Annotated in this window: 84 protein-coding genes, 1 rRNA gene and 1 other annotated feature; of the genes, 68 read left to right on the forward strand and 17 right to left on the reverse strand. The window is 31.0% G+C overall.

Going from position 1 to position 94,449, the window contains the following annotated elements:
- The 3 genes from B8965_RS08020 to B8965_RS08030 all read left to right on the forward strand — a co-directional run.
- Positions 1 to 466 (forward strand): IS3 family transposase (locus tag B8965_RS08020; RefSeq protein ID WP_144015890.1); only part of this gene is annotated, 466 nt, incomplete at its 5' end.
- A gap of 149 nt (positions 467 to 615) precedes the next feature.
- Positions 616 to 849, forward strand: a binding site (T-box leader).
- A gap of 75 nt (positions 850 to 924) precedes the next feature.
- Positions 925 to 4,023 (forward strand): isoleucine--tRNA ligase, encoded by a 3,099-nt coding sequence (gene ileS, locus B8965_RS08025; protein ID WP_084053470.1) that lies wholly within the window; start codon positions 925 to 927, stop codon positions 4,021 to 4,023.
- Between the two features lie 166 nt (positions 4,024 to 4,189).
- Entirely contained in the window at positions 4,190 to 4,984 is a 795-nt protein-coding gene (locus tag B8965_RS08030; RefSeq protein ID WP_084053472.1) for a 4Fe-4S binding protein, read from the forward strand.
- Positions 4,985 to 5,133: 149 nt separating this feature from the next.
- On the opposite strand, the gene B8965_RS08035 is transcribed toward B8965_RS08030, so the two are convergent.
- Positions 5,134 to 6,843 carry an ABC transporter ATP-binding protein gene (locus B8965_RS08035; RefSeq protein ID WP_084053474.1) on the reverse strand — a complete coding sequence of 570 codons (1,710 nt, stop codon included), beginning with the start codon at positions 6,841 to 6,843 and terminating at the stop codon, positions 5,134 to 5,136.
- 104 nt (positions 6,844 to 6,947) lie between these two features.
- Here B8965_RS08035 and B8965_RS08040 point away from each other — a divergent pair, with 104 nt between their 5' ends.
- From B8965_RS08040 to B8965_RS08055, 4 genes are all read left to right on the forward strand, one after another.
- On the forward strand, positions 6,948 to 7,655 hold the full coding sequence (locus B8965_RS08040) for a M48 family metallopeptidase (RefSeq protein ID WP_084053476.1): 708 nt from the start codon (positions 6,948 to 6,950) through the stop codon (positions 7,653 to 7,655).
- 427 nt (positions 7,656 to 8,082) lie between these two features.
- Entirely contained in the window at positions 8,083 to 8,622 is a 540-nt protein-coding gene (locus B8965_RS08045; RefSeq protein ID WP_084053478.1) for a DUF5698 domain-containing protein, read from the forward strand.
- A gap of 78 nt (positions 8,623 to 8,700) precedes the next feature.
- Positions 8,701 to 9,435, forward strand: a complete 735-nt coding sequence (locus B8965_RS08050; RefSeq protein ID WP_084053480.1) for a Fic family protein — start codon at positions 8,701 to 8,703, stop codon at positions 9,433 to 9,435.
- A gap of 62 nt (positions 9,436 to 9,497) precedes the next feature.
- A complete protein-coding gene (locus tag B8965_RS08055; protein ID WP_084053482.1) occupies positions 9,498 to 9,890 on the forward strand; it encodes a bacteriohemerythrin in 393 nt (130 codons plus the stop codon).
- A 128-nt stretch (positions 9,891 to 10,018) separates the two neighbouring features.
- On the opposite strand, the gene B8965_RS08060 is transcribed toward B8965_RS08055, so the two are convergent.
- A complete protein-coding gene (locus B8965_RS08060) occupies positions 10,019 to 11,287 on the reverse strand; it encodes a M14 family metallopeptidase (RefSeq protein ID WP_084053484.1) in 1,269 nt (422 codons plus the stop codon).
- 210 nt (positions 11,288 to 11,497) lie between these two features.
- Between B8965_RS08060 and B8965_RS08065 the strand changes: the two genes are divergently transcribed.
- From B8965_RS08065 to B8965_RS08085, 5 genes are all read left to right on the forward strand, one after another.
- A complete protein-coding gene (locus tag B8965_RS08065) occupies positions 11,498 to 12,904 on the forward strand; it encodes an aminopeptidase (protein WP_084053486.1) in 1,407 nt (468 codons plus the stop codon).
- Between the two features lie 35 nt (positions 12,905 to 12,939).
- Positions 12,940 to 14,220, forward strand: coding sequence for an HD domain-containing phosphohydrolase (locus B8965_RS08070; protein ID WP_084053488.1), 1,281 nt, complete (start codon positions 12,940 to 12,942; stop codon positions 14,218 to 14,220).
- Between the two features lie 75 nt (positions 14,221 to 14,295).
- On the forward strand, positions 14,296 to 14,475 hold the full coding sequence (locus B8965_RS08075; RefSeq protein WP_084053490.1) for a type Z 30S ribosomal protein S14: 180 nt from the start codon (positions 14,296 to 14,298) through the stop codon (positions 14,473 to 14,475).
- A gap of 297 nt (positions 14,476 to 14,772) precedes the next feature.
- A complete protein-coding gene (locus B8965_RS08080) occupies positions 14,773 to 15,309 on the forward strand; it encodes a YcxB family protein (RefSeq protein WP_084053492.1) in 537 nt (178 codons plus the stop codon).
- A 162-nt stretch (positions 15,310 to 15,471) separates the two neighbouring features.
- A complete protein-coding gene (locus tag B8965_RS08085; protein WP_084053494.1) occupies positions 15,472 to 16,875 on the forward strand; it encodes a hypothetical protein in 1,404 nt (467 codons plus the stop codon).
- A 49-nt stretch (positions 16,876 to 16,924) separates the two neighbouring features.
- On the opposite strand, the gene B8965_RS08090 is transcribed toward B8965_RS08085, so the two are convergent.
- A complete protein-coding gene (locus tag B8965_RS08090) occupies positions 16,925 to 18,241 on the reverse strand; it encodes a M20/M25/M40 family metallo-hydrolase (RefSeq protein WP_084053496.1) in 1,317 nt (438 codons plus the stop codon).
- A 319-nt stretch (positions 18,242 to 18,560) separates the two neighbouring features.
- On the opposite strand from B8965_RS08090, the gene B8965_RS08095 reads away from it, so the two are divergent.
- From B8965_RS08095 to nrfD, 3 genes are read left to right on the forward strand one after another with little or no spacing between them, the layout of a single operon-like run.
- A complete protein-coding gene (locus tag B8965_RS08095) occupies positions 18,561 to 20,114 on the forward strand; it encodes a [FeFe] hydrogenase, group A (RefSeq protein WP_084053498.1) in 1,554 nt (517 codons plus the stop codon).
- Positions 20,115 to 20,131: 17 nt separating this feature from the next.
- Positions 20,132 to 20,908 (forward strand): 4Fe-4S dicluster domain-containing protein, encoded by a 777-nt coding sequence (locus B8965_RS08100; RefSeq protein ID WP_084053500.1) that lies wholly within the window; start codon positions 20,132 to 20,134, stop codon positions 20,906 to 20,908.
- Positions 20,909 to 20,931: 23 nt separating this feature from the next.
- A complete protein-coding gene (nrfD, locus tag B8965_RS08105) occupies positions 20,932 to 22,101 on the forward strand; it encodes an NrfD/PsrC family molybdoenzyme membrane anchor subunit (protein WP_084053502.1) in 1,170 nt (389 codons plus the stop codon).
- Positions 22,102 to 22,160: 59 nt separating this feature from the next.
- Here nrfD and B8965_RS08110 read toward each other — a convergent pair whose 3' ends face one another.
- The 3 genes from B8965_RS08110 to B8965_RS08120 all read right to left on the reverse strand — a co-directional run bounded on the left by B8965_RS08110 (position 22,161) and on the right by B8965_RS08120 (position 24,868).
- Entirely contained in the window at positions 22,161 to 23,003 is an 843-nt protein-coding gene (locus tag B8965_RS08110) for an ABC transporter permease (RefSeq protein ID WP_084053504.1), read from the reverse strand.
- On the reverse strand, positions 22,987 to 23,760 hold the full coding sequence (locus tag B8965_RS08115; RefSeq protein ID WP_084053506.1) for an ABC transporter ATP-binding protein: 774 nt from the start codon (positions 23,758 to 23,760) through the stop codon (positions 22,987 to 22,989). Before B8965_RS08115 ends, B8965_RS08110 begins: the two co-directional genes overlap by 17 nt.
- Positions 23,761 to 23,833: 73 nt before the next feature.
- Positions 23,834 to 24,868 carry an ABC transporter substrate-binding protein gene (locus B8965_RS08120; RefSeq protein ID WP_242941963.1) on the reverse strand — a complete coding sequence of 345 codons (1,035 nt, stop codon included), beginning with the start codon at positions 24,866 to 24,868 and terminating at the stop codon, positions 23,834 to 23,836.
- 153 nt (positions 24,869 to 25,021) lie between these two features.
- Between B8965_RS08120 and B8965_RS08125 the strand changes: the two genes are divergently transcribed.
- The 25 genes from B8965_RS08125 to B8965_RS08245 all read left to right on the forward strand — a co-directional run bounded on the left by B8965_RS08125 (position 25,022) and on the right by B8965_RS08245 (position 50,263).
- A complete protein-coding gene (locus B8965_RS08125) occupies positions 25,022 to 25,501 on the forward strand; it encodes a TIGR04086 family membrane protein (RefSeq protein ID WP_084053508.1) in 480 nt (159 codons plus the stop codon).
- A 146-nt stretch (positions 25,502 to 25,647) separates the two neighbouring features.
- Entirely contained in the window at positions 25,648 to 28,293 is a 2,646-nt protein-coding gene (locus B8965_RS08130) for a valine--tRNA ligase (protein ID WP_084053510.1), read from the forward strand.
- Positions 28,294 to 28,392: 99 nt separating this feature from the next.
- Complete coding sequence (locus B8965_RS08135; protein WP_084053512.1) at positions 28,393 to 29,694, forward strand: bifunctional folylpolyglutamate synthase/dihydrofolate synthase; 1,302 nt, start codon at positions 28,393 to 28,395, stop codon at positions 29,692 to 29,694.
- 35 nt (positions 29,695 to 29,729) lie between these two features.
- Entirely contained in the window at positions 29,730 to 30,533 is an 804-nt protein-coding gene (locus B8965_RS08140; protein ID WP_084053514.1) for an SPOR domain-containing protein, read from the forward strand.
- 57 nt (positions 30,534 to 30,590) lie between these two features.
- A complete protein-coding gene (locus B8965_RS08145; RefSeq protein ID WP_084053516.1) occupies positions 30,591 to 31,238 on the forward strand; it encodes a redox-sensing transcriptional repressor Rex in 648 nt (215 codons plus the stop codon).
- A 352-nt stretch (positions 31,239 to 31,590) separates the two neighbouring features.
- A complete protein-coding gene (locus tag B8965_RS08150; protein ID WP_479723339.1) occupies positions 31,591 to 32,181 on the forward strand; it encodes a Maf family protein in 591 nt (196 codons plus the stop codon).
- Entirely contained in the window at positions 32,165 to 32,860 is a 696-nt protein-coding gene (radC, locus tag B8965_RS08155) for a RadC family protein (protein ID WP_084053520.1), read from the forward strand. Before B8965_RS08150 ends, radC begins: the two co-directional genes overlap by 17 nt.
- 16 nt (positions 32,861 to 32,876) lie before the next feature.
- Positions 32,877 to 33,887, forward strand: a complete 1,011-nt coding sequence (locus B8965_RS08160; RefSeq protein WP_200805902.1) for a rod shape-determining protein — start codon at positions 32,877 to 32,879, stop codon at positions 33,885 to 33,887.
- 43 nt (positions 33,888 to 33,930) lie between these two features.
- On the forward strand, positions 33,931 to 34,854 hold the full coding sequence (gene mreC / locus B8965_RS08165) for a rod shape-determining protein MreC (protein WP_084053524.1): 924 nt from the start codon (positions 33,931 to 33,933) through the stop codon (positions 34,852 to 34,854).
- Positions 34,851 to 35,330: a rod shape-determining protein MreD gene (gene mreD / locus B8965_RS08170; protein WP_084053526.1), complete on the forward strand. Its 480-nt coding sequence runs from the start codon at positions 34,851 to 34,853 to the stop codon at positions 35,328 to 35,330. The genes mreC and mreD overlap by 4 nt, the downstream gene beginning before the upstream one ends.
- A 24-nt stretch (positions 35,331 to 35,354) precedes the next feature.
- Positions 35,355 to 37,352, forward strand: coding sequence for a penicillin-binding transpeptidase domain-containing protein (locus tag B8965_RS08175; protein ID WP_084053528.1), 1,998 nt, complete (start codon positions 35,355 to 35,357; stop codon positions 37,350 to 37,352).
- A 196-nt stretch (positions 37,353 to 37,548) separates the two neighbouring features.
- Positions 37,549 to 38,202, forward strand: coding sequence for a septum site-determining protein MinC (minC, locus tag B8965_RS08180; protein WP_084053530.1), 654 nt, complete (start codon positions 37,549 to 37,551; stop codon positions 38,200 to 38,202).
- Positions 38,203 to 38,219: 17 nt separating this feature from the next.
- Positions 38,220 to 39,017 carry a septum site-determining protein MinD gene (minD, locus tag B8965_RS08185; RefSeq protein WP_084053532.1) on the forward strand — a complete coding sequence of 266 codons (798 nt, stop codon included), beginning with the start codon at positions 38,220 to 38,222 and terminating at the stop codon, positions 39,015 to 39,017.
- Positions 39,018 to 39,030: 13 nt separating this feature from the next.
- Positions 39,031 to 39,315, forward strand: coding sequence for a cell division topological specificity factor MinE (gene minE / locus B8965_RS08190; protein ID WP_084053534.1), 285 nt, complete (start codon positions 39,031 to 39,033; stop codon positions 39,313 to 39,315).
- Positions 39,316 to 39,334: 19 nt separating this feature from the next.
- The gene (gene rodA / locus B8965_RS08195; RefSeq protein ID WP_084053536.1) at positions 39,335 to 40,465 is read left to right on the forward strand and encodes a rod shape-determining protein RodA; all 1,131 of its coding nucleotides are present in this window, start codon (positions 39,335 to 39,337) and stop codon (positions 40,463 to 40,465) included.
- A 101-nt stretch (positions 40,466 to 40,566) separates the two neighbouring features.
- On the forward strand, positions 40,567 to 41,244 hold the full coding sequence (locus B8965_RS08200; RefSeq protein ID WP_084053538.1) for a response regulator transcription factor: 678 nt from the start codon (positions 40,567 to 40,569) through the stop codon (positions 41,242 to 41,244).
- Positions 41,245 to 41,445: 201 nt separating this feature from the next.
- Entirely contained in the window at positions 41,446 to 43,116 is a 1,671-nt protein-coding gene (locus B8965_RS08205) for a Na/Pi cotransporter family protein (RefSeq protein ID WP_084053540.1), read from the forward strand.
- 73 nt (positions 43,117 to 43,189) lie between these two features.
- On the forward strand, positions 43,190 to 44,956 hold the full coding sequence (gene pnpS, locus B8965_RS08210; protein WP_084053542.1) for a two-component system histidine kinase PnpS: 1,767 nt from the start codon (positions 43,190 to 43,192) through the stop codon (positions 44,954 to 44,956).
- Between the two features lie 150 nt (positions 44,957 to 45,106).
- Positions 45,107 to 45,952: a phosphate ABC transporter substrate-binding protein gene (locus B8965_RS08215; protein WP_084053544.1), complete on the forward strand. Its 846-nt coding sequence runs from the start codon at positions 45,107 to 45,109 to the stop codon at positions 45,950 to 45,952.
- A 59-nt stretch (positions 45,953 to 46,011) separates the two neighbouring features.
- Positions 46,012 to 46,914 carry a phosphate ABC transporter permease subunit PstC gene (gene pstC, locus B8965_RS08220; protein ID WP_084053546.1) on the forward strand — a complete coding sequence of 301 codons (903 nt, stop codon included), beginning with the start codon at positions 46,012 to 46,014 and terminating at the stop codon, positions 46,912 to 46,914.
- On the forward strand, positions 46,911 to 47,762 hold the full coding sequence (gene pstA, locus B8965_RS08225) for a phosphate ABC transporter permease PstA (RefSeq protein WP_242941964.1): 852 nt from the start codon (positions 46,911 to 46,913) through the stop codon (positions 47,760 to 47,762). Before pstC ends, pstA begins: the two co-directional genes overlap by 4 nt.
- Before the next feature lie 4 nt (positions 47,763 to 47,766).
- Positions 47,767 to 48,522 carry a phosphate ABC transporter ATP-binding protein PstB gene (gene pstB / locus B8965_RS08230; protein ID WP_084053548.1) on the forward strand — a complete coding sequence of 252 codons (756 nt, stop codon included), beginning with the start codon at positions 47,767 to 47,769 and terminating at the stop codon, positions 48,520 to 48,522.
- 22 nt (positions 48,523 to 48,544) lie between these two features.
- Positions 48,545 to 49,201 (forward strand): phosphate signaling complex protein PhoU, encoded by a 657-nt coding sequence (phoU, locus tag B8965_RS08235; RefSeq protein ID WP_084053550.1) that lies wholly within the window; start codon positions 48,545 to 48,547, stop codon positions 49,199 to 49,201.
- A gap of 100 nt (positions 49,202 to 49,301) precedes the next feature.
- Positions 49,302 to 49,523, forward strand: a complete 222-nt coding sequence (locus B8965_RS08240; RefSeq protein ID WP_084053552.1) for a FeoA domain-containing protein — start codon at positions 49,302 to 49,304, stop codon at positions 49,521 to 49,523.
- A gap of 80 nt (positions 49,524 to 49,603) precedes the next feature.
- Positions 49,604 to 50,263, forward strand: coding sequence for a DVU0298 family protein (locus tag B8965_RS08245; protein ID WP_084053554.1), 660 nt, complete (start codon positions 49,604 to 49,606; stop codon positions 50,261 to 50,263).
- An 18-nt stretch (positions 50,264 to 50,281) separates the two neighbouring features.
- On the opposite strand, the gene B8965_RS08250 is transcribed toward B8965_RS08245, so the two are convergent.
- The 3 genes from B8965_RS08250 to B8965_RS08260 form a co-directional block, all read right to left on the reverse strand.
- The gene (locus B8965_RS08250) at positions 50,282 to 52,087 is read right to left on the reverse strand and encodes a heme NO-binding domain-containing protein (protein WP_084053556.1); all 1,806 of its coding nucleotides are present in this window, start codon (positions 52,085 to 52,087) and stop codon (positions 50,282 to 50,284) included.
- A gap of 141 nt (positions 52,088 to 52,228) precedes the next feature.
- Complete coding sequence (locus tag B8965_RS08255) at positions 52,229 to 53,695, reverse strand: aldehyde dehydrogenase family protein (protein WP_084053558.1); 1,467 nt, start codon at positions 53,693 to 53,695, stop codon at positions 52,229 to 52,231.
- A gap of 155 nt (positions 53,696 to 53,850) precedes the next feature.
- Entirely contained in the window at positions 53,851 to 55,512 is a 1,662-nt protein-coding gene (locus tag B8965_RS08260; protein ID WP_084053560.1) for a PucR family transcriptional regulator, read from the reverse strand.
- Between the two features lie 109 nt (positions 55,513 to 55,621).
- On the opposite strand from B8965_RS08260, the gene nirJ1 reads away from it, so the two are divergent.
- The 6 genes from nirJ1 to B8965_RS08290 all read left to right on the forward strand — a co-directional run bounded on the left by nirJ1 (position 55,622) and on the right by B8965_RS08290 (position 59,812).
- Complete coding sequence (gene nirJ1, locus B8965_RS08265) at positions 55,622 to 56,800, forward strand: putative heme d1 biosynthesis radical SAM protein NirJ1 (RefSeq protein WP_084053563.1); 1,179 nt, start codon at positions 55,622 to 55,624, stop codon at positions 56,798 to 56,800.
- 5 nt (positions 56,801 to 56,805) lie between these two features.
- The gene (gene ahbA / locus B8965_RS08270; RefSeq protein WP_084053565.1) at positions 56,806 to 57,276 is read left to right on the forward strand and encodes a siroheme decarboxylase subunit alpha; all 471 of its coding nucleotides are present in this window, start codon (positions 56,806 to 56,808) and stop codon (positions 57,274 to 57,276) included.
- A complete protein-coding gene (gene ahbB / locus B8965_RS08275; RefSeq protein WP_084053567.1) occupies positions 57,269 to 57,742 on the forward strand; it encodes a siroheme decarboxylase subunit beta in 474 nt (157 codons plus the stop codon). The genes ahbA and ahbB overlap by 8 nt, the downstream gene beginning before the upstream one ends.
- 95 nt (positions 57,743 to 57,837) lie before the next feature.
- Positions 57,838 to 58,635, forward strand: coding sequence for a tetratricopeptide repeat protein (locus B8965_RS08280; RefSeq protein ID WP_159446312.1), 798 nt, complete (start codon positions 57,838 to 57,840; stop codon positions 58,633 to 58,635).
- A gap of 53 nt (positions 58,636 to 58,688) precedes the next feature.
- Entirely contained in the window at positions 58,689 to 59,318 is a 630-nt protein-coding gene (locus tag B8965_RS08285; protein ID WP_084053571.1) for a YdcF family protein, read from the forward strand.
- Positions 59,319 to 59,428: 110 nt separating this feature from the next.
- Positions 59,429 to 59,812: a retropepsin-like aspartic protease gene (locus tag B8965_RS08290; RefSeq protein ID WP_084053573.1), complete on the forward strand. Its 384-nt coding sequence runs from the start codon at positions 59,429 to 59,431 to the stop codon at positions 59,810 to 59,812.
- Positions 59,813 to 59,837: 25 nt separating this feature from the next.
- Here the strand turns inward: B8965_RS08290 and B8965_RS08295 are convergent, their stop codons facing one another.
- Positions 59,838 to 60,479, reverse strand: coding sequence for a lactate utilization protein (locus B8965_RS08295; RefSeq protein ID WP_084053575.1), 642 nt, complete (start codon positions 60,477 to 60,479; stop codon positions 59,838 to 59,840).
- 135 nt (positions 60,480 to 60,614) lie between these two features.
- Here B8965_RS08295 and clpB point away from each other — a divergent pair, with 135 nt between their 5' ends.
- The 8 genes from clpB to B8965_RS08335 all read left to right on the forward strand — a co-directional run bounded on the left by clpB (position 60,615) and on the right by B8965_RS08335 (position 71,760).
- A complete protein-coding gene (gene clpB, locus B8965_RS08300; protein ID WP_084053577.1) occupies positions 60,615 to 63,215 on the forward strand; it encodes an ATP-dependent chaperone ClpB in 2,601 nt (866 codons plus the stop codon).
- A gap of 221 nt (positions 63,216 to 63,436) precedes the next feature.
- Complete coding sequence (locus B8965_RS08305; RefSeq protein ID WP_084053579.1) at positions 63,437 to 64,660, forward strand: NAD(P)-dependent malic enzyme; 1,224 nt, start codon at positions 63,437 to 63,439, stop codon at positions 64,658 to 64,660.
- Positions 64,661 to 64,858: 198 nt separating this feature from the next.
- A complete protein-coding gene (locus B8965_RS08310) occupies positions 64,859 to 66,439 on the forward strand; it encodes a DEAD/DEAH box helicase (RefSeq protein ID WP_084053581.1) in 1,581 nt (526 codons plus the stop codon).
- 21 nt (positions 66,440 to 66,460) lie between these two features.
- Positions 66,461 to 67,360, forward strand: coding sequence for an MBL fold metallo-hydrolase (locus B8965_RS08315; protein ID WP_084053583.1), 900 nt, complete (start codon positions 66,461 to 66,463; stop codon positions 67,358 to 67,360).
- A 75-nt stretch (positions 67,361 to 67,435) separates the two neighbouring features.
- Positions 67,436 to 68,296: a DegV family protein gene (locus B8965_RS08320; protein ID WP_159446313.1), complete on the forward strand. Its 861-nt coding sequence runs from the start codon at positions 67,436 to 67,438 to the stop codon at positions 68,294 to 68,296.
- Between the two features lie 165 nt (positions 68,297 to 68,461).
- Positions 68,462 to 69,628: a M20 family metallopeptidase gene (locus B8965_RS08325; RefSeq protein ID WP_084053587.1), complete on the forward strand. Its 1,167-nt coding sequence runs from the start codon at positions 68,462 to 68,464 to the stop codon at positions 69,626 to 69,628.
- Positions 69,629 to 69,749: 121 nt separating this feature from the next.
- Complete coding sequence (locus tag B8965_RS08330; RefSeq protein ID WP_084053589.1) at positions 69,750 to 70,670, forward strand: DMT family transporter; 921 nt, start codon at positions 69,750 to 69,752, stop codon at positions 70,668 to 70,670.
- Between the two features lie 196 nt (positions 70,671 to 70,866).
- Positions 70,867 to 71,760 carry a selenium metabolism-associated LysR family transcriptional regulator gene (locus tag B8965_RS08335; protein ID WP_084053591.1) on the forward strand — a complete coding sequence of 298 codons (894 nt, stop codon included), beginning with the start codon at positions 70,867 to 70,869 and terminating at the stop codon, positions 71,758 to 71,760.
- Positions 71,761 to 71,803: 43 nt separating this feature from the next.
- Here the strand turns inward: B8965_RS08335 and panD are convergent, their stop codons facing one another.
- Genes panD through B8965_RS08355 form a run of 4 tightly spaced genes read right to left on the reverse strand, consistent with a single transcriptional unit; the run spans position 71,804 to position 74,743 of the window.
- A complete protein-coding gene (panD, locus tag B8965_RS08340; RefSeq protein WP_084053593.1) occupies positions 71,804 to 72,190 on the reverse strand; it encodes an aspartate 1-decarboxylase in 387 nt (128 codons plus the stop codon).
- A gap of 4 nt (positions 72,191 to 72,194) precedes the next feature.
- The gene (gene panC / locus B8965_RS08345) at positions 72,195 to 73,037 is read right to left on the reverse strand and encodes a pantoate--beta-alanine ligase (protein WP_084053595.1); all 843 of its coding nucleotides are present in this window, start codon (positions 73,035 to 73,037) and stop codon (positions 72,195 to 72,197) included.
- A gap of 10 nt (positions 73,038 to 73,047) precedes the next feature.
- Positions 73,048 to 73,818 (reverse strand): 3-methyl-2-oxobutanoate hydroxymethyltransferase, encoded by a 771-nt coding sequence (gene panB / locus B8965_RS08350; RefSeq protein ID WP_242941968.1) that lies wholly within the window; start codon positions 73,816 to 73,818, stop codon positions 73,048 to 73,050.
- A 40-nt stretch (positions 73,819 to 73,858) separates the two neighbouring features.
- Positions 73,859 to 74,743 carry a Rossmann-like and DUF2520 domain-containing protein gene (locus B8965_RS08355; protein ID WP_084053599.1) on the reverse strand — a complete coding sequence of 295 codons (885 nt, stop codon included), beginning with the start codon at positions 74,741 to 74,743 and terminating at the stop codon, positions 73,859 to 73,861.
- A gap of 429 nt (positions 74,744 to 75,172) precedes the next feature.
- Between B8965_RS08355 and nadA the strand changes: the two genes are divergently transcribed.
- The 5 genes from nadA (at position 75,173) to B8965_RS08380 (ending at position 80,327) form a co-directional block, all read left to right on the forward strand.
- Entirely contained in the window at positions 75,173 to 76,081 is a 909-nt protein-coding gene (nadA, locus tag B8965_RS08360; protein WP_242941965.1) for a quinolinate synthase NadA, read from the forward strand.
- A 1-nt stretch (position 76,082) separates the two neighbouring features.
- Positions 76,083 to 77,714 (forward strand): L-aspartate oxidase, encoded by a 1,632-nt coding sequence (gene nadB / locus B8965_RS08365; RefSeq protein ID WP_084053603.1) that lies wholly within the window; start codon positions 76,083 to 76,085, stop codon positions 77,712 to 77,714.
- Complete coding sequence (gene nadC, locus B8965_RS08370; protein ID WP_084053605.1) at positions 77,708 to 78,541, forward strand: carboxylating nicotinate-nucleotide diphosphorylase; 834 nt, start codon at positions 77,708 to 77,710, stop codon at positions 78,539 to 78,541. Before nadB ends, nadC begins: the two co-directional genes overlap by 7 nt.
- Before the next feature lie 170 nt (positions 78,542 to 78,711).
- A complete protein-coding gene (gene dut / locus B8965_RS08375; protein ID WP_084053607.1) occupies positions 78,712 to 79,146 on the forward strand; it encodes a dUTP diphosphatase in 435 nt (144 codons plus the stop codon).
- A 113-nt stretch (positions 79,147 to 79,259) separates the two neighbouring features.
- A complete protein-coding gene (locus tag B8965_RS08380; RefSeq protein ID WP_084053609.1) occupies positions 79,260 to 80,327 on the forward strand; it encodes a glutamate-cysteine ligase family protein in 1,068 nt (355 codons plus the stop codon).
- 75 nt (positions 80,328 to 80,402) lie between these two features.
- On the opposite strand, the gene B8965_RS08385 is transcribed toward B8965_RS08380, so the two are convergent.
- Together B8965_RS08385 and B8965_RS08390 are read right to left on the reverse strand one after the other, a co-directional pair.
- Positions 80,403 to 81,014, reverse strand: a complete 612-nt coding sequence (locus tag B8965_RS08385; protein ID WP_084053611.1) for a YhcN/YlaJ family sporulation lipoprotein — start codon at positions 81,012 to 81,014, stop codon at positions 80,403 to 80,405.
- Between the two features lie 108 nt (positions 81,015 to 81,122).
- Positions 81,123 to 82,658, reverse strand: coding sequence for a glycosyl hydrolase family 18 protein (locus B8965_RS08390; protein ID WP_084053613.1), 1,536 nt, complete (start codon positions 82,656 to 82,658; stop codon positions 81,123 to 81,125).
- 159 nt (positions 82,659 to 82,817) lie between these two features.
- Between B8965_RS08390 and B8965_RS08395 the strand changes: the two genes are divergently transcribed.
- From B8965_RS08395 to B8965_RS08415, 5 genes are all read left to right on the forward strand, one after another.
- Positions 82,818 to 84,428, forward strand: a complete 1,611-nt coding sequence (locus tag B8965_RS08395; RefSeq protein WP_084053615.1) for a thiamine pyrophosphate-binding protein — start codon at positions 82,818 to 82,820, stop codon at positions 84,426 to 84,428.
- 430 nt (positions 84,429 to 84,858) lie between these two features.
- Complete coding sequence (locus B8965_RS08400; RefSeq protein WP_084053617.1) at positions 84,859 to 85,590, forward strand: GntR family transcriptional regulator; 732 nt, start codon at positions 84,859 to 84,861, stop codon at positions 85,588 to 85,590.
- A complete protein-coding gene (locus B8965_RS08405) occupies positions 85,580 to 86,695 on the forward strand; it encodes a TRAP transporter substrate-binding protein (RefSeq protein WP_242941966.1) in 1,116 nt (371 codons plus the stop codon). Before B8965_RS08400 ends, B8965_RS08405 begins: the two co-directional genes overlap by 11 nt.
- 123 nt (positions 86,696 to 86,818) lie before the next feature.
- Entirely contained in the window at positions 86,819 to 88,702 is a 1,884-nt protein-coding gene (locus B8965_RS08410; protein ID WP_084053619.1) for a TRAP transporter large permease, read from the forward strand.
- Between the two features lie 63 nt (positions 88,703 to 88,765).
- Positions 88,766 to 89,935: an iron-containing alcohol dehydrogenase gene (locus B8965_RS08415; protein WP_084053621.1), complete on the forward strand. Its 1,170-nt coding sequence runs from the start codon at positions 88,766 to 88,768 to the stop codon at positions 89,933 to 89,935.
- A 77-nt stretch (positions 89,936 to 90,012) separates the two neighbouring features.
- Here the strand turns inward: B8965_RS08415 and cimA are convergent, their stop codons facing one another.
- Complete coding sequence (cimA, locus tag B8965_RS08420; protein WP_084053623.1) at positions 90,013 to 91,608, reverse strand: citramalate synthase; 1,596 nt, start codon at positions 91,606 to 91,608, stop codon at positions 90,013 to 90,015.
- Between the two features lie 274 nt (positions 91,609 to 91,882).
- Between cimA and B8965_RS08425 the strand changes: the two genes are divergently transcribed.
- The 4 genes from B8965_RS08425 to B8965_RS08440 form a co-directional block, all read left to right on the forward strand.
- Positions 91,883 to 92,593 (forward strand): cytochrome c biogenesis CcdA family protein, encoded by a 711-nt coding sequence (locus tag B8965_RS08425; protein ID WP_242941967.1) that lies wholly within the window; start codon positions 91,883 to 91,885, stop codon positions 92,591 to 92,593.
- Between the two features lie 17 nt (positions 92,594 to 92,610).
- Positions 92,611 to 93,174, forward strand: a complete 564-nt coding sequence (locus tag B8965_RS08430) for a TlpA disulfide reductase family protein (protein WP_084053625.1) — start codon at positions 92,611 to 92,613, stop codon at positions 93,172 to 93,174.
- Positions 93,175 to 93,435: 261 nt separating this feature from the next.
- Positions 93,436 to 93,690, forward strand: coding sequence for a hypothetical protein (locus B8965_RS08435; RefSeq protein WP_084053627.1), 255 nt, complete (start codon positions 93,436 to 93,438; stop codon positions 93,688 to 93,690).
- A gap of 394 nt (positions 93,691 to 94,084) precedes the next feature.
- Positions 94,085 to 94,449, forward strand: a 16S ribosomal RNA gene (locus tag B8965_RS08440); the annotation flags it as partial.

The raw sequence follows: 94,449 nt of genomic DNA on the forward strand, positions 1-94,449 counted from the left end.
GTGCACTGATTTCACCTATATACACCTTTTAAATGGTAGTTTAAGGTATAATTGCTCAATTCTTGATTTATATGATCGTAGTATTGTTGCGACTAAAACTACAAATTACATGACTGCTGATCTAGCAATAGAAACATTAAATGAAGCTTTGGCAAATAATAAACCTGAAGAAAATTTGATACTCCACAGCGATCAGGGGGTGCAGTACACTTCGAAATCATTTACAGAATATTGTAGTAATAACAAGATCATACAATCAATGAGTAAGGCTGGGTGTCCGTACGATAATGCCCCTATGGAATCCTTTTTTTGTAAATTAAAAAACGAACATATTAAGCATTATGAAATAAAAAATGATAATCATTTAAATTTTCTAATTAACGATTATGTTTATGGATATTATCATCATATCAGACCACATAGTGCCTTAGGTGGTAAAACCCCTTTTGAGGCTCGATTTACATAATTTATTCTATTAAGTGTTACAATTTTGCTTGACCAGGTCAAAATCATAGATATAAGATGCTATAGGAGGGAATAAAAAAGAGTATTAAAGATTTGACTTTACCTAGAATTTAAGTGTACAATTAATACACATGAATAAAATTAAAATTGTTATAGGCTATGATAAGGACAGTAATAAGAGGAAACTGCTTTTAGAGACATAATCATTTGGTGTAAGATTATGACAGTACCTTTTATGAAGATCACCTTGGAGCTAGGGATCTGAAATAATAGTAAGATCCTTCGTCTGAATACGTTACATTCGTCAAGTGATAAAATAGTAAGTTATGTTTTAAAATTACTATTTTATAATAAGGGTGGTACCGCGGTTAATTCGTCCCTAAGTCTTTTGACTTAGGGCTTTTTTAATTTTATAAACAATTATTTAAATTAGCCAGTAAGTAAGAAAGGATGAGTTAGATGAAAGAATATAAGAGCTTACCTAATGTTTCTGTAGCTCAAAGAGAAGAAAAAGTAGCTGATTATTGGGAAGAACAAAATATACTTGAAAAAAGTATTGAAAACCGTGAAGGTGAAAAGTCTTTTGTTTTTTATGAAGGACCTCCAACAGCTAATGGTAGACCTGGAATTCATCACGTTATCGCTAGAACTTTAAAAGATTCTGTTTGTAGATATAAAACTATGACAGGTCATCAAGTAAAAAGAAAAGCAGGCTGGGATACTCATGGTCTTCCGGTAGAAATTGAAGTAGAAAAACAATTAAATCTTAAAAGCAAACAAGAGGTAGAAAGTTACGGTATAGGTGGTTTTAACCAAAAGTGCAGAGAATCTGTCTTTGTTTATGAAAAACAATGGCGTGATATGACTAAAAGAATGGGTTATTCTATTGATTTAGATAATCCTTACATTACTTTAGATAATAATTATATAGAGTCTGTATGGTGGATTTTAGATAAGTTCTTTAAAGAAGGTTACATTTATGAAGGACATAAAATATTACCATATTGCCCACGTTGTGGTACTGGACTAGCTTCTCATGAAGTTTCTCAAGGATATAAGGAAATAAAATCTAATACCGTAATAGTTCCTTTTAAACGTAAAGACGTAGAGGAATATTTCTTAGTATGGACAACTACTCCTTGGACACTAGCAGCTAACGTTGCGTTAACTGTGCATCCAGAGGTAACTTATGTTAAAGCCAAGGCTAATGAGAAAATTTATTATGTTGCTCAAAATCTAGCTAAAAAAGTATTAGGGGAAGAATTTGAAGTCCTAGAAGAATTAAAAGGTAAAGATTTAGAGTATGTGGAATACGAGCAATTAATGCCATTTGAACAAACAGATAAAAAGGCGTTTTTTGTAACTTTAGCTGATTATGTAACCACAGAAGATGGTACTGGTATAGTTCATAGTGCCCCAGCTTTTGGTGAAGACGACTATCAAGTAGGAAGAAAATATGATTTACCTGTATTACAGCCGGTAGACGAAGAAGGAAAATATACAACTACTCCTTGGCAAGGTAGATTCGTTATTGATTGTGATGTAGATATTATTAAATGGTTACATGGTGAAGAAAAATTATTCCATAAGGAAAAATTTGAACATAATTATCCTCATTGCTGGAGATGTACTACACCTTTATTATATTACGGAAAACCAAGTTGGTACATTGAAATGACTAAGCTTAAAGATCAGTTAATAGCTAATAATAATTCTGTGAATTGGTTTCCGGATTATATAGGAGAAAAGCGTTTTGGAAACTGGCTTGAAAATCTAAATGATTGGGCTATATCTAGAGAACGTTATTGGGGAACCCCTTTAAATATTTGGAGATGTGAATGCGGTCATACTACATCTGTAGGTTCTAGAAAAGAGTTAGCAGAAAAAGCGATTGAAAATATTGATGAGTCAATAGAATTACACAGACCATATGTGGACGATGTTCATATAAAATGTGATAAATGCGAGAAAACAATGACCAGGGTGAAAGAGGTAATAGACTGTTGGTTTGATAGTGGAGCTATGCCTTTTGCACAGGTTCATTATCCATTTGAAAATAAGGATAAATTTGATGAATTATTCCCAGCAGACTTTATCTGTGAAGGAATCGACCAAACTAGAGGATGGTTTTACTCACTCCTTGCTATTTCTACCTTTGTAAAAGGATCATCACCTTATAAAAATGTATTAGTAAACGATCTGATTTTAGACAAAGAAGGCAAAAAAATGTCTAAATCTAGAGGAAATACTGTAGATCCTTTTGAAATGTTTGATAAACATGGAGCAGATGCTTTAAGATGGTACTTATTACATGTGTCTCCAGCATGGACTCCTACAAAGTTTGATCTTGAGGGTTTAAAAGAAGTTCAAAGTAAATTTTTATCTACAATTCAAAACGTATATGCATTTTTCACTTTATATGCAAATATTGATGGCGTAGATATTAACGATTTCTTTATTGAATACAAGGATCGCCCTGAACTTGATAGATGGATTTTATCAAAATATAATAACTTAATTGCTGAAGTTAAAAATGATATGGATGTATTTGATTTAACAAAAGCTGTGCGTAAAATCCAAGACTTCTTAAATGAAGACTTATCAAATTGGTATATTAGAAGAGCTAGACGGAGATTTTGGGCTACTGAATTAACTCAGGATAAAAAAGCAGTTTATAATACTACGTATGAAATTTTAATCGGGGTTTCAAAATTAATTGCACCATTTGCGCCATTTATTTCTGAGGAAATTTATCAAAATCTAACTGGAGAAATGTCTGTACATTTAGCTGACTATCCAATGGTTAATAAAGATTTAATCCAAAAAGATATCGAAAAAAGAATGGATTTAGTTAGAGATTTAGTAGGACTTGGAAGAGCTGCAAGAGCTAAGGCTAAGATTAAGGTGCGTCAGCCTTTACAAAAAATATTAGTAGATGGAAAATTTGAAGACTTAATTTCAGATTTAATTCCATTAATTGATGAAGAGTTAAATATTAAAGAAGTTATATTTGAAAAGAACCTAAGTGATTTTATGGACTTTAGTTTAAAACCAAACTTTAAAACAGCTGGACCTATTTTAGGTAAGAAAATCAAACTATTAGGTAAAGCATTAGCTGATTTAGATCCAGCTAAAGTAGTACCTGAATTAGAAGCAGGAAAAAATATCGAGATTGATTTAGAAGGAGAAGTTACAGCTATCTCTAAAGAATTTGTTATGATTAACATCAATGCTAAAGAAGGCTTTACCGTAGAGATGGAAAATAACTTATTTGTTATCCTTGATACTACTTTAAACGAAGAGTTAATTAGTGAAGGTTTAGCAAGAGAGTTTATTTCTAAAGTACAACAAATGAGAAAAGGTAACGGGTATGAAGTAGCAGACAATATTAATATTTTCTTTGATGGTGATGCAGAAATAGCTAAGGCTGTCGATGTTCATAAAGAGTATATTATGCAAGAAACCTTAGCAGTTAAGATTGAAAAGGTAACTGATGATAGCATGGAAAAACAGAATTTAAATGAGCATAATACAGGAGTTAAATTAGAAAGAATATAATTTCTGTGCAAAATATTAATTAATATTTAAGCGGACTTCTCAAATTTGGAGAAGTCCCTTTTATAAAATAATAAGACGAAAAATTTCAAGAAGATACTTTTTAAAAATAACTTTTGATTTATTATAAGAGCTATTTATAAAGGGTATAATTTTAGGGGGAAAAATTATGAAAATTGAAAAAGTAAATTTAGTTTATTTTAGTCCTACTAAGTCAACTAAGAAAATAGTTAATAGTATAGCAGCCAGTTTTAACACGGAAATTGTTGATTACGATTATACGCATAAAATTAATAGTAAGGATGTTCCTTCTTTTGGAAGCAATGAGTTGGTTATTATAGGGTCACCTGTTTATGGTGGTAGAGTAGCAGGGGTAGCAGAGTCATTTTTTAAAAGCTTAAAAGGTAATAATACGCCTGTAGTGCCTGTAGTAGTTTATGGTAATAGGGATTTTGAAGATGCTTTATTAGAATTATCGGATTATCTTAAGGAGAATAATTTCAAGATGATAGGCGCAGGCGCTTTTGTTGCTGAACATTCCTATGGTAGAGAAATCGCAGGGGGTAGACCAGACACTGAAGATATTAATATTGCAAAGCTTTTGGGTGAAGAGATAAAGAAAAGATTAGAATCAGTAACTGATTTAAGTGAAATACAAGAAATTAAAGTAAGTGGAAACCACCCATATAAAGAAAGGCCACCAGTTGGAGAACCTTGGGCTCCAATAACAACAGATGATTGTACTGAGTGCGGTATTTGTGTGAGCGCTTGTCCTATGGCAATTGTGAGTCCTAAAAATCCACGTGAAATCACTAATTCCCAGCTATGTATTCATTGCTGTAGCTGTATCAAAGCTTGTCCTTATGATGCCAAACTCTTTACAGCTGAACCTTATAAAAAGATAAAACAGTTTTTACTTGATAATTGTAGTTCGGTTAATAAAAAACCAAAGTTATTTATTTAGAATATAATTAAGAATATTTTGAGGAAAAACCCAAATTGTCTGTTTAGTATTAACTAAAAAGACTCCAAGCAAAAAAAGTAAAGTGTAGCTTATAAAGTAGACATATAAAAAATTCTACCTATAAGCTACACTAAATTGCAGGAGCTTTTTTAAAATTGAGCCTGATATAAATTATAGTAAACACCTTGATTTTTCATTAAGGAATCATGAGTTCCTTCTTCGACAATACCATCTTCAGTTAAAACTAAAATTCTCTGGGCATGTTTAATGGTTCCTAATCTATGGGCAATTATTAAAGTAGTACGATCTTTAGTGAGTTTATTAAAAGATTCTTGAATTATTTTTTCGGTCTCGTTGTCTAAAGCCGAAGTAGCTTCATCAAGAATTAAGATACTAGGGTTTTTTAAAAATAATCTCGCTATTGATAGTCTTTGCTTTTGACCCCCAGATAATTTAGTTCCTCTTTCTCCGATATAAGTGTCATATCCATCTTCTAAAGCCATAATAAACTCGTGAGCATTTGCAGCTTTAGCTGCGTTAATTATCTCTTTATTTGTGGCATCCCTTTTACCATAAGAGATATTATCCCGTACAGAACCAGAAAAAAGAAATACATCTTGCTGGATAATACCCATATTTTCACGTAAAGAGTGCTGCGTAATATTTCTAATATCTAAATCATCAATTTTTATACTGCCACTATCAACTTCATAAAGCCTTGGAATTAAATTAGATAAAGTAGTTTTCCCGCTCCCGGAAGGGCCTACAATAGCAATCATTTCTTTAGGATTTATGGTTAAATTGATATCTTTAAGGACAGCTTTATTTTTTGTATAACTAAAGTTAACATTATCAAAAGTAATTTTACCGGTAACCTTATTAAGGGTGATCGCTTCTTTAGAATCAGTAATTTCAGGCTGTAAATCTAAGGATTCCATAAATCTTCTAAATCCAGCCATTCCTCTTTGATATATTTCCATCAAATCCACAATTTTTCTAATTGGTTTCATAAACATGGATACATAAAGGAAAAATCCTACAAATTCCCCTACTTTGAGTTGATTATAGTAAATTAAAGCTCCTCCGATGACTAGTACACTTAGATTAATTAGATTACTGATAAAATCGATTCCCGCATAAAAAGAGCCCATAACTTTAAAAGATCTTTCTTTGGTTTCTTTAAAAGACTTATTACCTAAATCAAATTTTTCTTCTTCAAATGCTTCATTTGTATAGGTTTTTACTGTTCTAATTCCGGAAATACTATCTTCAGCTTGTGCATTAATATCAGCAATTCTCAAACGCATTTCCATAAAAATTTCGCGCATTTTCTTGTTTTTTACGGTCGCAAAATAAATTAAAATAAGAACATATAGAGTTACTACTAAGGATAACTGCCAGTTAATTGAAAACAAGATAGCTAAAGAACCCACAATTGTCACAGAAGCTATAAAGGTATCCTCAGGTCCATGATGAGCAAGTTCAGATATTTCATTCAAGTCATTTACAAGTCTAGACATGACATGTCCAGTTTTTGTATTATCAAAATAGCTAAAAGGTAATTTGTTAATATGGTGAAATAAATCTTTTCGCATATCGTATTCTAACCTTATACCAAGTACATGTCCCCAATAAGTAACTATGTAATAGAGAATGTATTTTAAAATGTAGAGAAATAAAAGACCAGCTCCAACCCATATAATCAGAGTAATGTTTTTGTTAGGCAAAAGATCATCAATAAATATTCTAACTATAGAAGGAAAAGCTAAATCTAATAAAGACATTAAAAAGGCACATGAAAAATCAAGCACAAATAATGGTAAATGGTTTTTATAATATTTTGCAAAACGTTTAAGCACTGTTATACTCCTTTATATTCTTTTTGGGAAGTTATTTTGGAAACTAAATGTTATTATAACATAAGTGAAAGCATTTAATAAATTAAGCAAAAGGTAGGTTGAAAATGAAGTTTAACTATAATGATCAAACTATTGAATTTACAGTAATTTATCGTAAAAGAAAAACTATAGAAATAAATATAAGTCCACCTGACATAATAACTGTTATATCTCCTATGTACATTGATGAAGAAAAACTCTTAAATGCTGTGAAATCAAAAGCTAAGTGGATTGTGAAAAAACTATCTGAACTTAAAGAAATTACACATCTTAAAATCGATAAAGAATATGTAAATGGAGAATTATTTTTATTTCTAGGTAGAGATTATCCCCTCTATATTACAATAGATGAAAAGATAAAAAGAACGGAAATAACTCTATATCAAGAAAGAATTCATCTAACCAGTAGTACTAATGAAAAAGATCAGCTTAGGGATACTATGCAAAAATGGTATAAAGAAAAGGCTTTAGAAAAAATCACAGAGCGGATTAACCATTATCAAGAATATATTGAAGTTAGACCTAATTTAGTAAGAATCAAGGATCAAAAGAAACGCTGGGGAAGTTGCAGTTCAAAAAGAAATCTTAATTTTAACCTGCGCTGTATAATGGCGCCTCTTGAGGTACTGGATTATATAATTGTACATGAAATGTGTCATTTGGTTCATTTTAATCATTCCAAAGAGTTTTGGATTTTGGTAAAGAGTATTATCCCTGATTATGAAAACCATCGCCAGTGGTTAAAAATTAATGGAATTAGGATGGAATTGTAAAATACTTCTTGTTAATTAAGCTATCAAATGGTATAATAACTAGATTAGTAGTTTAGTTAGGGAACAAAATAATAATATAAACCCAATATTTTTATTAGATGCCTTCCATCATTTTGTTATAAATAAAGGATTTGCTGAAATCCTATTTGTAACGAAACCCATAAATATTCCAATGATTTAATGAAAGTAAATTCATCCACTCTTGAATTATCCATTTTCAATATGAATTATTTAATATTTAATTATTTTACTAATAGCACGTCGTTAGTTGTTTTTTTGTGTAAAAAAACATGGTGATTTGATGTGTCTAAATTTAAAGACCGGTATAGACATTTTAGATCCAAAATTTAGAACTAGAAAGTCTAAATAGATATAAGGCTTTTTTAGTGTGAAATTTAAAATAAAATTAGAAAAAGAGGTTAGAATTTTGACAAAGGAAGTTATATTAGCGTTAGTTGGTTTATTCTTGATTACATCATTTACAAATATTTTAGCAACACTTAAAACAATGTTAATTTCAAAAAAGATTATGAATCCAGTGTATTTTGTAGTATTTTTAGATGCTTTAATTTTTGCTACAGTAGTTACTAAAGTAACAAGTTCGGTAGGATTTCATTATACAGTTGCATATGGATTAGGGAGAACGGCAGGAGTATATATTGGAAGTAAACTTGAAGAGCGTTTAGCTCTTGGAATATTAGAGGTCGATATATTTTTTAATAATAAAAGTAAAATGACAAGTGTTGCCGAAAGTCTGAGAGAAGAAGGATATACGGTTAATAATTATCTAGCAAGTGGATATCACGAAGATGTACGATATAAAGTAGAAGTGGTTATTAAAAGAAAAGAATTTAAAGTTTTAGAGAAAATTCTAGATGAATGTGGTGTGCAGAATCCAACCCTTAAAATAAAGAATTTAAGTAAAGTAGAAGGTAAAATAACGACAACTAGAACACAGATGACATAGGAATAATTTTTCCCAGAGGATGTACGATATTTGCTATAATGGTAATAATGTATAATTCTTAAAAAGGAAGTGAAGTAAATGAATGAACAATTTCAAGCTGTTATGGAAAAGAAAAATATTCTAGAAAGTAAAAAACCTATTCCAGAAGATAATCTAAAGGTAATTAAGGAAAAAGTTTGGTTAGAGTGGATTTATAATTCATTGGCTTTAGATGGAAATAGCTTAACTTTAAATGAGACTAAAGATGTATTAGAAGGAAAAGTATTGGATAGTAAAACTCCACGGGAGCAACAGGAAGTATTAAATCATAAGGAAGTTATTGAATATATTGAAAATTTAGTAGCTAAAAAAGAACCCCTAAAAGAAGAGCAATTACAAGAAATTAATAAATTGCTTTTAGGAGGCATATCAAATAAGTTTGCTGGATTTTATAAAAACCATGAAGACGTTGTAGCAGGAGATGACCGTTCTGCTACAGCTTATGCAACAGTAGAATATGATATGCAGAAATTAATGACTTGGTATGAGGAAAATAAAGATGAGTTTAATTTTGTAGAACTTTCTGCTTATATGCATGGTCTTTTTCTAGGTATAAGTCCATTTGTAGTTGATAATGGAAAGACAGCAAGATTTCTATTATCATTAGAATTGATGAAGGGTGGATACCCACCACTTGTAATTACCAAAGAAAATGGAGTAAAATATCGCGCATCTTTAGAAAGAGCTAATATAACTGGTGATTATGAGTACTTTCTTCAATACTTACTGTCAGAACTGGACAAAAGTTTAGATTTATATTTAGAAAACTTATAAGTAAGTTAATAATTAATAATTAAAAGCATAAAGTCTATTATATAAACGAGGGAGGGGAATAAATGATTAAATGGAGAGAAGAATATAGTACAGGTGTACAAAGTATTGATGAACAACATAAAAAATTAATTGAAATAGCTGATCGGGCTTTTAAACTTTTAAAAGATGATTTTTGTGTTGATAAATATGATAAAATTGTCAGCATTTTAGAGGAATTAAAAGATTACACTGTATATCATTTCCAGTCGGAAGAAGAATATATGATGAGCATTAGATATAAGAAACTATTTTCTCATAAAGCCCTACATGAAAAGTTTATTGAAAAGATTAATGAAGTTGATTTTAATAAGATAGATGAAGATCAAAATGAGTACATACTTGGGATTTTAGAATTTATAGTTACTTGGATTGAAAATCATATCTTGGGTAATGATAAATTAATAGGAAAAGATTAGATTAAATTGCAAAAGGATCCTTATAAAAGTAAATGTCATAAAAATACTCCCCTTTAAAGTAACAGATTTATTTTTCAATCTGTCTACCTAAAGGGGAGTTTATTAATTTTTGTCCTACATGTTTTTTATTAAATTATAGAAGCTAATAAAAGAGCCTCTTCATTATTTTGATAAATCATAGGAAACTGCTCAATTGGAAGAGGATTTTTTCCTAATCCGACTTCGAATGTATAACCTGGCTTTCTATACTCTAGTATAAACCAATCTTTAAACCCGGAATAAGAAGTTATTCCATAAGTTTGGGCTAATTCATAACCAGTAGCTTTTGCAAAAGCTTCGCCAATTTTTCTTGCTTCGGCTGAGGCCATATTCTCAAAGTCCCAATAAATTTCTTGACCTTGAGAGTGATAAGCAAGGGTAAGTCTAAAATCGTGTTGTTTTACAAAATTAACAACTGCCTGAGTTTCTGGCTCAGATAATGGCGCAGGACCAGAGTACCTAGTAGGACCAGGACCATAAATACCTAATGCTTCTTCAGCTTCTTTTCCTTCTTGCCATTTAGCAGGGTAATTATGATTTAAATCTACTCCTCTTATATTTGCCTGCCAAACTTTACTGAAATCTTTACTTCCTTTATTCCATTTAATTAAATTGTTGTAGTATGGAAAACTTGGGTCTAATCCATTTAATACTAAATTTACACCATCTGGGTTTACCATAGGCATAATGTAAATACTGCTTTCTTTCCAGATTTGATCTAAATTATAACCACGCAAAATCTTTCCATCAGTATAACTTTTTAGAAAATTTTCTGTAAATTTCATCAATAAAGGACTGGTAATCCATTCTAGCGCATGGTGAGCTGCGTTATAGAAAACTTCATTTTTTCCGGTACCTAATCTGATATAATAAAGGTTTTTTCCTAAAACACTTTTACCGACTACTCCTACTTCTATAAAAGGATATCTTGCTTTTAAACCTTCAATATCTCTTTTCAAAATTTCATAAGTATAATCAATTTTAGTATCAATAAGATCAATACCATAAGGGATTGTTAGACGTTGACCTATGTAAAGATTATCTGGATCTATTCCTGGATTTGCTGCAATAATTTTACCTACGGTTGTATAATAGTTGCGGGCAATTTTCCAAAGAGTATCACCTTTTTGAACATAATAAATATCATAACCTTTTAAAAATTTTTCAAGTACTGTATAGGTATTTGGCCCTATTATACCATCTGGAGTGAGATTATTATCTTTTTGAAAACTTCTTACAGCTTTAAATGTTTTCGTTCCATAATATCCATCTATGGGTCCAGGATTATATCCAATTTGCACCAATAATGATTGAATTTCTTTGACAACAGTTCCCTTTGAACCTATTTTTAAAATCATGTATATTCTCCTTAGTATTTTTTACTAGTTTATGCATTTAAGCGAATTGTGTGCCTGGACTAAATTAATTTTTATAATGTAGCCAAATTTATTTTTAAAACTTCTTCCATAAACTACATATTATTATTTTGATTTATATAATATAATGTGAGTACAATGGATAAAATAACATTGGATAAATCCAATAGTATATATTATGGAGGAATAGTAATGAGTAAAAGCAATGATTTGACGATGAAAAATGAAGTAGCATGGGATAAATATTCTGAGGAAGACTTACAAAAGGTTTTTAGTTTAAGTGAGAGATATAAAGAATTTATGTCTAAATGTAAAACTGAAAGGGAATGTGTGACAGAATTTGTTCGACTTGCAAAAGCAAGAGGATATAAAAATTTAGATGAAATAATAAAAAATGGAGAAAAATTAAAAGCTGGTGATAAGGTTTATGCAAATAATATGGGCAAAACTTTAGCTATGTTTGTTATTGGAAAGGAGCCTTTAGAAAAGGGTCTTAAAATTTTAGGCGCCCATGTAGATTCACCAAGACTTGATTTAAAACAAAATCCCTTATATGAAGATGCTGATTTAGCTTTATTTGATACTCATTATTATGGAGGAGTAAAAAAATATCAGTGGGTAACCTTACCTTTAGCTATTCACGGTGTAGTTGCTAAAAAGGATGGCACTGTTGTAGAAATTGTTATTGGAGAAGATGATAATGATCCGGTTGTAGGCGTATCAGATCTATTGATTCATTTAGCAACTGATCAATTAGGTAAAAAAGGTAACAAGGTCATTGAAGGGGAAGATTTAAATGTTTTAATAGGAAGTATTCCAATTAAAGATAAAGAAACAAAAGATAGAGTTAAGAAAAATATTTTACAGATTTTAAATGAAAAATATGGTATAGATGAAAGTGATTTTATCTCTGCTGAGCTAGAAATAGTACCAGCAGGAAAGGCAAGAGATTATGGTTTAGATAAAAGTATGGTTATGGCTTATGGTCATGATGATAGAATTTGTTCATATACCTCTTATGAAGCCTTGGTACAAATAGAAGAAATAGATAAAACATGTGTAGCCTTATTTGTCGATAAGGAGGAAATAGGTAGTGTCGGTGCAACTGGAATGCAATCAAAGTTCTTTGAAAATGCAGTAGCAGAAGTAATGGATAGAGTAGGAGATTATAGTGAACTAAAATTAAGAAGATGCTTAGCTAATTCTAAAATGCTATCTTCAGACGTTAGTGCTGCATTTGACCCTAATTATCCATCTGTAATGGAAAAGAAAAATGCAGCATTTTTTGGAAGAGGAATAGTATTTAATAAATATACAGGTTCAAGAGGAAAATCGGGATCAAATGATGCTAACGCAGAGTACATGGCCGAAATAAGACAAATGATGGATAAACATAATGTTACTTGGCAAACTGCTGAGCTTGGTAAAGTTGATCAAGGCGGCGGAGGGACTATAGCCTATATTTTAGCTCAATATAATATGGAGGTTATAGATTGTGGAGTTGCTTTACATAATATGCATGCTCCATGGGAGGTAGCAAGTAAGGCAGATATTTATGAAACCACTAGAGGCTATCATGCTTTTTTAATAGAAGCCTAGGATTTTTTAATTAGTGATTTATTGGAGAGAGAGAGATGGAAAATCAAATAAGAATATCTCTATATGATTTAGTGTTATGTGTTGCTAACACTTTTGATTTAACGAGCCCAGTGCTTATTAATCATCATAAGAGAACAGGGTATATAGCATTTACTATAGCCATGGAAATGGGATTGCCTCTTAATGAGCAAGTTAATATTCTTTATGCAGGTTTGCTACATGATTGTGGATCTTTTGACACGACAAAGAAAAAGGAATTAGTAAAATTTAAGTTTTCAGAGGAAATCAAAGAGCGAAACTATCATGGTTATTTAGGTTACTTATTATTAAAGGATTATGAACCCTTTTCTGAGGTAGCAGATATAGTTAAATATCATCATGTTTACTGGTCTGAACGTGATGATATGCAGGAAAGGGTTTTACTTGGTAGTAATATTTTGCATTTAGCTGACCGCATAGAAATCCTAATTGATAAAGATAAATCTATATTAGATCAGGTAGATGATATTATAGATATCATCGAGCGAGAAAAAGGTGTAATGTTTTCACCTCTAGCTGTAGAGGCCTTCAAAAACTTAAGCGTTAAGGAAAGTTTTTGGTTTTATCTAAATACAAATTTCGTAGAATCTTTTATTGAAAGTAAAGATATTAGTACAAAGTTAGAGCTTACGACTAAAGACATTCTAAGATTAGGTAATTTACTACATAAAATCATAGATTATAGAAATAAATTTACTGCTACACATTCTGTAGGTGTATCAATAAGTAGTGCACAATTAGCACAAGTTATGGGCTTTAATAATAAAGAATGTGAAATGATGAAAATAGCAGGACTAATTCATGATATGGGAAAGTTAGCTATACCTCCAGATATTATAGAAAAACCGGGTAAATTAACAAAGCAGGAATATAATATTATGAAAAGTCATACTTTTTATTCTTATAATATTTTAAATAAAATAAATGAATTAAAAACCATTAATGAGTGGGCTTCTTTTCACCATGAACGTCTAGATGGATCTGGATATCCTTTTCGTTTAACCGATAAAGAGCTTTCAAAAGGTTCTAAAATTATGGCAGTAGCTGATGTTTTTACAGCCTTATCTGAAGATAGACCATATAGAGCTGGAATGTCTACAGGAGAAGTAGGGCGAATTCTTCAAACTATGGCTAATGATTTTAAACTAGATAAAGAAGTAGTGTCGATTTTAAAAAATAATTATGCCCAAATAGATTCTTTGCGTATTGAAGCTCAACTTAAAGCTGAAAAAGAATATACAAAATTCGAACAAGAAATATTATTTAATTATTATTAAATAATATTTTATCGGGGACAATATAATTGGAGCTAAAACTAAGTTGTAGTTATGTTTTTAAGGAGGTAATAAATAGTGGCTAAAACTTCATTTATAGTAAGAAAGGATCCTAAATATAAGGTGCGTGAAGTGAATAGATGTAAAGTCTGTGGTCGACCACGTGCTTATATGCGTAAGTTTGGATTATGTCGAGTATGTTTTAGGAAATTTGCATACGAAGGACAATTACCGGGAGTAACAAAATCAAGTTGGTAAAATTATCAAGGCTGAAATTAATAAAGAGTGTAAACAATACAAAACCCATAAATATATCTAAGGTTTTACCTTTTTCTAAAGGGTAAAACCTTTTTAATTTTGATGAGATTTTAAAATAAATAAATCACGGACAAGAAAACTGAAGGATATAGAAATTTTTTATCGAATATATAAATGTAGATATAGAAAGTTTAATGAAAGGTAGGTGTAAAAAGCATATTTCAAAAAATCAGGCATATTAAATAAAGGGAATGCTAATATTGCAATTATTAATATACTATTATTGGAGGAATTATCATGCAAATAGAGTATGAAATAACGAATGACGATATACTAGACTTTAAAATGCATACAGCCGAAAATACTAAATCGATACAACAATATTTATATTTTAGTCGCTATGTTGTAGCTTGTATTTTTTTAGCTACTCCTTTTATTATAAATGGATTTAGAGGAGATTCTTTAAATAAATTATTACCTTTATTTACGATACCATTTTTTTTATGGATTATTTTTTATCCTGTTTATCATAAAAACAAGTATAAAAGATTTTTTACAAAAAATATGGAAAAGGGCAAAGATTATAAAGAACTAATTGGAAAACATAGCGTAACAGTTGGCCCCAAAAAGGTAATTGATATAAATACAAAAGGTGAATCTAAATTTAAATGGAATGAAGTTGTTAAAGTAGATAAAAACAAACAGAATGCTTTTATTTATACTTCTGAGACTAAGGCTATTATTATTCCAGCAAGAACATTTGAAAATCAAAATAGTTTTAATGAATTTATAAAGACAATAAAAAAATATTTTAACGAAGCAAAACATAAATGAAACAATTAAATTAGTGCAAACTTTATTTTAAATCTCAAGAAAACATCTCTTTTAAACATTATAGAGGTGTTTTTTGTGTTTTTCTTGTGTTTTATATAAAAGGTTATCACCCTTAAAGAAATTACTCATACCCTATAATAAAAAAAGAAAGGGTGGTGTTTTATGGAAATACAATTATCATTGATACATTGGATATATTTATTTTTTGTTTTTCTAATAATGGCCATTATGATTATGAGAAGAGACACAAGTTTAGCTTGTATAATCGGGATATTTTTAATAGGTTTTACAGTCAATCACTCCATACCAGAATCTATAATTGGAGTGTTTAATAGTTTTGTATATGCTATTACGAGTCTTTTACCTACAATATTAATTATTTCAGTTATAGTATCGATGAGTAAAATACTTACAGAAACAGGGATTAATGAGGTTATGATTACTCCTTTTGCTAAGATAATTCATACACCGACAATGGCGTATTGGGTTATAGGTTTAGTGATGATGGTTATATCTTGGTTTTTCTGGCCTTCACCAGCTGTTGCCTTAATTGGTGCTGTGCTTATTCCTGTAGCCATAAAGGCTGGATTACCTGCATTAGGGGGAGCTATGGCTATGAACTTATTTGGTCATGGGATAGCCTTATCGAGTGACTTTGTTATTCAAGGAGCTCCAAAGCTTACAGCTGATGCTGCTGGTATTCCTGTTGAAAGTGTTATCACAGCAAGTATGCCTTTAGTGTTAATTATGGGTATTGTGACAACTGTGACAGCATTTATTTTAATTAAAAGAGATATGAAAAATGGAAGCTTAGTAAACGAACAAATTGAGGATGATAGTAAAGATGAAGAGGTAATAGATATAAAAGGCAATATAAGCATCTCTTGGAAAAGGATATTTGCTATTTCAATACCTATAATATTTATAATTAACGTACTAATTATGAATAGGTTAGAATTAAGAGGAGGAGATGCAACTGCATTAATTGGAGGGTCGGCAATATTTATTTTATTGCTAATATCCATTAAAACTCATAGGGGGAACTCTCTAGAAGAAATAACTAGATATATTATTCATGGATTACAATTTGGTTTCAAGGTTTTTGGTCCAGTTATTCCAATTGCAGCATTCTTTTATTTAGGGGATGAAGGTTTTATTTCAATATTTGGGAATATTTTACCGGAAAATTCACATGGAATTGTAAATGACTTAGGTATAGCTTTAGCTCATTCAGTACCGTTAAATGAAGTACTTAGTGTTATTACTTTAACTATAGTTGGAGCTATCACAGGTCTTGATGGTTCTGGATTTTCTGGTATTTCTCTGGCGGGATCTGTAGCTAAATTGTTTTCAACAGCCTTAGGTAGCGAGTCAGCAACAGCTACATTAACTGCTCTAGGTCAAATTAGTGGTATTTGGGTAGGTGGAGGAACCTTAATTCCTTGGGCACTAATTCCTGTAGCTGCTATTTGTAAGGTGAGTCCTTTTGATTTAGCAAGAAGAAATTTAATTCCTGTATTAGTTGGTTTAATTGTCACCACATTTTCAGCTTTATTTTTCTTATAACTTAACAAAGAATATTTAGTTTAAAAAGGAACCTACATGGTTCCTTTTTTTAATCTATAAGGTTAAAAGCATCTTTTCCAGCTCCTGTAGCTTTTAAAAAGATTGCTACATTACCCTCTAGACCTTTTTCCATATAATCTGTCCTAACTTTATCATAAGGGGTATGAGCATATTGCTCTTGCATTGGAGAATATCCGATAGTAGGTTTTTTATCTATCCCAGCTGTTTTACTGCCGTCGGTTCCAAAATCCCAATAACCAAATTTAACTTCTTGACCAACTTCTTTAAGTGCTTCAGCGCAGGCTATAGTAAATCCATGCTCTTTAGATATTTTCCAAGGATTCATATCTCTTTTAGCCTCTAGTTCTATACCTGTATAGGACCTTTCAATAGTTGATTTAACTTTAGCATCAGCTTTAAATTCAGGGTCAATTAAACTTAATTCGTTAATTAAGTTATCCATTTCTTGTTTTACAAAAGCTGCATCTTCACCAGGAATTGTACGTCTATCGATAGTAAGTATACAGCGATCAGGAACAATGGCAAGTTCACCTGGTAAACATTCAATTACGTTTAAAGAAATAGAAGCTTGCCCTAAATCTTCATCCCTTGGAAGAGCGGGGTATAATTCATCTTTTATTTTTGAGATAAGTGGCATTGCTTTATAAACAGCATTAACGCCAAGCCAAGGAGCACTTCCGTGAGATGTTCTACCATAAACTGTTACAAGCAAATCAACATGACCTCTATGGCCTAAATATAATTTAAGAGAAGTTGCTTCAGAAGAAACAACTGCATCATAATCTAAACCCTTTTCCTTAAAAGTTTTATCAATTAAATAAGTCATACCTATTAAAGAGGCAGGTTCCTCTTGCACCACACCTGTATACATAAAATTACCCTTAATTTTATAACCCATATCTCGTAGTTTAAGTAAAATAAAGCCTGCATATATTTGACAAGCATGCCCTGCTTTTACATCTGAAGCAGCTCTGCCATGAATACACTCTGTAAGTTCAGTTAGTGTTTTTTCTTGATTACTAATTTCGCATATATCAATTTTGCCCCCGTAGGGATCATATCCTTCCCAATTAGAATAGTTACCAGGGCTCACATGATCCATGTGAGAGTTATACATAATTGTAGGTCCAGGTTCTGTACCTTTGATGATACCAACAATATTACCTAAATCATCACGAAAAAAATCATCATATTTTAATTCTGCCATCTTATTTAATAAAACTTCGGCTAAATCCTGCTCTTGACCACTGATACTAGGGATTTTAATTAATTCCTGCGTAAATTTAACAATTTCAGGCTTTAGTTGTTTAGCTAATTGACTAACTTTAGTATAAATATCAGTCAAATTTTTCAACTCCTTTTCTTTTTTTATATATATACAGGCTAAAATAGATTTATGAATACTTCTTTGGCTTTTACCATAAGAAATTGGTTATATAGGATATAAAAAACTACTAGAGCAGTATAATGAAAAGTTGTTTAAATAAAAATATAGAAATGATATGATATAAATATAAGTAATCCGATAGATAAGCTAGAACACATGTAATGTATAAGGCTTGCATATATGTAAATAGACTGAAAATATAAGTTAAATTTTTAAAAATTCAAACTATATTTATTAAAGAGATTTTTCTAAAAATTTAAAAAATGGAGGAAGCTAGATGAATAACCAAGAGAAGTTAGAACAAGGAGAGAAAATGTCTAGAAGACGTTTCCTTAAATTGTTGTCCGGAGTAGGGGTAGTAGGTGCAACAGGTACTTTATCTGGTTGTCTAGTAAAGGAAGAAACCGTTGCAGGAAAAGGCTGGTTACCAAATCAATACCAAAAACCTAGTTCTTGGCCTGTGCAAGTAAGAGGACGTGTTCCAATTGACCCAGATTCACCATCACTTGTACGGGATGATCAAAAGTGTATTTTATGTGGTCAGTGTTTAGAAGTTTGCGAAAAGGTACAGTCAGTTTTTGGTTATTATGAATTACCTATTAAAGATGATTTTGTATGTGTTAATTGCGGTCAGTGCACATTATGGTGCCCAACTTCAGCAATCAGTGAAAAGTCTGAAATACAAAAGGTAAAAGATGCTATTAATGACCCTAATAAGGTAGTATTTGTCCAAACTGCTCCATCTACAAGAGTTGGTCTTGGGGAAGAATTTGGATTACCAGCTGGAACTTGGGTGCAAGGACAACAGGTTGCGGCCCTTAGAAGAGTTGGCTTTGATAAGGTCTTTGACACCAATTTTACTGCGGATTTGACAATAATGGAAGAAGGATCAGAGCTCGTAAAAAGAATAACTAATAAAGAAGTAACTCCTCAAATTACATCTTGTTGCCCAGGATGGGTAAAATTTTGCGAATATTATTATTCGGATCTTTTAGATCACCTTTCTTCAGCAAAGTCACCACAACAAATGTTTGGAGCAGTACTAAAAACATATTATGCTAAAAAGAACAATGTTGATCCTGAAAAAATATTCTCGGTTTCTATTATGCCTTGTACGGCTAAAAAGTTTGAAAAAGAAAGACCAGAATTTAATTCAGCAGGACAGTATTGGAAAAATAAAAATATTCGTGATGTAGATGCTAGTTTAACAACTAGAGAATTAGCAGTTTTAATTAAGGAAAATGATATAGATTTAACCAAATTACCTGAAGAAAATTACGACCCAATGATGGGTGCAGGTTCTGGTGCAGGATTAATTTTTGGTAATACAGGTGGGGTTATGGAAGCGGCAGTTCGTTCAGCATATTTCTTAATTACAGAGCAAAAAGCACCTGAAGCACTCTTTAAGTTAGCTCCGATAAGGGGATTAGAGGGTATTAAAGAGGCAACACTCAATGTTCCAGGTGTAGGTGATGTAAAGGTAGCAGTAGTACACGGTCTAAATAATGCAAGAATAGTTATGGATGAAGTTAGAGCTGGAAAGTCACCTTATCACTTTATAGAAATTATGGCTTGTCCAGGCGGATGTATTTCTGGAGGTGGGCAGCCTAGAACTTCTGTTCCACCATCAGATGAAGTACGTAAACAACGTATAGCAACAATGTATAATAAAGATGCATCTTATGTTTTACGTGAAAGCCATGAAAACCCAGAAATTAAAAAGCTATATCAAGATTTCCTTGAACAGCCACTCAGTCATATTGCTCATGATTTACTTCATACAAAGTATACAGAAAGAAAAGGAAATTTAAAGGCTAAAAAATTAGTATAGAGGTGGAGGTTAAATAAATGGGTAAAGCAGTATTAGTAGATATTACAAAATGTGTAGGCTGTGGTAGCTGTACTGTTGCTTGTAAGATGTGGAATGATTTAAAGTATGAAAAGGATTCTCCTGTCATAGGAGAAAAAACAACTTTAAATAGTAAAACCTGGACAACAATTTCGCATAAAAAGATAAAAAAGGATGGAAAAGAAGTATGGCGTTTTGTAAAAAACCAGTGTATGCATTGCGTAGATCCAGCGTGCGCTTCTGCTTGTATCACTAAAGCACTTTCTAAAAATCCTGATGGTTCAGTAGTTTATAATCCTAGTGTTTGTGTAGGTTGCCGTTATTGTATGCTTGCTTGTCCTTTTGAAGTGCCTAAGTATGAGTGGAACAAGGTTCTTCCAAATGTGGCTAAATGTCAAATGTGTAGCACGAAAATAGCTAATGGTGAGTCGCCAGCATGTGCAAGTGTCTGTCCGACAAATGCTTTAACCTATGGTGAACGCCAAGAAATAGTTAAACTTGCGAAAGAAAGAATAATGAAAGATCCTAGTTATGTTAAGCATATTTATGGGGAAAAAGAAGCAGGTGGGACATCTTGGCTATATATTTCCGATATTCCGTTTGAAAAATTAGGCTTTAAAACTAATTTATCAGAAGTTGCGTTACCAAAATATACACATGATTTCATCAAACTTACTCCACAATTATTTTTAGGTGGGGGAGCTTTGTTAACTGCTTTAAGTTTTTATACTAAACGCCGTAATGATGTATCAGAAGATAAAAAGAAAAAAGATTAAATCTATAAATAGGAGGCTATATTATGATGTCTCAAAAATGGAGCTTGAAAATAACTCCAATGAGAATAGGTTTATTTATATTAGTAGCTATTGGAGCGTTATCAGGTTTACTACGTATAGCTACAGGATTAGGTGCAACTACTAACTTAAATGATCAGTGGCCGTGGGGGTTATGGATTGGACTTGATTTAACTATGGTTGCTCTTGCTGGTGCTGGTTATAGTATGTGTTTAATGGCTCATGTACTACACATTGATAAATTTAAAATTTATGCTCGTCGTGGATTATTAATATCTTTTTTAGCATATATTTTAGTTTTGGTTACCTTGTTCTTAGAAATTGGTCGCTGGGATAATGCTCTTAGTCCGATTATAAACTGGGGTCATGAATCACCTTTGTTTGAAGTTGTAATTGCTATTATGATTTATATGGCTGTTCAAACCGTTGAAATTTTAGAAATTATTACTGAAAAAATATTTAAATCTTGGAATAAGTCTTTAAAGGCAATTATGCCAATAGTTGTTATCATTGGTTCATTAATACCATTTGGTCATCAAGCATCTTTAGGAGCTTTATATCTTTTAATGCTTGGTAAGCTGCATGGATTATGGTGGTCAACTATGATTCCTTGGCTTTTCCTTTTATCATCATTTTTTGCAGGCCCAGCTGTAATTGCATTAGATACTATTTGGTCTAGCAAAAAGTATAATCATTCAATTGACCTTAAATCCTTACAAAGTTTAATGAGGGTTTCTGGATACTTAATGGGTGGATATTTATTAATTAAAATTTATGATTTAATAAGATATGATGGATTTAGCTTATTATTTGCAGGAAGTTTTGAATCATTTATGTTTATATTAGAAATGGTTATTGGTATAATTATTCCAATAGTGTTATGTTTCTCTACTAAAAACATGACACTTTCTAAGATTAAAATGTTTAGTGTACTTACTGTAGCTGGAATTGCTTTAAATCGCTTTAATGTAGTAATTACAGGGATGTATAAATCTTTAGGTACTGGATATATTCCTTCTATTATTGAGTGGACTACAACAATTGGTATTTTTTCAGGAGTTATATTAGCATATATGTTTATAGTTGAAAACTTTAATATATATAAACATTCTGAAAATGATATCAAAGTAAATGGAAATTATTCTAAGGGAAATTTGAAAACAACAGAAATATAAAGAAAAAGGGACTATCTCAAATTAGAAAATTATTTCTAGGCTGAGATGCCCTTTTTTTATTATTTATTATTACCTCCACGGGTTTTTAAATATAAGTTTTCGATAAATGCTACACTATAATATAGTATAGTAGCAACTATACATAAAATAATTACACTAGTCATTACTTGGTCAAAGTTAAATACCTGGCTACCATAAATTATAAGATATCCTAAACCAGCTTGTGATACTAAGAATTCCCCCACGATAACCCCAACTAGAGTTAAACCTATATTAACTTTTAGAGCTGCTATAATTGCAGGTACACTTTCTGGAAAAACAACCTTAGTAAATACCTGCCATTTTGTAGCCCCAAAGGTTCTAACTAATTTAATATGATTAGGATTTACTTCAACAAATCCTGAAAACATAACGATAAAGGTTGTGATTACAGAAATGGCTAAGGCCATAATTATAATAGCAGGAAGACCATTACCTAACCACACAATAAATATCGGACCCAAAGCTATTTTTGGCATACTATTAAAAACAATTATAAAGGGATCTAAAAGCTTTGCTAAATATTTTGACCACCAAATCATGATTGCCATAAGTATTCCTAAAATAGTTCCTAAAATAAAACTAAATACTGTTTCTCCGACTGTGATACCGATATGAAGCCAAAGGGTACCCGTTTTAATCATTTTAACAATTTGGTTCCAGACAGCACTTGGCTGACTAGTAATAAAGGAATCTATATATTTATTTTCAGCTGCCCATTCCCACAAGCCAAAAATCATTAAAAGAATAAAAGCTTGTAAAATGAAGATGCTTAATAATCTGAGACGATAGTTTTTTAAGTATTCTGCATGCTCAATCGATGAAGCCCCACGCATAAAAAACTTATTATATAACTTTGTCATCTTTATGCAGCTCCTTCCATATAGTATTGAAATACTCATGGAACTTAGGGAGCTCTCTTATTTTAAAATTACTTAAATTTTCTCTGTCAAAAACAACTTCATGTTCGGCCTGTATATGAGCAGGCCTGTTGCTTAGAACTACTATTTTATCACACATTGCAATTGCTTCAGAAATATCATGAGTGACAAGTAAAACAGTTTTTCCTTCATTTCGTAAAATTGTTGATACTTCATCTTCAATCATTAATCTAGTTTGATAATCAAGTGCTGAAAAAGGCTCATCTAATAACAAAATAGAAGGATTAGTAGCTAAAGTTCTAACGAGTGCTACTCTTTGACGCATTCCTCCAGAAAGTTGATTAGGATAATGATGGATAAAGTCTTTTAATCCATAAGTTTCTAAAAGATTAATGACCTTTTTCTTGGCATCATTTATATTTAAACCTTGAATTTCAGGACCGATTAAACAATTTTCTAAAATAGTTCTCCACCCGAAAAGATAATCTTGCTGGAGCATATAATTTATCTCTTTAGAAACCCCCGTAATCTCCTTTCCATTTATATATACATTGCCTTTTGTTGGCTTTAATAATCCTGCAACCAGGGAAAGGAGGGTGCTTTTTCCACTACCACTAGGGCCAACTATTCCAATGAATTCTCCTTGATTTACTTTCAAGGATAAATCTTTTAAGGCATGAACTTCAGAGGAATAAGTGTAATAAGTGAGACTTACATTATCAAGAAATATTTTGGACATATTTATTTTCCCTCCTTAAGTTTTACTAAAGAGCCTAGTGTAGAAACTAGACTCTTTAGCATGTTTATTTAGTTTAAGGTAACGGAATTTCTTTGATAGTTTTTTCAGCAAAGCTGTTATTAACTATTTGTTCAAATGGAATTTTTGTATCTAGTTCGCCACCCTTAATCATTACATCTTGTAATCTTTCAATTGCTTCTTTTTGCACTAGTGGATTAGGTGCCCAAGATTCTTGTTCTTTATAACGGTTAACAGCTTTGATAATAATGTCTAAGTCATCTTCAGGGAAAAATGATTTTATACTATTTGCAATTTCTTCGGCTGTATGATTAGCACACCAAATTTGACCTTTATAAACAGCGTTCGTAAATTTTTGGACAGTTTCAGGATTATCTTTAAGGTAGGATTCTGTAGCCATAAATACTGTATATGCTAGCTTTCCAGCTTCTGTTCCAAAAGAAGCAACTACGTATCCATTATTTTCTTTTTCTAACTTTGATGCATTAGGCTCGAATAACTGAATAAAGTCTCCTGTACCACCTTTAAAGGCTCCAGTAGTAGCATCAAAGGCAATGTTTTGAATAATATCTACATCCTTGTTAGGCGTAATTCCATTTTTATTAAGCGTGTATTCCATAACCATTTGTGGGATACCTCCACGCCTACCACCAACAATTTCTTTTCCTTTTAAATCAGAAAACTTAAAATTAGGGATATTATTACGTGAAACGAGGAATGAACCATCTGTTTGAGTTAATTGAGCAAAGTTGATAATTTTTTCATTAGAACCTTGTTTAACTACATAGACAGAAGTTTCAGACCCTATTAAGCCAATATCAGCAGTATTTGATACTAGGGCAGTCATAGATTTATCCCCACCCCAACCCGTTTGTAGTTTTATATCTATACCTTCATCGGCAAATATCCCTTCATTTATTGCTACATATTGTGGTGCATAAAAAATTGATCTAACTACTTCATTTAAGCGTACTGTTTTAAGATCCTTATTATCTGAAACTTTTTCTGTAGAGCCACATCCCATAAATATTAAGGAAAAGGATAAAACTAATGTTAAAAGAATCAATGAAACCTTTCTGCGATTATTCAACTTTTTTCCTCCTTTTATTAGATAAAATTTATAGTTAATTATATTCAAATCGAAATTTTATGTTACTAAATATGAGTCTTTTTATAAAAATGTAGGTTAAATTTAAGAATAAATAACTTATGGGAGAATAGGATAGTCAAGAGGTGGTAGACATTGAAAAAGAAATATTATTATAAAAAAAATACTAAAGATAGATTAAACTTAAAAGGTTTGTGGCAAGGTATAGTTATTGCGGCTATAACCTTTATGGTAATCATGTTTATTGGGGTAGGAAGTGTTTTAGCTTTTGTTCCTGATAGCACTATATACTCCCTTCATGAAATACCAAAATTATTTCTCTGGGTTGCCTTTTTTTTAAGTGGTTACATAGCAGCTTTAAAATCAGGTTATAAGGGATGGCAACATGGTTTAGCTGCTGGAATATCCCTTGGAATAATATCTTTATTATTTATGATTGCAATTTTTCCTTTGAGCATGATATTAGAAGTAATGATTTTATATTTATTTGCATCGATTATTTTAGGTGTTTCAGGTGGAATAGTAGGATTAAGGTCGACAACTACTGTGAAAAAAACATATTCATTAACGGAATTTAAAAAACAAAGTTCAAAGCAACTTGACAGTCAAAGATAATAAAGCTAATATTAAGGTAACTGAAAACTGTTAATTGCGTTGATGATGAGGAATAGTAAGGTGGTACCACGGAAGAATATACCTCTTTCGTCCTTAGATAAGGATGAAAGAGGTTTTTTTATAATGATCGCAAGGAGGAAGAATTAATGTCAGAGCAAAAGAATTTATCAAAAACGTACGATCCTAAAGTTGTAGAGGAAAAATGGTATCAACATTGGGAAAATAGCAATTATTTTAAAGCTGATGCAGATATAAATAAACCACATTTCTCAATTGTTATGCCTCCACCTAATGTAACAGGTATGCTTCATTTAGGACATGCTTTAGATAATACATTACAAGATATATTAACGCGTTATAAGAGGATGAGAGGGTTTAACACCCTTTGGTTACCAGGTACTGATCATGCTGGAATAGCAACTCAAGCAAGAGTGGAGGCGCAGCTTAGCTCTGAGGGTACATCTAAAGATGAACTTGGACGAGAAAAGTTTATAGAAAAGGCATGGCAATGGAAAGAAGAATATGGTAGCACTATAACAAAGCAATTACGAAAACTAGGTACTTCTTGTGATTGGAGCAGAGAGAGATTTACTATGGATGAGGGATGCTCTGAAGCTGTTAAAGAGGTATTTGTGCGATTATATAATAAAGGACTAATTTACCAAGGTAATTATATTGTAAACTGGTGTCCTCATTGTGAAACTACCATTTCAGATATTGAAGTAGAGCATGTTGATGAAGATGGTAAACTGTATTATATAAAATATCTTACAGAAGATGGTACGGATTTTCTTACTATAGCAACTACTCGTCCTGAAACAATGTTTGGCGATACAGCGGTAGCAGTTCATCCAGAAGATACAAGATACGCTCATTTAATAGGAACTAATTTGGTTTTACCTTTTGTGAATAAACCTATTCCGATAATTGCAGATACTTATGTGGAAAGTGAATTTGGAACAGGAGCAGTTAAAATAACACCAGCTCATGATCCTAATGACTTTGAAATGGGTAAAAGACACAATCTTAGCGAAGTTGTTGTCATAGATTCAAAAGGTATTATGAATGATAATGCAGGTATGTTTTCTGGCATGGATAGATATGAGTGCCGTAAAAAGGTAATTGAAGAATTAGAAAAACAAGGTCTACTAATAAAAGCAGATGATCATGGACATGCTGTTGGTCATTGTTATCGCTGCAGCACCGTTATTGAACCAAGAGTATCTAAACAATGGTTTGTAAAAATGCAGCCTTTAGCAGAACCAGCAATAAAGGTTGTAAAAGAAGGTAAGGTTAAATTTGTACCTGAGAGATTTTCTAAAGTTTATCTTGATTGGTTAGATAATATTAGAGATTGGTGTATATCACGTCAATTATGGTGGGGTCATCGCATTCCAGTATGGTATTGCCAGGATTGTGATGAATTAATTTGTACAAAAGATGAGCCTAAGGTTTGCCCAAAATGTGAATCTACTCATTTAGAACAAGATAAGGATGTTTTAGATACTTGGTTTAGTTCTGGTTTATGGCCATTTTCTACTTTGGGTTGGCCACAGGATACTAAAGATTTACAAAGGTATTATCCAACTAGTGTATTAGTAACTGGCAGAGACATTATTTTCTTTTGGGTAGCTAGAATGATTTTTACTTCTTTAGAATTTATGGGAGAAGTACCTTTTAAAGAAGTATTTATTCATGGATTAGTGCTTGATGCAAAAGGAAGAAAAATGAGTAAATCTTTAGGAAATGGTGTTGACCCATTAGAGGTTATTGAGCAAAATGGAGCTGACGTTTTAAGATTTATGCTTATTACCGGTAATACTCCTGGTAATGATATTCGCTTCCAGTTTGAAAGATTAGAATCGGCTCGTAACTTTGCTAATAAAATTTGGAATGCAACTCGTTTTGTCTTAATGAACTTAGACGATTATGAAGAAGGTAAATTTACACCTGAATACAATATGTCAGACAAGTGGATTTTAAGCCGCTATAATTCTACAATTAAAGATGTCACAAGATATCTAGAAAATTATGAACTTGGTGAAGCAGGAAGAAAATTATATGACTTTATTTGGAATGAATTTTGTGATTGGTATGTCGAATTAGCTAAAGCAAGGTTATATAATAAAGAAAATACTGCAGTGAGATATACCGCACAAAATGTTTTAGCAACTGTACTAAAAGGCACTATGGAGCTATTGCATCCTGTAATGCCGTTTTTAACCGAAGAAATATGGCAGGTGTTACCGCATGAAGGTGAAACAATTATGCTTACTTCATGGCCAGAAGAAAATGAGGATTTAATTAATTCCGAAATAGAAGAACAAATGAATTTAGCAATGGAAGTAATAAGAACTATCCGTAATTTAAGAAGTGAAGTTAATGTTCCCTTGGGTAAAAAGGCAGATTCTATTCTTATTACTCATAATGAAAAGTCGTTTAATATTTTAATGATGGCTAAAGAATATATTAAATCATTAGCAACTGTGGACAATTTAGAGATAGAAATTGAGATGAAAGATGAGCCTGAACAGTCTGTTTCTGCTGTAACTAAAGGGGTAGAAATATTTTTATCCTTAAAAGGCTTAGTCGATGTTGAAAAAGAAAAAGCACGTTTAAATAAAGAATTAGATAAAGTTAATAAAGAAATCGAGAGATTAGATAAAAAGTTATCTAACGAAGGATTTATCAGAAAAGCTCCAGCTGATGTAATTGAAAAAGAAAAAGAAAAATTAGTTTCGTATGGTGCAGATAAAGATGCTTTATTAGGTAGAATAAATAGTCTAGGTTAAATAAAGAGGCCTTTTGGTCTCTTTATTTGACTAAAGTAAAATATTTTAGTAATATTTTATTTAGAGATACAATTATGAATAAAAGAAAGGATTCTATTAATGAAGTATGATGAAGCATTAGAGTTTTTGCAGGGTTCAGGAAAATTTGGTATTAACTTAGGTCTTAATCGGGTTTCAGAATTATTAGAAAATTTAGATAATCCACATGAGAAAATAAAAATTATTCACATAGCGGGTACTAATGGTAAAGGTTCAGTGACTGCTATGTTAAATAGTATCTTAAGTCAAGCTGGTTTAAAGGTAGGGGTTTATACTTCGCCTCATCTCCATAGTTACACTGAAAGAATTAAAATAAATAATAGTTTTATTTCAGAAGAAGATTTTGCTCTTGAAATGGTAGAGCTTAAAGGTATATTGCCAAAGATAATAAAAAAGACAAATGATAACCCGACAGAATTTGAAATATTGACAGCAGTAGCTCTAAATTACTTTTATAAACAAAAAGTAGATATTGCTATCGTAGAAGTAGGAATGGGAGGACGTTTAGATTCTACTAATGTAGTAAATCCGATAATGTCGATCATAACTCCAATAGGTAAAGATCATGAAAACTTTTTAGGTGATACTTATGAAAAAATATCATTAGAAAAAGCAGGAATATTTAAAAAAGATACTCCTGTAGTAATAGGTAAACAAAGAGAAGAGTGTAAAAATGTTTTAATTAGTGAGGCAAAGAAAAAAGATTGTCCAGTTTATTTTGTAGATAAAGTAAAGGTAAAGGAACTTCTGTATACTGAATTAGGTCAAAAATTAGAAGTTATCTCTGAGAATTTTACAAATGAAATTTTCTTATCTTTATTAGGCGATCATCAAAGGGAGAATATGAAGATAGTTTTAACTGCTATTAAACTATTAAGTGATCAAGGTCTTTTAATTAGTAAAGATAATATAAAAATTGGACTTAAAAATGTTAAATGGCCAGGGAGACTAGAACTTATTATAGGAAAAAGAAAGTTTGTATTTGATGGGGCTCACAATCCGCAAGGAGCACAGGCACTAAGAGATTCATTACCGAAGTATTTTAAATATGACAATTTAATCATAATACTAGGTATTTTAGAAGATAAAGATCAAGAAAGAATACTTGAACAAATTATACCTTTAGCAAAAACTTTTATTGTTACGAAACCTGCTAATTTTCGTACAGATAACTGGCAAAATGTAGCACAGATAATTAAAAGAAAATCTAGTGCACAGGTTATTATAGAAGAACAAGTAGAATCTGCAATAAATAAAGCAAATGAACTTACAAATAAAGGAGACCTTATTTGTATAACGGGTTCTTTATATTTAATAGGTGAGGCTAGAGAGTATGTTCTAAAAAACCTTTTTCCCGCATAAATTATAGTTAATTAGTAATAGCTGGAGGGAAAATCGTGGTAATTAAAAGAAAAATCTTAATAATAATTGTTGTCTGTTTTATTATTGCTACTTCAATAGTTACTGTTAAATTTTTAGGGAATTTCTACCTTGAACGGCTTTCGCAGACGGACAACCAATATGTTGCTCCAACTACTCAAAAAATAATGGTTTTAAGGTTAGAGCCTTATTCTTTTCATACTATTCAATTAGGGATATTTCCTGAAAAGAATCAAGCAAATGAAATAAAAAAGAAATTAATAGGCATAGGTTTATACCCATATATAACTAAAAGTGCACCTTACAAGGTCTGGCTTGGATGCTTTAGTGAAATTGAAAAAGGCGAAGACTTAGTGAAATACTTAACAACTAAAGGCTTTGAAGCTTTTATTGGAAAAGGACTTGTTAATGATAGGGCACTAAAATTTCCAAGTGAAAATATTTTCATGAAAGAAAAATATTCACCATTTATAGGTAAATACAATTTAATTATAAGTCATTCTTTAAAAATGTTTAAATCAACTAAATATGAAGATTACGATGCAGAAACTTGGCAAGATATGATATCTAAAATACAATTAGAAATTGACGAAGTGGCAAAAGAAACCGATGAAATATTAGCAATAGATGAAAGTGCAGATTTTAGAGATAATCTTAAAATTATTAGACAAACAACAAATAATTACTCACAGGCTCTTAATCAGCTTAAAGAGGATAGCCAGGATAAAAAGGTATTATATTGTCAAGGCTATCTACTTGAATTAATAGCTTCATATCATAGTTTAATAACTGAAAGCAACTCGAAACTAGGAATTAATTAGTTTTTACTTATTTTTCAAGTGATATGTTATAATTATCACAAAAAGGGGGGATGTTGATTGAAGTCACTAAAAATTCCAGAAGCTACAGTTATGCGATTGTCTGTATATTCTAGATTTTTGACTAGAGTCCAAGAAAAAGGAGTAGTCAATATTTCTTCGGGTGAGATTGCGGAAGGTATAGGAGGTAGTCCGGCTCAAGTAAGAAAGGATTTGGCATATTTTGGGGAATTTGGCACACGTGGTGTTGGTTATAATGCAAATGAGCTTAACCATCATATTATGAAAATTCTGGGCTTGGGAGAAAAATGGCCTGTTGCGATTATAGGAGCTGGTAATTTAGGATCTGCTCTTACACAATACAAAGGTTTTATCGATAGAGGTTTTAAGGTTGTAGCAATCTTTGATAATGATTTAAATAAAATAGGATTAACGCTAAATGGCATTCCAGTATACTCGATAGCAGATATGGAAAAAATTATTAGAGAATTAGATGTAAAAATAGCCATAATAGCTGTACCGGCAGAACATGCTCAGGGCGTCGCTGACCACTTAGCAAATTGTAATGTAATGGCAATTCTTAATTTTGCTCAGCATGTTATATCTGTTCCAGAACACATTGAACTTAGGAATGTTGATTTAGCAGTTAATTTGGAAATTTTAACCTTCAATCTATCTTTACAAAAAGAAAAGGATAAGGAAAAATAGTTTGTAAAAATCTATATATTTATATTTTTTTATTACTTTTAAAATACTAGTCGATGTAAGAAAAGAGTAACATTCTTATATTGACTGGTATTTTTTTAATATTGCTGTAAACTTATTGTAATAAGCCAATAATTACAATAATATTATATATTGTTTGTTAAATTACCAGGTGTTAAACTTATCTTTAGATATATTAAAATGTTAAAGCTGTGAAAAGTTTTAATTAAGCTAAAGGGATAAATAAATATATGATTTTGGTTATATTATTAATATATAATATATAATCTAGCAAGTAGATTAGTTTTATTTTTTGAACTTGCTGTGGGATATAAAGTAGGAGGTCTAGTATATCTTGGAGATCATTTTAGCTTCGGCATCCCCTAGGAGATCTAAACTGTTAACACAAATTGGGGTTACTCATAAGGTTCATGTAAGTAATGTAGAAGAAAACTATACAGAAGGAATAGATCCTAAAGTATGGGTTAAGGATATTGCTTTGTTAAAAGCCTTAGAAGTTGCAAAGTTCTATAAAAAAGGAATAGTTATTGGTGCTGACACTATAGTGGTAAAGGATGGATTCATTCTAGGTAAGCCAGAAGATGAAAGAATGGCCATGAAAATGCTTGAGTTTCTATCAGGAGATACTCATGAGGTCATGACGGGGATTGCTCTAGTAAATGCCAAAGATCCTAATCAATCATATACCCACGTAGAGACAACAAAGGTGCTATTTAGAAAATTAAATTCCTTAGAAATAAGTAATTATGTTAATACAAAGGAGCCAATGGATAAAGCTGGATCCTATGCAATACAGGGTGTGGGAACTTTGTTCGTAGAAGGTATAGAAGGATGCTATAATAATGTAGTTGGATTACCACTAAATCGTTTAGCACAAATGCTAAAGAGGTTTAATGTGGAGGTTTTAAATGTCCATAACAATTGATAAATTAACATTAAAAGAATATCCTGAAGAGCTGCAACCACGAGAAAGGCTAGATAAATATGGAGTTAGGGCTTTAAGTGATCGTGAACTAATAGCAATTCTTTTAACGACTGGTTCAACTAAAAAAACTGCCTTAGAAATAGCTGAACAAGTATTAACTAGGCATAATGGACTCAGAGGAATACTGGACATATCTTTAGAAGAATTATCTTCTTTTGATGGTATAGGAATAGCAAAGGCTTCAAGAATCATTAGCGCAGTTGAAATAGGAAAAAGAATAAGTTTAAAGGGTCAAGAATTTAAACCAACTATTAAAAGCCCTGAAGATGTAGCTAACTTATTAATGGAGAAAATGCGTTATTTAGATCGGGAACACTTTAAAGTGATTTTGTTAAATACAAAGGGTCAAGTAATAAAGTGTGAAACTATTTCTATAGGAACCTTAAACAGTTCTTTGGTGCATCCTAGGGAACTTTTTAAAATTGCGATTAGGCGTAGTGCGGCATCAATAATTTTAGTACATAATCACCCTAGTGGTGATACAAGTCCTAGTAGAGAAGACATACAGGTTACTAAAAAGATTATGGAAGCCGGAAAATTATTGGATATAAAGGTTTTAGATCATATTATAATTGGTGATAAAAGCTTTTTAAGTTTAAAGGAAAAGGCGTTAATATAGGAAGGGGAATATAAAATTGTTTTTTTCAAAGGATATTGGTATTGACCTAGGAACGGCTAATAGTATCGTGTTTTATAAAGGTAAAGGAATTTGTTTAAATGAGCCATCGGTAGTAGCAATCCAAAAGGATATCGGCAAAGTACTTGCTGTTGGCGAAGAGGCAAAACAAATGATTGGTAGAACTCCAGGAAATGTAATTGCCGTTAGACCCATGAAGGATGGAGTAATTGCTGATTTTGAAGTGACTTATAGTATGCTAAAGTATTTTTTAGAAAAGGTACTAAATTCTAAAAATATATTTTTAAGACCAAGAGTAGTTATTTGTGTGCCTTCAGGAGTTACATCGGTTGAAGAAAGAGCAGTTAAGGATGCAGCATTACAAGCAGGGGCTAAAGAAGCTTATTTAATAGAAGAACCTATGGCAGCCGCAATTGGTGCTGGATTACCTGTTCATGAGCCTAAAGGAAGTATGATAATAGATATAGGTGGGGGAACTAGCGATGTTGCTATTATTTCTTTAGGAGGGATAGTAGTTAGTCGGTCTATTAGAATAGCTGGAGATGAAATGGATGAAGCAATTGTTCAATATATAAAGAAAAATTACAACTTAATGATAGGTGATCGCACAGCGGAAGACATAAAGATGCACATAGGTGCAACATATAATATAGAAATTGATGAAGAATACGATATAAGAGGAAGAGATTTGGTAAGTGGATTACCTAAGAATATATCTATTCCTGCAAGTGAAATACAAGTAGCTCTTAAAGAAACAGTTGATAGCATTCTTGATACTATTAGGAATTGTTTAGAATCAGCACCCCCTGAATTAGCAGCTGATATAATGGATCATGGTATAGTTTTAGCTGGTGGGGGAGCACTTCTTAAGGGATTAGATCAATTAATTAGAGACGAAACTGGAATGCCTGTTCATATAGCTGAAAACCCATTATCTTGTGTAGCCTTAGGAACAGGAAAGGTACTAGAAAATATTGAAATTCTTAAGAATATTAGAAGAATTGGTTAATATTTAGTAATTAAAAGTTACTAGAGATAGGATAGGTGTAGAAATGTCTCGGAAAAGAAAAAAAAGTTACATTTTTATAATAGTATGTATAGTTCTTTTTGTAGTCTTTTTAAATATTGCTAGATTAACTGGTGCAGAAAGAGATTCTCTTAGCAGCGTTGAGAAGGGAATTAAATATGTTGCTGCACCGATACAAAATGGTGCTACCTCTATTATCCAAAGTATAAAGGACTTTTTTGGAGTTTTTGAAGAGGTTGACTCTTTAAGGAAAGAAAATGCATCTTTAAAAGGACAAATTAGTAGAAAAAACAATCAAATTAATACCTTAAAAGATTATCAAATAGAAAATGTTCGTTTGCGTAATTTTCTAGAATATAAAGAAAATCATAGCCAAGACTTTAATGTAGCAACAGCAAAGGTAATAGCAAGAAATCCAGGAAACTGGTATAAAACTATAACTATTAACTTAGGAGCTGAGGATGGGATATTAAAAAATATGCCTATCATTACTCCTGATGGATTAGTAGGTAGGGTTATTAGTGTTGCTCCTAAAACTAGCGATGTTCTCTTAATATTAGATCAAGAAGGAGCAGTAGGGGCGAAAATATGGGAAACTAGAGATATACCTGGTGTTGTTGAGGGAAGTGGTGATGGTAGTTCCCTGCTTTCAATGATATATTTGCCACATGATGCAGACATTAAAATTGGCCATACAATAGTAACTTCGGGTTTAGGAGAAATATTTCCACAAGGGCTTAGAATAGGTACTATTATTGAGGTGCAAAATGATGAAAGTGGTCTTATGAAAAAAGCCAAAATTAAACCATTTGCAAACTTTAGTCGCTTAGAAGAAGTTTTAGTAATTTTAAAAGTTAAAAGTACTTATGTTGAAAAATTACCCGATATTGTAGAATCTGAAGATTTAACTGCACAACCTAATCAAGCTGAGGAGGAGTTGGTTCAGTGAAGGTAGCTATTTTGTTCCTCGTAGCTTTCATTAGCCTAATTCTAGAATCAACTGTTTTTAATGAGTTTACTTTACTGAAAATTAAGCCAGATTTACTATTAATATATGTGTCCTTATTTGCTTTACAAAAAGGTAGTAAAAAAGGAGCTAGCTTTGGTTTTGGAATAGGTCTATTAGAAGATTTATTTATGGCTAAATTTATCGGAATGAACGCTTTAGTCAAAGCAATAGTTGGTTTTGGAATTGGATTCTTGGAAAAACGTATTTACAAAGAAAATTTTTTAGTGCCTATAATCATGGTTATGGTAGGAACTATAATAGCAGGGTTTGGATTTTATATTTTATCCTTGATTTTAGGTATTCCTATAAGTATTAATCATTTTAAGGTAATTGTGCTACCGATGTTACTTTACAACATTTTATTAACTCCAATAATTAAATTTGTATTTTTCAAGACAAATATACGAAGATATTAATATTAGATAAAAGGAGGTTAGTCCTTGGATACCAAGCGAAAAAGATTTACGGATAGAAAAGTAAACACATACATTGTGCTAATCTCTATTTTGTTTTCCGTAATGATATTACGATTAGGATGGCTGCAATTAGTTCAAGCAGAATTATATAAAACAAGGGCGCTTGAAAATAGGGTGAGACTGATTCCTATACAAGCACCAAGAGGTAATTTAATGACAAGTGATGGAGTAGTATTAGCAACGGATTATCCTACTTATCAAGTCTCTTTAACTTATACCCCAAAATCAAAAGAAACAGATGTAGTTAAAAACTTAGTTGAAATTTTAGATGATCCGGAATTAACAGAAAAAAGTATTAATGAACTCATCAAAGAAAGATCTTCAAGATTATATGAACCTATTATTATAAAAAGAAATATTTCAATAGAAACTGTAACGAAATTAGAAAGTTACCGCAGTGAGTTGCCTGGTATGAGTATAGACCTTGCCCCACAAAGAACTTATTTATATAACGGATTAGCAGGGCATGCTTTAGGTTTTATAGGGGAAATCAGTAAAGATGAGCTTGGAAAAGAAGGTTACGAAAATTATAAATTAGGTGATCTTTTAGGAAAAGCTGGTGTTGAAAAAGAATATGATAAGTATATCAGAGGAAAAGATGGATTTCGTCAAGTAGAGGTTAATGCTAAAAACAGACCAATTAATGAAATGACTACTGTTTCTCCAGAAGCAGGAAATAATATTGTATTAACTTTAGATTATGATTTGCAAAAAACTATGGATGATTCTTTTGATTCTGTTCTTGCAAGTTTACAAAAAAATTCGCGTTCAAGAAAAGCGAATGCAGGTGCAGCTGTTCTTTTAGATATAAAGACAGGAAAGGTACTAGCTATGACGACTAGACCTAATGATAAAATTAGAATCCAAAACAAGGCTATCCAAGGTAGATATATCCCAGGATCAACACTTAAAATGATTACGGGAATGGCTGCTTTGGAACAAGGAATAAATACTAATGAAAAAATCAAATGTTCAGGAAGATATTGGAAAAAACCATATATAAAATGTACAGGAGTACATGGTTATTTAAATTATTATGATGCAATTGCAAAATCCTGTAATGTTTATTTCCAGGAAATGGGGAGAAGGGTAACGGTAGAAAACTTTTCACTTATGGGAAAAGAAATGGGATTAGATAGGCCTACGGGGATAGATCTTCCTTTTGAAAATTTAGGAGATAACCCATTTCAAGGCTTACCAACAAGTGAAAAGAGGACTCAATATTTTGAGTGGGCTAAAAAAGTAACAAATGAATCTCATAAGAAAAAAATTCAAGAAAAAGAAGAAGAATTTAATAGAATGATTGCTGCTACTAAAAATGAAAAGGATAAGGAAAAGATTCGTAAAGATAAAAAAAATACTTTAGCAAGGTTAAATGCACAGTGGAAAATTGATTTAAAATGGAATTCTAATTGGCATGAAGTAGATACATTTAATATTGCTATAGGTCAAGGCAGGCAAAACTATACACCAATACAACTTGCAAATTATGTAGCAACTATTGCAAATAATGGAAAAAGATACAAACCTTATATTGTTCAAAGAATAGTTGATGCAAAAGGTAAGGTTGTAAAAGATTTTGCACCTGAGGTTTCAGCTATTGCTAATGTATCACCAAAAACCCTTGCTGAAACTAAAAAGGCTATGTTAAGAACTACTGATCCAGGTGGAACGGCCTCTTTTCTATTTAATAGATTCCCTCCTGAGTACAAGGTAGGAGCAAAAACGGGGACAGCACAACCTGGACAAGGTTACGGTAAAGGTGAATATAACGGTGTATTTGTAGCTTTTGCCCCAGCAAATGATCCTCAAATAGCATTTGCAGGCGTTGTAGAGTACGGGTATAGCGGTGGAGGATCAGCTGGATTAATAGCAAAAGCTGTTTTTGAAGAGTATTTTAATTTAAATAAAAAAGAAAGTATAGAGGAAACAAAGATTCCAGGTAATTTACGTGTCGATTAATAAATAATTAGAATAAAAGATATAAAGAAGTAAATATTTTGTCTTCTTATGACAAAATAAAGGGGAAAAAAACCATCCGTTATATGCAGGGATTGCTAGTGCTTTGTAGAATTAACTCACTAGAAGAATAATCAATTTGTACTTGTAATTATTAACAAAAATATAATATTTTAGGTAGAATAGGTGGGCAATTGAAATGGAAGCAATCGAGTTTAAGGGTAAGAAGGAAGGAGTATTTGTTTTATTAGATTGTTCATTAGAATTTGATTATCTTTGCAATAAAATTACAGAAAAGATAAAAAATGCAGATTCGTTTTTGGGAAAAGGTATGGAAATAATAATTTCATTACACAATACTGATCTAAATATGGAAAACAGAAATAAATTAAAAAGTTTATTTGAATCTTTAGATTTAATAGTAAAAAAAATTATACCACCGATTGAAGAAAATATAATAAATATATCTGAAAAAATAGGTGTATTTCAGGATATAATAGAGGATGAAGATAGTATCTTAACAAATGGGCCGACATTAGTTCTAAAAAAGAGTTTGCGTTCAGGTCAAAATATAAGTCACAATGGTACAATAATTATTTTTGGTGATGTTAACCCCGGAGCAGAAGTAGTCGCTGAAGGACATATTATTGTTATAGGTGCACTTAGAGGTATAGCTCACGCAGGTGTAAAGGGAAACGATAAGGCGATTGTTTTTGCTTTTAGACTACAGCCAACTCAGCTTAGAATTGCCGAAATAATAACCAGAGCCCCAGATGGAGATCAAATGATTCCAAATGATCCTGAAGTCGCTAGAATAAAAGACAAAAGAGTAATCATTGAAAAATACGCTTAAAGCAAGGGGGATATAGTATGGGTGAGGTTATTGTAATTACATCAGGTAAGGGTGGTGTAGGGAAAACTACAACCACGGCTAATATTGGAACGGCTCTAGCGGCTATAGGAAAAAAGGTAGTGTTACTTGATACGGATATAGGACTTAGAAATTTAGATGTTATAATGGGATTAGAAAATAGAATTGTTTATGACATAGTAGATGTAGCTCATAAAAATTGCAAACTTAAGCAAGCTTTAATTAAAGATAAACGTTTTGCTGGTTTATATTTGATACCAGCGGCTCAAACTAAAGATAAAAATGCTATTTGTGCTGAAGATATGGACAAACTATGCGAGGAATTGAAGCAAGATTTTGAATATGTAATAATTGACTGTCCGGCAGGAATAGAGCAAGGATTTAAAAATGCTATATCAGGAGCAGATAAAGCATTTGTTGTAACCACTCCAGAAGTATCTGCAGTTCGAGATGCTGACCGTATCATTGGTCTATTAGAAGCAAATAGTTTAAAAGATCCTAAACTAATTATCAATAGAATTCGTCCAGAAATGGTTAAACGTGGAGACATGATGAATATTGATGATATGATCGATATATTGGCCATTGACATGATTGGAGTTGTGCCGGAGGATGAATATATAGTAGTGTCGAGTAACAAAGGTGAACCAGCTGTTTTGGATATGAATTCTAAGGCAGGACAAGCATATCGAAATATTGCCAAGCGTATTTTAGGAGAGAATGTACCTTTAGTCAATTTAGAACAAGAGGAGTCTGTCTTAACTAAGTTTAAAAGGTTATTAGGATTTAAAGGGTAAAGGAGGGGTGAATATGCATAGTTTTTTGAAAAGTCTTTTGGGAAAAGATTCTTCTGCTGGATCAAAAAATGTGGCAAAAGAAAGATTAAAACTTGTCTTAGTCCATGACCGTGCGACAATATCACCTAGCTTATTAAAAGATTTAAAAGAAGATTTAATAAGGGTTATATCTAATTACATGGAAATTGATCAAAAGGCTTTAGAGGTAGACTTGAATAATGAAGAAAATGAAGTCGCTTTAATAGCAAATATACCAATTATTAGAATGAAAAGAAATTACATGGATTTACAAGCATAATAGATGAGGGTGGCAAAAAATGATTGAATATTATAAGAGAATATTAAAAAAACTTGATTATACCCTTGTTGGAACAGTAGCGCTCATCATTGTGATGAGCCTATTTGTTTTAAATAGTGCCACGACACATTTAGCTAGTTCTTTTTTATTAAAGCAAGTAATGTGGATTGTAATTGGAATATTAAGTGTTTTGGTAATGTTAAGGTTTAACTATACATTTTTGGAGAAGTATACAAAACAATTGTATGTTTTAAATATCCTTATTTTAATATCTGTTATGATTTTTGGTAAGGAAATTAAAGGAGCAAAGTCATGGATAGTATTACCGGGTGGACTTGGAAATATTCAACCCTCAGAACTATCAAAACTCTTATTAATAATTACATTTGCTAGTTTTCTTGCAAAAAATCAGGGAAAATTCAAAAGACTTACAAATTTTATACCAGCTTTTTTATTTGGTGCGATTCCTTTAGCTTTAATTTTAAAACAACCAGATTTGGGTACCACTTTAGTTTGTATTTTTATTATGGTTGGAATGATGTTTGTAGTAGGAGCTAACCCTGTAATTTTAGGAGTAACTTTTGGTGGTGGAACAGTATTTGCTCTATTTTACATATGGGGTTATCTTAAATATGACTGGTGGTTGCCATTAAAAAAATATCAGTTAAATCGGATTTTGGTACTTTTTGATTCTAGTATAGATCCAAGGGGAGCAGGATGGAATGTATGGCAATCCAAGATAGCTATAGGAAGTGGTGGTCTTTTTGGCAAGGGACTAGGTGAAGGTACTCAAAGTTTAGGAGAGTTTTTACCTGAACAATGGACTGATTTTATCTTTGCTGTGTTTGCTGAAGAATTCGGCTTTTTAGGAGCCGGTCTTTTACTTGTATTATTTTTCATTGTAATATATAGAGGTTTAAAAATAGCTAATCAATCTAATGATTTATTTGGTAGTTTAATAGTTGTTGGAGTATGTTCGATGTACGTATTCCATATTTTAGAGAACGTAGGAATGTGTATAGGGATAATGCCAGTTACAGGCATACCATTACCTTTTGTTAGTTATGGAGGTAGTGCCATGCTCACAAATATGCTTGGTTTAGGATTAATCTTGAACGTTTATGTAAATAATAGAAAAATGTTATTTTAATGCCGCAGATAGCGGCATTTTTTTATCTAAACTATTTTATTAATTAAGTTTATGGGGTATTATTTAGTTAATAACTATTTTTTTCAATTGAGGTGTGCAAATTGAATACGATACTTGTAATTGAAGATGATCCTAGTATTAGAGAACTTTTGGCTTTTAATTTAGAAAGAGAAGGATTTCAAGTAAAGCTTGTATCAGATGGACAAGAAGGTTTAGAAATGATTAAAAAAAATTGTCCAGATTTGCTAATTCTAGATTTAATGCTTCCCTTTATGGATGGAATGCAAATTTGTAGAAACTTAAGAAAGGATCAAAAATTAGCTCATTTACCTATAATTATGTTAACTGCAAAAGTAGAAGAAATTGATAAAGTACTAGGCCTTGAGATGGGTGCAGATGATTATGTTACGAAGCCATTTAGCATAAGAGAATTAATTTCTAGGGTTAAAGCTCTGATAAGAAGAAGCTCTAGTAGTACAATTACTAAAAAAGAAAATATACTAGTTCGTAGTTTTTTAAAAATAGACTTAGAAAGGTATAAAGTTTATGTAAAGGATAAAAAAATAGATTTAACTTATAAAGAGTTTCGGTTATTAAGTCTCTTGGCAGAAAACCCAGGCAAGGTATTTACTAGAGAGTATATTTTAGAGTATATATGGGGATATGAGTATCTAGGAGATACGAGAACCGTAGATGTTCATATAAGACATATAAGAAAAAAAATAGGGGAAAATTTATTAGAAACAGTAAGAGGTGTAGGTTATAAGTATAAAGAATAATTATACTTATCATTTGTGGTGCGAGTTAGATTTTATAAAAAATAAAATAGTAAAGCCTAGGTTTTTGTCGAAAAAGCAATTAACAAGTATAATTAACTATGTTACTATTAGTATTGTGCGAAATTTTCATAAACACTAACAAAAAATGAATACTTAATATTTTAAAATTTAGTAAAAAATCTGAGTGAAAGGCGGTTTACAATGGATGTAACCTGGCAGTATATTATATTTAATTTTGTAGGCGGCTTAGGTTTATTTTTATTTGGAATTAAGTCTATGTCAGATGGATTACAGTCTTCAGCTGGAGACCGGATGCGACTTATCCTTGAAAAGGGAACTAAGACTCCGATAAGAGGAGTTTTGACTGGGTGTTTAGTAACAGCCCTGATTCAAAGTAGTAGTGGAACTACCGTTTTAACAGTAGGATTAGTAAATGCAGGTCTTTTGCCTTTGCGCCAAGCTATTGGTGTAATAATGGGTGCCAATATTGGTACTACAGTAACAGCATATTTAATTGGTTTTAAACTAAAAGAATATTCGTTACCTATTTTAGCAATTGGTGTTTTATTTTTATTATTTAGTAAGAAAAAACGAATTATTTATCTAGGAGAAATACTATTTGGTTTTGGTGCCTTATTTTATGGCATGGATGTAATGGGACAAGGTTTAAAACATTTAAAGGATGCCCCATTTTTCTTAGATTTAATGATTGGCGTTGACAATAATCCTATAATGGGAGTTTTAATTGGTATTTTATTTACAGCTGTTGTTCAAAGTAGTAGTGCCACGATTGGGGTATTACAAGAACTTGCTAATCAAGGGGTAATTACTTATGGGCAAGCTATACCAATATTATTTGGAGACAATATTGGTACAACTGTAACTGCCGTTTTAGCGGGGATAGGAGCTAGTGTAGCTGCTAAAAGAGCCTCTTTAACGCACTTTTTATTTAATTTTATCGGAACATTAATTTTCTTACCCTTATTTTTATCAGGATGGTTTATTCCATTTGTAATCTTTGTTACAAATAACATTTTTGCTATATTGCCAGGATCAGCTGGATTATGGGAAACCCTTAATATTAAAATGCAAATAGCCCAAACACATGGAATATTTAATTTGTCTAACACATTAATTCAATTACCATTTGTTGCTCTACTTGCTATTATAGTTAGTAAAGTAATTCCAGGAGATGATTCAGCAATTACCGCTAGACCTGAATATTTAGAACCAAGATTACTTGATAATACTCCTGTAGCTTTAGCAAATGCTAGTAGAGAAACACTTAGAATGGGACGTATGACTAGTGAAATTTATAATCACTCCGTAGAATACTTTTTTACTAGAAAAGATGTAGATAAAAACATAGCTCTACAATATGAGGATATAGTAGATCAGTTAGAAGAAAAAATTACTGATTATGTATTAAAGGCTACATCAGGTCAAAATCTAAATGATATAATGTCTAATAGAAGCCATGCCATATTACATGCTGTAGGCGATTTTGAACGTGTAGGAGATCATTGTATCAATTTAGTGGAGTTAACTGATTATGTAATTGAACATAAAATTGCTTTTTCTTCAGGTGCATTAGATGATTTGTTAGAAATGATGAATAGAGTTAGTAATATTTTCTTAAAGTCTTTAGAGGCCTTTAAAACTGAAGACTATGATTTAGCACGAGAAGTTGTTAAGAATGATGATATTATTGATGAAATGGAAGATAAATTGCGTAAAAGTCATATTTTTAGGCTTAATAAGGAAACCTGTAATGGAACTTCAGGTGCAATTTATATTGAACTTTTAAGTAATTTAGAAAGAATAGGAGATCATTCAGTAAATATTGCTAAATATATATTAGAACAGGAATAAGAGATGGTTATAACCATCTCTTTTTTTATAATAATTTTTTACTTTAAATCAATTATACGAAGGAAGTGATATAATGAAATTTCGTATACGGACAAGGATAGTAATAACATATTTGTTGTTAATTGTTTTTTCTATGTCTATATTAGGTACAGGGTTAATTATTCTTTTAGAAAAATATTTTACAGATAAATTAGAAAATCAATTAGAAAGAGAAGGTTATTTAGTTTCTTCTATTATTTATGATGATCTATTAAAAGAGCAATATAGTGATATCGATAATATTGTCAAAAATATAGGTAAAAAGCTTAATACAAGAATCACAATAATATTAGCTGATGGTATGGTAGTAGCTGATTCTAACTATGAACGTAAAAAATTAGAAAACCATATTAATAGGCAAGAAGTACAAGAGGCCTTGCAGGGAAAAACTGGTATAGTAAAACGATTTAGTAGAACGGTCAATATAAATAATATGTATGTAGCACTCCCTATAAAGGCTAAGAACTCTTTTATAGGGGTAGTTCGACTTTCGTTACCTTTAACAGAAATAAATAAAACATTATTTAGTTTAACATTAATTTTAATTACTACTATTTTTATTGCAACTAGCATAGGTGTACTACTTAGTATTAGGTTATCAAAAACCATTATTGAACCAATTAAAGAAATTAGTAAAATTGCTGATAAAATAGCTAAAGGTGATTTAAAACAAAAAATATTTTGTCCTACACAAGATGAATTAGGTGCTCTCTCACGATCCATTAATGTTATGACAACATCATTAAAAGAAAAAATTATTGAAATAACATCTAGTAAAAATAGAATAGAGGCTATACTTAATAATATTTCAAGTGGTGTATTAGTTATTAACAAAGAAGGAATTGTCCAAGAATTAAATCCTCAAGTAGAAAAAATATTTGGAGTAAATAAAGAAAAAATTATTGGTGAAAATTTTCAAAAAATTATTAGAAATTATGATTTTCAGGAAAGCATAGAAAAGACAGTAAGTGAAAAGGTAAAAACTAATTGTGAATTAGCACCCATTTACCCAGGGAGGTGTATTTTAGAGGTATATATTACACCTATTATCCAAGAAAATAAAGTTAGGCAGGTAGCAATTATATTTCATGATATAACCTCGATTAGACAGGTTGAAAAAATGAAAAGTGATTTTATAGCAAATGCTTCTCATGAGTTAAGAACTCCAATCACAGCAATTAAAGGATTTTCAGAAACACTTTTATCTGGTGCAATGGAAGAAAAAGCTTTAAGGGAACGATTTATTGGGATAATTGATAAAGAAGCTGAACGCTTATGTTGTTTAACTAATGATTTATTAGATTTGTCTCAGTTAGAGAGACGAAATAAAGAAATAGATATGCAAGAAGAAGATATAACTTCATTATTAAAAGTATGTAGTAAAAGATTAGAAACTAAAGCAATTAATAATGAAATAAATATTAATTTAGATATTGCTAATGATTTACCTAAAATAAAGATAAATAAAAACAGTATTTATCAAGTTATAATAAATTTAATTGATAATGGTATTAAATATAATAAAAAAGGTGGAATTTTAAATATAACTGCCAAAGAAGAGGGTAGTTATTTACTAGTGAGTTTTAAAGATACTGGTATAGGTATTTCTAAAGAAGAATTACCACGTATTTTTGAACGCTTTTATAGGGTTGATAAAGCTCGTTCAAAAGAGATTGGGGGCACAGGACTAGGACTAAGTATTGTAAAACATATTTTAGATATGCAAAAGGTAAAAATAAGTGTAGAAAGTCAGTTAGATAAAGGAACTATGTTTACATTATATTTCAAATTAAAGGAGTAAATAGCAGATAATTTAAATAGGAAAAAAATTCGGGATCTGATCCCGAATTTTTTTTTAACACAATCTTAACAAATGTATAATGTGGATTTAATTTTAGTTTGTTATTTTTATTACAGACAAAATAAATAAAAGTTTTAGGGAGGAATATTAATGTTTAAAAAATTAAGTTTGCTTTTAGTTCTTATTTTATCTTTATCTGTATTTTTAGCAGGTTGTGGAGAAAAAGAAGAAATGGCTGATGATAAACAAGAAGGTTTAAGTGGCCGTTTAAAATTAGCAGGTTCAACTTCAGTACAGCCCTTAGCTGAAGAACTAGCAATGAGATTTATGGAATTAAATCCTAATGTAAAAATTGAAATTGCTGGTGGTGGATCAGGTGCTGGAATAGAATCTGTTGCTGGAAATGGTGTTGCTGATATTGGAATGGCTTCTAGAGAATTAAAAGAAGAAGAAAAAACTAATAATCAAGATATTAGGGCAATAGTAATTGCTAAAGATGGCTTAGCTGTTATAGTTCATCCTGATAATGAGGTAAGTGAGTTAAGTACAAAGCAGGTTAAAGACATATTTACAGGAGAAATAACTAATTGGAAAGATGTCGGCGGTAAGGATGCTGGTATTACGGTTATTAATAGAGAAGAAGGTTCAGGTACAAGAGGAGCATTCCAAGAGCTAGTATTAGGAAAAGAGGGTAATTATACCACGAAAGCTGCAATCCAAAATTCAACCGGGGCAGTAAAAGAAGCAGTTAAAGCTGATCCAAATTCAATTGGCTATATTTCAATGGGTTCTTTAAGTGAAGATGTAGTAGGAGTTGTAATTGATGGAGCTAACCCAACAACGGAAGCTGTAAAAGATGGTAAATACCCAATCTCAAGACCCTTTAACTTTATTATTAAAGTTGAAGCCCAAGGTTTAACTAAAGCATTTATTGACTGGGTTTTAGAAAATGAGGGTCAAAGTATGGTTAGCGAACAAGGATTCATTTCTCTCTAAAAAGGTGGATATATCCACCTTTTTCAACCTAGAGTAATATTTCTTAATGAGGTGGATTAATGAAAAAAAAATCTGAATTAATTGTAAAAATTATTTTGTTTTTTACATCTATAATAGCTGTATCTACAATAGTATTAATTACTTTTTTTATTTTCAAAACAGGACTACCGGTTATTCAAAAATATGGTCTTTGGAATTTTTTACTTGGCTCTACTTGGAATCCAACGAAAGAAATTTATGGAATTTTACCTATGGTTATTGGTACGTTTTATGTCACCTTTTTAGCACTAGTAATTGGAATCCCATTTGGTATATCTACAGCGGTTTACTTGGCCGAAATGTCTTCTGAACAAGCTAGTAAGATTATAAGACCTGCTATTGAACTTTTAGCTGGTATTCCTTCGGTAATATACGGTTTAGTTGGGATGGTTGTTCTTAATGATATTATGAGAAATATAGAGAGAAATTTATTGGGAAATATTTTACCTAAAGAATATCAATGGGGTTATAGTGTTTTAAGTGGTGGAATAATTTTAGCAATTATGATTTTACCAACAATAATTAATATCTCAGAAGATGCTCTTAGAAGCGTTCCTCGGAAATATAAAGAAGGTGCATTAGCTTTAGGAGCAACTCATTTACAAACAATCACCAAAGTAATAATCCCAGCAGCTAAATCTGGAATCGTTTCAGCTGTTGTCTTAGCTATGGGTAGAGCTCTTGGTGAAACAATGGCATTAATTATGGTTATTGGAAATATGCCTGCAATCCCTAAACATGGGCTGTTAAGTATATTTGCTCCTATTAGTAGTTTAACAGGAGTAATAGCCTTAGAAATGGGTTATGCTGGACCTAATCATAGGGCAGCTTTATTTGCTGTAGGGATAGTATTACTTTTTTTCATAGCTAGTTTAAATATATTTGCTATGTTTTTTATTCGCCGAGGAGGTGAAAAAGTATGATGTTAACAGTACCAAGGGGTAAGGAAAAAATAGCCTCTTTATTATTAACTTTAGCTGCTTTTTCTACGGTTTTAATTTTAATGATAATAATCGGATATGTAATTTTTCGGGGTATAAATCATATAAGTTTGGATTTTTTACTAGATCGCCCACGCAAGATGGGGTCTGAAGGTGGAATTTTTCCGGTAATAGTTGGTACTTTATATTATGCTATTTTGACTATTAGTATTGCAACTCCTATAGGTGTTGGAGCGGCAATTTATTTACAAGAATATACCAGAGGAAATACTTTAACTAAAATAATTAGATTTGGAACTGAAATTTTAGCTGGCATTCCTTCAATCATATTTGGTTTGTTTGGTTATGCTTTTTTTGTTGTTTTGCTTGAGGAATATACAAAAGGTTGGTCTTTGGTTTCAGGGTCATTAACAGCAACATGTATGATTTTACCGACTATTATTAGAACTTCCGAAGAAGCTTTAAAAACTGTTCCAAGTTCATTTAGAGAAGCAAGTTTATCATTAGGTGCTAATAGATGGCAGACCATTTATAAAGTTGTGCTGCCAACGGCTATTCCTGGGATATTAACAGGAATTATATTAGGAATAGGAAGAGCTATCGGAGAAACTGCAGCGTTATTATTAACTTTGGGTGGTACATTATTAAGTCCAGAATCGGCATTTGATGGAGCAAGAACCCTTTCTATGCATTTATATATGGTTGCTTTAGAAACGGGTAATATGGATGTTGCTTTTGCCACAGCGGTAGTGCTTATTATCCTAATTTTCATTATTAATTTTATCGCAAATTTTGTCATAAATAAAATAGTTGCTCATCAGAGGAGGTAATAAAATGAAAGTTAAATTATCCGCTCAAAACTTAAATTTACATTATGGTTCATTTCAAGCCTTAAAAGAAATTAATATAGATATTAAAGAAAAAGAAATAACAGCTTTCATTGGTCCTTCAGGTTGTGGAAAATCTACATTTTTAAGATCCTTAAATCGAATGAATGATTTAATTAAAGGCGTTACTATAGATGGAAATGTATTAATTGATAACCAGGATATTTATAGTTCTAAAATTGACGTTGTGGAATTGCGAAAAAAAGTAGGAATGGTCTTTCAAAGTCCTAATCCTTTTCCTATGTCAATTTATGATAATGTTGCTTATGGACCTCGTGTCCATGGTAATAAAAATAAGAGAAAGTTAAATGAAATAGTAGAAAAAAGTTTAAAACAAGCGGCTTTATGGGATGAAGTTAAAGATAATTTAAATAAAAGTGCTCTTAGTTTATCAGGAGGACAACAGCAACGTCTTTGCATTGCTAGGGTATTAGCTGTAGAGCCTGAAGTATTATTAATGGATGAGCCAACATCAGCACTTGATCCTATATCAACTCTAAGGGTAGAAGAATTAGTACAAAAGCTAAAAAAGGATTATACTATCGTAATCGTTACTCATAACATGCAACAAGCCGCACGGGTATCAGATGTTACAGCATTTTTTTTAACAGGAGAAATAATAGAGTATGATATCACTGAGAATATTTTCACAAAGCCTAAAGATCAAAGAACTGAGGATTACATCACAGGTCGTTTTGGTTAAATAGATTAGAGGAGTGATATATATGTCTAGAACCTTATATGCGAAAGCTTTAGATGAACTTGAAAAACAAATATTAAAAATGGGTGGGTTAGTTGAAGAACAAATTAATTTATCAATCATGTCTTTAGCTAATCAAGATTTAGAATTAGCAGAAAATATAATAATAAAAGATGATATTATTGATAATTTAGAATTAGAAATAGAAGAAAGATGTTTGAAATTAATAGCAACACAACAGCCGATGGCTAAAGATTTAAGAAGAATTAGTGCTGGCCTTAAGATTATTACGGATTTAGAAAGAATAGGAGATAATGCAGTAGATATTTCTAAAATAACAATAAGAATTGGCACAGATAAATTAATTAAGCCATTGATTGATTTACCCAGAATGGCATTAATAACTCAGGAAATGTTAAAAAACTCATTAGATAGTTATATTAATGGGGATGTAGAATTAGCTTTGACATTAGCAAAAAAGGATGATCAAGTAGATGAGCTTCATAGTCAAATCTTTAGAGAGTTAATAAGTTATATGTTTGAAAATCCGAAAAACATTAATCAATGTGCACATTTATTATTTGTGAGTAGATATTTAGAAAGAATAGCTGATCACGCAACTAATATTGGTGAAAACGTAATTTATATGGTAAAAGCTGAAAGAAGAAGTTTAAATAATTAAATTTAGAAAAATTGTTCCCAATAGTAGACATAATGGCTAATATCTCATATAATTATAAATAACTTATTTTAATTACTAAGATATGAATGGAGGATGATGTATGTCTGAAATCTTTAGCTTAGCTAGATTAAAAGTTGGTCAAATTGGTGAAATTGTTGAGCTTAAGGAAGAAGCACTGGTTCATAAATTAGGGATTGGAAAAGGTATGTCAGTAATTGTTCTCCAACAAGCTGTAGATTGGTTGGTTCAAATCGGTTATAATCAATTATTTTTAAGTAAAGATACACTAAACAAAATACATGTTAAAGAAGTTAATGTATAAAGGACCTGATTATCAGGTCTTTTTATATATACAAACAAATAATGAAAAGAACAGATAAGTTACATGTAGGAGGGGTAGCCATGATTTCTAAAAAGAATATCAAAGAACTAATCTTACAAAAAGAATATGATCAAATTATTTCATTAGCATATCAGGATCATAAGAAAGTATTAAAATATGTACAAATGAATTTATTTGGAAATTTTAATGATCCTTTGAAATGGTATACGATAGAAACTATAGGAAAATTAGCTAAAAATTTTGGTAATGAACATCAAGAATTATATTTAAATTTAATACGTCGTTTTATTTGGGCAATGAATGATGAAAGTGGAAATGTTCCTTGGGGTTCAGCTGAAGGAATGGGAGCAATAATCTCAAACAACCCGGAAAATTTTCGTAGTTTTACCTCGATTTTAATTTTAAATGCTTTAGATAATTTTATATGCTTTCCAGGCATGTTATGGGCAACTGGCGTAATTGCTGAAGAAGATAAAAGCTTAGTAATTCCTTTTATTGATAAATTAATTCCTTTTATAGAGTCAAACAATCCTCAAATACTTGCTTATGCTATTATTTTAATGGAAAAGACGGATCAGGTAGGACAAATTGATAATTTAAAATACTTAGAAGGTAAAGAGGATAAAGTAATAATATTTATTGATGGAGAATTAGTAACGACTACAATAGGTGATTTAGCCAAAAAGTCAATTAAAGTACTTGAAAACAAATCCCTGTGATTAATCACAGGGATTTTATTATATCTTGTATTTTTTTAATTCATCTCTAAATCCGCTAGTTAGACCTTCAAGTTGATGAATATAACTAGTTAAATCTTTAAGTTTTTCTGAATAATTCATGACATTTGCACTCATTTCTTCACTAGAGGCTGAGTTTTCTTCGGCTATAGCTGCAAGTGTATGGATATTTTGAAACATTTGAGAAATATCTTCAGTTTCTTTAGCCAATTTATCAACTAAGGAAACAATTGTATTTGAAACATTTGTAATTTGTTCTGTTGATTCGGTATTATCTTTTACTGCCTTTTCTAAATTTTGATTACTGTTTTCTAAATGGATAAATTGCTCTTGTACATTTGAAACAAGTTTTGCCACTTCGGTTATAAAATATTGTAAGTTTTCATTAATAGTTTGTACGGCCCTTTTGACATCATCAGCTAGTTTTCTAATTTCTTCAGCTACAACGGCAAAACCACGACCATGCTCACCAGCTCTTGCTGCTTCAATGGCTGCATTTAAGGCTAAAAGGTTTGTTTGGTCTGCTATAGATTCGACCGTAGTTGCGATACCCATAATATTATGCACTCTTTCAGAAAGATCAGTTCCTTGTTTATTGACAATTTGGTACTCATCTTTAGTTTGGAGCAGTAAATTTGCAACCTTTTGCACTTCGACATAAGATGTTTTAATATTTACAATAGCAGTTTCTAATTGTTCCTTACTTTTTAGTTCCTCTTCAGCAATTTGATTAAGATTTTCAATATTTTCAGTGAGAGTAGATACTGATTTTTCAGTTTCTTCTGCTTGATATACAGCGCCCTCAGCCACTTGTTGGACTACACCTTGAATTGTGTCTGATACTTGTTCCATTTGACTTGCGATGTCACTAAACTTTTTCGTAAAAGAATGTAAATCATCAGTGCCACCTTTAAGGAATAGAAAGTCTTTTTGAATATTTTCTTGTAAGGTATTTAATTGTGAATTAATTATTTCTAAGGAATCATTTGTTATAACCAACTTTCGCTTACTAAAGTCTGAATTTTCCATGTTTTTAATTTGTTCTTGAAGGGATTTAAGCGGTTTTAACATAACGTTGCTAACCCCAAAACTAGCAAGGAATATAACTAAGGAAAGCAATATTGTTTTAAAGGAGAAGGATCCTGTACCTAAAGCTATAAGAGGTAGGGATATTAATCCTGTGCTAACTGCTATCTTTAAGGGTAGTTCTTTGATTCCTAAAGAAAGTCTTTTTGTTAGATTATAGTTTTCCGTTGTTTGCTCACCTTTTTCAAGTATAAGTGAGACTTTAATAAAATGCTTGTTATCTTTTATACCTTTATCTAATATTGTAACATCTAATTTTTCTTTAAAGTATTCGGCACTACCCTCTAAAAGCCCTAAAAAGTAATCAAATAATCCTCTTTTGGAGATATAAGTAATTTCTATTTGTTTTGGAGAAACTTCAGTAGCTATTAGTCTAGGTGGTGTCGCCCCAGGAATCTTTTTAGTTAATTGCCTGTGAATTTCATCCATAGCTAATAAAAAATCTTTAAGACTTGGTCTATCAAAATAAGAAGGAAACCAACTTTCAAAGGAATAGATATTTTGTTTTCCAATTTGTCTCCATATTTCTGCTTTAGTTTTATTTACCTTTTTGCTGATTAAACTAATTATATTAAAAGCTTCGTTATCAGCAATATCTTCGGTAGGAGAGATGATGCGGTCAGGTTCCCAATTATTCTCTTTAAGTACTTCATCAACTAATTTATTACCAAAAAAGCTCTGTAAACTATTTATCCAGGTGCCAACTACACTACCTTTCAATTTTAATCACCTCATTATTATGTTTATAAGACAAAATTCTACAAAACTTAAAAATTACCTGTTTTATTATTATTCTAGATCATTATTACTGTCACAAAAATTAAAAAAGTCGCTAATAAATAGCGACTTTTAATTTTAAATTTAATTTTTACCATAAAAACGAACTGTACAAGCTTTTCTTTTAGTGAAGAAATCGACAGCATCTTGTCCTTGAGCTTTTATTTGGCTACCAAATAATGAAGATCTTGTTCCTCCAAATGGTAAGTAAGGCATTGAAGCTGGAACTCCTACGTTTACCCCGATCATGCCTGAATTAGCTTCTCTTAAGAATTTATGGGCATATAAGCCACTTTCAGTAAAGATTGATCCTCCATTACCGAAATCTGAGTTATTGAAAAATTCAAGTGCTTCATCAACGTTTTTAAATTTCATTAAGGATACAACTGGTCCAAAGATTTCATCAACTGCAATTTTCATATCAGGAGTAACTTCAGAAACAATTGTAGGTCCTACAAAATAACCATTTTTATTCTTTTCAGGAAGAGTAGGATTTCTACCATCAAGTGCTAAATTAGCTCCTTCTTTTAAAGCAAGATCTATATAATAATGACATCTATCAACTGATTTTTGTGAAATAACTGGTCCTAAGAATACATCTTCATCTCTAGCATCGCCAATTTTTACTTCTTTAGATGCTTTAATCATTCTTTCTTTAACTTCATCATATACATCTTCTACTGCAGCCACAATTGATCCTGCCATACATCTTTGTCCTGCTGCTCCATATGCTGAATTGATATAATTTTGGATAAAACCATCCATATTTGCATCTTCAGCTACAATCAAAGTATTTTTAGCTCCTGCTAATACTTGACTTCTTTTTCCAGTTTGTGCACTTCCCTCAGCAACTATTCTTCCAACTGGAGTAGAACCAACAAAAGCCATAGCCTTAATTATCGGACTATTAAGCATAGCTTCTACAACAGGCTTGGTACCATTTACTAAGTTAACTACACCTTTAGGCAACTTGATTTCTTCAAATATTTCCATGATTTTTTGCATGAATAAAGGAGACTGTTCACTTGCTTTATAAACGATGGTATTACCACATCCTATAGCATAAGGGATAAACCAACCAAATACCAAGGCCGGAAAGTTAAATGGTGCCAAAGCCCCAACAACTCCAATTGATTCTCTGATAACTTCTCCATCGACATCTTCATTTATAGCAAATTTATTACCTGTCATCATTAGAGGAATACCACAAGCAGTTTCTGTAATTTGAATTGCACGATTTACTTCAGCTCTAGCATCACTGATATGTTTAGCTTGGTCAATAGCAATGCTTTGTGCTAATTCTTCATGACGCTGCACCAAAGCATCACGTAAATCAAATAAATATTTAACTCTTTTTTCCATACTTACATTTTTCCAAGTCTTAAAAGCTTCTTCAGCAGCGCTAATAGCTGCTTCAACTTGATTAGTTGGTGTAATTGGAACTTCACAGATTTCTTCACCTGTTGATGGGTTATATACCTTTAAATATTCAGCGTCTGTATGTGAAACCCACTGCCCGTTAATATAATCTTTTAATTTACCAAAGTGCATGATCTTTACCCCCTCAAATTAATGGTTATAAAATAATTAACTTAAATTTAATATTAGCTTTATTACTATAATATGTTTTTTTATTCCTTTTTACAACTTTCAAAATGTTAAGACTTTTTATTAATTTATTGTACAAAGTGTCTAGGAGGATAAATTTAGATATTTAGGTAATCATAAGTATATAGGGCAATTTCAATCATTACGCGTTTTTCTGGTAGTAAAAAATCTGTACCTAATAATTCTTCGATTTTCTGTATTCGATTATATAGTGTTTGACGAACTACATAGAGTCTTTGTGCTGTTTCTTGTTTATTACAATTACATTCTAAAAATACTTTTAAAGTTTGTATTAATTTACCATCATGCTGGTGGTCATATTCGATGATAGGCTGGAGATAATCTGTAATTAATTCATTTATAAAATCTTGCTTATCTAATAAGGGAATTATGCGATAAATATGAAGATTATTATAAAAAAGTATATCAGTATGCTTAGCTTTTTGTTGTACAGATAAAGTCTCTTTAGCAGTTATAAAGCTTCTGTTTAATAGCTTTAATTTATTCACAACTTTACCTAGGCTAAAGGTTAATTTAAGATTATTTAAATGTGTACTTCTGCCTTCAATAGTTCTTTTAAGCTCATTTATAGATTTTGTGATGCGTTCTTCACAAGTTTGCGAAAGACTAGTATCTAAAATGATAAATGCAATTTGATTATTATTAAAATAATTTAGAATGTATAGTCCATGTTGTTTAAAAAATGGACGAGCTATAATAGTCATGTGAAGCATAAAATCTAGTGAAATATTATTTTCTTGGGAGTTTGCAAAACTCATAATACAGACTACAGCATTTATCGGTGTGAGATTAGGCTCAAATTGGTTTAAATAGTGGTTAATTTGTGTTTCAGGGAGTAAACCATGAAGCCAATCTATAATCCATTTTTTATTTTCTTTTTTATATCGTTCCTTTTCTTCTATAAATAAATTGCGCAATAAATCTTGAGCTAAATTAGAATTGCATTTTTCTAAAGCAAGCAATTGCATTTTATTTAACTTTTTATCTGAGAAAAAGGCTAAGTAAGCAAGTTTATTGTTATTTGCCGTTATTTCTATATAGGAAAATTTACTATCATTTGCAATTTGAACTACATTTTTTGGTGGCGAATATTCTTTTAAATAATTAATTAAATTTAAGATATTTTCTTGCTCGATAGAAGCAAGAGGAGGCATAAAGTGTCTTTCTCCCTGAAGGGGAATGTACACTACATTTACATCTAAATAATTATGAAAAAAAGAAAGTATATCTTTAAGGTCATGAGGGGCAAGCAAAATATGATTTAATTCATCAAGAAACTTTTCAAGTTCTAAAAATAATTGATAATCTTTATTAATAAAGATTGTATGCAAATTATACATAATGTCTATATTTCGTACTTCTTTATAAAAAACTATAATTGGGAAGTTATGTTTATTAGCTAATTTAATAAATTCTTGGGGAACTTCCTTATATTGATAACCTAATTGTAAGCATAGTGCTGAAACGTTCCGATCAATAAGTTGTTTAATAAAAACCAAAACATCTTTCTTATTTTTCCACCCGACACCTGTAGTAAAAATCATAACATTGTCATTAACAAAATCACTAATTTGCGTTATCTTTTTTTCGTTAGCTAAATCACCTACTTGGATAATTTCAAGAATATGTGCCCATTCTACTACCCTGGTAAGGTCAGCGGTATCGTTAACAACTTTAGCATTTTTAAAATCAGGCAATTGTAATATGTCGTTTACCGTAAGTTTAAAATTATATACCATCTGTTTATCGCTCCAATTTAAATTTTCTAATTTATAAATAATTATATCACTAAAAAAGGCTAAAATCTGATAAACTATAAGGGAGAATGTTAATTAAGGAGGCAGCCAAGTGATTAGTTTTAGTAGACTATTAAGTGGTAGTAATAATTTTGGTGACTCTCTACGCTATAATAAAAATACTAAAGGAGCAATTCATGGTACAACAAACAGCAGGGGGCCTGTTGTTGTGTGGAATTGTACAAAAACGTGTAACCTTAAATGTATTCATTGCTATGCAGGGTCTGATCATAATAAATATGATGGTGAATTAAGTACAGAAGAAGCAATGAGATTTATAGATGATTTAAAGGCATTTAATGTACCAGTTATTTTGATTTCTGGTGGAGAGCCTTTTATGAGAGATGATATACTCTATCTTGCTGAGTATGCTAATAAACAAGGAATAAGGACAACCTTTTCAACAAATGGAACATTAATAAATAAAAAAACAGCCCAAAAACTAAAAGAAATAGGGGTTGGCTATGTAGGGATCAGTTTAGATGGAATAGGCGAAAATAATGATAAATTCCGTGGTCAAAAAGGAGCTTTTGATCTAGCTTTACGAGGTATAGAAAATTGCATGTCAGTAGGACAAAAGGTAGGACTTAGATTTACTTTAAATAGACATAATTTTCATGAGTTGGGTGATATATTCAACTTAATTGAAGAAGAGAAAATTCCAAGAACCTGTTTTTATCATTTAGTTTATTCTGGTAGAGGTAGTGAAATGGTTAAAGAAGATTTATCTCATGAAGAAACTAGAAAGGCTATAGATTTCATTACTGAAAAGGTTCGTTATTTTGATGAAAAAGGAATTACTAAAGAAATATTAACTGTTGATAATCATGCTGATGGTGTTTATTTATATCTGAAACTTTTAAAAGAAGACCCAGAAAAAGCTAAAGAGGTATATGAACTTTTACAATTAAATGGTGGTAACCGTACAGGTATTGCCATTGGAGAAGTAGATTGGTTTGGAAATGTCCATCCTGATCAGTTTACACAAAACTATACATTTGGTAATGTTAAGGAAACAAAATTTAGTGATATTTGGACAAATACATCTGATCCTATATTAGGTGGCTTAAAGGATAGAAAACCTTTGTTAAAAGGAAGATGTGCTAAGTGTAAGTGGCTAAATATTTGTAATGGTAATTTTAGAGCTAGAGCAGAAGCAATACATGAAGATTACTGGGAATCTGATCCAGCTTGTTATTTAACCGACCAGGAGATTGGTATAGAGGGGTAGATTGAATGGATTCGATTGATAAGAAGTTATTAGTAATGATACAGGATAAATTTCCGATTAGTCAAAGACCGTATATGGAAATAGGGGAAAAATTAAGTATATCTGAAAATGAAGTAATTGAAAGAATAAAGGTAATGAAAGAATCAGGACTTATTAGGCGTATGGGAGGAGTTTTTGATTCTCGAAAACTAGGGTATAAAAGTACACTTTGTGCTATGGAAGTTTCTGAAGAAAAGCTTCCAGAAGTAATTGAAATAGTAAACAGCTATATAGGAGTAACCCATAATTATATCAGGAGGCATGAATATAATCTTTGGTTTACCCTTATAACACCATCAAAAGAACATTTAGATAAGGTAGTCAATGAAATTACCGAAAAGACTGGTATAAAGGTAAATAACTTACCAGCTGAAAGGTTATTTAAAATAAAAGTAAACTTTCATATTCCAGGGGAAGGGGAAAAAGAGAATGCTTAGCGAACTAGATAAAAAAATAGTACGTGAGGTACAAGGAGACTTACCTCTTGATCCTCGTCCTTATAAAGTTATTGCACAGAGGCTAGGAATAGAAGAAGATTTCTTAATAGATAAAATAAATGAGTTTTTAGAAAAAGGTTACATTAGGCGTATGGGAGCAGCACTTAGACATCGAAAGATAGGCTTAAAAGCTAATCCTATGATTGTCTGGCAAGTACCAAAAGATAAAATTGATGAAGTAGGAACTAAATTATCATCTTTATCCCAAGTAACCCACTGTTATCACCGAAAGGAACTACCTAAATTAAATTATAATGTATATTCTATGATTCATGCCGAGACGAGGGAAGATTGCTATGAATTAGCTAAAGAAATGTCCAAGATGATTGGTATAGAAAAATATAATTTATTATTTAGCGAAAAAGAATTAAAGAAAACTAGTATGAAATATTTTATGGAAGATTAAAAATTAAGATATTGATCATCTTTATAGACCTTTTTGAGGATGATTAATATCTTTTCTATTTATATACGATAGTTAATTGTATAGGAGGGATGAATTTGAACGAAGACCAATTATATAAATCTTGCCTTGAGGCTTTAGAACAAGGAAACTTTGAGTTAGCAAAGAAAAATTATGAAGAGATATTAGAGTTCTTTCCTAATATAAAAAACATTAATTATTTAATGGGTATAGCTTTAGTAGAGCATAATCAACCACAAAAAGCTTTAATAGCCTTTAAAAGGGCCTTGGTTGTTGATACTGATTTTGAAGCTAAAGTCTGTTTTCAAATAGCCGTAATTTATTTGGAAGCAGAAGTTTTTGATAAAGCAATTAAATATTTGAAAAAAGCTTTAAAAATAGATCCTGATTATTTTGATGCCCAGTATAATTTAGCTAAGATACTAAGTATCTCAGGATTAACCAATGCTGCGATAGAAGCATATAAAAGGGCTCTAGAAATAGATCCAAAGGATGAAGAAACTTATGTTAATTTAGGAGTGGAGTATTCAAATAATTTGGAAGTAGAAAAGGCTAAAGATTTGTATGAAAAAGCTTTAGAAATTAATCCTTGTTCCTATTTAGCCTATACCAATTTAGGGGTTGAGTATCAAGATGCAGGAAATATAGAAGAAGCCATTTCCTACCATAAAAAGTCACTTGAATGTAATTCTTTCTATTCTTTAGCCTGGTATAATTTGGCTTGTGCGTATGCCCTAAATGAAGAAATAAATAAATCCTTACAAGCCCTTAAAAAGGCTATTAAATTAGACGAAGAAAACAAAGAGTATGCTAAAAATGATCCGGAACTAGATATTTTAGTAGGTAATCCAGTCTTTGAAGATTTAATTAATTAAGCTCCTGAAATTTTGAAATATAAGGAATATGATATAGGAGAAATCATTTAATAATGAATATGAAAGATTTTATTTTCAGTAAAACTAAAGTTAATAGTGTTATAAGAATATTAGCAATTTTGTTGGTGGTATTTTCAGTAATAATTACTATTTTATATTATCAAGTAGAACAAGCAGGAACTAAAAAAATCCTTAAAAAGGCTGATGCCGCAATTGTTTTAGGTGCTGCAGTATGGGAAGATGGTAAGCCTAGTCCTTCTATGAAAGCAAGAGTTACAGAAGCTGTAGATTTATATAATAAGGGAATAGTTAAGAAAATAATAGTATCAGGTGGTGTAGGGAGATTTTCCCCCACAGAAGCTGAAGTAATGGCTAAAGTGGCCATGTCTTTAGGAGTTATTAGGGAAGATATTATTTTAGAAAAAAAGGCAACATCAACTAGGGAAAATCTTAAATATAGTTATTCATTAGGTAAAGAGCAAGGGTTCAAAAGATATATAATTGTTTCAGATGCTTTTCATTTAAAAAGAGCAAGTTTAATGGCAAACGACCTGGGAATGAAATTTCAAACCGCTCCAGCATTAGATAGCCCATTATATACTAACAAAGCACTTAAATTTAAATATACTTTACGCGAAACCCTTGGACTTATTAAGTTTTATTTAGTCAGAATTTTAAATTAATAAATAATTCTTAAATCTTTCAAAAAATAATAATATTATCGAGGCATAAACAGTAATAATTGGTAATAATATTAGACAAGTATAAATTGATTGATTTAAGGAGTCATGATATGAAAATTGAATTTAGAGATGGATTATTATATACATCTATTAAATTGACTTATAAAGGAAAAACAAAAATAATTCCTAATATGGTTATAGATACAGGTGCAGCGCAGACCCTTATTTCACAAGAGATAGCTGAGCAAATAGGAATTGAAATTGAAGGAAATGAACAAATAGTATTATCTAGAGGAATAGGTGGTACTGAAGTTTCTTATGTTAAAGAAGTGGACGAGGTAATTATAGGCAATACTAGAATAAAAAATAAAAAACTAGATTTTACAAGCATTGGATTTGGGGATATAAATGGACTTCTTGGTTTAGATTTATTAATGAAAGCGGGAGGAATTCTTGATTTAAAAAATATTAGCTTTAGTTCCGTATCAGCATAAAACTGGAGGCCTAGCCTCCAGTTTTTTAATAACCTAATTCTTTATTAACGATAATAACTTTGATTCTATCTTTTACCATTTGTTTACGAATGATAACATAGCTATTACAAATTCTATCTGGGCTTTGACAATCTGTACAGTAACCTAGTGTAGCACAAGGTGTTTTACGCTCTAATCTTTTTGTATTAGCGGGAGCAGCTATTCTTTCAACTCTTTTAGTAGCTTCTTCTATATTTTTTACAATCTTATTTATTCCAACAACTACGATTACTTGCTCTGGGCCAAAAATCATTGCTGCAACACGGTTCCCATAGCCATCTACATTATATAATTCTCCTTCTTCAGTAAGGGCATTACTACTAGTTAAGTAAGTATCAGCTAATAAACTTTGGCGCTGTACTTCATAAGCCTCTTCCTTAGTAAGGCCTTTTTTATTTCGGTCTAAAAAATTATAATTTCCACTTTTGAGTAGTTCAAAGACACCTGCTCTATGTAAGGTCATTGATCCCCCTGCCCCTACTGTATTACCTTCCTTAACCAATTCTTTTATTTTTTCTAATAATTCATTTTCATCTTGCACCAAATAACCTTGTATATTATTTTTTTGTAAGTTTACGATAGTTTTTTCCACTCTTTTGTCTATGACCCATTGAACATTTCTTTCCATTTTAATAACCTCCGAGTATTGAATATTTTTCCTATAAGAGATAATCTTATATTACAATTATAGAATAAATACCATAAAGTATTAAGTATTAAATTAAATCATCCACACATTAAAATCAATTAAGGGGGAAAATTAATGAATATGAATCGTTTTACTCAAAAGTCGTTACAAGCGATTGAAGAGGCAGAGAAAAAGGCATTGTCTTATGACCATTTGGAAATTGATTTAGAACATTTGTTTTTAGCTTTAATTGAACAAGAAGAAGGTTTGATTTCTAGATTATTAGAAAAAATGAGTATTGAGCAAAATAAGATTATTACAGATACTATAAATATTTTAAGTAAAAAACCTAGAGTTACAGGTCCAGGAAGAGAACCAGGAAAGATCTATGTAAGTCAAAGTGTAAATAAGGTACTACTTACAGCTGAAGATGAAGCAAAAAAAATGACTGATGAATATGTTTCGGTAGAGCATTTATTTTTAGCTCTCATAAATGAAGCACAAAAGTCTAATTTAGATAAGGTTTTCAAAAGCAATAGCATTACCAGAGAATCATTTTTAAAAGCATTAACAGATGTAAGAGGAAATCAAAGAGTAACAAGTGATGCTCCAGAGGATACTTATGAAGCCTTAAGTAAATATGGACAAGATTTAGTGGAAAGTGTAAAAATGAATAAGATTGATCCGGTAATTGGTAGAGATAATGAAATACGTAATGTAATAAGAATTTTATCGCGAAAAACTAAGAATAATCCTGTTTTAATCGGTGAACCAGGGGTTGGTAAAACTGCTATTGTTGAAGGTTTAGCACATAGAATTGTAAGAGGAGATGTGCCTGAAGGCTTAAAGGATAAAACTATATTTTCACTCGATATGGGTGCATTAGTGGCAGGAGCAAAATATAGAGGGGAATTTGAAGAAAGATTAAAGGCAGTTTTACAAGAGGTCAAAAAAAGTGATGGACGTGTACTTTTATTCATAGATGAGCTTCATATGATTGTTGGAGCAGGGAAAACAGAAGGAGCAATGGATGCAGGTAACATGCTAAAGCCTATGCTTGCTAGGGGTGAATTACATTGTATTGGTGCTACTACTTTAGATGAATATAGGAAGTATATTGAAAAAGATGCTGCACTTGAAAGAAGATTTCAACCAGTACTTGTTGATGAGCCAACGGTTGAAGATACAATTTCAATTCTCAGAGGATTAAAAGAAAGATTTGAAGTTTTTCATGGGGTGAAAATTTATGATAATGCTTTGGTTAGCTCAGCAGTGTTATCAGATAGATATATAACTGACCGATTTTTACCTGATAAAGCTATAGATTTAATAGATGAGGCGTGCGCACTGATTAGAACAGAAATTGATTCTATGCCTGTGGAAGTTGATGAAGTTAAAAGAAGAGTAATGCAACTTGAAATCGAAGAACAAGCTTTAAAAAAAGAAAAAGATAAGGCTAGCATAGATCGCTTAGAAAAGATCCAAGATGAACTTGCAAATTTAAAGGATAAATATAATAGTTTAAAGGCTAAATGGGAAAATGAAAAAGGCTCTATTGTAAGTATTCAAAAGCTGCGCCAAGAATTAGAAAAAGTTAACCTTGAAATGGAAAAGGCACAACGAGAATATAATCTTAATCTAGCGGCAGAACTTAAATATGGAAAAATACCAGAACTTGAGAAAAAAATAACTGAAGCTGAAATTAAAATATCTAATAAGGGCGAAAATACCCTAGTAAGGGAGTCAGTGGGGGAAGAAGAAATAACACGAATTGTTTCACGGTGGACAGGCATACCTTTAAGTAAATTAGTAGAGGGAGAAAGAGAGAAATTATTAAAATTAGAAGAAATTTTGCATCAAAGGGTAATAGGTCAAGAAGAAGCAGTTCAAAAGGTAACAGACTCCATTTTAAGAGCAAGAGCAGGGATCAAAGACCCTAATAAACCTATTGGTTCATTTATATTTTTAGGACCAACAGGAGTAGGAAAAACGGAGCTCGCTAAAACACTAACTGAGACGCTATTTGACTCTAGGGAGAATATTATTAGAATTGATATGAGTGAATATATGGAAAAACATTCTGTATCTAGATTAATTGGTGCTCCTCCAGGGTATGTAGGCTATGAAGAAGGAGGGCAGCTCACAGAAGCTGTGAGAAGAAAGCCATATTCAGTAATTCTTTTTGATGAAATAGAAAAGGCACATCAAGATGTTTTTAATGTATTATTACAGATTTTAGATGATGGTAGAATCACAGATTCTAAGGGCAGAACAGTAGATATGAAAAATACCATAATAATTATGACTTCTAATATAGGCTCTAGTTATTTATTAGAAGGAATAAACTCTAATGGAGATATTGAAGAAAGTGCTAAAAAGCAAGTTATAAAAGATTTACGGATGCATTTTAGACCTGAATTTTTAAATAGAGTCGATGATATTATTTTATTTAAGCCCTTAAGGTTAAATGAAATTATAAGTATTGTAGAATTATTTATAAAAGAATTGCAAGGAAGACTTCTAGATAAACAAATTACTTTAACCCTTAGTTTAAAAGCTAAAGAGTATATAGCTGAACAAGGGTATGACCCTATTTATGGAGCTAGGCCATTAAAACGTTTTATTCAAAATAATATTGAAAATAAAGTTGCTAAAGCTTTAATTAAAGGGGAAATTAAGGAAGGAAAGTCATATCAAATTGATCTTTATGAAGGAAATTTTACCATCAATAGCTAAAAACTATTATTAAAACTCCAGTTATAACATAAACTTATTTAATGTATTTAATACTAACTAATACACTCCCTAAATTAATTTTGTGGGAGTGTCTATTTTATTTCAGAGAAAAAGGAATATAATAGTTAGTATACAATATAGAATATTTTTAAAATTAAAAATATTTCACATAATTGTTTTCATAATAAATACATAGTAGTTATTATAGAGGGGGCATAAAAATGGATTTAAATGAAAGAGCACTAAAGCTTCATGAAAAGCACGTAGGAAAAATTAAAATTGAAAGCAAAGTAGAAGTTAGAAATAATGATGATTTGAGTTTAGCTTATTCTCCAGGAGTAGCCGAGCCGTGCAAGGTAATTGCTGAAAATCCTGAGAAAGTTTATGATTATACCTCAAAAGGAAATTTAGTAGCAGTAGTATCTGATGGTAGTGCTGTTTTAGGACTTGGAGATATTGGTCCTTTAGGAGCTATGCCAGTAATGGAGGGAAAAGGGGTATTATTCAAAGCTTTTGCTGGAGTAGATGCATTCCCACTTTGTTTAGATACTAATGATAAAGATAAAATTATTGAAACAGTTAAATTATTACAACCTACATTTGGTGGTATAAATTTAGAAGATATAAGTGCACCTAGATGCTTTGAAATAGAAGAAGAACTAAAAAAGATTACTAATATTCCAATTTTCCATGATGATCAACATGGAACAGCTATTGTAACTTCAGCTGGTCTTATTAACTCCTTGAAAATTGTCAACAAAAAAATGGAAGATATAAAGGTTGTTATGAATGGTGCGGGAGCTGCTGCAATTGCAATTGGAAAGTTATTATTAAACTTAGGTGTTAAAAATATTGTAATGTGTGATAGTAGAGGAATTATCTACGAAGGTAGAGTAGAAGGAATGAATAAATATAAAGAGCAGTTTGCCAAAACTAATGTAGATAATCTTAAAGGTGATTTAGTTGTAGCAATGAAAGATAGTGATGTCTTTATTGGAGTTTCTAAGGGAAATACGGTTACAGTAGAGATGGTTCAATCAATGAAAAAGGATCCAATTATATTTGCTATGGCTAACCCAATACCAGAAATCATGCCAGATGTAGCTAAAGCAGCAGGGGCTAAGATAGTAGGTACAGGAAGATCAGATTTCCCTAATCAGGTTAATAATGTTTTAGTTTTCCCAGGTATTTTTAGAGGTGCCTTAGATGTTAGAGCAACCGAAATAACTACAGAAATGAAAATAGCAGCAGCATATGCAATAGCAAATCTTATTAATGAAGATGAGTTAAATGAGGAGTACGTTATTCCTAATCCATTTGATAAAAGGGTAGCCTCAGAGGTAGCAGTAAGCGTAGCTAAAGTAGCTATGGAAACTAATATAGCTAGGGTAACAAGAGATTTAGATGAAATAAGACAAAGAACAATAAATATGTCATCAATCTAAAAGCAAGACATAAACACAAAACTTAAACACAAAACTTAAACAACAAAACCTGGATAAAGAATGTTCTTTATCCAGGTTTTGTTGTTTTTATTTAAAGATTATGTTAATATTCGGTGTATACTTTGCGTATACTATATGTATATGATATACTTACTAATCAATTAAATAAGAGATACACGTAGAAAGGAATTAAAATGTATGGAGAAATTATCATTTGAGGATTTAAATTTATCAGCTGAAATTAAAAAGGCTGTAGCGGATATGGGGTTTGAAGAAACTTCACCTATTCAAGCCAAGGCTATACCAGTTATTTTAGAAGGAAAAGATGTTATAGGTCAGGCTCAAACTGGAACGGGTAAAACTGCTGCCTTTGGAATACCTATTTTAGAAAGAATCAATCCAAATAATAAAAGCTTACAAGCAGTTGTTTTGTGTCCAACGAGAGAACTTGCTATTCAAGTATCAGAGGAATTACGTAAATTAGGAACATATAAGAGAGGCATCAATATTTTACCTATTTACGGAGGACAACCTATTGATCGTCAAATTAGAGCATTAAAAAAAGGCATTCAGTTAATAATTGGTACACCTGGTAGAGTACTTGATCATATGAATAGAAAAACTTTAAAAATGGATAAAGTAGAAACGATGGTATTAGACGAAGCTGACGAAATGTTAGATATGGGATTTAGAGAAGATATCGAAACTATTTTAAATACAATGCCAGAAAATAGACAGACATTATTATTTTCAGCTACTATGGCAAAAGAAATTTTAGATTTAACGAAAAAATATCAAAAAAATCCGGAAATAGTTAAGGTAGTTCAAAGAGAATTAACGGTACCAAATATTGAGCAAATTTATTATGAAGTAAAAGCAAACGCAAAGTTAGAAGTATTATCTCGCTTAATTGACATGTATAATCCAAAACTATCTGTTGTATTTTGTAATACTAAAAGAGCAGTAGATGAGTTAGTAAGTAAATTACAAGCTAGAGGCTATTTTGCAGATGCTCTTCACGGTGATTTGAAGCAAATGCAAAGAGATACTGTTATGGGTAAATTTCGTAAGGGTGTTATAGAAATCTTAGTTGCTACAGATGTTGCAGCTAGAGGTATAGATGTAGATGATATAGAAATTGTGTTTAACTATGATGTACCACAAGACACAGAATATTATGTACACCGTATCGGAAGAACAGGCCGTGCAGGTAGGACAGGGAAAGCAATTACATTTATTATTGGTAAAGAAATATATAAATTAAGAGATATTCAAAAATATACAAAAACAAAAATCATTCGTCAACCAATACCATTACAAAGTGATTTAGAAGAAATTAAAACAAACTTATTCTTAGAAAAAGTGAAAAATGTAATGAAAGAAGGAAAATTAGGAAAGTATTCAAGAATAGTAGAAGAATTGGCTGAAGAAGATGATGATCATACTATTCTCGATGTTGCGGCTGCTTTGTTAAAAATGAATATTAGTGATGATCAAAGCATAGATGATGAAGAATTTGAAAATACTGGTGCATCTTCAGGTATGGTAAGATTATTTATTAATGTTGGTAGAAATCAAGGAATTACGACAAAAGACATAGTAGGTAGTATTGCAGGAGAAACTGGTATTTCTGGTAAGTTAATTGGATCGATAGATGTATATGAGAGATTTAGCTTTGTAGAAGTTCCAAAAAAATATGCAAAAGATATACTAATGTTTATGAAGGACAATCAAATAAAAGGTAAAAGAATTAATATCGAACCAGCGAACGTTCGTTAAGGACTTTTATGGGGGAAAATTATGAATTTAAAGAGAATACATGGAAACACATATTATATACCAGGTGCAACCAATATAGGTGTGTATCTCTTTAAAGATAAATATACATTACTTGTGGATAGTGGTATTAATAATCAACAAACTCGAAAGATTACAGAGATACTTTCAGAGCATAATATGAATGTTAAATACATTATTAATACCCATAACCATATTGATCATACAGGGGGAAATAGCTTTATAAAAGAACATTTTCCAGGTAGTATTATATATGCATCTGAAAAAGAAAAATTATACATAGAAAATGATTTGCTTTTTCCTTTATATTTATATGGTGGATATCCTATAAATTATTTTGCAAAAAACTTTAAGAGATCGAAAGAAAACCTAGTTGATGAAACTATATATACGGGAATAAATAAGATTAATAATGAAAAATTTGAAATAATAGCTATACCAGGTCATGCAGAAGGTCAAATTGGAATCGGTACAAGAGATAGGGTTGTTTTTTTAGGTGATGCCTTATTTAGTGAGGAAATAATAAATAAATATTCCTTTCCTTTTTTATTTAATATAAAAGAGCAATTAGATACTTATGATATAATTGGTTCCTTAGATTATGATTATTTCGTACTAAGTCATGGTGAAAATATTTATGACAAAAAAGAAATTAATAATTTAATAGAAATAAATAAAAATAACCTTGATAAATACTTTGAGATTATTATCGAATTATTAAATCAACCTAAAACTAAAGAAGATCTTTTAGAAGAAATTACAATACTAGAAGATTTAAACCTAGATCTTAAAGAATACTATTTTTCTCTTTCGACAGTTGCAGCATTTATTACATTTTTATATAATAAAGAAATTATTAAGTATGAACTTGAAAATGGTAAACTATACTTTTATAAAGGTTAATGTGAAAAAGACTTTCGTAAAATTTATGGAAGTCTTTAATAATACAAATTTTTACCTTTAATGGAGGTTGAGGTCTTGAAAAAAGTAGCTTTAATTACTGATAGTACTTGTGATTTACCAAAAGAGTGGATTAAGCAATATGATATAAAGGTTATTCCCTTGCAAATTATATATAAAGAGGCTGAGTATCAAGATGGAATAGATCTTACTACTCAAGAAATTTACGATAATCTTGATAAAGAAGTTCCAAAGACATCTTTGCCATCCATAGGTAAGACATTAGATTTTATAGACGATTTAAAGGCACAAGAATATACAGATATATTAGCAATTCATATCTCTGGTAATTTAAGTGGTACTGTTAAAATGCTAGAAAGTTTACGGGAAAAAATTACCAACAAAGGTTTAAATTTATACATTATTGACTCTAAAAGTGTTTCTATGGGAGTTGGCTTTTTAGTTCTTAAAGCTAAATCATTATTAGATGAAGATTTAGCTTTATCAGAAATAGTGGAAAAATTAGAATCTTTTAAAAAAGAAATAAAGGTGTTTTTTGTAGTAAAAACACTCGATTTTTTGCGTAAAGGCGGAAGAATTGGTTTAGTTGAAGGAGCTATAGGAGATATTTTAAATATTAAACCCATTATAGGAGTCAATGAAGAAGGGGTTTATCATACAGAAGCTAAGGTAAGAGGATGGAACCGTGCATTAAATAAATTGTTTGAAACGGCTAAAGATGTAATAGGAAATAAAAAGGCTAAAATAGGTATATTGCATGGCGTCACAATTGAAGAAGCTAATAATTTGGTAGAAAAAAGTAAAAATGAGTTAAAAACAGTTAGTGGAGAAGACATTATGATAGGGTATATAGGTGCTGGTATTTGTGTTCATTCAGGACCGGAGGTAGTAGGTATTGTAGTATGTCCAGAAGAATAATATTAATAGTATTTATAAGTGCGTCTGCATCAGCAGAGGTGCTTTTTTATATGTTCAATTATTTGAATTTTTAGTGGATTTGTACAATCTACAAGCATATAATTAATCATAAACATAAATTAACATTATATATAATTAAAGTTTAAAATACCAGGAGGTAAAAAAATGTTATCAATAGATGAACTTGAAAAATTAATTAACTTTACTGAAGTTATAGAGGTTGTTCAAAATTTAATTAAAATATCTAGTGAAAATCCCCCGGGTGATGAATACTTTGTTGGAAAATATATAATTAATTATATGGAATCAGCTGGCATTAAAACAGAGATTCAAGAAATTAGTCCTGAAAGATTTAATGTTATAAGTAGATTAAAAGGTGATGGAACCTTACCACCGATAATATTTACAGGACATATGGATGTCGTGCCTGTTAAAGAAGATGAGTTAGCAAGATGGACAGTTGATCCCTATAGTGGAACTATTAAGGATGAGTATGTATTAGGTCGAGGAGCAATTACAATGAAGGGTGGCCTAGGAGCTGCGATGGTCGCCATGGCTACCTTAGCAAGAAGTAACCTTAAGCCTGCTGGGGATATTATTTTTCTAGCTACAGTAGATGGTGAAGATGTCATGAGAGGTGCCAAAGCTATAATTAATACCCACTATATATCTGATGCTAAAAGAATAGTAGTTTGTAAGCCGACCGATATGAATTTAGTAACTGTGTGTAAAGGCAGAACGTGGGCTGATATAAAGGTTTTAGGGAAATCAGCTCATGCTTCAATTCCCGGTGCGGGAATTAATGCAATTGATAGAGCAATACGCTTAATAGAAGCTTTATCTAATCATAAAATACCTCATCAATATCATGAATTAGTTGGTAGTTCTTTTTGGCAGGTAACTTTAATAAAAGGTGGAATTGAAGCAGCTATTATACCAGAAAGTTGTACGATTACAGTTGATGCAAGATTAGTTCCGGGTCAAAATCCAGATGAAATATGGAAGTATGTAGAAGGATTAATAAACTATTTAAAGATTGAAATTCCAGATTTCGAGGCAAGTATCCATGTTATTGATAAAAGGGAACCATGGGAGACTAATGATGAAGAATTCATTGCTAAAATAGAAAAAGCACATAATATTATGGGTAAAAAGGTAGTGAAAAATGGTTACTTAGGAACTACTGATGCAACTGTACTTAGGAGATTGGGTATTGAGTCAGTTATTATAGGACCTGGTCAGATAAAATATGCTCATAAAGAAGACGAGAAAGTTTCTATCGAGCAATTAAAAGATGCAGTAAAGCTTTATCTGCTAATGATGGTAGGGTAAAGAAATTTTAGGTAAATAGTACTAAAAAGGGATATACGTTATATATCTCTTTTTTATCTTTAAATTTAGTTTTACTTATAGCATAATAACTGTATGGATAATAAAAAGAGGAGGAGATTTCTTGGGTCAAGGCAAATGGGTACCTTATATTCAAATAATTATAGCTTGTTTAATTTGGGGATCATATGGACTTTTTGTACAATTAATACCTTATCCCCCTGAAGTAATTGTATTTTTCAGATTTTTATTTGGTGCAATTTGTTTAATTATCATGGCTAGCCTAACAGGTAATTTACACAATTTAAAACCAACCTCAGGGTGGAAGATGATGGTTATAATTAGTGCAATTAATTCTATAAGTTGGTTAACTCTTACTCGCTCAATTACTTATACAAGTGTTGCAAATGGTTTTATCTTGTATTATACCGCTCCATGTTTTGTCGTATTACTAGCACCTTTTTTACTTAAAGAAAAGGTAGAAAAAAAGTCTATCATAGCTTTATTATTTTGTTTTATAGGTGTGGTAGCTATAACTGGTCAAGGGGAAACAATAACTGGTAATCATAAAATGCTTGGTAATATCCTTGGTCTTATAAGTGGAATAACATATGCAATATATGTTATTGGGTTAAAAAGTATACCAGAAAAGTTTTTAGGTATAGTATCTAATGTATATTTGTGTATTGTTATTTCTGTGATTACATTTCCCATGGCACTTCCAGCCATGGGTAGTATTTCGTTAAAAGGAATTTTGATTTTAGTCTTATTAGGAATAACGATACAGGGTATAGCAACAACATTATATATGGTAGGATTAAGAAAAGTAAAAGCTCAACATGCTAGTATTCTATCCTTTTTAGAATTTTTATTTGCCTCATTATTTGCAGCTCTCTTTTTAAATGAACAATTTACCTTTAGTTTAATTTTAGGTAGTATATTAATCATCATAGGCGGAATAATTGTAGTAATAAAAAAATCAGAAAGTAAAGATGGTTTTGGTACCTTAGAAGAGAATAATATAAGAGATAACACTAGTATATAGCTATATCACGTTATTTTGGATTGCTACTGATACAAAGTCTAAGAAAACCGTAAAAAAAGACCAGCATTAATGTTTCAGTAATGTCAATGATTCAATTTTTCTTAAATAATAAGCTACATTGTAATATATGTTTTGATATTAGTAAAATAATATGATATTATTTTATGTATAACAAACAGGTTATAAGGAGGAGCAAATGAATTTACGACAAATATCTATTTTTACAAGAGTAGCTGAAATAGGAAGTATGTCAGAAACTGCTAGGCAATTGTTCATGACTCAGCCTGCTGTTAGTCAAACCATAGCAGAATTAGAAGATGATTTACAAATGAAGCTTTTTGATAGAATTAATAGAAAACTAATTTTAACTAATTCGGGAGAAGTTTTATATAATTACTGCAAAAAAATTCTATCTTTATTAGAAGAAGCGGAACATACAATGAGAGATCTTGCTACCTTGAAAATTGGAAAATTAAGACTAGGGGCAAGTACAACAATAGGAATATATTTCTTACCTAGAATGGTAGGTGATTTTAAAAAAAGATATGGACGAATAACTACTCAGTTTACGATCGATAATACTGGCGTTATAGAAGATATGATTTTAAATCATGCTATTGATATTGGCCTTGTAGAAGGAAAAGTTCATTCTCCCGATATTAAAGTACACTACCTTTTTGATGATGAATTATATTTAATATGTTCTAAAAATCACCGTTGGGTTAAGGAAAATAAACTTAATATTGCACCAGAAGATTTAGTTAAAGAACAATTAATTTCCAGGGAAAAGGGTAGTGGTACAAGAGAAATGGTTGAGGAAATATTAGAAGAACAAGGACTTTCTTTAGAAGTGACCCATATTCTTAATAATACAGAAGCAATTAAAAAAGCTGTTGAAGAAGACATGGGTATATCTTTTGTCTCTAAAATGGCTCTTGTAGATGAACTTAAGTCAGAAAAACTTGTTAAAATAAAAATAGAAGGTATACATATCACGCGTTCTATAAGTATCATTTATCATAAAGATAAATATAGATCTCCTTTACTAGATGCATTCCTTGAGCATATCAACTCGTATAAAACTGATTAAAACAATATACGTGTATGAAAGAACCTCATTAAATGAGGTTTTTTCATACACTAATTTCTTGAGCCTTTTCTTCATTAGATAAATGAGTAATTTTATTATTATCATTAACAAAAACAACCATAGGTTTATGTTTAAAAACTTCTTTTTCTTCTAATAAACAATAGGATATGATTATTAAAATATCATTAGGTTGAACTAATCTAGCTGCAGCACCATTTAAGCAAATAATTCCACTGCCTCTTTTACCAGCTATTGTATATGTTTCTAAACGAGCTCCGTTATTATTATTAACTATTTGTACTTTTTCATTAGGATATATTCCTGCTGCATCCATTAGGTTTTGATCTATTGTGATACTTCCTACATAATCTAGATTAGCCTCTGTTACCTTTGCTCTATGAATTTTACTCTTAAGCATATGAATAAACATTAATTTATACCTCCACGAGAATATTATCGATTAACCTAGTTTTACCGACGTTAGCTGCTACAGCTATTAATGTACTATCTTTAATTTCCTCCACACCTATTATGTTGCCGGAATCCACTATTTCTATATAATCAAGATTGCAGTTTTCATCTTCAGTGATATATTGTTTAATAAATTCTTTTATTTTATCTGGATTTCTTTCCCCATTTTTGATCATTTCTTGAGCTTTAAATAAAGACTGTGATAGTCTAAGAGCTGATTTTCTCTCATCTTTACTTAGATAAATATTTCTAGAGCTCATAGCTAGTCCATCAGCTTCTCTTATTAGGGGACAAGCAACTATTTCTAAATCAAAGTTTAAGTCTTTAACTAATTTTTTAATTATAGCTAGTTGCTGAGCATCTTTTTGACCAAAGTAGGCTTTAGTAGGATTTATAATATTAAATAGCTTGGTTACAACAAGGGCTATTCCACCAAAGAAAAGGGGTCTAGAAGCTCCGCAAAGACCACTAGATAAATCTTTAACTTTAACCTCGCATTTATTATCCACAGGATACATCTCTTCTATAGATGGGTTGAAAATTAAATCAGCACCAGCTCCTATTGATAAGTTATAATCTCTTTCATAATCTCTAGGATAGTCTTTAAAATCTTCATTAGGACCAAATTGAGCAGGATTAACAAAAACGCTTACTACCACATAGTCGTTTTCCTCTTTAGCCTTTTTAATTAAAGATAAATGACCTTCATGTAAAAATCCCATTGTAGGAACAAAACCAATAGATTTTTCTGACCTTTTTTGTTCTTTTAAGATATTTCTTACTTCTTTGATTGTATGAATAAACATAAATTTCCTCCTAATATAATTTTTCCAATGTTTTTTCATCTATTTTAAAAGTATGAATTTTTTCTGGGAAATTCTTATTTTGAACTTCTACTATATAATTTTTAACTCCATCTATGATAAGGTCCCCTATATTAGCATATTGTTTAACAAACTTAGGCTTAAAGTCCCCAAACATATTCAGCATGTCTTGAGTAACTAAGATTTGACCATCACATTCTTTACCAGCACCAATTCCAATCGTAGGAATAGAAATTTTCTCTGTAATAATTTTAGCAAGTTCTTCTGGGATACATTCTAGAACGATTGCAAAAACTCCAGCGTCTTCTAATCGTAGTGCATCATCTATTATTTTCTTAGCTTCATGCTCATTTCTTCCTTGAACTTTGAATCCACCTAAAGCATTGATTGATTGAGGGGTTAGACCTAAATGCCCCATAACAGGTATTTGGGCATTAATAATAGCTTTTATTTTATCTTCGATTTCCCTACCACCTTCTAATTTAACAGCCTCAGCGTTTCCTTCTTGGATAAGTCTCCCTGCATTTCTAATGCTATCTTCAATATTAACGTGATAGGATAAAAATGGCATGTCAGCAACCACTAAACTTCTTTTAACTCCTTTAGTTACTGCTTTAGTATGATGAATAATATCATCCACTGTAACTTGTAGAGTAGTATCATAGCCAAGCATTACCATTCCTAAGGAGTCACCTACTAAAAGGGCATCCACGCCTGCACTATCAAGAAGTTTAGCAGTAGAGTAGTCATAAGCAGTTAACATGGATAACTTTTTTCCTTCAATTTTAGCCTTTTTAAAAAAATCAACAGTCACTTTTTTCAAAGTTAATTCCTCCTAATAATTCTTTTAGTGCTTCTGCTTTATGAGGGGGTAATTTTTCTTTTTGTGCTAAGGGTAATGTTTGGATTAATAAATTGTGATAAAAATCAAAGTATTCTGGAAATTTATTAATTAACTCATTTAAATGATTTTTAAGAGTTATTATCTCTCCCCGGGCTATAGGACCAGTTAAAGCATCTTTAGTATCAAAAGAAACTGTATTATTAATAGTTCCTTTAATTAAAGGGAGCATTGCTTTTATTCCCTTATCTTTATCTATCCCAATTTCATTTAAAAGAATTAAACCATAATCTAGTAAAGTTACAAGGTAGTTAGAAAAAACACAGGCTGCTACATGATAAATTGTTTTATGATTAGGATCTATGACAAAATAGTTAAGTTTTAAATTAGAAAGAAAATCTTTTATTAATTCTAACTTTTCTTTTGATCCTTCCAAGCTAAAGAAGGTATTACCAATGTTTTTTACAGATATTTCTATATCAGCAAAGGACTGAAGAGGATGAATTGAATAAATACAACAACCAATATATTGAGCACTAATAAGTGTACTAGAAGATAATGCTCCACTCATATGGCAAATAATTTGTTCTTTATTTAACCATCTTTTTTCAGTAATATAATCAACAGTCTTTTTTATAGTATCATCAGGAGTAGTAATAAAAATAAGATCTACTTTTGCAATTAATTCATTTAATTTAGAAAAAGCATTTGTATTTGTATACTTAGCTGCATTTACAGAAGATGAATAAGTTCTACTATAAAAACCAATAACATTTTGTCCGTTATTTACTAAAAATTTCCCAAATGCTGTGCCTACATTTCCTGCTCCAATGAATCCAATTTTCATATTTCACCTCCAAAAATAAAAAAGTCTCTCTAAATTTAGAGAGACTGATAAAAATAGGTTCATAAAATAAAAGACCTTTCTAAGATAAACTCAAAAAGGGAATTAAAAGACAAACATAAACCTTCCTGTCTCGGTCCTCTTATGGCTCAGAGCAGATAACAAATATTAAATTTTATTTTTATAAAAATGGTATAGCTCATTATGATACTATCCACAATATATTTTAACAGAGGTTGTTAGAATAAACAATGTGTTTTAGTTAGATAATTTCTATTAAATTTATTATTTGAGTTTATTTAGAGAATTAAATGTTTTTGATGTTTTAAAAATTGGTTGACTTAAACTATTTAAAAGAATAAAATTATTTATAATATATTTTTTTGCAGATAGGTGACAAGACAGATGTATTGTCACAAAGGAGGAGTAGTTGTGAAGGATAAACAAGAATTAAAAAATGCTATTAATAAACTTAAAAAAGATAAAAATGCTATAATTTTAGCTCATAATTATCAAATAGAAGAGGTGCAAGATATTGCAGATTTTATAGGAGATTCCTATGATCTTAGTAGACAAGCTGCTTCTTCTAATGCAGATATAATAGTTTTTTGTGGAGTTCACTTTATGGCTGAAACTGCAAATATACTTTCACCAAATAAAATTGTTATTTTACCAGATAAAGAGGCAGGGTGCCCGATGGCAGATACTATTAAGGCTAGTGATGTACGAAAAATGCGTAGTAAGTATCCTGATGCAGCAGTTGTGTGTTATATAAATACCTCAGCAGCCGTTAAAGCTGAATGTGAGGCTTGTTGTACCTCAGCTAATGCTGTTAAAATAGTAAATTCTCTACCTCAAGAAAAAATCATATTTCTACCTGATAAGAATTTAGGGAATTATGTTAAGGAAAATACTGCAAAAGAAATAATTCTATGGGATGGGTGTTGTCATATTCATGACAGGACTACTATTGAAGAGCTGAGAAAAGTACAAGCTAAATATCCTGATGCACCTATAGTAGTTCATCCAGAATGTAATTCAGAAGTTGTTAATGAAGCTGATTTTGTAGGTGGTACCAATGCTATGATGAGTTATGTTAAAGAAAGCAATATGAAGAGATTTATTATTGGTACAGAAGTGGGTATGCTTTATCCACTAAAAAATCAAAGTCCAGAAAAAGATTTTATTATTTTAACAGATAGATTTATTTGTCCTGATATGAAACTAATAACACTTGAAAAAATATATGATTCTTTAAAAAATTTACAACCTCAAATAATTGTACCTCCTGAAATTGCTAAAAAAGCACTTAAAGCTGTTAATAAAATGCTGGAGGTCTGATATGGATAGATTAGAAAAAATCCCAAGATTTCTGTATTCTCCAAAAGTTTTTATGGAGGAGGAAACAAATATTATTATTGTGGGGGGAGGCATTGCCGGTCTTACTACAGCACTTAATTGTAGTAGTGATAAAAAGGTATTATTAGTTATGGAGTGTGATTTTAATGATTGTAATACTTATCATGCTCAGGGAGGTATTGCAGCTGCTTTAACAGAAATTGATTCTCCTACCAATCATTTCAATGATACTAATAAAGCTGGAGGCTATTTTTGTAATGAAGATAGTTTGAAAATATTAACCTCTGAAGCTCCACAGGCAATAAATTTTTTAATAAAAAATGGTGTTAATTTTGACAAAGATCAACAAGGTTTTTGCCTAGCAAGAGAGGGAGGACATGGTTTAAGGAGAATTTTAAGAATAGATGGAGATAGTACAGGACGGGGTTTAATAGATGCTCTTAAGCAAAAAGTTTTAGAATGTAAAAATATTAAGGTTGTTCAAAATAGTTTTATGGTTGATATATTGACAAAAGATAATTATGTACAAGGAATTATTCTTGAAAATAATAAAAAGATGCATGTAGTTTATAGTAATGTTGTAATTTTAGCTTCTGGGGGATTAGGATCTATTTATTCTCATAATACTAATCCAGAGCATATTACAGGAGATGGTATAGCAGCTGCGTTTAGAGCAGGGGCTCTGCTATCTGATATGGAGTTTGTTCAATTTCATCCTACTGCTTTAAAGCATCCTAAAGCACCTAGATTATTAATTTCTGAAGCAGTTAGAGGAGAAGGTGCTATATTAAGAAACCCTGGTGGTGAAAGATTTATGCCTAAATACCATGAAGAAGCAGAACTTACCTCTAGGGATATAGTAGCAAGAGCAATTTTTGCAGAAATGTCTAGATTAAATATTGACAATGTATTTTTAGACATTACTCATAAATCAAAAGAATTTTTGCAAAAAAGATTTCCTAAAATCTATAATTTTTGTTTAGATTACGATATTGATATGTCAAAGGATTGGATTCCTGTAGTTCCTGCTGTTCATTATACTATTGGGGGAATTAAGACTAACTTAGACGGAGAAACAAATATTAATGGTCTTTATGCTGTAGGAGAAGTTGCTTGTACAGGGGTTCATGGCGCAAATCGTCTTGCTAGCAACAGTCTGCTTGAGGGGGTTATTTTTGGAAAAAGGGTAGGGGAATCTGCTAGTCAATATTGTAATAAAAAGAATTTTATAAAAAGCAATTATAGGACAATAATACCAAAACAAGTGATGAATAATAACGTAAAGTTATTTGATGAATCATTTCTTAATACTCAGCTTTTAGTTTTAAAACAAATGAATCAAAAGTATTTAGGATTAATTCGTACGGAAGAAGGTTTATTAAAATTACTTGATTTACTCACAGTAAATCCTTTAATTTACAAATATGGTTTTACTAATAAAAAGATTTGGAAATTTCAAAATATGCTTTTAGTATCTTATTTATCCGCTTATTCTTCTTTAAAAAGAAAAGAAAGTAGAGGAGTTCATTATAGAAGTGATTATCCTTTAATTAGTAATGAAAAAGTTCATTATGATTTACAGCGAAGGGGAATTAAGGAGGTTAAAATATGCTAGATTATTTAGTAATTGAAAATATTATTCAAAATAGTTTAAAAGAAGATATTGGGTTAGGAGATTTAACTACAAATTCTATTTTTTTAGATGAAGAGGGTACCGGGATTTTTAGTGCTAAAGACGTTGGTATAATTGCAGGATTACCACTTATATCTCAAGTTTGGCACAAGATAAACCCTAATCTTAAATTTGAGAGTTATGTTAATGATGGTGAAGAAGTAATTATAGGACAAAAAATTGCAATTGTACAGGGAAATATAAGGTCAATTCTTACTGGGGAGAGGGTAGCTTTAAATTTTTTACAGAGACTTTCTGGTATAGCAACGTTAACTTCTAAGTATGTTGAAGAAGTTAAAGACTATAAAGTAAAGGTTGTCGATACTAGAAAAACAACACCGGGACTACGTGTTTTAGAAAAGTATGCTGTTAGAAAAGGTGGAGCTAGAAATCATCGTTTAAGTCTTGATAATGCAGTAATGATAAAAGATAACCATATTGAGGGCTGTGGCTCGATTACGGAAGCTGTTCGTAGAGTTCGAAGTAATATTCCAATTACTACTAAAATTGAAGTTGAAACTAAAAATTTAAGAGAAGTTGAAGAAGCCTTAAAAGTAGGAGTAGATATAATAATGCTTGATAATATGGAACCTAAGATGATGGAAGAAGCAGTGATTAAAATAGGAGGATTAGCACTTGTTGAGGCATCAGGAGGAATTAACCTTAAAAATATAAAGGAAGTAGCTAAAACAGGAGTTGATATAATTTCAGTAGGTGAGCTTACTCATTCAGCTAAAGCACTTGATATTTCTTTAAATATTAAATTGTAAATTACAATAAAAAATCATAAAAACATTATAATTTTTAATTGACTGACATTTGACTAAAGTTAAGTGTCTTTTTTTATACAGTAAAACAATACTTTTATAGGAATTTTATATGATATAGTTATAGGTATAAATATATATTTTAAGAGAAAATATTAAAAGGAGAGTAATTTATGTATATAGTTAAAGTAAAGAAAATTGATAGTTTTGCTAAATTACCTCAGTATGCTCATCCAGGTGATGCTGGGCTAGACTTATATTCAACAGAAGAAAAGATAATTAATTCTGGTCAGTCAGCTTTAATTAAAACTGGTATAATGATTGAATTACCTGAAAATACCGAAGCTCAGATAAGGCCACGTAGTGGACTTGCATTAAATTATGGAATAACCGTTTTAAATACTCCAGGGACTATTGATGAAGGATATAGAGGAGAAATATGTGTTATACTAATAAACCATGGTAAAGTAAGTTTTAAAGTACAAAAGGAAATGAAAATAGCACAAATGGTAGTAAAGCCAGTGCTTAAAATTGAAGTTAAAGAAGTAGAAGAATTAACAGATTCAAATAGAAGTAAAAATGGATTTGGTTCTAGTGGTCTAATATAACAAAAACTAATGAATGATATAAATTTGTTAAATGATAAATAGTCTGTATAATTATGTACAATAATAGGTGTATATAATATTAATCAAATTATTAATAGATTGGACTGATATTTGTGGTAGAAAAGTTTGTAGAGTATTTTAATAATAACGAATACACGGGCGAAGAATTTTTAATGAATGTTGCATTTGAACATTTTATAGTGAAAAAAGACACATTTGATAGAGTTGCACCAGAAGGGGACAAGGGTGTTAAAGAAGTATTAAAAGAATTAGCTGAAAAAGGTTGGAAATCTTTAAATGAAGTAAGCTTAGAAAAAGATAATCTTGAAGTAACTTTAGGGAAGGGAAATCAATTAAAATTTGCTGTACATGATTTTAGTAGTTTACATGATTTAAATAATGAATATATGAAATTTTTAGATGAAGTTTTCCCTATTCTTGAAAAGCAAGGTAATATGTTATTAGCCGTAGGTTATCATCCAAATAGTAAGGGTGAAAATGTTCAAAGTTCTACAGCTTCAATTGAAATATCAATAAATTATGCGAACAAACTTGACTTCAGAAAAAAAATCCAAGTAGCTTATGGATTACAACCTTTATTAACAGCTATGTTTGATAATTCTCCTATATATGAGGGGGAAGTATATGAAAGATTTAGTTTAAGAGAAAAGATTTATGAAGACTTTGTAAAAAATGGCGTTAATATTTTAGATAGAAATTATGAATATGAAAACTATGCTAATGATTTAATAAATTTAGCTACTAAATTAGGAGTAGAGGCAAGTGATATTGACTTTAACAACAATGAGATAAATTCTCAAATAACAGTTGATAATAAAATTAATCTTAAACTTGTAGATGCTATACCTTACCCATTAAATATGGCGTATGTAGCCATGGTTAAAGGTTTAATATTTGATCATGATAATTTAGAGGCTTTATTTGAATTTGTAAATGCTTTAACTCCTGAATGTTTGCAACAAGTTAAAAAGGATGTTTTAACTCAAAGCTTAGACGCAAAGTTTGGTGATGGGTCATTAAGAGACTTAGGTAAAGATGTAATCTTTATGGCAAATACAAAGTTACCATTAGACGAAAAGAAATATTTAAAAACTATTGATACTATTTTATATAAAGAAGTAATTCCAAAACAAGTAACTTTAAAACAATTAAATAAATAAACATAGATTACACAGTAATTAGTTTACAATAAATAAAAAAAACAAAGCTGACTAACAGCTTTGTTTTTTTATTTATTATTCCATAGAAGGTGTGATACGATTGAATACATTTTTTAATTCATTTAAGAATCCTGAAATAGGTTTACCATTTTCAATATCCTTAGCAATAACTTGTAATCTAGTATAAGTATCTGCATCTTCAGTTACATATACTGTATTGATTTCAGGTTTTTGTTTTTTAATCATTTTACTAACTTCGTTTTTCACAACTTTCGCTCTTTCGGCTGGTAAGTTAGCTTGTAGATCAATTCCGCAATAGGCAATATTATTAGCCAGAACTAAAGTAGCTGTATTAACTTCAGGGAACTTATTAGCAACTGATTTAGCTAACTGATTTGCGTCAGATCTTGTTTGAGTGTTATTGTTATAATTGTTATCAAGGTTGTTACGGTCATTACCAGGCATCATATCTCTGTTATTATTATCCATCATATCATTATCATAGTCGTTCATCAGATTTCTATCATTCATATTGTTATCAGGTAACATATCACGGGCTTCGTTAGGAACCCTAGCTGGGTCTTGCGTCGTGTTAGGTCTTTTTTCAGGTGTACATCCTACCATTGCAACCATTACTAAAGTAAAAGAAAGTACTAGCATTAATGAAATTATTTTTTTGTTTTTCAAAGTTATTCCTCCTTAATTTTTTGTTCATTTTTAGTATTTCTTTTATTCAAACTAATATTCATAAAATATTAAGAAAACAAAAAAGAGCATTTAACATGCTCTTTAAAATTAACGTAATATTCGTGCTACCATAGCTGCAAATTCAGCTCGGGTCACTATTTCATTAGGATAAAATTGATTAAATTCACGTCCAGCAATAAAGCCTAAATTTTTCAAAGTTAATATTTCTTCATGTGCCCAATGACTAGGTAAAACATCATAAAAGCCATTAGTGGAATTATTTGGATTTTTCAAATCAAAAGATCTTTTTAAAAGTACTGTTAATTCTGCTCTGGTTAAATTTTTATTAGGGCTAAATGTAATAGTTGAAGTCCCTTTTATAATATCATTAGAATAACCACTTAAAATTGGTGCTTTAGCCCAATGATTATTAGGTACATCGATAAATGGATTTTGAGTACCATTAGACCAATTAAGAATGCGTGATAATATAGACACAGCTTCAGCTCTAGTGATTCCCATATCTGGATCGTAGTGTTTAGGATCCTTTCCAGCTATAAATCCTTGATTAGTTAAATATATAATATCTTTTTGTGCCCAATGACCAAATATATCAATAAAAGAACCCTTATATAACCACTCTGAAAAATCATTCCAAATAGTAGTATCTTCTTGTCCTAATCTCCAACCAGCAACTCCAGCTATATCATATTTATTAACTAGTTCGAATTTTTCTTTTAAACTTTTAGCATTTTCAAACCAAATTTCAACATTGTTACCTTCAGCATTTTTGTATTTCACATAAGGAGTTTTAAATTCATTATTCCATTTTACTTGCGCATTATTTTCTTGTATTTTCTTTGTTAGAGTAGGGTAAGTTATTCCAACTCCATTTTGTTCATTAGTCCACATCCTACCGTAAAAGGGAACCCCTAAAATATATTTTTCCTTAGGTATTTGAGTTAACATATAATCCGTGCATCTTTTTACCCAAGGTATAGAAGCTACAGGACCAGGACCTCCCCCTTCCCAGTGCTCATCGTAAGCCATTACAACAATATAGTCCGCATAAATGCTCAATTTTTTTAGATCGAAGGTTGATTTCCAGCCAACAGTTGTAGGTTTATCAATTGCACCAACTGCAATTGATAGGGTTAAATTATGTGGAGTTAACTTTTGCTTAAGTATAGAGATAAAGGTTGTAAAAGCCTCTCTGTCTTCATAGGTTAAATTTTCAATGTCGATATTAATGCCATCGAGGTTATATTTTAAAAGTTCTTTTAAAATATCTTCTGATAATTTTTCCGGTTGTCTTATCGCAACTTGTCCAAGTTCTCGATCCCAGTGGTTACCTAAGAAGGGGGTAACTTTTATCCCTTTATTATGCATAGTTTTGACAAATGAAGGATCAACCGTTGTTAAAAGATTTCCGCTAGAATCCAAATTAAAATAGTTAGGACTAACAGTATTAACCGAGTTATTTGTCATATTAATTTGATTAAGGTATTTATTACTATTTCCATAAAGATACATCAAACTAATCTTTTCGTCATTCTTTGCATGAGATGGCGTATAACAAACCAAAACAAATGCCAGTACAAGTAATGCTAAAATTATGCATTTTGATTTAAATGTTCTAAACATGGAGCCCCTCCTAAGTATTTTAATGTGTACTATTTTAATAATAATAGGAAATTTAGAAATAATCTACCTTTAAAAAAAGGAAATAATTTAGCATAATTTGCAGATGTATAGAAAATACTCTCCTAGTAAATTATAACAGTAATAAAGGGGGTAGTGAGTATGGGTAAAAAAGATGTTTCTAATATTATTTTAGACCAGTTAGTAGAGTATGGTGTAAAAAGGATATTTGGTTTTGCAGGCGATGCAAATCTAACATTTATTGATGCTATTAATAAACATCCACAAATAGAGTATATTGCAACGAGGCATGAAGGAGCTGCAGCCTTTATGGCTTCAGCAGAAGCAAAATTAACAGGAAGAGTAGGTGTTTGCACAGCAACTTGTGGTCCAGGTACTGCTAATCTTTTAAATGGTTTAGCAGATGCTTATAGTGACAAAGCACCAGTATTAGCCATTACGGGACAAGTACCTACAAAATATATAGGTACTAATTATAAACAATATATTGATGAACAAGTGTTAATGGCACCAATAGCAAAATATTCAAGTTTACTTGTATCTGAAGAAGCAACAATTGATATATTATATAAAGCTTTACAAATATCAATAGGTCAAGGATCAGTAACTCATTTAGCTGTTCCAAAGGATATCTTTACAAAGCCATGTTCAAATAAGCCTAAAAAGAAAGAAAATATATATAAAGCTCAAAAAACACCACAAAAAATGGCTCTAGATAAGGCAATAAATTTAATTAATATCGCGCAAAGACCCATGCTTTTACTAGGAAGAGGAGCTAAAGAATATAAAAAGAAAGCTTTAAAGTTATCAGATAATTTAGGAGCAGCAATTACTTACAGCTTGGGAGCAACGGGTATAATCTCAAGTGAAAATAAATACTTTGTTGGGGGATTAGGGCTTGCCGGAACGGAGGGTTCTTCTGATCTCTTGCATCAGGCAGATCTTGTTGTAATAATTGGTTCTACATGGTGGCCAGAACAGTATGTACCTGAAAATACAGTTATAATTCAAATTGATGGAGTGTTAGAAAACTTAGGATTAAGTGCTAACATCAATATTGGTATAGAAGGATGTATTGGCGAGATATTAGATGAATTTATAGAAAAAATAAATGTTAAGAAAAATGAAAAATGGCAAGAAGTTATAAAAGAAACAAAGAATAAATGGCTTCAGGAATTAGAAGAAGAAATAAATAAAGAGCAAAATTTAATATCCCCTTTAAAGTTAGTAGCTGAAATAGAAAAAGAGATAACAAGCGATTCGATTATTAGTTTAGATGTAGGAGATCATACCTTATGGTTTAATAAAGTATTTAAAAAAGAATGTGAACAAGTATTGATTTCTGGAACATGGAGAAGTATGGGTTTTGGATTGCCAGCAGGCTTAGCAGCTAAATTTGAATACCCGAGTCGGCAAGTAATTGTCTTAGCAGGTGATGGTGGGCTCACTATGTCTATGAGTGAATTGGTAACAGCTGCTGAAAAAAATATCGCAGTTAAAATTATAGTATTTAATAATAAAGCTCTCGCTATGGAAAAAAATCGGATGATTAAATCTAAACTAGAATCTAAAGTAACTAATCTTTATAATCCGGATTTTTCTGAACTTGCGAAAGCATGTGGAATAGAGGGCTATAAAGTAAAAGAGTTAAGTGAGTTAAATGTTAATTTAAAAAAAGCCTTAGCTTCTAATAAACCAGCTTTAATAGATGTAGATATAAGTATGCCTATGCCTGCACATACAAAACTATAAATTTGTCGTTCATAAAATTACTAAAAATCCCGAAGTGGTTTTAAAATCATTCTGGGATTTTTATTTTACTTTAGATAGAATATTTACGAACATTAATAATCTTTTTCTGTGCAAAAAAACTTGGAAACATTTCACAGGTTGGAGCATAATATTTTAAAAACAAATAATAAATTTTTATATCTACTATTTACTTTTAAAGGTGCTACATAATTAATTTAATTGATAAAAGAAAAAGCAAGAAAATTGACAGAAAATTTATCCAATTTATCATTGATATATAAAATATATTTATATATTATATGTTTAACAAAACAAAGTAGTCATAAAATAAACTTATGTGAATAAAGTTAATCAAAGTCAATCAAATATCTAAGTACAAATTTTTTTCAAGTTACTGGTACGGACGATATTACAACAGGGGGAGGGAAAGATGAATTTAGACTTTAACGATCATATGCCCTTACATATTCAGTTAAGAGAACTTATTAGGGGAGAAATTATCAAAGGTACTTATAAAGACTCAAAAATTCCTAGTGAAAGAGAGTTGATGGAAGAGTTTAAAGTAAGTAGAACTACCGTAAGAGAAGCGATATCAGGATTAGTTCATGAAGGAGTATTACAAAAAAAACATGGCAAGGGAACATTTATTACCTTCAAACCAATTGAACAGTGGCTAGGCAGTTTACATAGTTATACTGAATTAATAGAAGGATTAAAAATGAACCCAGGCTCAAAACTTCTTTATAAAAATAAAGTGAAAAGACCAGAGTATATTCAAAGTATTTTAAATACCAATGAATTTTATGTAATTGAAAGGTTACGTTATGCTGATAATGAACCTATAGCAATCGAAAGACATTATTATCCATTAGAAATTGGTTTAAAGTTAGCTGAATTTGACTTAGAAAAAGAAACTATTTTTGAATTATTAGAATCATCATTAGGTATTATTTTAGCAGAAGCAGATCAAAGTATTTCTTCAGAATTACCCACAAAAAAAGATGCTAATCATTTAGAAATAGCGCAAAACATGAGTGTATTAGTAACTGAAAGAATGACATATGATCCAGATGGTAAAATTATTGAATATTATAAGGCTATTTATAGATCAGATAAATACGTCTTTAGGATAAATCTAAAAAGGGGGAATGGTGCAAAATAGAAGAGGTTTAGAACAAAAAATAAAAAATTTAGGAGGTTTAGTTATGAGAAAATTAGCAAGATTAAAAGTATTTGCATTAATTCTGGTGTTTGCCTTTATGTTAACGAGTGCAGTAGGTTGTGGTAGTGATTCAGCTAAAACAAGTGCTGATGGTGAAAAAGGTTATAAGTGGAGATTAGCTCAGTCAAAAGCAAGTCAACATCCAGTGTCACAAGGTTGCAATAAGTTTGCTGAAATTGTTAAAGAAAAGTCTGATGGCAAAATAATCATTGATGTCTTTAACGATGCAGTATTAGGTAGTGATAGAGAATGTATCGAAGGAGCTCAAAATGGTACTTTAGAGTTTGCTAGTTCTTCTACACCAAATATGTCTAGTTTTACTAACTTATTTGTAGCTTGGGATTTACCTTACATTTTTGAAAATAAAGACGAAGTTTACACAGCTTTAGATGGTGAGCCAGGACAGTTAGTAGCACAGGAAATGGAAAAGGCAGGATTTAAGGTTATCTTTTATCCGGACTATGGTTTTAGGCAAGTTGTAAATAATGAAAAAGAAGTAAAAGTTCCTTCAGATTTAAAAGGATTAAAAATTAGAACAACAAATTCTCCAGTAGAAATAGCTGACTACAATAATTTTGGAGCAAATCCTACTCCAATAGCTTGGTCAGAAGTATACACAGCTCTGCAACAAGGTACAGTGCAAGGTGAAGGAAACTCTTATTCTTTATTATGGGATACCAAACACCAAGAAGTTTTAAAACATGCTACTGAAGTAAATTATAACTACAGTGCCGACTGTGTAGTTATGAATAAAGAATTATATGATAGCTTATCACCAGAAGATCAAAACTTATTAATGGAAGCTGGTAAAGAAGCATTAGAATGGCAAAGAAATAGAGCTAATGAAAGAGAAGCTGAAGCTAAACAACAATTTATTGATTATGGAATTAAAATTTATGAGCCAACTTCTGCTGAGTACTCAGAGTGGAAGAATTCTGTAAAACCAGTTTGGGATGAATTTGTGGTTAAAGGTAAAGCTGATCCTGAATATGTAGATTTAATCCTTAAAACTTTAGGAAAAACAAAAGAAGATATTTTTAAATAAAGGTTATAAACAAAACTGTGATTAAAGGATATTCCCGTATCCTTTAATCACCTATCACAAAATTTACCTAATATATTATATCATGCATGTAAAAATGAAGCAATACTATAGGAGGTGTAAAGTATGTTAACAGAACAGGTAGTTAGCAATATAAATAAACCCTCAATTCTGAAACGAATAATAAGATTTTTAGATGAAAAGTTTGAAGAATATGCAATAGTTATTGGTTTTGTAATCTTTACATTATTAATAAATATGCAAGTTCTTAATAGATATGTACTTTCATTTGTAGAAATAGCGAATATAACAACTTGGACTGAAGAGGTAGCAAGATATATATTCATTTTTATAGCCTATTTTGGGGCAGCACTTGCAATTAAGAAAAATGAAAATATAAGAGTAGATGCTTTAATTAACAAAGTTCCTAAACCAATTTCACGTTCCTTAGACTTAGCTTCAGTATTATTAACATATATTTTATTCTTTATTTTATTAAAAGGTGGACTAGAAAACTGTATGCAACAATTTGTAAGAGGGCAAGTTTCTCCTGCATTAGGTTTACCAATGTATATTCCGTATTTTGCAGTGCCACTTGGAATTTTGTTAATGGCAATTCGTACTACACAAAACGTTAAAGTAGATTTAAAAGTTATGAATAAGAAAGAAATAGTAATTGCTTTCTTAATGGTAGCTGCTCTTGGTGTTCCGCTATTATTCTTAACCCAGGTTAAAGTAGCAATAGTATTATTTCTCTACTTTGCATTATTAATAATTATGGGTATGCCGATAGCATTTGCTTTAGGTGCATCAACGCTTGCTACTACTATAGCAACTAATGCAATTCCATTATCATATTTTTCCCAGTCAGCTTTTACAGGAATAGATAGTTTCCCAATTATGGCAATTCCGTTTTTTGTAGCAGCTGGAATTATAATGGGTGCAGGTAGTCTGCTAAAAAGACTATTAGATTTAGCTAATCAATTAGTAGGATCATTACCTGGAGGCTTAGCTTTAGTAACTATTATAACGTGTATGTTTTTTGCAGCCATTAGTGGTTCAGGTCCAGCTACTGTTGCAGCTGTAGGGACTATGATGATTCCAGCAATGGTTAAGCAAGGTTATAACCCAGCTTTTGCAACTGGTTGTGTGGCTGCTGCTGGCTCTATAGGAGTTATTATTCCTCCTAGTAATCCATTTGTTATTTATGGTGTAGTAGGTGAGCAATCAGTAGGAAAGTTATTCATGGCAGGGATAGTACCTGGGGTACTTATTGGTTTAACCCTTTGCGCAGTTGCCTTCGTTATTTCCAAGAAAAATGGCTGGAGCGGAGATAGGGATAAGATAGAAATAAAAGGTATTTTAAAAGCAACTTGGGATGCAAAATTAGCACTTATGATACCAATAATTATTTTAGGTGGAATATATGGAGGCTATATGACTCCAACAGAAGCAGCAGCAGTGTCTGTAGCTTATGGATTAATTATTGGACTTTGGGTTTATAGAGATATTAAGTTTAAAGATGTATATACAAGTTTAGTAAGTGCAGGTGTAACTCAATCTATAATTATTATTTTAATTGCTATGGCTACAATATTTGGAAGATTAATAACAATTGAAAGAGTAGCAGATGCTGTAGCGGTATTCGTTTTATCAATAAGTTCGAGTAAAATAATTATTCTTTTACTGATCAATCTTTTCTTACTATTTGTTGGAACTGTTATCGAATGTCTGGCAGCAATAGTAATTTTAACACCAATTTTATTACCTGTAATGATGAAAATTGGGGTAGATCCAATTCACTTTGGGGTAATTATGGTAGTTAACTTGGCAATTGGGTTTATTACACCACCAGTAGGAGTTAACTTGTTTGTTGCTTCAGGTATATCAAAATTAAGAATAGAAGAAGTGTCTGTTAAAATACTACCTTTATTAATAAGCATGATAGTGCTTTTAGGGCTTATAACATTTATTCCAGAAATATCAACTTGGTTACCGTCATTAATGTAAAATTTTTAGGTGAACTGGTACGTATGTAACTACCAACTAAAAAGAATAAGGGGAGGAATTTAAATGTCTACATTTTGTATAAATAAGCAAGTTGAGTTTGGTGCGGGTGCTTTAAAGCGTATAGGTGAATTAATAATTTCTTATGGAGGCACAAAAGTTTTATTAATCGTGGATTCATTCTTAGCCAAGGAACCTTTAAATACACATAAATATATTGGAGGTTTTATCGAAGAATCAGGATTAAAATATGTAACATTCTCGGATTATCAAGGAGAGCCAAGTACGGGTCATGTAAAAAATGCTTTAGCTGTTTTAAAAGAAAACAACTGTGATTGTATAGTAGCTGTAGGTGGAGGAAGTGGAATAGATCTAGCTAAGGCTGTAGCAGTATTTGCTAAAAATGAAAGTATAGCATGGGAAGAAATTGCTTCAAGACAGTGTTTGGAAAGGGTTCCTTTAATAGCCATATCTACAACCTCTGGAACAGGTTCAGAAGCCACAAAGGTAATGGTAATTACTAATTCAGATACAAATATTAAAATGAATCCTGGTCACCCTAATATTATTCCTGATGTTGCAATTTTAGATCCTGAACTAACGGTTAGTTTACCACCAAATTTCACCGCATTTACAGGAATGGATGCTTTAACACACGCTATGGAAGCTTACGTATCAACTAGAGCTAGCTCATTTAGTGATTTTTATGCTTATGAATCAATGAAAATAGTTAGTAAGGCTCTTCCACTTGCTTTTGCAAATGGTGCGGACATAAAGGCTAGAGAACAAATGGCTATAGCTAGTTATTATGCTGGTATTGCATTTTCTAATGCTTCAACTAACTTGGCTCATGCTGGTGGTAGACCATTAGGTGCACATTTTCATATTCCACATGGTTTAGGTGTAGCTTTATTGCTTCCTTTTGTAATTGAATTTGGTTTAGAAGTAGCCGAAGAAAGATATGCAAAGGTTGCCATTGCTCTTGGTGCTGACCCTAATTTATCACAGCAAGAATTAGCTAAAGAAGTCGTAAAGATAGTAGATAATTATAATGAAAAGTTTGGGATATGGGAAGCAGGAAGAAAATATATCCCAGATATAAAGGTATTATTAGAGAAAACGCCACTAATTGTGAGTGATGCTTTATCTGGTAATGGAATACTGACAAATCCTAAAGTTCCTAATGAAGAAGATGTAACTTTGGTATTTAAAAAATTAGCTGATAAATTAAGTTAATAAAATCCCAGAAATAATAGATCAATAAAAGGTACCCAATGGAGTAGACCGGAAAAAAGTCTACCTCATTGGGTTTTTTATTTACTACTGGCAATATCTTTTAATTCTTGTTCGTCCCTTAATAATTTATATTCAACGCTATCTACTAGAGCTATCCAGCTTGCTTTAATAATGTTTTCTGAAACCCCCACCGTTGTCCAAACTTCCTTAAGATCTTTAGTTTCAATAAAAACTTTTACTTTTGCTGAGGTTCCCGAAGTACCTTCTATTACTCTTACCTTATAATCAATTAAGTGATTTTCACCAATTGAAGGATAAAATTTACATAAGGCCTTTTTGAGAGCATTATCTAAAGCATTTACTGGTCCGTTTCCTTCAGCGGCTGTGTGCTCTAAAACCCCTTTAACTTTGATTTTAATTGTGGCGTCAGAAAAAATTTCAAGGTGCTTGGTTTCTACAATAACCCTAAAGTCTACTAAATCAAAATATTGTTTATAAGGAAATAATTGCTTCATTAGAAAGAGTTTAAGGGAAGCATCAGCAGATTCAAACTCATAACCTTCATTTTCTAATTCCTTAAGTTTAAATAACAGATCACGAGTTTTTGTATCGTCCTTTTCTAAAGTAATACCTAATTCTTTAGCTTTATAAACTAAACTACTAACTCCAGCCTGTTCAGAAACTAAAATATTTCTGCTATTACCAACTTTCATAGGATTTATAAATTCATAGGAAGTTGATTCTTTAATAATTGCATTTGCATGAACCCCAGCTTTATGAGAAAAGGCATTTTGACCAATAAAGGGTTGATTTTCATTAGGAGGAATATTTGCAATGTCATAAATAAAACGTGCATTTTCCGTTAATTTACATAGCGAAGCATCAGGTATAGTTTGAAAATTCATTTTTAAGGATAAAATAGGAATTATTGTAGTTAAATTAGCATTTCCACAACGTTCACCAAAACCATTCATGGTTCCTTGAATTTGTGTAAATCCGTTTTTTACAGCTGCCAAACTATTCGCAACGGCCAGTTCCATATCATTATGAGAATGTATTCCTAAGGGTATTTTTATTGTTTTATATATTTCTTTAGTGATATCATGAATCTCATCAACAGTTGTACCACCATTTGTATCTGCCAAAACAATACTATCTGCAGAGGCTTTTTCAGCAGCAAGTAAGCATTTTAAAGTATAGTCGGGATTGTATTTATAACCATCAAAGAAATGTTCAGCAATAAAAATAACTTCTTTATTATGTTTTTTTAAGTAACTCACAGAGTCTTCAATCATTACTAAATTTTCTTCCAGGGAAGTTTTCAAAACTTTTGTAACATGAAGGTCCCAGGTTTTACCAAATATTGTTAGTACGGGAGTCTCTGCTTCTAATAAAGAAGACAAAGTTGGATCATCTTCTACTTTGTTTAAAGGAGAACGAGTACTACCAAAGGCTGCTATTTTAGAGTTTTTTAGATCTAATTCTTTTACCCTTTTAAAATATTCAATTGTTTTAACATTTGATTTATTAGGCCAGCCTCCTTCTATATAGTCTACGCCTAATTCATCAAGTTTTTTAGTAATTACTAATTTATCCTCTAAACTATAGGATATTTTTACGCCTTGGGCTCCATCTCTGAGGGTTGTATCATATATATATACTTTATTTTTCATTACTATCTCTCCTTGATGTTATAATACAGACATATAATTTTAATTGTATTATACTATACAGCATAAAAACCAAAATTTCCATAGTTAAACTAAAATTATTATGATTAAATTGAAATTTGTGAAATTAGCAGACTATTTTGTTAATTTTTCTTATTATACTAAAAAAAGCAATTTAGATGTAATAATTAAATTTATTTGTTATACTTTGTAAAAAGTAAATAATATATTGCAAAAGGTATAAGTGAAAGTTATAACTAAAGAAGGAGGTAAGACTTTGTATACTACAGATCAAATAACTATCTGGATAGCGATTGGGGCTGGATTGTCTTCTTTTTTGTCTCCTTGTGTTTTTCCTTTAATTCCAACCTACATAACTTATATTACAGGTGCATCTGTAAATGATTTATCTTCTGATAGTAGTATGGGTTTTAAATTAAACGTTTTTTTGAACTCGATTTTATTTGTATTGGGTTTTTCTTTGGTTTTTATATTATTTGGTGTATCAGCAAGTGCTTTAGGTAAACTTATGCTTCAAAACCAAATAATTTTACGGAAAATAAGCGGGATTATAATTATCTTTTTTGGCCTTAATATTTCAGGATTAATTAAATATAATTTACTACAAAGGGAAAAGAGATTTAAATTTATTCCAAAGGGTGCAGGTCCATTAAATTCATTTTTATTAGGAATTTTCTTTTCAGCTGGTTGGACACCTTGTATAGGACCAATTTTAGGATCTATTTTAGCATTAGCAGGAAGTAGCGGTAATTATATATATGGAACTTATTTATTAGCTGCTTATTCTTTTGGATTAGCAATACCGTTCTTATTATCTGCATTTTTCATTGGTTTTTTATTAACGTTTATGCGTAAATATTCTTTTGTATTAAATTACATAAATATAGTGAGTGGGATATTAATGGTAGTTGTTGGCGTAATGATTTATACAGGATTTATTAACAAGTTAGCTGCTATTATTTCTTAAATACTAAGGAGGTTCATATGAATAAAAAAATTGTGATAATTATTATTTTAACTCTTGTGGTCTTAGTAAGTATGATTTTTATCTTGAATTATGCTGGAATAGGAGAAAAAACAACGAATAAAGATCTCTATCCTACAATAGTAGAAGTAGATAAAACTAGTAGTTTTCTTGAAGAAGGCAGTAAGGCAGCAGATTTTACATGGAAGAATGTAGATGGTAATAATATAAAGTTATCTGATTTTGAAGGAAAACCAGTTATCTTAAATTTTTGGGCTAGTTGGTGTTCTCCTTGTAAATCTGAGATGCCAGACATTGAAGCTTATTATAATATGAATAAAGAAGAAGTGAATATCTTAGCAATTAATTTAACTGTTTCTGAAAAGTCTGTAGAGGAAATAGCTCGATTTTTACAGGCAAATAAATATACTTTCCCTGTAATTTTAGATGATAAAGGTTTAGTTGCTCAAAAATACTTTGTGCGTTCTATTCCTACTACATATTTTATCGATGCAAATGGTGTAATAAAGAAGATTTACACCGGTCCATTAACTATAGAACAAATGGAAGCATATATTAAATAAAAATAAAAGTTTCATTGGTATAATAAAAATAACGCGGAATTATATTTTTACTAAAATAATAATTTAAATTAAAGCATAATTGTTAAATGAAATTGAAGTTAAATCTTACCTGCAAAATTGGATTATCCTTAATAACCTAAGTTATGCAGGGTTTTTTTTTGAAAATTTTATTCTTTTAGTATAAAACTATTCAATTCTACACAATATAAGGTCGTAAGTTAAAACAAAAACTTACCTAAAACAACCTAGGAGGTTTTACTGATGGATGATAAAATTAAACAAGCGATTTTAAACGCTCATAAGCTTCAGGAAGAAGTAAGTAACCTAAGTGCAAGTTTTGAGCCATCAAGTGTAATTAGTACGCAAGATAATGTGGAGAATTCATTAAGTGAAATTCGCTCATTGAAAAAAAGAGCAAATCTTGACCAAAGAGAGTTATTAGAAGTAGCTGAGCAACAATTATTAAATTCTCAAAAAGATGTGTTAAGAAATCAAAGTATCTATAATCCTTCCTAAGAAATTTTAGTAAAAGAGATTTACTCTCCAAAAAGAGTAAATCTCTTTTTTATATTAAAGATTAATTAAAAAAAATATATATAAGGAAGTAATAGTATAGGAAAGTATAAAAAATATAAATAAGTATAAAAATCAAAAAATAATCCTGAAATAATGTTGACATAATTATCAGAGGATGATAAGATAGTTTTTGTCGCCAAGAGGGGACGAAAAACACAAGAAAAAACAAAAGAAGAGAGAAATTCATAATTAAATGCAAAATGTTGAAACATACATGAGCATCACATCTTCTAAACAAGTTGTTCTTTGAAAATCAAACAGTTATAAAGAAACAGACCACAAGTAACAAACGGATAAATAACAAAGCCAAAAGTTGGTTTTGAGTAACAGGATATTAATGGAGAGTTTGATCCTGGCTCAGGACGAACGCTGGCGGCATGCCTAACACATGCAAGTCGAACGGACTTTTAGTTTTTAGTTTACTAAATTCTAAAAGTTAGTGGCGGACGGGTGAGTAACGCGTGGGTAACCTGCCCATAAGTTGGGGATAACTCCGGGAAACCGGTGCTAATACCGAATAAGCTTAATTTACCGCATGGTAGATTAAGTAAAGATGGCCTCTTTACAATGCTATCGCTTATGGATGGACCCGCGTCTGATTAGCTAGTTGGTGAGGTAATGGCTCACCAAGGCGACGATCAGTAGCCGGCCTGAGAGGGTGAACGGCCACACTGGGACTGAGACACGGCCCAGACTCCT

The sequence above is a fragment of the Desulfonispora thiosulfatigenes DSM 11270 genome, from assembly GCF_900176035.1.
GTDB lineage: Bacteria > Bacillota > Peptococcia > Peptococcales > Desulfonisporaceae > Desulfonispora > Desulfonispora thiosulfatigenes.

Coding starts and splice junctions, on each gene's coding strand:
- ileS (WP_084053470.1), top strand. CDS start 925: ATGAAAGAATATAAGAGCTTACCTAATGTTTCTGTAGCTCAAAGAGAA.
- B8965_RS08030 (WP_084053472.1), top strand. CDS start 4,190: ATGAAAATTGAAAAAGTAAATTTAGTTTATTTTAGTCCTACTAAGTCA.
- B8965_RS08040 (WP_084053476.1), top strand. CDS start 6,948: ATGAAGTTTAACTATAATGATCAAACTATTGAATTTACAGTAATTTAT.
- B8965_RS08050 (WP_084053480.1), top strand. CDS start 8,701: ATGAATGAACAATTTCAAGCTGTTATGGAAAAGAAAAATATTCTAGAA.
- B8965_RS08055 (WP_084053482.1), top strand. CDS start 9,498: ATGATTAAATGGAGAGAAGAATATAGTACAGGTGTACAAAGTATTGAT.
- B8965_RS08060 (WP_084053484.1), bottom strand. CDS start 11,287: ATGATTTTAAAAATAGGTTCAAAGGGAACTGTTGTCAAAGAAATTCAA.
- B8965_RS08065 (WP_084053486.1), top strand. CDS start 11,498: ATGAGTAAAAGCAATGATTTGACGATGAAAAATGAAGTAGCATGGGAT.
- B8965_RS08070 (WP_084053488.1), top strand. CDS start 12,940: ATGGAAAATCAAATAAGAATATCTCTATATGATTTAGTGTTATGTGTT.
- B8965_RS08080 (WP_084053492.1), top strand. CDS start 14,773: ATGCAAATAGAGTATGAAATAACGAATGACGATATACTAGACTTTAAA.
- B8965_RS08085 (WP_084053494.1), top strand. CDS start 15,472: ATGGAAATACAATTATCATTGATACATTGGATATATTTATTTTTTGTT.
- B8965_RS08095 (WP_084053498.1), top strand. CDS start 18,561: ATGAATAACCAAGAGAAGTTAGAACAAGGAGAGAAAATGTCTAGAAGA.
- B8965_RS08100 (WP_084053500.1), top strand. CDS start 20,132: ATGGGTAAAGCAGTATTAGTAGATATTACAAAATGTGTAGGCTGTGGT.
- nrfD (WP_084053502.1), top strand. CDS start 20,932: ATGATGTCTCAAAAATGGAGCTTGAAAATAACTCCAATGAGAATAGGT.
- B8965_RS08110 (WP_084053504.1), bottom strand. CDS start 23,003: ATGACAAAGTTATATAATAAGTTTTTTATGCGTGGGGCTTCATCGATT.
- B8965_RS08115 (WP_084053506.1), bottom strand. CDS start 23,760: ATGTCCAAAATATTTCTTGATAATGTAAGTCTCACTTATTACACTTAT.
- B8965_RS08130 (WP_084053510.1), top strand. CDS start 25,648: ATGTCAGAGCAAAAGAATTTATCAAAAACGTACGATCCTAAAGTTGTA.
- B8965_RS08135 (WP_084053512.1), top strand. CDS start 28,393: ATGAAGTATGATGAAGCATTAGAGTTTTTGCAGGGTTCAGGAAAATTT.
- radC (WP_084053520.1), top strand. CDS start 32,165: ATGTCCATAACAATTGATAAATTAACATTAAAAGAATATCCTGAAGAG.
- mreC (WP_084053524.1), top strand. CDS start 33,931: ATGTCTCGGAAAAGAAAAAAAAGTTACATTTTTATAATAGTATGTATA.
- minC (WP_084053530.1), top strand. CDS start 37,549: ATGGAAGCAATCGAGTTTAAGGGTAAGAAGGAAGGAGTATTTGTTTTA.
- minD (WP_084053532.1), top strand. CDS start 38,220: ATGGGTGAGGTTATTGTAATTACATCAGGTAAGGGTGGTGTAGGGAAA.
- minE (WP_084053534.1), top strand. CDS start 39,031: ATGCATAGTTTTTTGAAAAGTCTTTTGGGAAAAGATTCTTCTGCTGGA.
- rodA (WP_084053536.1), top strand. CDS start 39,335: ATGATTGAATATTATAAGAGAATATTAAAAAAACTTGATTATACCCTT.
- B8965_RS08205 (WP_084053540.1), top strand. CDS start 41,446: ATGGATGTAACCTGGCAGTATATTATATTTAATTTTGTAGGCGGCTTA.
- pnpS (WP_084053542.1), top strand. CDS start 43,190: ATGAAATTTCGTATACGGACAAGGATAGTAATAACATATTTGTTGTTA.
- B8965_RS08215 (WP_084053544.1), top strand. CDS start 45,107: ATGTTTAAAAAATTAAGTTTGCTTTTAGTTCTTATTTTATCTTTATCT.
- pstC (WP_084053546.1), top strand. CDS start 46,012: ATGAAAAAAAAATCTGAATTAATTGTAAAAATTATTTTGTTTTTTACA.
- pstA (WP_242941964.1), top strand. CDS start 46,911: ATGATGTTAACAGTACCAAGGGGTAAGGAAAAAATAGCCTCTTTATTA.
- pstB (WP_084053548.1), top strand. CDS start 47,767: ATGAAAGTTAAATTATCCGCTCAAAACTTAAATTTACATTATGGTTCA.
- phoU (WP_084053550.1), top strand. CDS start 48,545: ATGTCTAGAACCTTATATGCGAAAGCTTTAGATGAACTTGAAAAACAA.
- B8965_RS08240 (WP_084053552.1), top strand. CDS start 49,302: ATGTCTGAAATCTTTAGCTTAGCTAGATTAAAAGTTGGTCAAATTGGT.
- B8965_RS08245 (WP_084053554.1), top strand. CDS start 49,604: ATGATTTCTAAAAAGAATATCAAAGAACTAATCTTACAAAAAGAATAT.
- B8965_RS08255 (WP_084053558.1), bottom strand. CDS start 53,695: ATGCACTTTGGTAAATTAAAAGATTATATTAACGGGCAGTGGGTTTCA.
- B8965_RS08260 (WP_084053560.1), bottom strand. CDS start 55,512: ATGGTATATAATTTTAAACTTACGGTAAACGACATATTACAATTGCCT.
- ahbA (WP_084053565.1), top strand. CDS start 56,806: ATGGATTCGATTGATAAGAAGTTATTAGTAATGATACAGGATAAATTT.
- ahbB (WP_084053567.1), top strand. CDS start 57,269: ATGCTTAGCGAACTAGATAAAAAAATAGTACGTGAGGTACAAGGAGAC.
- B8965_RS08285 (WP_084053571.1), top strand. CDS start 58,689: ATGAATATGAAAGATTTTATTTTCAGTAAAACTAAAGTTAATAGTGTT.
- B8965_RS08290 (WP_084053573.1), top strand. CDS start 59,429: ATGAAAATTGAATTTAGAGATGGATTATTATATACATCTATTAAATTG.
- B8965_RS08295 (WP_084053575.1), bottom strand. CDS start 60,479: ATGGAAAGAAATGTTCAATGGGTCATAGACAAAAGAGTGGAAAAAACT.
- clpB (WP_084053577.1), top strand. CDS start 60,615: ATGAATATGAATCGTTTTACTCAAAAGTCGTTACAAGCGATTGAAGAG.
- B8965_RS08305 (WP_084053579.1), top strand. CDS start 63,437: ATGGATTTAAATGAAAGAGCACTAAAGCTTCATGAAAAGCACGTAGGA.
- B8965_RS08310 (WP_084053581.1), top strand. CDS start 64,859: ATGGAGAAATTATCATTTGAGGATTTAAATTTATCAGCTGAAATTAAA.
- B8965_RS08315 (WP_084053583.1), top strand. CDS start 66,461: ATGAATTTAAAGAGAATACATGGAAACACATATTATATACCAGGTGCA.
- B8965_RS08325 (WP_084053587.1), top strand. CDS start 68,462: ATGTTATCAATAGATGAACTTGAAAAATTAATTAACTTTACTGAAGTT.
- B8965_RS08335 (WP_084053591.1), top strand. CDS start 70,867: ATGAATTTACGACAAATATCTATTTTTACAAGAGTAGCTGAAATAGGA.
- panD (WP_084053593.1), bottom strand. CDS start 72,190: ATGTTTATTCATATGCTTAAGAGTAAAATTCATAGAGCAAAGGTAACA.
- panC (WP_084053595.1), bottom strand. CDS start 73,037: ATGTTTATTCATACAATCAAAGAAGTAAGAAATATCTTAAAAGAACAA.
- panB (WP_242941968.1), bottom strand. CDS start 73,818: ATGTTAACTGCTTATGACTACTCTACTGCTAAACTTCTTGATAGTGCA.
- B8965_RS08355 (WP_084053599.1), bottom strand. CDS start 74,743: ATGAAAATTGGATTCATTGGAGCAGGAAATGTAGGCACAGCATTTGGG.
- nadB (WP_084053603.1), top strand. CDS start 76,083: ATGGATAGATTAGAAAAAATCCCAAGATTTCTGTATTCTCCAAAAGTT.
- nadC (WP_084053605.1), top strand. CDS start 77,708: ATGCTAGATTATTTAGTAATTGAAAATATTATTCAAAATAGTTTAAAA.
- dut (WP_084053607.1), top strand. CDS start 78,712: ATGTATATAGTTAAAGTAAAGAAAATTGATAGTTTTGCTAAATTACCT.
- B8965_RS08390 (WP_084053613.1), bottom strand. CDS start 82,658: ATGTTTAGAACATTTAAATCAAAATGCATAATTTTAGCATTACTTGTA.
- B8965_RS08395 (WP_084053615.1), top strand. CDS start 82,818: ATGGGTAAAAAAGATGTTTCTAATATTATTTTAGACCAGTTAGTAGAG.
- B8965_RS08400 (WP_084053617.1), top strand. CDS start 84,859: ATGAATTTAGACTTTAACGATCATATGCCCTTACATATTCAGTTAAGA.
- B8965_RS08410 (WP_084053619.1), top strand. CDS start 86,819: ATGTTAACAGAACAGGTAGTTAGCAATATAAATAAACCCTCAATTCTG.
- B8965_RS08415 (WP_084053621.1), top strand. CDS start 88,766: ATGTCTACATTTTGTATAAATAAGCAAGTTGAGTTTGGTGCGGGTGCT.
- cimA (WP_084053623.1), bottom strand. CDS start 91,608: ATGAAAAATAAAGTATATATATATGATACAACCCTCAGAGATGGAGCC.
- B8965_RS08430 (WP_084053625.1), top strand. CDS start 92,611: ATGAATAAAAAAATTGTGATAATTATTATTTTAACTCTTGTGGTCTTA.
- B8965_RS08435 (WP_084053627.1), top strand. CDS start 93,436: ATGGATGATAAAATTAAACAAGCGATTTTAAACGCTCATAAGCTTCAG.